Source organism: Nocardia sp. NPDC046763, assembly GCF_040645495.1.
Lineage (GTDB): Bacteria > Actinomycetota > Actinomycetes > Mycobacteriales > Mycobacteriaceae > Nocardia.
On record NZ_JBEYYI010000005.1, the window covers coordinates 1 to 113,222 of the forward strand.

At 68.5% G+C, this 113,222-nt stretch carries 108 protein-coding genes (1 of these 108 running past the window's edge); 70 read left to right on the plus strand and 38 right to left on the minus strand.

Features of this window, described 5'->3' with window-relative positions:
- Positions 1-295: 295 nt before the first annotated feature.
- Together ABZ909_RS09495 and ABZ909_RS09500 are read left to right on the plus strand one after the other, a co-directional pair.
- Entirely contained in the window at positions 296-1,438 is a 1,143-nt protein-coding gene (locus tag ABZ909_RS09495) for an erythromycin esterase family protein (RefSeq protein WP_356997338.1), read from the plus strand.
- A 44-nt stretch (positions 1,439-1,482) separates the two neighbouring features.
- Positions 1,483-2,538 carry a hypothetical protein gene (locus ABZ909_RS09500; protein WP_356997340.1) on the plus strand — a complete coding sequence of 352 codons (1,056 nt, stop codon included), beginning with the start codon at positions 1,483-1,485 and terminating at the stop codon, positions 2,536-2,538.
- Between the two features lie 25 nt (positions 2,539-2,563).
- Here ABZ909_RS09500 and ABZ909_RS09505 read toward each other — a convergent pair whose 3' ends face one another.
- The 4 genes from ABZ909_RS09505 to ABZ909_RS09520 form a co-directional block, all read right to left on the minus strand.
- Positions 2,564-3,784, minus strand: a complete 1,221-nt coding sequence (locus ABZ909_RS09505; protein ID WP_356997342.1) for a bifunctional 3,4-dihydroxy-2-butanone-4-phosphate synthase/GTP cyclohydrolase II — start codon at positions 3,782-3,784, stop codon at positions 2,564-2,566.
- Positions 3,785-4,007: 223 nt separating this feature from the next.
- Complete coding sequence (locus ABZ909_RS09510; protein ID WP_356997343.1) at positions 4,008-5,816, minus strand: MFS transporter; 1,809 nt, start codon at positions 5,814-5,816, stop codon at positions 4,008-4,010.
- Positions 5,817-5,897: 81 nt separating this feature from the next.
- Positions 5,898-6,536 carry a PadR family transcriptional regulator gene (locus ABZ909_RS09515; RefSeq protein ID WP_356997345.1) on the minus strand — a complete coding sequence of 213 codons (639 nt, stop codon included), beginning with the start codon at positions 6,534-6,536 and terminating at the stop codon, positions 5,898-5,900.
- Positions 6,537-6,573: 37 nt separating this feature from the next.
- Positions 6,574-7,407 carry an IclR family transcriptional regulator gene (locus ABZ909_RS09520; protein ID WP_356997346.1) on the minus strand — a complete coding sequence of 278 codons (834 nt, stop codon included), beginning with the start codon at positions 7,405-7,407 and terminating at the stop codon, positions 6,574-6,576.
- 234 nt (positions 7,408-7,641) lie between these two features.
- On the opposite strand from ABZ909_RS09520, the gene ABZ909_RS09525 reads away from it, so the two are divergent.
- From ABZ909_RS09525 to ABZ909_RS09545, 5 genes are all read left to right on the plus strand, one after another.
- The gene (locus ABZ909_RS09525; protein WP_356997348.1) at positions 7,642-8,157 is read left to right on the plus strand and encodes a flavin reductase family protein; all 516 of its coding nucleotides are present in this window, start codon (positions 7,642-7,644) and stop codon (positions 8,155-8,157) included.
- Between the two features lie 159 nt (positions 8,158-8,316).
- Positions 8,317-9,489, plus strand: a complete 1,173-nt coding sequence (locus tag ABZ909_RS09530; protein WP_356997350.1) for a Rieske 2Fe-2S domain-containing protein — start codon at positions 8,317-8,319, stop codon at positions 9,487-9,489.
- An 11-nt stretch (positions 9,490-9,500) separates the two neighbouring features.
- Positions 9,501-9,746: a hypothetical protein gene (locus ABZ909_RS09535; protein ID WP_356997352.1), complete on the plus strand. Its 246-nt coding sequence runs from the start codon at positions 9,501-9,503 to the stop codon at positions 9,744-9,746.
- Between the two features lie 132 nt (positions 9,747-9,878).
- A complete protein-coding gene (locus ABZ909_RS09540; RefSeq protein ID WP_356997353.1) occupies positions 9,879-10,961 on the plus strand; it encodes a ferredoxin--NADP reductase in 1,083 nt (360 codons plus the stop codon).
- 28 nt (positions 10,962-10,989) lie between these two features.
- Positions 10,990-11,868 carry a VOC family protein gene (locus ABZ909_RS09545; protein WP_356997355.1) on the plus strand — a complete coding sequence of 293 codons (879 nt, stop codon included), beginning with the start codon at positions 10,990-10,992 and terminating at the stop codon, positions 11,866-11,868.
- Positions 11,869-11,916: 48 nt separating this feature from the next.
- Here the strand turns inward: ABZ909_RS09545 and ABZ909_RS09550 are convergent, their stop codons facing one another.
- Positions 11,917-12,792 (minus strand): class I SAM-dependent methyltransferase, encoded by an 876-nt coding sequence (locus ABZ909_RS09550; RefSeq protein WP_356997356.1) that lies wholly within the window; start codon positions 12,790-12,792, stop codon positions 11,917-11,919.
- 140 nt (positions 12,793-12,932) lie between these two features.
- Complete coding sequence (locus ABZ909_RS09555; RefSeq protein ID WP_356997358.1) at positions 12,933-14,657, minus strand: nitroreductase family deazaflavin-dependent oxidoreductase; 1,725 nt, start codon at positions 14,655-14,657, stop codon at positions 12,933-12,935.
- 117 nt (positions 14,658-14,774) lie between these two features.
- Between ABZ909_RS09555 and ABZ909_RS09560 the strand changes: the two genes are divergently transcribed.
- Positions 14,775-15,353, plus strand: a complete 579-nt coding sequence (locus tag ABZ909_RS09560) for a TetR/AcrR family transcriptional regulator (protein ID WP_356997360.1) — start codon at positions 14,775-14,777, stop codon at positions 15,351-15,353.
- A 3-nt stretch (positions 15,354-15,356) separates the two neighbouring features.
- Here the strand turns inward: ABZ909_RS09560 and ABZ909_RS09565 are convergent, their stop codons facing one another.
- The 4 genes from ABZ909_RS09565 to ABZ909_RS09580 all read right to left on the minus strand — a co-directional run bounded on the left by ABZ909_RS09565 (position 15,357) and on the right by ABZ909_RS09580 (position 18,999).
- A complete protein-coding gene (locus ABZ909_RS09565) occupies positions 15,357-16,103 on the minus strand; it encodes a short-chain dehydrogenase/reductase (RefSeq protein WP_356997361.1) in 747 nt (248 codons plus the stop codon).
- Positions 16,104-16,249: 146 nt separating this feature from the next.
- Positions 16,250-17,119, minus strand: a complete 870-nt coding sequence (locus tag ABZ909_RS09570) for a ribokinase (RefSeq protein ID WP_356997363.1) — start codon at positions 17,117-17,119, stop codon at positions 16,250-16,252.
- A 24-nt stretch (positions 17,120-17,143) separates the two neighbouring features.
- A complete protein-coding gene (locus ABZ909_RS09575) occupies positions 17,144-17,482 on the minus strand; it encodes a GNAT family N-acetyltransferase (protein ID WP_356997364.1) in 339 nt (112 codons plus the stop codon).
- On the minus strand, positions 17,479-18,999 hold the full coding sequence (locus ABZ909_RS09580; protein WP_356997366.1) for an MFS transporter: 1,521 nt from the start codon (positions 18,997-18,999) through the stop codon (positions 17,479-17,481). The genes ABZ909_RS09575 and ABZ909_RS09580 overlap by 4 nt, the downstream gene beginning before the upstream one ends.
- 60 nt (positions 19,000-19,059) lie before the next feature.
- On the opposite strand from ABZ909_RS09580, the gene ABZ909_RS09585 reads away from it, so the two are divergent.
- The 10 genes from ABZ909_RS09585 (at position 19,060) to ABZ909_RS09630 (ending at position 29,213) form a co-directional block, all read left to right on the plus strand.
- A complete protein-coding gene (locus tag ABZ909_RS09585; RefSeq protein ID WP_356997367.1) occupies positions 19,060-20,328 on the plus strand; it encodes a glutamate-5-semialdehyde dehydrogenase in 1,269 nt (422 codons plus the stop codon).
- 26 nt (positions 20,329-20,354) lie between these two features.
- Positions 20,355-21,239, plus strand: coding sequence for a MoxR family ATPase (locus ABZ909_RS09590; RefSeq protein ID WP_356997369.1), 885 nt, complete (start codon positions 20,355-20,357; stop codon positions 21,237-21,239).
- Positions 21,240-21,322: 83 nt separating this feature from the next.
- Positions 21,323-22,771, plus strand: coding sequence for a VWA domain-containing protein (locus ABZ909_RS09595; protein WP_356997371.1), 1,449 nt, complete (start codon positions 21,323-21,325; stop codon positions 22,769-22,771).
- 72 nt (positions 22,772-22,843) lie between these two features.
- The gene (nadD, locus tag ABZ909_RS09600; protein WP_356997372.1) at positions 22,844-23,476 is read left to right on the plus strand and encodes a nicotinate-nucleotide adenylyltransferase; all 633 of its coding nucleotides are present in this window, start codon (positions 22,844-22,846) and stop codon (positions 23,474-23,476) included.
- 25 nt (positions 23,477-23,501) lie between these two features.
- The gene (gene rsfS / locus ABZ909_RS09605) at positions 23,502-23,909 is read left to right on the plus strand and encodes a ribosome silencing factor (RefSeq protein ID WP_356997374.1); all 408 of its coding nucleotides are present in this window, start codon (positions 23,502-23,504) and stop codon (positions 23,907-23,909) included.
- A gap of 5 nt (positions 23,910-23,914) precedes the next feature.
- The gene (locus tag ABZ909_RS09610; RefSeq protein WP_356997894.1) at positions 23,915-24,565 is read left to right on the plus strand and encodes a histidine phosphatase family protein; all 651 of its coding nucleotides are present in this window, start codon (positions 23,915-23,917) and stop codon (positions 24,563-24,565) included.
- A complete protein-coding gene (gene octT / locus ABZ909_RS09615) occupies positions 24,555-25,328 on the plus strand; it encodes a diglucosylglycerate octanoyltransferase (RefSeq protein ID WP_356997376.1) in 774 nt (257 codons plus the stop codon). The genes ABZ909_RS09610 and octT overlap by 11 nt, the downstream gene beginning before the upstream one ends.
- The gene (locus ABZ909_RS09620; RefSeq protein WP_356997377.1) at positions 25,325-26,167 is read left to right on the plus strand and encodes a DegV family protein; all 843 of its coding nucleotides are present in this window, start codon (positions 25,325-25,327) and stop codon (positions 26,165-26,167) included. Before octT ends, ABZ909_RS09620 begins: the two co-directional genes overlap by 4 nt.
- A 102-nt stretch (positions 26,168-26,269) precedes the next feature.
- On the plus strand, positions 26,270-27,349 hold the full coding sequence (locus ABZ909_RS09625) for a ComEA family DNA-binding protein (protein ID WP_356997379.1): 1,080 nt from the start codon (positions 26,270-26,272) through the stop codon (positions 27,347-27,349).
- 253 nt (positions 27,350-27,602) lie between these two features.
- Positions 27,603-29,213 (plus strand): ComEC/Rec2 family competence protein, encoded by a 1,611-nt coding sequence (locus tag ABZ909_RS09630; protein ID WP_356997381.1) that lies wholly within the window; start codon positions 27,603-27,605, stop codon positions 29,211-29,213.
- Positions 29,214-29,238: 25 nt separating this feature from the next.
- Here ABZ909_RS09630 and ABZ909_RS09635 read toward each other — a convergent pair whose 3' ends face one another.
- Complete coding sequence (locus ABZ909_RS09635) at positions 29,239-30,027, minus strand: alpha/beta hydrolase (protein ID WP_356997383.1); 789 nt, start codon at positions 30,025-30,027, stop codon at positions 29,239-29,241.
- A gap of 673 nt (positions 30,028-30,700) precedes the next feature.
- On the opposite strand from ABZ909_RS09635, the gene ABZ909_RS09640 reads away from it, so the two are divergent.
- From ABZ909_RS09640 to holA, 3 genes are all read left to right on the plus strand, one after another.
- Positions 30,701-31,675, plus strand: a complete 975-nt coding sequence (locus ABZ909_RS09640) for a zinc-dependent alcohol dehydrogenase family protein (RefSeq protein ID WP_356997385.1) — start codon at positions 30,701-30,703, stop codon at positions 31,673-31,675.
- A gap of 37 nt (positions 31,676-31,712) precedes the next feature.
- Positions 31,713-32,330 carry an NAD(P)-binding domain-containing protein gene (locus ABZ909_RS09645; protein ID WP_356997386.1) on the plus strand — a complete coding sequence of 206 codons (618 nt, stop codon included), beginning with the start codon at positions 31,713-31,715 and terminating at the stop codon, positions 32,328-32,330.
- Positions 32,331-32,412: 82 nt separating this feature from the next.
- The gene (gene holA / locus ABZ909_RS09650) at positions 32,413-33,387 is read left to right on the plus strand and encodes a DNA polymerase III subunit delta (protein ID WP_356997388.1); all 975 of its coding nucleotides are present in this window, start codon (positions 32,413-32,415) and stop codon (positions 33,385-33,387) included.
- A gap of 14 nt (positions 33,388-33,401) precedes the next feature.
- On the opposite strand, the gene ABZ909_RS09655 is transcribed toward holA, so the two are convergent.
- Together ABZ909_RS09655 and rpsT are read right to left on the minus strand one after the other, a co-directional pair.
- Positions 33,402-34,151, minus strand: a complete 750-nt coding sequence (locus tag ABZ909_RS09655) for a hypothetical protein (RefSeq protein WP_356997390.1) — start codon at positions 34,149-34,151, stop codon at positions 33,402-33,404.
- A gap of 168 nt (positions 34,152-34,319) precedes the next feature.
- The gene (gene rpsT, locus ABZ909_RS09660) at positions 34,320-34,583 is read right to left on the minus strand and encodes a 30S ribosomal protein S20 (RefSeq protein WP_356997392.1); all 264 of its coding nucleotides are present in this window, start codon (positions 34,581-34,583) and stop codon (positions 34,320-34,322) included.
- Positions 34,584-34,794: 211 nt separating this feature from the next.
- On the opposite strand from rpsT, the gene ABZ909_RS09665 reads away from it, so the two are divergent.
- The 4 genes from ABZ909_RS09665 (at position 34,795) to ABZ909_RS09680 (ending at position 39,253) form a co-directional block, all read left to right on the plus strand.
- Positions 34,795-36,459 carry a circularly permuted type 2 ATP-grasp protein gene (locus tag ABZ909_RS09665; RefSeq protein ID WP_356997394.1) on the plus strand — a complete coding sequence of 555 codons (1,665 nt, stop codon included), beginning with the start codon at positions 34,795-34,797 and terminating at the stop codon, positions 36,457-36,459.
- 62 nt (positions 36,460-36,521) lie between these two features.
- Positions 36,522-37,493: an alpha-E domain-containing protein gene (locus tag ABZ909_RS09670; protein WP_356997395.1), complete on the plus strand. Its 972-nt coding sequence runs from the start codon at positions 36,522-36,524 to the stop codon at positions 37,491-37,493.
- A gap of 70 nt (positions 37,494-37,563) precedes the next feature.
- Positions 37,564-38,409 carry a transglutaminase family protein gene (locus ABZ909_RS09675; protein WP_356997397.1) on the plus strand — a complete coding sequence of 282 codons (846 nt, stop codon included), beginning with the start codon at positions 37,564-37,566 and terminating at the stop codon, positions 38,407-38,409.
- 64 nt (positions 38,410-38,473) lie between these two features.
- Positions 38,474-39,253: an aquaporin gene (locus ABZ909_RS09680; RefSeq protein WP_356997399.1), complete on the plus strand. Its 780-nt coding sequence runs from the start codon at positions 38,474-38,476 to the stop codon at positions 39,251-39,253.
- 63 nt (positions 39,254-39,316) lie between these two features.
- On the opposite strand, the gene ABZ909_RS09685 is transcribed toward ABZ909_RS09680, so the two are convergent.
- Positions 39,317-39,898, minus strand: coding sequence for a type II toxin-antitoxin system PemK/MazF family toxin (locus ABZ909_RS09685; protein ID WP_356997401.1), 582 nt, complete (start codon positions 39,896-39,898; stop codon positions 39,317-39,319).
- Positions 39,899-40,357: 459 nt separating this feature from the next.
- Between ABZ909_RS09685 and lepA the strand changes: the two genes are divergently transcribed.
- The 3 genes from lepA to ABZ909_RS09700 all read left to right on the plus strand — a co-directional run bounded on the left by lepA (position 40,358) and on the right by ABZ909_RS09700 (position 46,439).
- Positions 40,358-42,205, plus strand: coding sequence for a translation elongation factor 4 (gene lepA, locus ABZ909_RS09690; RefSeq protein WP_356997402.1), 1,848 nt, complete (start codon positions 40,358-40,360; stop codon positions 42,203-42,205).
- A 221-nt stretch (positions 42,206-42,426) separates the two neighbouring features.
- Positions 42,427-44,628: a hypothetical protein gene (locus ABZ909_RS09695; RefSeq protein ID WP_356997404.1), complete on the plus strand. Its 2,202-nt coding sequence runs from the start codon at positions 42,427-42,429 to the stop codon at positions 44,626-44,628.
- Entirely contained in the window at positions 44,625-46,439 is a 1,815-nt protein-coding gene (locus ABZ909_RS09700) for a hypothetical protein (protein ID WP_356997405.1), read from the plus strand. Before ABZ909_RS09695 ends, ABZ909_RS09700 begins: the two co-directional genes overlap by 4 nt.
- Positions 46,440-46,506: 67 nt before the next feature.
- Here the strand turns inward: ABZ909_RS09700 and ABZ909_RS09705 are convergent, their stop codons facing one another.
- Entirely contained in the window at positions 46,507-48,405 is a 1,899-nt protein-coding gene (locus ABZ909_RS09705) for a glycoside hydrolase family 15 protein (RefSeq protein ID WP_356997895.1), read from the minus strand.
- Positions 48,406-48,642: 237 nt separating this feature from the next.
- Here ABZ909_RS09705 and ABZ909_RS09710 point away from each other — a divergent pair, with 237 nt between their 5' ends.
- Both ABZ909_RS09710 and ABZ909_RS09715 read left to right on the plus strand, forming a co-directional pair.
- Entirely contained in the window at positions 48,643-48,879 is a 237-nt protein-coding gene (locus tag ABZ909_RS09710; RefSeq protein ID WP_356997407.1) for a hypothetical protein, read from the plus strand.
- Between the two features lie 128 nt (positions 48,880-49,007).
- The gene (locus ABZ909_RS09715) at positions 49,008-49,256 is read left to right on the plus strand and encodes a hypothetical protein (protein ID WP_356997409.1); all 249 of its coding nucleotides are present in this window, start codon (positions 49,008-49,010) and stop codon (positions 49,254-49,256) included.
- A 70-nt stretch (positions 49,257-49,326) separates the two neighbouring features.
- On the opposite strand, the gene ABZ909_RS09720 is transcribed toward ABZ909_RS09715, so the two are convergent.
- Positions 49,327-50,370, minus strand: coding sequence for a M48 family metallopeptidase (locus ABZ909_RS09720; protein ID WP_356997410.1), 1,044 nt, complete (start codon positions 50,368-50,370; stop codon positions 49,327-49,329).
- A 144-nt stretch (positions 50,371-50,514) separates the two neighbouring features.
- On the opposite strand from ABZ909_RS09720, the gene ABZ909_RS09725 reads away from it, so the two are divergent.
- The 6 genes from ABZ909_RS09725 to ABZ909_RS09750 all read left to right on the plus strand — a co-directional run bounded on the left by ABZ909_RS09725 (position 50,515) and on the right by ABZ909_RS09750 (position 56,281).
- Positions 50,515-50,604 carry an Ms4533A family Cys-rich leader peptide gene (locus ABZ909_RS09725; RefSeq protein ID WP_328601465.1) on the plus strand — a complete coding sequence of 30 codons (90 nt, stop codon included), beginning with the start codon at positions 50,515-50,517 and terminating at the stop codon, positions 50,602-50,604.
- A 190-nt stretch (positions 50,605-50,794) separates the two neighbouring features.
- Positions 50,795-51,832, plus strand: a complete 1,038-nt coding sequence (locus ABZ909_RS09730) for a sulfate ABC transporter substrate-binding protein (RefSeq protein ID WP_356997412.1) — start codon at positions 50,795-50,797, stop codon at positions 51,830-51,832.
- A 125-nt stretch (positions 51,833-51,957) separates the two neighbouring features.
- Positions 51,958-52,767 (plus strand): sulfate ABC transporter permease subunit CysT, encoded by an 810-nt coding sequence (gene cysT / locus ABZ909_RS09735; RefSeq protein ID WP_356997897.1) that lies wholly within the window; start codon positions 51,958-51,960, stop codon positions 52,765-52,767.
- On the plus strand, positions 52,767-53,576 hold the full coding sequence (gene cysW / locus ABZ909_RS09740) for a sulfate ABC transporter permease subunit CysW (protein WP_356997413.1): 810 nt from the start codon (positions 52,767-52,769) through the stop codon (positions 53,574-53,576). The genes cysT and cysW overlap by 1 nt, the downstream gene beginning before the upstream one ends.
- Complete coding sequence (locus ABZ909_RS09745) at positions 53,573-54,568, plus strand: sulfate ABC transporter ATP-binding protein (protein ID WP_354835064.1); 996 nt, start codon at positions 53,573-53,575, stop codon at positions 54,566-54,568. The genes cysW and ABZ909_RS09745 overlap by 4 nt, the downstream gene beginning before the upstream one ends.
- Positions 54,569-54,718: 150 nt before the next feature.
- Positions 54,719-56,281: an NAD(P)/FAD-dependent oxidoreductase gene (locus ABZ909_RS09750; protein WP_356997415.1), complete on the plus strand. Its 1,563-nt coding sequence runs from the start codon at positions 54,719-54,721 to the stop codon at positions 56,279-56,281.
- Between the two features lie 28 nt (positions 56,282-56,309).
- Here the strand turns inward: ABZ909_RS09750 and ABZ909_RS09755 are convergent, their stop codons facing one another.
- The 3 genes from ABZ909_RS09755 to ABZ909_RS09765 all read right to left on the minus strand — a co-directional run bounded on the left by ABZ909_RS09755 (position 56,310) and on the right by ABZ909_RS09765 (position 61,663).
- A complete protein-coding gene (locus tag ABZ909_RS09755) occupies positions 56,310-59,513 on the minus strand; it encodes a carboxyl transferase domain-containing protein (RefSeq protein ID WP_356997417.1) in 3,204 nt (1,067 codons plus the stop codon).
- A 34-nt stretch (positions 59,514-59,547) separates the two neighbouring features.
- On the minus strand, positions 59,548-59,952 hold the full coding sequence (locus ABZ909_RS09760; RefSeq protein WP_356997898.1) for a nuclear transport factor 2 family protein: 405 nt from the start codon (positions 59,950-59,952) through the stop codon (positions 59,548-59,550).
- Between the two features lie 613 nt (positions 59,953-60,565).
- Positions 60,566-61,663: a CobW family GTP-binding protein gene (locus tag ABZ909_RS09765; protein ID WP_356997419.1), complete on the minus strand. Its 1,098-nt coding sequence runs from the start codon at positions 61,661-61,663 to the stop codon at positions 60,566-60,568.
- Positions 61,664-61,781: 118 nt separating this feature from the next.
- Here ABZ909_RS09765 and ABZ909_RS09770 point away from each other — a divergent pair, with 118 nt between their 5' ends.
- Entirely contained in the window at positions 61,782-63,395 is a 1,614-nt protein-coding gene (locus ABZ909_RS09770; RefSeq protein ID WP_356997420.1) for a helix-turn-helix domain-containing protein, read from the plus strand.
- On the opposite strand, the gene pucL is transcribed toward ABZ909_RS09770, so the two are convergent.
- A complete protein-coding gene (gene pucL, locus ABZ909_RS09775; RefSeq protein ID WP_356997421.1) occupies positions 63,377-64,297 on the minus strand; it encodes a factor-independent urate hydroxylase in 921 nt (306 codons plus the stop codon). The two genes, ABZ909_RS09770 and pucL, sit on opposite strands and share 19 nt — an antisense overlap.
- 184 nt (positions 64,298-64,481) lie before the next feature.
- Between pucL and ABZ909_RS09780 the strand changes: the two genes are divergently transcribed.
- Positions 64,482-65,879, plus strand: a complete 1,398-nt coding sequence (locus ABZ909_RS09780) for a nucleobase:cation symporter-2 family protein (protein WP_356997423.1) — start codon at positions 64,482-64,484, stop codon at positions 65,877-65,879.
- Positions 65,880-65,949: 70 nt separating this feature from the next.
- On the opposite strand, the gene ABZ909_RS09785 is transcribed toward ABZ909_RS09780, so the two are convergent.
- Genes ABZ909_RS09785 through glp form a run of 3 tightly spaced genes read right to left on the minus strand, consistent with a single transcriptional unit; the run spans position 65,950 to position 68,629 of the window.
- Positions 65,950-66,369: a molybdenum cofactor biosynthesis protein MoaE gene (locus ABZ909_RS09785; RefSeq protein WP_356997425.1), complete on the minus strand. Its 420-nt coding sequence runs from the start codon at positions 66,367-66,369 to the stop codon at positions 65,950-65,952.
- A complete protein-coding gene (gene moaCB / locus ABZ909_RS09790; RefSeq protein WP_356997426.1) occupies positions 66,362-67,390 on the minus strand; it encodes a bifunctional molybdenum cofactor biosynthesis protein MoaC/MoaB in 1,029 nt (342 codons plus the stop codon). The genes ABZ909_RS09785 and moaCB overlap by 8 nt, the downstream gene beginning before the upstream one ends.
- Positions 67,391-67,423: 33 nt before the next feature.
- Complete coding sequence (glp, locus tag ABZ909_RS09795; RefSeq protein ID WP_356997427.1) at positions 67,424-68,629, minus strand: gephyrin-like molybdotransferase Glp; 1,206 nt, start codon at positions 68,627-68,629, stop codon at positions 67,424-67,426.
- Between the two features lie 107 nt (positions 68,630-68,736).
- Between glp and moaA the strand changes: the two genes are divergently transcribed.
- From moaA to ABZ909_RS09810, 3 genes are all read left to right on the plus strand, one after another.
- On the plus strand, positions 68,737-69,795 hold the full coding sequence (moaA, locus tag ABZ909_RS09800; RefSeq protein ID WP_356997429.1) for a GTP 3',8-cyclase MoaA: 1,059 nt from the start codon (positions 68,737-68,739) through the stop codon (positions 69,793-69,795).
- Positions 69,788-70,030 carry a MoaD/ThiS family protein gene (locus ABZ909_RS09805; RefSeq protein ID WP_356997431.1) on the plus strand — a complete coding sequence of 81 codons (243 nt, stop codon included), beginning with the start codon at positions 69,788-69,790 and terminating at the stop codon, positions 70,028-70,030. The genes moaA and ABZ909_RS09805 overlap by 8 nt, the downstream gene beginning before the upstream one ends.
- 88 nt (positions 70,031-70,118) lie before the next feature.
- Positions 70,119-70,517: a DUF1003 domain-containing protein gene (locus ABZ909_RS09810; RefSeq protein WP_356997433.1), complete on the plus strand. Its 399-nt coding sequence runs from the start codon at positions 70,119-70,121 to the stop codon at positions 70,515-70,517.
- Positions 70,518-70,587: 70 nt separating this feature from the next.
- Here the strand turns inward: ABZ909_RS09810 and nadE are convergent, their stop codons facing one another.
- Both nadE and ABZ909_RS09820 read right to left on the minus strand, forming a co-directional pair.
- Positions 70,588-71,424 carry an ammonia-dependent NAD(+) synthetase gene (nadE, locus tag ABZ909_RS09815; RefSeq protein WP_356997435.1) on the minus strand — a complete coding sequence of 279 codons (837 nt, stop codon included), beginning with the start codon at positions 71,422-71,424 and terminating at the stop codon, positions 70,588-70,590.
- A 29-nt stretch (positions 71,425-71,453) separates the two neighbouring features.
- The gene (locus ABZ909_RS09820; protein ID WP_356997900.1) at positions 71,454-72,032 is read right to left on the minus strand and encodes a helix-turn-helix domain-containing protein; all 579 of its coding nucleotides are present in this window, start codon (positions 72,030-72,032) and stop codon (positions 71,454-71,456) included.
- A gap of 210 nt (positions 72,033-72,242) precedes the next feature.
- Here ABZ909_RS09820 and ABZ909_RS09825 point away from each other — a divergent pair, with 210 nt between their 5' ends.
- The 7 genes from ABZ909_RS09825 (at position 72,243) to ABZ909_RS09855 (ending at position 80,100) form a co-directional block, all read left to right on the plus strand.
- Positions 72,243-72,809, plus strand: coding sequence for an NAD(P)H-dependent oxidoreductase (locus ABZ909_RS09825; RefSeq protein WP_356997436.1), 567 nt, complete (start codon positions 72,243-72,245; stop codon positions 72,807-72,809).
- A gap of 158 nt (positions 72,810-72,967) precedes the next feature.
- On the plus strand, positions 72,968-73,816 hold the full coding sequence (locus ABZ909_RS09830; protein ID WP_356997438.1) for a G1 family glutamic endopeptidase: 849 nt from the start codon (positions 72,968-72,970) through the stop codon (positions 73,814-73,816).
- Positions 73,817-74,267: 451 nt separating this feature from the next.
- Positions 74,268-74,507, plus strand: coding sequence for a redoxin NrdH (locus ABZ909_RS09835; protein ID WP_356997439.1), 240 nt, complete (start codon positions 74,268-74,270; stop codon positions 74,505-74,507).
- Between the two features lie 63 nt (positions 74,508-74,570).
- On the plus strand, positions 74,571-75,041 hold the full coding sequence (gene nrdI, locus ABZ909_RS09840) for a class Ib ribonucleoside-diphosphate reductase assembly flavoprotein NrdI (protein WP_356997441.1): 471 nt from the start codon (positions 74,571-74,573) through the stop codon (positions 75,039-75,041).
- Between the two features lie 59 nt (positions 75,042-75,100).
- Complete coding sequence (nrdE, locus tag ABZ909_RS09845) at positions 75,101-77,182, plus strand: class 1b ribonucleoside-diphosphate reductase subunit alpha (protein ID WP_356997443.1); 2,082 nt, start codon at positions 75,101-75,103, stop codon at positions 77,180-77,182.
- A 78-nt stretch (positions 77,183-77,260) separates the two neighbouring features.
- Positions 77,261-78,226, plus strand: coding sequence for a DUF2332 domain-containing protein (locus tag ABZ909_RS09850; protein ID WP_356997445.1), 966 nt, complete (start codon positions 77,261-77,263; stop codon positions 78,224-78,226).
- Between the two features lie 863 nt (positions 78,227-79,089).
- Entirely contained in the window at positions 79,090-80,100 is a 1,011-nt protein-coding gene (locus tag ABZ909_RS09855; protein WP_356997446.1) for an alpha/beta hydrolase family protein, read from the plus strand.
- Between the two features lie 34 nt (positions 80,101-80,134).
- On the opposite strand, the gene ABZ909_RS09860 is transcribed toward ABZ909_RS09855, so the two are convergent.
- From ABZ909_RS09860 to ABZ909_RS09870, 3 genes are all read right to left on the minus strand, one after another.
- On the minus strand, positions 80,135-80,377 hold the full coding sequence (locus tag ABZ909_RS09860) for a hypothetical protein (RefSeq protein ID WP_356997447.1): 243 nt from the start codon (positions 80,375-80,377) through the stop codon (positions 80,135-80,137).
- A gap of 307 nt (positions 80,378-80,684) precedes the next feature.
- Positions 80,685-81,962: a helix-turn-helix domain-containing protein gene (locus ABZ909_RS09865; RefSeq protein ID WP_356997449.1), complete on the minus strand. Its 1,278-nt coding sequence runs from the start codon at positions 81,960-81,962 to the stop codon at positions 80,685-80,687.
- A 312-nt stretch (positions 81,963-82,274) separates the two neighbouring features.
- Positions 82,275-82,931, minus strand: coding sequence for a histidine phosphatase family protein (locus ABZ909_RS09870; protein WP_356997451.1), 657 nt, complete (start codon positions 82,929-82,931; stop codon positions 82,275-82,277).
- A gap of 70 nt (positions 82,932-83,001) precedes the next feature.
- Here ABZ909_RS09870 and ABZ909_RS09875 point away from each other — a divergent pair, with 70 nt between their 5' ends.
- Positions 83,002-83,337 carry a hypothetical protein gene (locus ABZ909_RS09875; RefSeq protein ID WP_356997452.1) on the plus strand — a complete coding sequence of 112 codons (336 nt, stop codon included), beginning with the start codon at positions 83,002-83,004 and terminating at the stop codon, positions 83,335-83,337.
- A gap of 24 nt (positions 83,338-83,361) precedes the next feature.
- On the opposite strand, the gene ABZ909_RS09880 is transcribed toward ABZ909_RS09875, so the two are convergent.
- Entirely contained in the window at positions 83,362-84,666 is a 1,305-nt protein-coding gene (locus ABZ909_RS09880) for a HAMP domain-containing sensor histidine kinase (RefSeq protein WP_356997453.1), read from the minus strand.
- Positions 84,663-85,331 (minus strand): response regulator transcription factor, encoded by a 669-nt coding sequence (locus tag ABZ909_RS09885; RefSeq protein WP_356997454.1) that lies wholly within the window; start codon positions 85,329-85,331, stop codon positions 84,663-84,665. Before ABZ909_RS09885 ends, ABZ909_RS09880 begins: the two co-directional genes overlap by 4 nt.
- A 412-nt stretch (positions 85,332-85,743) precedes the next feature.
- Between ABZ909_RS09885 and ABZ909_RS09890 the strand changes: the two genes are divergently transcribed.
- Both ABZ909_RS09890 and nrdF read left to right on the plus strand, forming a co-directional pair.
- Positions 85,744-86,244 (plus strand): CBS domain-containing protein, encoded by a 501-nt coding sequence (locus tag ABZ909_RS09890; RefSeq protein ID WP_356997456.1) that lies wholly within the window; start codon positions 85,744-85,746, stop codon positions 86,242-86,244.
- Positions 86,245-86,360: 116 nt separating this feature from the next.
- Positions 86,361-87,323, plus strand: a complete 963-nt coding sequence (gene nrdF / locus ABZ909_RS09895) for a class 1b ribonucleoside-diphosphate reductase subunit beta (protein ID WP_040860108.1) — start codon at positions 86,361-86,363, stop codon at positions 87,321-87,323.
- Positions 87,324-87,377: 54 nt separating this feature from the next.
- Here nrdF and ABZ909_RS09900 read toward each other — a convergent pair whose 3' ends face one another.
- Positions 87,378-88,502 (minus strand): ABC transporter substrate-binding protein, encoded by a 1,125-nt coding sequence (locus ABZ909_RS09900; RefSeq protein ID WP_356997457.1) that lies wholly within the window; start codon positions 88,500-88,502, stop codon positions 87,378-87,380.
- 200 nt (positions 88,503-88,702) lie between these two features.
- Here ABZ909_RS09900 and ctaD point away from each other — a divergent pair, with 200 nt between their 5' ends.
- From ctaD to ABZ909_RS09955, 11 genes are all read left to right on the plus strand, one after another.
- Positions 88,703-90,439 (plus strand): cytochrome c oxidase subunit I, encoded by a 1,737-nt coding sequence (gene ctaD, locus ABZ909_RS09905; protein ID WP_354835118.1) that lies wholly within the window; start codon positions 88,703-88,705, stop codon positions 90,437-90,439.
- 259 nt (positions 90,440-90,698) lie between these two features.
- Positions 90,699-91,658 carry a nitronate monooxygenase gene (locus ABZ909_RS09910; protein ID WP_356997459.1) on the plus strand — a complete coding sequence of 320 codons (960 nt, stop codon included), beginning with the start codon at positions 90,699-90,701 and terminating at the stop codon, positions 91,656-91,658.
- Between the two features lie 122 nt (positions 91,659-91,780).
- Complete coding sequence (gene serB, locus ABZ909_RS09915; RefSeq protein ID WP_356997461.1) at positions 91,781-93,010, plus strand: phosphoserine phosphatase SerB; 1,230 nt, start codon at positions 91,781-91,783, stop codon at positions 93,008-93,010.
- A gap of 161 nt (positions 93,011-93,171) precedes the next feature.
- Positions 93,172-93,648 carry a protease inhibitor I42 family protein gene (locus tag ABZ909_RS09920; RefSeq protein WP_356997462.1) on the plus strand — a complete coding sequence of 159 codons (477 nt, stop codon included), beginning with the start codon at positions 93,172-93,174 and terminating at the stop codon, positions 93,646-93,648.
- A gap of 23 nt (positions 93,649-93,671) precedes the next feature.
- Complete coding sequence (locus tag ABZ909_RS09925) at positions 93,672-94,415, plus strand: peptidyl-tRNA hydrolase (RefSeq protein ID WP_356997463.1); 744 nt, start codon at positions 93,672-93,674, stop codon at positions 94,413-94,415.
- Positions 94,416-94,785: 370 nt separating this feature from the next.
- Entirely contained in the window at positions 94,786-95,619 is an 834-nt protein-coding gene (locus ABZ909_RS09930) for an ABC transporter ATP-binding protein (protein WP_356997465.1), read from the plus strand.
- Positions 95,620-95,726: 107 nt separating this feature from the next.
- A complete protein-coding gene (locus ABZ909_RS09935) occupies positions 95,727-96,173 on the plus strand; it encodes a MoaF N-terminal domain-containing protein (RefSeq protein ID WP_356997466.1) in 447 nt (148 codons plus the stop codon).
- A 69-nt stretch (positions 96,174-96,242) separates the two neighbouring features.
- Positions 96,243-97,073 (plus strand): NUDIX hydrolase, encoded by an 831-nt coding sequence (locus ABZ909_RS09940; RefSeq protein ID WP_356997901.1) that lies wholly within the window; start codon positions 96,243-96,245, stop codon positions 97,071-97,073.
- Positions 97,074-97,127: 54 nt separating this feature from the next.
- On the plus strand, positions 97,128-97,895 hold the full coding sequence (locus ABZ909_RS09945; RefSeq protein ID WP_356997467.1) for an enoyl-CoA hydratase-related protein: 768 nt from the start codon (positions 97,128-97,130) through the stop codon (positions 97,893-97,895).
- Positions 97,896-97,942: 47 nt separating this feature from the next.
- Positions 97,943-98,920: a class I SAM-dependent methyltransferase gene (locus tag ABZ909_RS09950; RefSeq protein ID WP_356997469.1), complete on the plus strand. Its 978-nt coding sequence runs from the start codon at positions 97,943-97,945 to the stop codon at positions 98,918-98,920.
- A gap of 18 nt (positions 98,921-98,938) precedes the next feature.
- Positions 98,939-100,102, plus strand: coding sequence for a class I SAM-dependent methyltransferase (locus ABZ909_RS09955; protein ID WP_356997471.1), 1,164 nt, complete (start codon positions 98,939-98,941; stop codon positions 100,100-100,102).
- Positions 100,103-100,183: 81 nt separating this feature from the next.
- Here the strand turns inward: ABZ909_RS09955 and ABZ909_RS09960 are convergent, their stop codons facing one another.
- Both ABZ909_RS09960 and ABZ909_RS09965 read right to left on the minus strand, forming a co-directional pair.
- A complete protein-coding gene (locus tag ABZ909_RS09960; protein WP_356997473.1) occupies positions 100,184-100,582 on the minus strand; it encodes a PPOX class F420-dependent oxidoreductase in 399 nt (132 codons plus the stop codon).
- Positions 100,583-100,593: 11 nt separating this feature from the next.
- Positions 100,594-101,619 carry an SMP-30/gluconolactonase/LRE family protein gene (locus tag ABZ909_RS09965; RefSeq protein ID WP_356997474.1) on the minus strand — a complete coding sequence of 342 codons (1,026 nt, stop codon included), beginning with the start codon at positions 101,617-101,619 and terminating at the stop codon, positions 100,594-100,596.
- 125 nt (positions 101,620-101,744) lie between these two features.
- On the opposite strand from ABZ909_RS09965, the gene ABZ909_RS09970 reads away from it, so the two are divergent.
- A complete protein-coding gene (locus ABZ909_RS09970) occupies positions 101,745-102,179 on the plus strand; it encodes a MarR family transcriptional regulator (RefSeq protein WP_356997902.1) in 435 nt (144 codons plus the stop codon).
- A 3-nt stretch (positions 102,180-102,182) separates the two neighbouring features.
- Here ABZ909_RS09970 and ABZ909_RS09975 read toward each other — a convergent pair whose 3' ends face one another.
- On the minus strand, positions 102,183-102,644 hold the full coding sequence (locus ABZ909_RS09975) for a MarR family winged helix-turn-helix transcriptional regulator (RefSeq protein WP_356997476.1): 462 nt from the start codon (positions 102,642-102,644) through the stop codon (positions 102,183-102,185).
- Positions 102,645-102,712: 68 nt separating this feature from the next.
- On the opposite strand from ABZ909_RS09975, the gene ABZ909_RS09980 reads away from it, so the two are divergent.
- Positions 102,713-103,147, plus strand: coding sequence for a hypothetical protein (locus ABZ909_RS09980; RefSeq protein ID WP_356997478.1), 435 nt, complete (start codon positions 102,713-102,715; stop codon positions 103,145-103,147).
- A gap of 223 nt (positions 103,148-103,370) precedes the next feature.
- Here the strand turns inward: ABZ909_RS09980 and ABZ909_RS09985 are convergent, their stop codons facing one another.
- A complete protein-coding gene (locus ABZ909_RS09985; RefSeq protein WP_356997479.1) occupies positions 103,371-104,708 on the minus strand; it encodes a PQQ-binding-like beta-propeller repeat protein in 1,338 nt (445 codons plus the stop codon).
- Positions 104,709-104,848: 140 nt separating this feature from the next.
- Between ABZ909_RS09985 and ABZ909_RS09990 the strand changes: the two genes are divergently transcribed.
- The 3 genes from ABZ909_RS09990 to ABZ909_RS10000 all read left to right on the plus strand — a co-directional run bounded on the left by ABZ909_RS09990 (position 104,849) and on the right by ABZ909_RS10000 (position 106,909).
- The gene (locus ABZ909_RS09990; protein WP_356997480.1) at positions 104,849-105,595 is read left to right on the plus strand and encodes an acyltransferase; all 747 of its coding nucleotides are present in this window, start codon (positions 104,849-104,851) and stop codon (positions 105,593-105,595) included.
- A gap of 203 nt (positions 105,596-105,798) precedes the next feature.
- Positions 105,799-106,338, plus strand: coding sequence for a DUF1697 domain-containing protein (locus tag ABZ909_RS09995; protein WP_356997481.1), 540 nt, complete (start codon positions 105,799-105,801; stop codon positions 106,336-106,338).
- A gap of 136 nt (positions 106,339-106,474) precedes the next feature.
- On the plus strand, positions 106,475-106,909 hold the full coding sequence (locus tag ABZ909_RS10000; protein WP_356997482.1) for a cupin: 435 nt from the start codon (positions 106,475-106,477) through the stop codon (positions 106,907-106,909).
- 96 nt (positions 106,910-107,005) lie between these two features.
- Here ABZ909_RS10000 and ABZ909_RS10005 read toward each other — a convergent pair whose 3' ends face one another.
- The 3 genes from ABZ909_RS10005 to ABZ909_RS10015 are packed head-to-tail and all read right to left on the minus strand — an operon-like array spanning position 107,006 to position 110,597.
- Positions 107,006-108,268 (minus strand): glycosyltransferase family 4 protein, encoded by a 1,263-nt coding sequence (locus ABZ909_RS10005; protein ID WP_356997483.1) that lies wholly within the window; start codon positions 108,266-108,268, stop codon positions 107,006-107,008.
- Positions 108,265-109,818 (minus strand): glycoside hydrolase family 57 protein, encoded by a 1,554-nt coding sequence (locus tag ABZ909_RS10010; protein WP_356997485.1) that lies wholly within the window; start codon positions 109,816-109,818, stop codon positions 108,265-108,267. The genes ABZ909_RS10005 and ABZ909_RS10010 overlap by 4 nt, the downstream gene beginning before the upstream one ends.
- Positions 109,815-110,597, minus strand: a complete 783-nt coding sequence (locus ABZ909_RS10015; protein WP_356997487.1) for a class I SAM-dependent methyltransferase — start codon at positions 110,595-110,597, stop codon at positions 109,815-109,817. The genes ABZ909_RS10010 and ABZ909_RS10015 overlap by 4 nt, the downstream gene beginning before the upstream one ends.
- 191 nt (positions 110,598-110,788) lie before the next feature.
- Here ABZ909_RS10015 and ABZ909_RS10020 point away from each other — a divergent pair, with 191 nt between their 5' ends.
- The 3 genes from ABZ909_RS10020 to ABZ909_RS10030 form a co-directional block, all read left to right on the plus strand.
- Positions 110,789-111,574 carry an electron transfer flavoprotein subunit beta/FixA family protein gene (locus ABZ909_RS10020; protein WP_326309084.1) on the plus strand — a complete coding sequence of 262 codons (786 nt, stop codon included), beginning with the start codon at positions 110,789-110,791 and terminating at the stop codon, positions 111,572-111,574.
- Between the two features lie 37 nt (positions 111,575-111,611).
- Positions 111,612-112,571, plus strand: a complete 960-nt coding sequence (locus ABZ909_RS10025) for an electron transfer flavoprotein subunit alpha/FixB family protein (protein WP_356997489.1) — start codon at positions 111,612-111,614, stop codon at positions 112,569-112,571.
- A gap of 269 nt (positions 112,572-112,840) precedes the next feature.
- Positions 112,841-113,222 carry the 5' portion of a hypothetical protein gene (locus ABZ909_RS10030; RefSeq protein WP_356997490.1) on the plus strand. The gene runs 101 nt beyond the window's last position, so the window shows 382 of its 483 coding nt (coding positions 1-382); it begins with the start codon at positions 112,841-112,843; its stop codon lies beyond the right edge, outside the window.

A 113,222-nucleotide genomic window follows, 5' to 3' on the forward strand; every position in this document is an offset into this window, starting at 1 on the left:
CTGCCGGAAGGTCGATCCCCGGCTTCACTACCGATCAGCACTGTCCCTCAACGGGCGCAAGCCATCACGTGGTGACCCCAACCCCGTGATCTGAATGAGTACCTCCCGCAATAGCCCCACATTCGGCTTCGAAGGGTGAGGGGGCTGGTAGGTGCAGGCGCGGACGTGAGCCCGGCCCCCCTCCCTTCTCCCGGCGTCTTTGTCTTTCAATCTTTTGATCCTTTGGGTTTTGGTTCTTCGGGCTCTGTCCCTTTGGGCTTGACCTGAACCTTGGTCGAGGTTGGAGAGTGGTGTCATGCCGACCGAAACCACACTCAGTGCAGCCCCCTTCGATGCCAACACGATCGACACCCTCGCGCAGTCACTGTCAGCCGCGACCGTGGTCGGGATCGGCGAGTCGACGCGTTTCGCTCAGGAGACTTTTGCCGTCCGCGACGAGTTGTTCCGAAATCTGGTCGTGCACCACGGATTCCGCACGCTTGCGGTCCAGGACAGCGCCGATGTCGGTGAGACCCTGGATGCCTACGTGCGAGAGGGTAGGGAGACGGCGGTGTCGGCCCTCGACCTGGCCTGGCGTCCCTGGCGCACAGCGGAGATGGCTGCGGCACTGACCTGGATTCGTGAGTTCAACGGGGCCCATCCCGGTGATGAAGTGCGCGTCATCGGCGTCAAGCCGGCCCAGGCCAAGCCGGAGGATTACGACGCCGTCCTCGATGCGGTCCGAACCCAGGACCCGGATAGCCTGGCCGGCCTCGCTGCTCATCTGGAGCCCATCCGCACCGCCCACACGCTGGACGAGCACGTCCAACGTGCCCGAGGTGTCCACCCGGGTCGCCCGTTCCTCGATCACGCCCGCGACGCCTCGACGCTCCTCGCCTCGATCCCGGATATCAGCGAAACCGTCCGGGCCCGAATGGCTCTGATCGAGGACTTTCACCGCCACAGCGTCGCGGGCCGCGGCAGCTACGCGGGTGAAGCCGAGCTGTGGGCCTCCTCGATCATCGGCCACCACCAGCGCACCGGACTGCGGACCGTGTACTGGGATGGCATATCGCATGTCTCCGCCGATGATGCGACTCTCGGTCTGGCCCGGGACCAGGTCTCCAAGTCCAGTGTGGGCAGCGTTCTGCGTGAGCATTTCGGCCACGACTACGCCCCGGTGGCCATCGGCTTCCACCACGGCGATGTCGGTGTGGCCGAGATCCCCGCCCCCGCACCGGATTTCCTGGACGCGACGCTGGGTGAGATGGGCCTTCCGAAACTCTGGCTCGACATGCGAACCGCCCCGATCGCGGCTCCCGCCAAGATGCGCGTGATCAGCGGCGTCTACGACCCCGTCCGGGATGCGGACGAGCACTTGGCGATTCGCGACCTGTCGAAGGCCTTCGACATTCTCGTCCACATCCGGGAGGTGACCCCGGTCCACTGGCTGCCGTGAATCCCACGGCCATCCAGTGCGTCTCCGTCACATACGCTGCCGCGGTGAGCGAAGACCTGAGTGAAGAGTTCCGGCACCCGACGGAAGAGCAACGGCGGCAGCGCAATGCGGAGGCCAACCAGTGGTGGGCGCGGAACTACGGACGCCGCGTGGAACTCGGAAGCTTCGGTCACGCCATGTCGGTATTGCTCGCCGCCGAACTCGATGCATGGTCCCGGACCGAGATCGACGGCGTCTACGCGAAATTGGGGTGGGAATCGACCGGGGACTCCGCTGAGCCGACTGCTGCGACCGCCGGAGGCGCGGAACTCGTCGCGGTAGAGACCCCGCGTTCGATCACGGCGCCGGGCTTCGGGTACGGGGAGATCAAACAGCTCCGGCTCTCGTACCCCTGTCCGCCCGCGCTCGTCGATCACGTGTTCACGACCGCGCTGGCCGAGTGCATCGGTGTCCTCGGCGAACCGGATCTGGTGGGCGGCCCGGGTGCCCTGGCGATCTGGCTGCGCCCCGACGACATCGTGACGCTGGGCCGATCGATCCGCCCGATCGAGGTGAGCCTGCGAATCGAGCCGCGCGGACCGCGCACGGTCGAGCGCGAATTCGACTGGGAGTACGACGAGGACCACCGGCCCACCGAGTGCTGGCTGGCGTGGCCGGACGAGTCGCGCCGCACGGAGGTCGGCGCCCTCGGATACAAGGAGCCCGACGCGGTGACCCTCGACGAACTCGACGACCACATCGACCGGTTGTTCCTCTCCCTGGCCGTGGATCTCCCGGTCCTGCATCCGCTGGTGCCGCACGCGGTCTGGGTTCTCACCCTCGCCGACGAGCCGGAATGGGTGGCGCAGGGCTTCTTCGCCTCCAACGCCCAGTCCCGCCTGGAGGTGCGCGAGGAGGGCGGGGCGCGCGGCCAGATGTTCAACCACGGTGTCGCCTCGGCGCGGCAGATCGCAGCGGAGACGCAAGCCGCCATTCGCCGCTCGGGCGCGAAATATCCGTCGGACTTGCGGTTTCAGGCGTGGCTGTCACCCTCGAAGCCCGGGTTGCAGGCCTTCCGGCTCGGGCTGCAGTGGGACGAGCGGGAGCCGGAGGACACCTGACGCCCGCACTACCCCGGGGATATGGCTACCCGACCGCGGGTATATGGGGGAGCTGGTGACTCATCCGATCGCGCTTGGTGGCGAGGTAGTGCACATTGTGCTCGGTCGGCTGGGTCTGCAGGGGGATTCGCGCGTGCACCGCGATGCCGTTGGCCTGCAGGCCGGACTGCTTCGCCGGGTTGTTGCTGAGCAGGCGCACCGACCGCACACGCAGATCGGCGAGAATGCGGGCGGCGGCGCCGTAGTCGCGGGCGTCGATGGGCAGGCCCAGGCGGACGTTCGCGTCCACGGTGTCCGCGCCCGCATCCTGGAGTTCGTAGGCGCGGAGCTTGTTGAGCAGGCCGATGCCCCGGCCCTCCTGGCCGCGCAGGTAGACGATGACGCCGCGCCCGGCCTCGGCGACGGCTTCCAGAGCGGCGTCGAGTTGCTCGCCGCAGTCGCAGCGCAGCGAGCCGAAGGCGTCGCCGGTGAGGCATTCGGAATGCACTCGGGCGAGGGTGTTTTCGCCCGACGGGTCGCCGTGGACGAGAGCGAGGTGTTCCGCGCCGGTGTGGGCGTCGGAGTAGCCGTAGACGCGGAAGTCGCCGAAGCGGGTGGGCAGTCGGGTCTCGACCACGCGGGTGATGCCGTGCTCCAGCTGCTTCCGATGCGCGATCAGGTCGGCGATGGAGACCAGCGGGATACCCCATTCCCGCGCCATGACCAGCAGATCGGGCAGGCGAGCCATGCTGCCGTCGTCATTGACGACCTCGGCGATGACACCGGCCGGACGCAGCCCGGCCAGCCGCATCAGGTCGACGGCGGCCTCGGTGTGGCCCGGACGACCCAGCACGCCACGGGGATTCGCGCGCAGCGGGAACACGTGCCCGGGCCGGGAGAGCTGGGCCGCGGTGGTGCGCGGGTCGGCCAGCAGGCGCATGGTGCAGGCGCGGTCGGCGGCCGAGATGCCGGTGCTGACACCGGAAACGGCGTCCACGGAGACGGTGTAGGCGGTGCCCTTGGGGTCCTCGTTGACCGAGGTCATCGGCGGCAGCTGGAGGCGGTCGCAGTCCTCGCCGGCCATGGGCACGCAGAGCACGCCGCTGGTGTGCCGCACCAGGAACGCGATGTTCTCCGCGGTCGCGTGCTCGGCGGCCAGGATCAGATCGCCTTCGTTCTCACGGCTCTCGTCGTCCACGACCAGCACCATGCCGCCGCGGGCCACCGCCGCCACCGCGGCTGCGATCGAGTCGAGTTCACCGGTCATCGTCGACCACCTCCTCCGGCCGCACGGGCTGGCGACCTATTTCCAATCGAAATATGACGAGTGCGGAACAACGAGGTGAGGTCCCGCTCAGCGGTCAGGAAAGTGCGGTCACTGCACGCCTCGGGTCATAGTGGTGACGGAGTTTTCCAGTACGCCACAACGGCCCGGAGGCGAATCGCCTCCGGGCCGTTGTTCATTCGGTTGTCAGTGCCTCACACGAGTGTCAGTGCGCGGCACCACCGGTGGCCGGGGTCCGGCCGTGCTTCATGATGAGCGCTCCGATCAGTGCCACCGCGGCCGAGATGGCCACGAAGTAGAAGCTGATCTCATAGCCCTTGTCGGCGTAGAGCAGCGGAATGTCCTTGGTGACCGGCGCCTGGCCCGCTACCGACACCACGGCCTTGACCGGATTCGCGGTCAGGAACGCGGTGGCCACCGCGAGACCGATGCCGGCGCCCATGGCCTGCATGACGCCCAGCATGCCCGCGCTGATGCCCTGCTGTTCCGCCGGCACGCCTTCCACTATGAGGTTCGGCGTGGATGCGTAGTACAGCGCGAACGCGATGCCGTAGACCGCGCTGATCAGCGCCTGCGTCTGCCAGCCGTGGGAGAGGGCAGCATAGGCCAGGCTGCTGCCGACGAAGATGACCAGCGCCGTCACCAGTGGCCAGCGGGCACCCGAGCGTCGGATCCACAGGCCGCCCAGGAAGCCGAAGAGCATGGCGATCAAGGACTGTGCGAGGGTCACGTGGGTGGCGAACTTCAGCAGCGAGAAGTTGTCGCCGTAGCTGTAGCCCGGCTGCAGATTCACCTTGACCATGTCCGGCGGCAAGTGCTGGTACACCATGTCCGGCGGCACCTGCGCGTTCACGACCTCGGGTGTCACCTGCGCATTCACCGTGTCCGTCAGCTTCTTGACCACGTCCGGCGGCAGGTCCACGCCCGGCGGCAGCGCAGCCTTGGCCTGTGCCTCGGCCGCGGCGAGCCCCTGTGCTCGCGCCTGGGTGAGAGCCTGGGCTTGTGCCTGGGCCAGGGCACCGGCCTTCACCTGGCCCCAGGTGGCGTCCTTGACCTGCGACACGACCTGATCGGACGGCGGCGACTGGGTCATGTAGCCGGTCGCGTAGGACTGGTAGCCGATCATGAACGAGGCCAGCAGACCGATGAAGAGCACCACGCTGACGCGCGGGTTGAACAGCAGCTTCATGTCCATGATCGGTTGCTTGGCACGCATTTCCACGATCGGGAACAGGGCGAGCAGCACCAGGCCGCCGATCAGCCACGCCAGCGTGGAGGGCTTGGTCCAGCCCCAGTCCTGGCCCTTGTCCAGGTAGAGCAGGGTGAGGGTGGCGCCCGCGCCGAGCAGCACCGCGCCGATGATGTCCAGGCGCTGCGGGGTGCGCAGCTTCGACTCCGGCACCACGATGATCAGCAGCGGAATCATGATCACGGTGAAGATGAACAGGAACCAGAACAGTCCGCGCCAACTGTAGTGATCGGTGATGTAGCCACCGATCAGCGGACCGGCGAGGGCGGACACGCCCAGACCTGTGGAGGCGATGCCGAGGCCGACGGGAACCAGCCTGCGCGGCATCAGGTCCCGAATCAGGCCGTAGGACACCACGGTCGTCGCGATGGCCGTCGCCTCCAGCGCGCGGCCCACGAGGAACACCGCCCAGTTGCTGGTGACGGCGCACATGGCGGTACCGATGAGGAACAGCACACCGCATACCAGGAACATCTTCTTCTTGCCCCAGATGTCGCTGAGCTTGCCGATCAGCGGGGACACGGCGGCACCGAAGATGCCGAAGACGATGATGGCCCAGTTGATGTTCGCGCCCTGATCGGGGAAGGTGGGCGCGATCTGTCGCAGTGCCGACGCGACCATGACGTACTGCATCGGGGAGACCTCGGTGAACAGCACGATGACCGCGAGGACCGACCAGATCCTCAGATTCGAGGCGCCGTCGAGGCGACCGGATTCGTCAGGCGCGGGGCTCGGTGGCACCGCGGTGTCGATGGAGGTGGACATGTGGCGTCCTCCAGTGTGGGTAGTAACACGATCGTGTGAACCGTGTCACGGCCACTGGGCGCCGACTATCACCAAGTCCGTTCAGTGGGAATCGCTGGAATTCTGCTTCTTCGCAGGCTTCCGGCGGCTACGCTGTCTCGCCAATTTGTCCAAATCCGCCAGCAGGTCCTCGGCGAATTCCTTTTCGGCCTCGTAATGCTTTACGCACCAGCGCAATACAGCGCTGGGATATGCCCAGTCCGGATTCACATCCGCGCCCTCGGCGTCGGCCTGTGCGCGCCGCCGCATGGTCTCGGTGTATTCGATGTGCTGGGTGAGGATTTCGCGCATGCGCTCGGGCTCGGCCAGGTGCCCCAGCCAGGCCCGCAGCATCACGCTGTGCTTGAGGACAGGGGCCTCGACGGGGGAGTGGTTGACCCAGTTCGACGCCGCTTCGCGCCCGCTCTCGGTAATGGCGTACATGCGTTTGCCGCGCATGCCGTCCTCGGACACCACGGTCCGGGAGATCGCGTAGCCGTGCTTTTCCAAACGCTTGAGCTCGGCGTAGATCTGGCTGAACGACGGACTCCAATAGAAGAACTGCAGACTCCAGTCGGCCCATTTCTTCAGGTCGTATCCGGACAGTTCTTCGGCGTGCGAGAGCATTCCGAGAACCGCCCACGCCGTTGTGGGAAGTTCCGGAATCGCCTGCGCCTCTTCGGCGGGCACGCCATCGGTCATGATCGAACTGTATCGCCCCCGCATGCCCTGTCTCCGCTCAACGCCAGTGGCCGCGACGCGGGAACAGGGTGCGGCCGGCCTCGTGCGCGACCTCGAGCACGACGCGGGCCAGCCGGTCGTAGCTCATGCCGTCGGCGCGGCCGGACAGCGACAGCGCGGCGGGCGCGGTGCCACGGCCCCGCAGCGGCGCTGCGACACAGGCGATTCCGGCGACGGCCTCCTCGCGGTCGATGGCCACGCCCTGCCGCATGCGAATCTGTTGCAGCTCGCGCGAGAGCGCCTCGGGCTCGCAGATGGTGCGCGGGGTCAGGCGCGGCAGCCGGGTGCGCAGCGCGGCCTCGGCGATGTTCGGCTCCAGGCAGGCGAGCATGGCCTTGCCGAGTGCGGTGGCGTGCGCGGGCATCCGGCCACCCAGGCGGGTGGGCAGGCTGGCGGCGAAGCGGCCACCGGCCTTGTCCAGGTAGACCACGTCGCGGCCGTCCAGGACGGCCAGGTGTCCGACCATGCCGGTGCGCTGGCTCAGCTCGTGCAGCAGCGGGGACACGGCATCGCGAATCTCGTTGTGGTCGGCGGTGAGTCCGCCGAGTTCGAGTGCGCGCATGCCCAGCCGGTAGCCGCCCGAGGTGTGGGCGAGCCAGCGCAGCTTGATCATCTGGTCGAGGATCCGGTGCACGGTGGACCGCGGCAGCCCGGTGCGCTCGACCAGGCCGAGCAGCGTGAGGGTGGGGGTGGATGCGTCGAATGCGTCGAGGATCAAGGTCATCCGCTCGATCATCGAGACGGGAACGTCGGCGCCGGCGCGAGATTCTTTGGCGCGCATGGGGTTGTGCGTGTGTCGGGTCTCCGCCGGGGGCAGCATGGTGACGGACATATGTACCTCCGTTGGTTCATATCCAGTCTAGGACTATTCCGATTAGGCATGTACCTAGTTCGGAGCTTGTGCTACCCATCACAGTGCCCTGTGCCACAACCTGCGGAATCGGGAGAACTACGTAAAACCTACGCATCCGTGTCCCGATCACCGAACCACGGAGTTGACGCCTCCTGCGCGCGACCTGCTGTCATGACTGCTAGCTATATTTCGGATCGAAATAAGGAGGCGCCGGTGCTTACTGGTGTCAATGTGCCCGGCGGCCGGACACCGGCCATCGACGCGACGGCATTCAAGACCGTTCTCGGCAGATTCTGCTCGGGAGTCACCGTGATCACCGCCCTTGACGAGGACGAACCTCTCGGCTTCGCCTGCCAGTCGTTCGCATCGCTGTCCATCGACCCGCCGCTGGTGAGCTTCTTCCCGGCGCGGACCTCGAGCACGTGGCCGAGAATCCGTGAGGTGGGCCGGTTCTGCGTGAACATCCTGGCCGACGATCAGGCCGAGATCTGCCGCCAGCTCGGGCGGCCGGGCGCCGACAAGTTCGCGGGCGTGGAGTGGATCGCCTCGGAGAACGGCTCGCCCTTGCTCGCCGGTGCCATGGCCTCCATCGACTGCGAGCTGTACGACGAAGCCGACGGCGGTGACCACACCATCGTCATCGGCCGCGTGACCTGCTTGAATGAGCATTCCGAGGCGAAGCCGCTGCTGTTCTACCGCGCGGCGTTCGGTCGTCTCGACACGCGGTAGGCACGGTCGTCCCGAGCATCGGCGGGCGTAGTCGTCCCGGCCATCGGTTGGCGCGGTCGTCTCGTCCATCAGTAGTCACAGCCCGGCCAGTGAGACTGCGCTGTCGTCGCCGTCACATCGGCCGCAACCATCGAAGCAAGGCAAGGGAGAGGAATTCACATGACCACCATGGACGGTGAGGTGCGGGTCATCGACGCGGGCAAGCCCCCGGCGCGATTCGCGCGCGGCTGGCACTGCCTGGGCCTGGCCGACTCCTTCCGCGATGGAAAGCCGCACACCGTCAAGGCTTTCGGCACCGAGGTCGTGGTGTTCGCGGCCGAGGACGGCGCCCTCAACGTGCTCAACGCGTACTGCCCCCACATGGGCGGCAACCTGGCCGACGGCACCGTCAAGGGCGACTCCATCGCCTGCCCGTTCCACGACTGGCGCTGGAACGGCAAGGGCAAGTGCACCGGCATCCCCTACGCGCGCCGCGTGCCCCCGCTGGCCCGTACCAAGGCGTGGCCGACCATGGTCGAGAACAAGATGCTGTTCGTCTGGAACGACCCGGAGGGCAAGCAGCCCCCGGCCGAGCTGGCGATCCCGCGCATCGACGCCGCCTTCGACGACGAGTGGACCGACTGGACCTGGAACTCGATGATCGTCGACGCCAACTGCCGCGAGGTCGTCGACAACGTGGTGGACATGGCGCACTTCTTCTACGTGCACTACGGCTTCCCGACCTTCTTCAAGAACGTCTTCGAGGGTCACACCGCCAGCCAGTACATGACCTCCGTGTCGCGTGAGGACATGATGGGCGAGACCGCCAAGGCGCTGGGCGGCAAGAACGTCCTGCAGTCGGAGGCCTCCTACTACGGGCCCTCCTACATGATCGACTACCTGAAGAGCGAGAGCCCGAACGGCCTTGTCGTCGAGGGGTATCTGATCAACTGCCACTACCCGATCAACGAGAACCAATTCGTGCTCATGTACGGCGCGATCGCCAAGAAGCCGGAGGGCGTGCCCGCCGAGCAGGCGCAGGAGATCGCCGAGAAGTTCGTCGGCGGCCTGGGCAAGGGCTTCGAGCAGGACGCGGCCATCTGGAAGAGCAAGTCGCGCATCAACAATCCGCTGCTGTGCGAGGAGGACGGGCCGGTCTACCAGCTGCGTCGCTGGTACGAGCAGTTCTACGTGGACGCGGCCGAGGTCAAGGAAGAGATGACCGACCGCTTCGAGTACGAGGTGGACACCACCCGCGCGGTCACCGCGTGGGAGGCGGAGGTCGCCGAAAATATCGCCAAGCGCGAAGCCGCCGTTGCGAGCAACGTCTCCGACGTAATGGCGCGGGGCTGAGAGACGCTGCCATGGACAAGGTTTCGTGCCGGTCCTGCGGGACGTGCGTGCTGGCGGAGAAGTACAGCGACCAGCACACCAGCGTGCAGTGGAACAGGGACGCGCAGGCCGCCTGCACGGAACTCGCGGACACCGGGCTGCGAGTTCACACGTGCCGGGCGCTGCGGGCCAGCATCGACGAGGCCGTCGCCTCGGGTGCGTTGACCGTCAGCACGCGTGACGTCGACGTTCGTACTCGCGGGCGAACTCTGGCCTGAGCGGAGTCGCCGGCTGCGGTCGGCGTACTCCGGGTGGGCCTCCCGACATCGTCGGCGGTCGGCCCCGCGTATCGGATACCCGTCCGTGACGGGGTCGAAACTGACAGCACAGGAATGGAACTGGTGGAACGGATGACGGTCACGGACTTCGAGGTGGACGCGGCTGTGGAAGCCGCTCAGGTGAGCGGGATCACAGCGGTGCGGATCGTGCGCGTGGTGCGCGAGACCGCCGACGCGGTGTCGCTCGAGCTGGCGCCGGACGCCGCGCACGCCGACCGGTTCTCGTATCGTCCGGGACAGTTCCTGACCCTGCGCATCCCGAGCGATCTCACCGGGTCGGTGAGCCGCTGCTATTCGCTGTCCAGCGCGCCGCACGAGGGCGGTCCGCTGAAGGTCACCGTCAAGCGGACCGTCGACGGCTACGGCTCGAACTGGCTGTGCGACAACGCCACCGAGGGCCTGACCCTGGACGTGCTGCCACCCGCCGGCATCTTCACCCCGGAGTCGCTGGACACCGACCTGCTGCTGTTCGCCGGCGGCAGCGGCGTCACGCCGGTGCTGTCCATCCTGAAATCCGTGCTGGCGCAGGGTTCCGGCCACTGCACGCTGATCTACGCCAACCAGCACGAGAATTCGGTTATCTTCGCCGAGGAGCTCGCGGAACTGGCTGCCGCGCACCCGGATCGGCTCCTGGTGCTGCATTGGCTGCAGTCGGTGCAGGGCTTGCCGAGCGTGGCCGGCCTGGCCGCGATGGCGCGTCCCTGGGCGGGCCGGGAGGTTTTCGTCTGCGGTCCCGGTCCGTTCATGGACGCGGTCGCGGCGGCCATGGCCGAGCTCGGCGCGGACCGCAAGCGTGTCCACTCGGAGAAGTTCGTCTCATTGTCCGGCAACCCGTTCGAGATCGACACGGCCGCAACCGAGGTGGTGGCCGACGACGGGGACGCCGCCCTCGCGCGGGTCGAGCTCGACGGCGAGAACCACGAGCTGACCTGGCCGCGGCAGCAGACCCTGCTCGACACCATGCTCGCCAAGGGCCTGGACGCTCCGTACTCGTGCAAGGAGGGCGCGTGCAGCGCCTGCGTGTGCCGGGTGGTCTCCGGCGAGGTGAGCATGCGCCGCAATGAAATTCTGGAGGAGGAGGACATCGCCGACGGCTATGTGCTCGCCTGCCAGGCCGTTCCGGTCACCGACGACGTCACCGTCACCTATTCCTGATATCCCGAATCTTCCGAGGAGTATCACCATGGCTGCCTTCGCCTCGCTCGGCTACGTGCGCGCCCAGATCGCCGATGTGGACGCCTGGCGCGCATTCGCCTTCGACACCATCGGTTTCGCCGAAGGCTCCGGCCCGAACGCCGATTCGGTGTACCTGCGCGTCGACGAGCACACCTACCGGCTCGAGCTGGTGCCCGGCGACCGCGACGCGGTCATCGCCGTCGGCTGGCAGGTCGCCGACCGGCGCTCGCTGGAGCTGGTGCGCGAGATCCTGGAGAAGGCAGGCGTCGCGGTCACCGCGCTGACGCTCGCCGAGGCCGCCAACCGGCACGTCGAGGAGGCCATCGCCTTCGTCGATCCCTCCGGGTTCACCATCGAGGTCTTCCACGGCCCGCTGCTGGACCACAGCCCGGTGGTGGGCAAGTTCGGCAACCGGTTCGTCACCGGGGACCTGGGTCTGGGCCACGTGGTGCTGCCGGTGCGCGATATCGAAGAGGCGCGCAAGTTCTATACCGAGGTGCTGGGCTTCGCCTCCCGCGGCTCGTTCCGGGTCGGCCCGCCCGAGCACCCGATCTGGATCCGCTTCATGGGCGTCAATGCCCGCCACCACAGCCTGGCGCTCATCCCGGGCTCGCGGCCGGACGGCCCGGGCATCGTGCACGTGATGGTCGAGGTGGACTCGCTCGACGATGTGGGCCGCGCCCTGGACCGCGTGAACAAGGCGGGCTACCACCTGTCCTCCACGCTGGGCCGCCACACCAACGACAAGATGATCTCCTTCTACGTTCGCACCCCGGGCAACTGGGATCTCGAATTCGGTTGCGAGGGCATGCTCGTCGGCGACGACTACGTCGCCGAGGAGATGACCGCCGACAGCTACTGGGGCCACGAGTGGGCCAGGGGCTGACCCGCCCGCAACACCATGCGCTCGCCGGAGCCGCCCGGGAACCCACATTCAGATCCTGGTTCGTCCCGGAATGTGAGCGCGCACCAGCCGGCAGAAGTCGACCGGGCGCAGGCCGTCCGCGCGCTGCCAGAGGGCGGCGTCGACGGCGGTGTGCTGCGAAATGTGTTCGGCCACAGCGAATCCGTGCCGATCGAGCAGCGCTGTCACGGACTCGGGTGAGAAGAAGCTGAGCATCGGCTCACCCTGTTCCGCGGTGGCGGCGAGCGCGAATTCGGCGAAGACACGGCCGGATTCGTCGCGCAGCTCCGGGAGCAGCGCGTACTCCATCACCAATTCGGTGCCGGGCGCCCAGTCCGACAGCGTGCCCAGGGTGGCGCCGATCGCCGATTCGGTGAGATACATGGTGACGCCCAGCCAGCTCACCAGGGCGGGCCGATTCACGTCGAAGCCGTGGGCCGTCAATTCCGCGGCCAGGTCGTCGCGTTCGAAATCGACGCCGACGAATTCGACCGTGGAGACGTCGATTCCGGCGGCGGCGAGCAATTCCCGCTTCCATGCCTGGGTGGCGGGATGGTCCACCTCGTAGACCGCGACCCGCGCGTCCAGGGGCGAGCGGTAGGCGAAGGTGTCCAGGCCCGCGCCCAGGATCAGGTACTGCTCGAAGTCGCCGGCCGCCAGCCGGGCCTCGGTGTAGTGGCTGCGAGCGCTGACCTGGGACCTGGTGCCGCTGAGCACCGGGTGATCGCCGAACTCGCGGTGATAGGAGATGAGTTCGGCGGCCCGCTCGCCCAGCAGCGTCTCGGCCACGGTGTCCTGGAACAGATGCGGCGCGCGGTCCACGATCAGATGCGCCGCACGACCGGCCGCCGCCATCATCGCGGTCCGGCTCGGGCCCCTGTTGTCCGTCGAGCCGTTGTCCATCATTCTCCCTCCACGTTCGGAAACGCGGCAGCCCGCCATCGGTAATCGCTGCCGCGAGATCCGATGGTAGACAGGAGAATTTGATTTCGATTTCACCATATCACACGGAAATAAATTCCCGATTACGGTGCAATTCCGTCGGACTATCGATCGGTGAAGGTGATCCGGACCGTCACCGGATCGCTCTCCAGCGCCGCGAAGACACCGCGGGTGAACGGGGCCAGCGCCGGATGCGGGGCGAAGGTGCGGGCACGGGCCACCACATCGTCGTCGGGGAGCAGCACGGCGGTGCCGGTGCGCCAGCCATCACCCTGGCGGACACGGACATTCGGGTCGGCCGCGAGGTTCAGGCCCCAGCCCGACCGCATTCCGTGCTGGCAGATGGCCCACGCGCCCTCGTCGTCGAACAGCAGCGACACCGGCACGCGGCGCGGCTGCCCGGACTTGCGGCCGACGGTTTCGATCTCGCTGGCGAAGGCGGTGCGGATACCGATCCGGTCCAGGGCACGGACGGTCGGGTTCATCACGTAGCGGCCCATGGCGCGCTCGGTGCGGAACTTGCGGGCCGCCCGATCGGCGGCGGTGCGCGGGGCCGCGGACCGTTTGCTGCGGAAGGCGTCGAAGCCGTTGCGGCGCAGCATGGTCACCGCCGTCAGCCAGGGCGAGCGGTCGGGATCGGGGTCCTTGCCGGCGCCGAGCCGGTGCAGCTGGTCGGTGTGCCACTGCAGGTCGAGCGCGCCGTCGAAGGACTTGAGGCCGCCATTGGCGGCCAGGCGCGGGGGCAGGCCCAGCGAGATGTGCGGCGGGCGCAGCGCGTCGGTGCGCTCCGTGAGCAGATCGGCTGCGGCGCTGGGGATCACGGCCGTGGGACGGCCCAGGCCGACCAGGTCGCAGGTGCCGCCGGCCAGCGCGTCGGACATGGCGGCGCGGGAGCGGAAGCCGCCGGTCACCGCGATCGGGACCGAGCCCGCGGCCTGCCGGGCGGTCTCGGCATAGTCCAGGAAGTACGCCTCGCGGGCACGGGTGCTGGCCGACGCCGTGCGCGGCCGGCCCATCATGGCGGGGGATTCATAACTGCCGCCGCTGATTTCGAACAGATCCACCTGCTCTCCGGACAGCTCCTCGATGACCGTGCGCGACTCGTCCTCGGTGAAGCCGCCGCGCTGGAAGTCGGCCGAATTGAGTTTGATACCCAGCCCGAAGCCCGGGCTCACCGCCGCGCGGATGCTGCGTGCCACCTCGACCACGAATTGCCGCCGCCGCTCGGCGTCGCCGCCCCAGGCGTCGGTGCGCTGATTCGACAGCGGGGACAGGAACTGCGAGACCAGATAGCCGTGCGCGCCGTGGATCTGGACGCCGTCGAATCCGGCGGCCTCGGCGACCCGGGCGGCGCGGCCGAAGCGGGCGATGATGTCGAGGATCTCGTCCTCGGTCAGCTCGCGCGGGGCGGGCACGCCGGGGATACCCATGGCGATGGCCGAGGGCGCGACCGCGCGGGTGCGGGTGACGATCGGATTGGCCTGCCGTCCAGGATGATTCAGTTGCACCCAGACCTTGGCGCCGCCGTCCTTGGCGACCTTGGCCCAGCGGGTGAGGGCCTCCAGGTGCCGTTCGTCCTCGATGGCCACATTGCCGGGTTCGCCGCAGTGACGGCGGTCGACCATGACATTGCCGGTGACGATGAGGCCGTAGCCGCCGTGGCTCCAGCGGCCGTACAGTCGTTCCAGCCGCGCGTCGGGGGCATTGTCCGTGTTCGCCAGCCCTTCGCTCAGGGCGGATTTCATAATCCGATTGGGTAGTACCTGACCGCTGGCCAGTGGCAGGGAATCGTGCAGAGTCGACTGTCGTGCGGTGGATGCTGACGGCATGGTGTGGGCCCCGATTCCTCGTCGAAGAGTTGAGCTGCGGACTACACTCAGGTAGACCAATCGGTATATCCGAAAACGGTAGTACACCGATCGGTATACAGCAAGGAGGAACCGTCCATGGGTGCCCGCGACCGCCTCATCGACAGCGCTATCGCCCTGATGCGGTGCAATGGCATCGCCGGGACCGGCATCGCGCAGCTGCTCGATCACAGCGGCATCTCCCGCCGGTCGATCTACTTGAACTTCCCGGGCGGGAAATCCGAACTGGTCGCCGAGGCCACCCGGACCGCGGGGCAGGCCACCAGCGCACTCATGCGAACCGTCACCGCCGGCACCGATCTGGCCGGCGCCATCGCCGCCTTCCCGGCCCTGTGGCGGGACGTGGTGGTCGCGAGTGACTTCACCGCGGGCTGCCCGATCGTGGCCGCGGCGCTCGGTCGATCGGAATCGCCCGAGGCGGCCGACGTGGCGGGGGAGACCTTCAGCGAGTGGGAGGGCATCCTCGCCGACCGGCTCGAGGCCGAAGCCGTGGAGCCCGCCACCGCCCGCTCCTTGGCGACCACCATCATCGCGGCGGTCGAGGGCGCGGTCGTCATGTCGCTGGCGACCCGCTCGACCGCACCCCTCGAACGGGCCGGCAAGCAGATGGCCGACCTGGTCGCCCTGCACACGGGCAAGACGACCTCGGTCGCCTGAGCCTCAGATCAGGCTCAGGCCGCCGTCGATGGTGACGATGGTGCCGGTGGTGTAGCCGGACCGGTCCGAGGCGAGAAACGCTGCCATATCGGCGATTTCGCGCGGACGGGCCGGGCGGCCGAAGGGGAAGTTCGCCGCCATCTCGGCGAAGCGGCCATTGGTCTCGATCAGTGTGGTGATGCGCGAGGTGGCCACCGGGCCCGGATTGATGCCGACCACCCGGATGCCGTCGCGCCAGCTGCGGCTGCCCAGCGCGCGGGTGAACGCCATGAGCGCCGCGTTGCCGGTGCTGCCCGCGATGTACTCGGCATCGGGTCGCTCGCCCGCCGAGCCGATGACGTTCACGATGACGCCGCCGCCGCGCTGCGTCATATCCGCGTAGATGCGGCGGCTCAGGTCGATGTACCCGAAGACCTTGAGTTCCCATGCGTGCCGCCAGGTTTCGGCGTCGACGGCCGCCAGCGGCCCGGCCGGAATGTCACCGGCATTGTTGACCAGGATGTCCGGCGCGCCGACCGCGTCCGCCAGCCCGGTGAGATCCTCAGCCGACCGCAGGTCCACAGGGTGTGAGCACACCCGCACCCCGTACTCGGCGCGCAGTTGCTCGCCGAGCTCGTCCAGCCGCTCCTTGCTGCGGGCGGCCAGATGCAGATGGCAGCCCTCCGCGGCGAGTACCCGCGCGATCTCCGCGCCGATGCCCGCCGACGCGCCGGTCACGAGCGCGGTTCTGCCGGCCAGTCCCAAATCCATTGGCCCATCTCCTGAATCTTGTGTCCGATGCCGATGCCAAACGAAGTGGACATCCGCACGGTTCATTTCTTGGTCGAATGTCCACTTGATTGGAGTGCGCCGGAGGTCGCCGGTTATTCCCGAACGTCACACCGTCCCCGGGGGGACTAACGCGCCCCGGTCTCCGCGAGCAGCCGCTCGATCTCCGCCGACGCCGGAATCGACACGCTGGCACCCAGTTTTGTGGTGGCCAACGCCCCCGCCGTGCAGGCCCAGGCCAGAGCGGTGGCGGGGCCTTCGTGCCAGTGGGCGGCCAGCGCCCCGGTGAAGGCGTCGCCCGCGCCGGTGGTGTCCACCACCGCTACCCGCACGCCGGGGTGGGTCATCGCGAGACCGTCCGGCCCGCAATAGGACGCGCCCGCGGCGCCGAGGGTGGTGATGACGTGCGGGACGTCGGCGAGCGCGGAGGCCAGCCGCGCCGACTCGCCCTCGTTGACCACCGCGACATCGACCTCGGCCCACAGCTCGGCCGGAAGATCCTGTACCGGTGAGGGATTCAGCACCACCACGGTGCCGTTGGCCCGGGCGTGGCGGGCCGCGGCGAGCACGGTCGGCACCGGAATCTCCAACTGGCACATGAGCACATCGGCGGCGGCGATCGTATCCAGGTCTGCCGCAGTCAGTTCCGTCATCCGGCCGTTGGCGCCCGCCACCACGATGATGGTGTTCTCGCCGCCCTCGTCCACCACGATGGTCGCGATCCCGCTGGGCCCCTCGACCTCCCGCAGCCGCGACACCCCGACCCCATTCTCCCGCAGCACCGTTCGCAGGGCCTCGGCGAACACATCCCCGCCGACCGCCCCCACGAACTCGACCTCGGCTCCGGCCCGCCGCGCGGCGATCGCCTGATTCGACCCCTTCCCGCCCGGAACCAGCGCGAACCCGTCCCCGGACACCGTCTCGCCGGCCCCCGGCCGCCGCCTCACGGTCGTCACCAGATCCATGTTGATGCTGCCCACCACCGCAATTCGCGCCATGGTCCGGACCGTAGTTCAGGCGGCTCAGCCGAGGGCGGATTCGACGATGGACGTGGCCTCCGGGGTGACGGGGTCGAGGATGTCGTCGAAGTCGTGGTGTTTTTCGACGTAGGCCTCGACGAAGGGGCAGATGGGGACGATGCGTTTGCCGGCGGCTCGGGTGGCGGTGAGAGCGGCGCTGATGAGTTTCGAGGCCAGGCCCTGGCCGGCGAAGGCCTCGTCGATCTCGGTGTGGAAGAAGATGCGCTGGCGGCCGTGGTCGACGTAGGCGGTCAGGCCGGCGCGGGCGTCGCCGACCTTGATGGCGAAGTACCGGGGGACGGTGTCGGTGGCCTGCGTGACGGTCGGCTCGGGCGCGGTCATGTGGGCTCACTTCCGGTCGGGGCGATGTCGTGGTCGGGTTCGAGGGGCGGGCTGGCGACGGCGGAGAAGGTGCGGCACTCGGGTTCACACGAGGGCGGTGCGGTGCGGAGAGCGTCGTCGCGGACGGTGAAGAACGCCAGGGCGGCGGCCGTGACCATGAGGATGGCACAGGTGAGGATGGCCAGGTGGAAGCCGTGGGCGAAGTCGGGCGGGTTGGTGTAGGCCGCGCCGGTAAGGCCGGCCAGCGGCGGGATGGCCGCCACGCCCAGCAGACCCGCGGCGCGGGCGACCGCATTGTTGACGCCGCTGGCCACGCCCGCATGGCGTTCGTCGGCGGTGGCGAGGACGGTCGCGGTCAGCGGCGCCACCGCCAGCGTGAGGCCGAAGCCGAAAACCAGTGCGGCGGGCAGCACATCGACCAGGTAGGAGGTGTGCATGCCGATGCGGGTCATCAGCAGCATGCCCGTCGCGGCGAGCAGCACGCCGACGGTGATCGGCCAGCGTGGTCCGATGCGCTGGGCCAGCGCGCCGGAGCGGGCCGAGAACAGCAGCATCAGAACGGTGACCGGCAGCATGGCCGTGCCCGCGGCGATCGGCGTGAATCCGGCCACCACCTGCAGGGTCAGCACCAGTAGGAAGAAGACCACGCTCATGGCCCCGTACATGACGAAGGTGACCACATTGATCGCGGTGAACTGCTTGGAGGCGAACACGTAGACGGGCAGCATGGCCGCGGGATCCTGGCCGCCGCGCGACCGCCGCCGCTCCACCACCACGAACCCGGCACCGGCGGCGACGCCGGCGATCGCGCTGCCCCACACCAGGATTCGACTTGTATCGTGTTCGGGCGCCATGGTCAGGGCGTAGGTGATCCCGGCCAGGCACAAGGCCGCCAGCACCGCGCCGAGCACGTCGAACCTCCCGTGCGCCTCGGCATCGCGGGTCTCGGGCACATGCCGGACCGTCACCGCCACCACCACCGCGGCCAGCGGAATATTGAGCAGGAACACCCACCGCCAGCCGGCCGCCTCCACCAGCCAGCCGCCCAGGAACGGCCCGATGGCGCCGGCCACGCCACCCAGTCCGGACCAGGCCCCGACCGCGCGCGCCCGCTCGTCGGGCCGGAACGAGGCCTGAATGATGGCCAGTGAGCCGGGCGTCAGCAGCGCACCGCCCACACCCTGCAGGGCCCGGGCCGCGATGAGCATCGAAATGTCTTGCGCCGCACCGCACAATGCGGAGGCGATGGCGAACCACACCACCCCGATCAGGAATACCCGGCGCCGCCCGTACCGGTCACCCAGCGACCCACCCAGCAGGATCAATCCGGCCAGCGTCAGCGTGTACGCGTTGACTGTCCACTGCAGTCCCGCCATCGATGCGCCGAACTCGTCACCGATCCGCGGCAGCGCCACATTCACGACGGTCGCGTCCAGCATGGCCATCCCCGAACCGAGGACGGTGGCGAGTAGAACCCATCGGCCGGTGCCCGAGGACAACCGGATGCTCGCGGTCATGCGCCCACGGTAACAACCTGCCCCCGACCGGCGGCGGATCGTCATCAGTAATCTGTTCCTATGACTGCTTCCACGACCACTGATCGGGACGCCGTCCGCGAGGTGGTGCACGACTCGGCACGCCGGGCTCGGGTGGCGTCGCGGACGCTCGCTCAGCTCACCACCGCGCAGAAGGACGCCGCGCTGCACGCCGCGGCCGACGCGCTGCTCGCGGCCAAGGACGCCGTACTCGCCGCCAACGCGGAGGACATCGAGATCGCCCGGGCGGGCGGCACCGCCGAGTCGCTGCTGGATCGGCTGCGGCTGACCGAGGCCCGTGTCGACGGCATCGCCTCGGGGCTGCGGCAGGTGGCCGGGCTGCCGGATCCGGTCGGCGATGTGGTGCGCGGGTCGACGCTGCCCAACGGTCTCGAAATCCGCCAGGTGCGGGTGCCGCTGGGCGTGGTGGGCATGGTGTACGAGGCGCGGCCGAATGTCACCGTCGATGCCTTCGGGCTGGCACTGAAGTCGGGTAACGCGGCGCTGCTGCGCGGCTCGTCCTCGGCGGCGAAGTCCAATGCGGCATTGGTCGCGGTGTTGCGGGAAGCGCTTGCAGCGCAAGGGCTTCCGGCCGACGCGGTGCAGCTGCTCCCGGCGGAGGACCGCTCCAGCGTCACCCACCTGATCCAGGCGCGCGGCCTGGTGGACGTGGTGATCCCGCGCGGCGGCGCGGGCCTGATCAACGCGGTGGTGCGCGACGCCCTGGTGCCGACCATCGAGACCGGCACCGGCAACTGCCACGTATTCGTGCAACGGGACGCCGATCTGGATATGGCCGAGTCCATCCTGATCAACGCCAAGACCCGGCGGCCCTCGGTGTGCAACACCGCCGAGACGGTGCTCATCGACCGGGCCATCGCCGATGTCGCGGTGCCGCGCATGATCAAGGCCCTCGAGGACAAGGGCGTCACCATCCACGGCGACCTGCCGGGCCTGGTGCCCGCCACCGATACCGACTGGGCCGACGAATACCTGTCCCTGGACATCGCTTTGAAGGTCGTCGACGATCTCGACGCGGCCGTCGAGCACATCAACGAGTGGGGCACCGGCCACACCGAGGCCATCGTGACCGCCGACCTGAAGGCCGCCCGCGAGTTCACCGCTCGCGTGGACGCCGCCGCCGTCATGGTCAATGCCTCGACCGCCTTCACCGACGGCGAGCAGTTCGGATTCGGCGCGGAGATCGGCATTTCGACCCAGAAGCTGCATGCCCGCGGACCCATGGGCCTGCCCGAACTAACCTCCACCAAGTGGATTGTGTGGGGCGACGGGCAGATTCGCCCCGTCTAGCACCCGCTGGATACGAAAGGACCGCCGTGGCTCCCACCACCGCACCCAACCAGGAGCCGATCTTCTCGTCGGTCGACGATGTGATCGAGCGGCTGGCCCACACCGGCTACCTGGCCGACAAGGCCACCGCCACTTCGGTATTCCTCGCCGACCGGCTCGGCAAGCCGTTGCTCATCGAGGGGCCGGCCGGTGTCGGCAAGACCGAGCTGTCCAAGGCCGTCGCGCAGGTCGCGGGTGCGGAACTGGTGCGGCTGCAGTGCTACGAGGGCGTGGACGAGGCGCGGGCGCTCTACGAGTGGAACCACGCCAAGCAGATCCTGCGCATCCAGGCGTCCTCGGAGCACGACTGGGCCGAGACCAAGGCCGACGTCTTCGCCGAGGAGTTCCTGCTGGAACGCCCGCTGCTCACCGCCATCCGGCGTGACGAGCCGACCGTGCTGCTCATCGACGAGACCGACAAGGCCGACGTCGAGATCGAGGGCCTGCTGCTCGAGGTGCTGAGCGACTTCTCGGTCACCGTGCCGGAATTGGGCACCATCAGCGCGACCCGCAAGCCGTTCGTGGTGCTCACCTCCAATGCCACCCGCGAGCTGTCCGAGGCGCTCAAGCGGCGCTGCCTCTACCTGCACATCGACTTCCCCGACGAGGAGCTCGAGCGCCGCATCCTGGCCAGCCGGGTACCGGAACTGAAGCCCGCGGTGGCGGCGCAGCTGGTGCGGATCGTGCACGTGCTGCGCGGCATGCAGCTCAAGAAGCTGCCGTCGGTCGCGGAGTCCATCGACTGGGCGCGCACGCTGCTGGCCCTGGGCGCGAAGGATCTCGACGACAAGACGGTGCGGGCCACGCTCGGGGTGGTGCTCAAGCACCAGGCCGATCATGTGCGCGCCCAGTCCGAGCTGAAGCTGGCCTGATCATGGCCGGGGCGTCAGGGCCCTCGAGGGGCACAGATACGAAGGGCAGCCAGAACTCCTCGCGCGGACTGGTTTCCGCTGCCATGCGGGCGATTTCGGGCGGGACTCCGGCCAAGCCGGTGCAGGTGCCGGGGCCGACGGCCGAACACGGGCTGTCCGGGCATCTGGTCGGGTTCGTAGAAGCCTTGCGCGGCAGGGGGATTCCTGTCGGCCCATCCGAAACCGTGGACGCCGGACAGGTTCTCACCGTCCTGGACCTGATGGATCGCGAGGCGCTGCGCGAGGGCCTGGCCTGCGCGCTGCTGCGCCGCACCACCCAGCGCGCCACCTTCGACGGCATGTTCGACCTGTGGTTCCCGGCCGCGCTGGGGGAGCGGGTCGGGGCCGAGGAGGTGGAGCTGCCGATCAAGCCGGACGGCAGCGTCGACATCCTCGAACTGCGGAAGATGCTGGCGGAGTTGCTGATCCAGGACCCGTCGGGCGAGCAGGCGCAGCAGTTGCAGGCCTTGGCCGCGCAGATGGTCGACCAGATGGGCCAGTACCAGGCGGCGGGCGGGCCGTCGTTCTCCGCCTACCAGACGCTGAAGGATCTCCAGCCGGAACTGCTGGTGAGAAAGATCCTCGCCGGTCTCGCCCAGGGCATGGACAATTCCGACTTCGACAGCGAGGTCGCTCGCCGCACGGCCCGCGGCCGCATCAAGGACTTCCGCAGCACGGTCGAAGCCGAGACGCGCCGCCGCGTGGCCGAGCGCATCGGCCGCGAGCGTGTCGCCACCTACGGCGTCGCGCGGCAGGCCGAGGACGCCGACTTCCTGCGCATCTCCCAGACCGAACTCGACGAACTGCGCCGCAGCAGCCAGCGCCTGGCCCGGGTCCTGGCCTCCCGCCTGGCCGCACGTCGCCGCCGCGCCCGCCGTGGCGAGATCGATCTGCGCAAGACCATGCGCAAATCCATGTCCACCGGCGGTGTCCCGGTCAACCTGGTCACCCGCAAGCCGCGTCCCGGCCGCCCCGATCTGGTCCTGCTGTGCGACATCTCGGGCTCGGTCGCCGGTTTCTCCAGCTTCACCATGCTGCTGGTGAACGCCCTGCGCGAGCAGTTCTCCCGGGTCCGCATCTTCGCCTTCGTGGACCGCGTCGACGAGGTCACCCAGCTGTTCGACGCCGCCACCCCGCTGGATCAGCTGACCCGCCGCATCTTCACCGAAGCCGAGGTCGTCGGCATCGAGGGCCACTCGGATTACGGCTCGGCCCTGGAGGGTTTCGCCGAGCGGTTCCCCGACGCCGTCACCAGCCGCACCTCCCTGCTCATCCTCGGCGACGCCCGCACCAACTATCGGGACCCGGCACTGGACACCCTCCGGCAGCTGGTCGACACCGCCAAGCACGCCTACTGGCTCAACCCCGAGGCCGAGAAGATGTGGGGCACCGGCGATTCCGCCGCCGACCGCTATGCCGACATCATCGAGATGCACGAATGCCGTTCGGCCCGCCAGCTGACCGCCCTCGTGGGCCGCCTGCTGCCGGTCTGAACCCGGATGGCCGGCCGGCTGAGCCCCGCCGGTGCGGGGGCGGTGCAATCGCCCCCGGTAAGCTCGCTTTTCGTGCATAGGAACGGTCGCCGCAAGCTGGGTGTGATGGGCGGCACCTTCGACCCCATCCACCACGGGCACCTGGTCGCGGCCAGTGAGGTCGCGAATCGGTTCGACCTGGACGAAGTGATTTTCGTACCGACCGGTCAGCCGTGGCAGAAGGGTGATCGCGCGGTCAGCCCGGCCGAAGACCGGTATCTGATGACGGTCATCGCGACCGCGTCCAATCCGCGGTTCCAGGTGAGCCGCGTCGACGTGGACCGCGGCAAGGAGACCTACACCGTCGACACCCTGCGCGACCTGGCCGAACTCCACCCGGACGCGGATCTGTACTTCATCACCGGAGCGGACGCGCTGGCCAGCATCCTGACGTGGCAGGATTGGTCGGAACTGTTCGAGCTGGCGAAATTCGTCGGCGTGACCCGTCCGGGGTACGAATTGAATATCGACCATCTCGCCGACCATCTCCGTGATTACCCGGAGGGCACGGTCACGATGATCGAGATTCCGGCCCTGGCCATCTCGTCGAGCGAATGCCGGCGGCGGGCGGGGGAGGGCCGGCCGGTGTGGTACCTCGTCCCGGACGGGGTCGTCCAATACATATCGAAGCGGCACCTGTACGTGCCGCAAGACAGTGCATGGTGAAAGTGCGCAGGGAAGAGGTAGCAGGGTGACAGCATCGGCAGAAGCGGTCTCGATGGCCACGGTGGCCGCACGGGCCGCCGACGAGAAACTGGCCGCCGACGTGGTCGTGCTGGATGTCTCGGAGCAGCTGGTCATCACCGACTGCTTCGTCATCGCGTCCGCGCCCAACGAGCGCCAGGTCAACGCGATCGTCGACAATATCGAGGACAAGCTGCGCGAGGCCGGATACAAGCCGGTGCGCCGCGAGGGCACTCGCGAGGGCCGCTGGGCGCTGCTCGACTACGTCGAGATCGTGATCCACGTCCAGCACGAGGACGAACGCGACTTCTACGGCCTCGAGCGCCTGTGGAAGGACTGCCCGACGGTGCCGGTCGACGGCATCGGCGATCCGCGCACGACGACCGAGAAAGACAAGGGCGGGGACGACGAGTGAGCAAGATGGCCGGCGTCCGCCGGTTGATTCTGCTGCGGCACGGACAGACCGAATGGAACGCCGGCGACCGCATGCAGGGCCAGATAGACACCGAACTCGATGACATCGGCAGACGCCAGGCCAAGGACCGCGCGCCCGACATGGCGACCAGCGACCTGATCGCCATCGTCTCCTCCGATCTCAGGCGCGCCCACGACACCGCGCTCGCCGTCGCCGAATGCGCGGCCATGCCCGTCGTCACCGACGAGCGCCTGCGCGAGACCAACCTCGGCGACTGGGAGGGCCTGGACCACCACCAGGTCGACGCCGAGTATCCGGGCGCCCGCAAGGCCTGGCGGCTCGACGCCCGCTTCACCCCGCCCGGCGGCGAATCCAAGCTCGAGGTGGGCGCGCGGGCGCTGCCCGTGGTGACGGAACTCTTCGCCGCGCGGGAGGACTGGCCCGGCCGTACCATCATGCTGGTTGCGCACGGCGGGCTCATCGCGGCGCTGACCGCGGCCCTGCTCGATCTGCCCGAAGCGAACTGGCCGGCCCTGGGCGGCCTGGCCAACACCAGCTGGGTGCAGCTGACCAGCCACGGTCCCGGCATCAACAAGCCCGGCTGGCGCCTGGATGTGTGGAACGCGGTCGCGAAGGTAGCCCCTGATGTCCTCTGAGAGTTCGAACGCCCAACCGGCGCAGGACGGTTCGCCGCAGCGCAAGGTACTGGTGGTGGTCGCGGACTCGCTGTCCTACTTCGGTCCCAAGGGCGGGCTGCCCGCCGACCATCCCGGCATCTGGCCCAATCTCGTTGCCGCCGAGCTGGACTGGGACGTCGAACTGGTGGCCCGCATCGGCTGGACCTGCCGTGACGCCTACTGGGCGCTGATCGGCGACCCGCGCATCTGGGCCGCGGTGCCGCGGGCCGGGGCTGTGGTGTTCGCGACCGGCGGCATGGACTCGCTGCCCTCGCCGCTGCCGACCGCGCTGCGCGAGCTGATCCGCTATGTGCGGCCGTCCTCGGTGCGCCGGCGGGTGCGCGAGGCCTACAACTGGGTGCAGCCCAGGCTGTCCCCGCTGGGCTGGCCGGTGGCGCTGCCGCCCGCGGTGAGCGTGGACTACCTGGAGCAGTCGCGGCACTCGCTGGCCCAGTTGCGGCCCGAGCTACCGTTCGTGGCGGTACTGCCCTCCGTGCACAAGTGCGAGGCCTACGCCGAGGTGCACACCGGGCGCGAGCCCATGGTGCGGGCCGTGACGGCCTGGGCCGCCGAGCATGCGGTGCCGCTGGTGGATCTCGGGGATGCCGTGCGCGACAACGTGTTCAACGGCCCCGCCAACCCGGACGGCATCCACTGGGGCTGGGAGGGCCACAGCGCGGTCGCGCGGGCCATGATGAAGGTGCTGACCGAGGCCACGGCCGACGAGGTACACACTGCATGACCGTGGTGGTGGTGACCGACTCGTCGGCCAGCCTGCCGGCCGGCCTCACGGCTGATCTTGGTGTGCTGGCCGTTCCACTGCACGTGCTGGTCGACGATCGCGAGATTCGGGAGGGGATCGACGACTACGACATCGACTACGGCTCCTCCCAGGTCACCACCTCGGCCGCCTCGCCGGGTGATCTGCGGACCGCCTACGAGCAGGCGCTGGAGCTGTCCGACGGCGACGGCGTGGTGGCCGTGCACATCTCGCGGCAGCTGTCGGGCACCTGGGAGGCCGGGCGGCAGGCCGTGCGGGACATGGATGCCGCCGATCGGATCCGGCTGGTGGACTCGCTGAGCGCCGGGCTGGGTACCGGGCTGCCGGTACTGGCGGCGGCGCGCCGGGCACGGGCGGGTGAGCCGCTCGATGTCGTGTACGACTCGGCGGTGGCGGCGGCCAGCCGCGGGCGCGCGTTCATCGTCGTCAACCGGACCGAGCAGTTGAGGCGGGGCGGGCGGCTGAGCACGGCCGCGGCGTTCTTCGGCACCGAGCTGGTCACCAAGCCGATCATCCAGATCGTGAACGGGCGGCTGGAACTGCGCGAGAAGGCTCGCACGCGCTCCAAGGCTTTCACCAAACTCGTTGCGGCCGCGGTGGATGCGGCCGGTGAGGACGGGGCGGCGGTCGCCGTCCAGCATCTCGGGGCCGCGGAGGCCGCCAACACCATCGCAGGTCAGCTGCGGGATCTGATCCCCGGTATCCGGGAGGTCATCATCGCCGAATTCGGCCCCACCCTGGGGGTGCACCTGGGCGTGGGCGCGGTCGGCGCGTTGGTGGTGCCGGGCGGCTGCGGCTAGCGGAAACGGCATTGTCCACAACGTAATTCGCTATCCACAGGTCGGCCGAAAGACCAGGTCGCGCGGGCGGCTGGGATCGTCGTCGCTCCTACCGTGAGCTGCATGCCACGACTCGACGAACGCACCCCGCTGCAGCGCCTCAACGCCCGCACCGCCGCCGACACACGCCCCGGCCCGGCCGAGGTCACCGCCAATCCGGCGGAATTCGCCTCCGGCCGTCCACATCCCGGCCGCTGGGACGAGGACTCGCTCGACCAGCTCGTCGACCCCGATCGCCGGGGCGCTGAACGGTATCCCAGCGGATCCTCGCCCGACTGGCTGTCCGAACCCTGCGGCAGCGTGTCCCTCTGGCACGAACGCCTGGTCCCCGAACGTTTCCGCGGCACCCGGTGGGATCCGGGCCCGCGCGGCGTCCTCGTCATCGCCGCCCTCGGCATCCTGGCCATCCTCTTCGCCGGGTACGTCACCCTGCGCGAAAAGCCTGTCTCCCAACCGGTCCCGCCCATCGCCGCGCTCAGCGAAACCGCGCCCGCCGACCAGGATGTTGCCGCACCCGAAGCCGCCGCCTCCGTCGCGACCGTCACCGCCACGCCCGCACCGGGCGCGACCCAGCCACCCGCGTCGCGGCCCGGCGCCTCGCAGCCGGATCGAATCCCGCTCGTTACCACGGCAACCGGCGCGCCGGGCGGTTCTGCCACTCCCGGTGAACTCGTCGTGAGCGTCGTCGGTCTCGTCGAGCACGGCGGGCTCCGCCGCTTCCCAGCCGGGGCCCGGGTAGCCGACGCCCTCCGCGTCGCCGCTCCCCGCCCCGAAGCCGACCTCTCCACCCTCAACCTCGCCCAGCCCCTCACCGACGGCGACCAGATCATCATCGGCCGAACCACACCCCGCCCCACCACCCAGCAGGTCGGCACCACCATCGTGAATTCCGCCCACCCCCCGGCGAACTCACCCCCGCCCTCCGGCCCACCCCGCCCGACCGCCCTCCCGGCGAAGGTGAACCTCAATACCGCCACCGAATCCGACCTCGACACCCTCCCCGGCGTGGGCCCCGTCACCGCCCGAGCCATCCTCACCTGGCGTACCCGCCACGGCCGCTTCACCTCCATCGACCAACTCGCCGAAATCGAGGGCATAGGCCACTCCCGCCTCAACCGCCTCCGCGACCGGGTGACGATATGACCATCGTGAATTGCCGTGCCGCGCACCAGCACAGTCGCACCGGTTGCCTGGAAGCCGAGTCGGAGGGCGCGAGCACGACTCGGACAGCGGGGCTTGCGGGCGCTCATCGGGGCCGACAGGCGACGGCCTGCGCCGAGCTGGGCAGTTGCGCAGAGCTGTTGGGGCGCAACGGTTGCGCCGCCGGTGGACGATCGGCGTCCAGAAGCGGAGTGGCGCCGGTGGCGAAGCGGCGGTCGGAACCGGGGCGGTGGCGATGACAGCGGGGGCGACCGACCGCGTCGACGCCGGGGATCGCGGGCCCGTCGAAATACCCGAGGTGCTGGATGCGCGGCTGGTTCCGGCGGCGGTGTGTGGTTGGGGTGCGACGGTGGCGCCGTTGGTGGTGGGGTGGCGGGCGGGGGTCGGGGTGGCGGCCGGGTGCGGGCTGGTGGGGATGTGTTTGGCGGCGTGGGTGATTCGGCGAGCGCGGGCGGGGCGTGCGAGTGGGGTGGCGTGGGTGGTGCTGGGGGCCTTGGTGATCGGGGCGGGGTTCGGGGTGGCGGGGGCGTGGCATGCGCATCGGGTGCAGACGCATCCATTGCGGGCGGTGCGGGCCGGGCAGCGGCTGGTGGCGGTGGTGGAGCTGACCGATGATCCGAAGCGGGTGTCCGCCAGGCCGTTCGGCGGGCCGAAGGTGATGGTGCGGGCCGGGCTGGTGGATTACCAGTTGGGTGGACGGATCGTGCATTCCGGCGGCTCGGTGCTGGTGATGGCGCCGGCGGCGGGGTGGCGGACCCTGCTGCCCGGCCAGCGGGTGGAATTCCGTGCCCGCGTGGCCCGTCCGTGGCGTCCGGACATGACGGTCGCCATCCTGCGGGCGGAGGCCGCTCCCACCTCGGTGAGCACAACGCCCTGGTGGCAGCGCCTCGCCGGGCAGGTGCGCGGCGACTTCGCGACCTCCGCCCATCGCGCGCTCTCCGACGATGCCGCCGGCCTGCTCCCGGGCCTGGTCATCGGCGACACCTCGACCCTCACCGACCATGTCCAGGAGAACTTCCGTGAGTCTGATTTGACGCATTTGACCGCTGTTAGTGGTGCAAATGTGACGATTTTGCTCGGGGCCGTCCTGGTTTCGATGCGCACCCTCACGGTGGATCCCCGGGTCGGCGCGGTGGCCGCGGGCGCGGCACTGGTCATGTTCGTGATCCTGGCCCGCCCATCGCCCAGTGTCCTGCGTGCCGCCGTCATGGGAGCCATTGCGCTGCTGGCTCTCTGCACCGGCCGCCGTAAGCAGGCCCTACCCGCCCTGTGCGCCGCGGTCATCGGATTGCTGGCCTGGTCACCGGGTCTCGCGGTGGACGCCGGTTTCGCTCTGTCGGTGCTGGCCACCGCGGGACTGATCGTGATCGCCCCGGGCTGGTCGGATTGGCTTCGGGCCCATGGCTGGTGGCGCATCCCCGCTGACTCCTTCGCGGTGGCGGCCGCGGCCTTCGTGGTCACCACGCCACTGGTCATCGCCATGACCGGTCACCTCAGTCTGGTCGCGATCGTGGTGAACATGCTGGTCGAGCCCGTGATCGCGCCCATCACCATCCTCGGCGCGGTGGGTGCGCTGCTCGCCTGCGTGTGGTCGCCCCTCGCACAGGTGGTCATGCACTGCACCGCACCACCGCTGTGGTGGCTGCTCACGGTTTCCGACCGAGCCGCTGCCCTCGGAGCCTCGGTCTCGCTACCGACCGGCCTGCGTTCGGGACTGGTCGCAGCGGTGTTGTGCGCCTTGGTGATCGCCGCACTGCACCCGAGCCGTGCGCGGGAGGATCCGGACGCCGTGACGGGACCGGGGCCGCCGCGGCCGGGCCGAGACGAGGAGTCTCCGTCCGGTTAGCGGAAGCTGGGGAGGCGGCGTCCGGCTAGAGGGAGCTCAGGAACTCATTGACGGCCACGGCGAAACCGGCGGGGTCATTGGCGTAGACGAAATGGTCGGTATCGAGTTCGACCATGCGGGTGCCCGGGCGCCGGTCGCGCATGGCCTCGGCCATGTCGGCGGGGATGACGCCGTGGGCGGCACGGATGAGCAGGGCCGGGCAGGTGCCGGCGAGCCAGTCGGACCAGTGGTCGCCGTGGACCAGGTCCTCGGAGGCGACGATGTCGAGGGGGTGGAAGGGCAGGCTCCAGGAACCGTCGGCACGCTCGCGAACCAGCGCCCCGAAGTGCGTGGCCATCGGACCCATGGCCTCGATCAGCTGTTCGCGCGTCGCCGCCTCGTAGGGGAGGCCCGCCACGAAGCCCAGCGGGTTGTGACCGTCAAGGCCGAGCGCGGCGGGTGCGTCGATATCGATGATCGCCGCCACCCGCTCCGGGCGGCGGGCCGCGAACTGGTAGGCGTTGATGCCGCCGAGCGAATGACCCAGCAGCACAGCCCGTTCCAGGCCGAGGTGGTCGAGCAGGGCCAGGATGTCGGCGAGATAGCCGTCGCGGGTGTAGTCGGCGGCGCGATCGGAGTGGCCGTGGCCGCGCTGGTCGAGGGCGACGAGGCGCCACCCCGCGGACAACCGCGCGGCCAGATCGGCGAAGCTCTCGCCGTCGGACATGTGCCCGTGCAGGGCGATGACGGTCCGGCCGGTACCCCCGAAATCCACGTAGGACAGTCCGCGGCCGTCGATGTCGAAGCTGATGCGGGTGGCGGTGCGTGCGGTCATTGCCTGTTCCGATCCTCGATCCGGTGTGTCGACTCGACTCTAACGGAGGTTTGTACAAACGTGCAAGACATATGAATTAGACGTTCGTTTTACAGGACTTGTGCGGCAGCGCCCGACCCGGGCGCGGGCACCGAAGGAGAGTGGCCGAGCTGGTGCCGGGGGTCTTGTTGATCGGCCTGGTCCGGGGTGGCCGGGGCGTGGCACGCGCATCGGGTGCAGAGGTCCCTTGGCGCTTGCCGAACACTGTCCGGGCGGCCGGATCGTCCGCGCCGGTGGGTTGCGGCAACCCGTCGACCCGCGACTCTTCAAGCGCTGGGGCTGTATTCTGATCCTCGGAACTCGCCGCGGCGTATGGGACTTCAACGGGATCTCCTGGGATCCGCCCCTTCAATGAATTACGTTCTGCGGCATCGGGAATCTGACGGTGTCGCCATGTAACACCCTTTGCTGGGCAGTCCGAACGGGATACCGGCGCCGGAATGCACTGCCCTACCTTGACATCGACGGCACGAACTATTGCCGGATACTCGGTCGCCAAATTGGTAGAGACGTAACCGATAGTCTCTATCCGGATGGTGTCGGTCGATTGCCGACGGGGCCCTGGAGCGTTTTCTCCGTCCATTACGAAAGTCAAGCTCGTTCTTCATCGCATACGACAGAGGAGTTGACTTCCATGCTCGCTATTCATCTCACCCGGTTCGGGGAGCCGGAGAAGAGCCTGAAGGTCGTGGATGTTCCCGAGCCCCCGGCTCCCGTCGCTGGTCAGGCGCTGATCCAGGTTGAGTACGCCCCGCTCGACCACCACGACCTGCTTTTGGCCCAGGGCATCTATCCGGTCCGCCCCCAACTGCCCAGCGTCATAGGCAATGAGGGAGCGGGCTCGGTCTTGGCCGTCGGGCCGGACGTCACGCACGTCCGTCCGGGCGACACGGTCCTACTTCCATTCGGCACCTTTTCTTGGTCCGAGCAGGTCCTGGCCGAGGCCGCGAGCCTGACCGTCGTCGATAAGTCCATCAGCCTCGACCAGGCTGCGATGCTGACCATCAATACCGTCACCGCGGGTCTGCTGGTGGAGGCGCGTGACCTTCCGCCTGGCTCATGGGTGGCGCAGAACGCGGCCAACAGCGGAGTCGGCCGGTCCGTCATCGTGTTCGCCAAGGAGCGCGGGCTGCGCACGATCAACATCGTGCGCCGCGCGGAACTCGTGAGCGAACTCGAAGACCTCGGCGCCGACATTGTCGTCGTCGACTCGGCGGACGCCGGTGCGCGGGTACGGGCGGTCATCGGCTCCGATCCGGTGCTGCTGGGACTCGACGGCATCAGCGGAACCGCGACGACGCTGCTGCTGGACGTGCTGACAGAGGGCGCTCTGCTGGTGGTATACGGCTACATGAGCGGTCAGCCGTTCACGCCCGACCCGGAGCGGCTCGAGGCGAAAAATATCGCCACGACGGAGTTCTGGATGTACCAGGACGAGTATCTGCCCCGCCATCCGGCCCTGAACGCGGAGTCCGCGCGACTGGTCGCCGAGGGAAGGCTCGTCCTGCCGTCCGCCGCTGTATTCAAGGCTGCGGACTTTCCCGAGGCACTCGCGTACCTCAGGAAGAACGGCAAAGTCCTCCTGGACTTCAACCCGCATCGCTCGTAAGCGCCGACGGGCCTGACACGATCGAGGATGAGCAACCATGACCACACACAGCACTATCGGCATTCTCGGAGCAGGAAATATCGGCCGGGCGGTCGCTGACAAGGCCGTCCGTTATGGCCATGAGGTACTCATCGGCAACAGCCGGGGCCCGGAGACGCTCCAGGCCGTCGTGGAGCAGTTGGGGCCGAAGGCCCGCGCGGTGACGGCCGAGGAGGCGGCGCAGCCGGGACTCGTATTCCTCGCGGTGCCGTTCTTCGCCGTACCGGATCTGACCGGCCTCACCGACTGGTCCGGGAAGATCGTCGTCGACACCACGAATCAGTTCGCCGCGGCGAACCCCTGGCGGGGCCGCTACGACGTCGGTGACCTCACGGGCAGCGAGTGGGTCGCTGAGCGCCTTCCCGGCGCGCGGATCGTGAAGGCATTCAACACCCTGTTCGCCGCGTTCATCGCCGCGGACCCACAGCATGCCGAGGGCCGGCAGGTGATCTTCTACGCGGGCGACGATGCCGATGCGAAAGCCGACGTGGCCGCCTTGCTGGACGAGTTCGGATTCGCCGCACTGGACCTCGGTGGTCTGCGTGCGGGCGGACAGCTGATGCAGCTGGACGGTCCCCTCAACGCGCGGCACTTCCTGCTTCAGGACGTCGGCTGACGCCGGTCTTCTCGATGTACAGCGCCGCGTGCGGGGCGAGGTGGTGGGCGGACCTGTCGGGGCGGGCTCGTAGGATCGGGGCGTGAACCAGCGACCCGCGCCCCTGCATCTCGTGCTCGGTGAAGAGGAATTGCTGATCGAGCGGGCGGTGGCGGGAATTACCGCGCAGGCCCGCGCCGGCTCGGCGGAGGCCGGTGCGCTGCCGGTGGATCGGCTCCGGGCGGGGGATGCCAGCACGGCGGAATTGGCTGAGCTGCTGAGTCCTTCGCTGTTCGCGGAGGACCGGGTGATCGTGCTGGAGTCGGCGGCCGAGGCGGGCAAGGACGCGGTCGCGGTCATCCAGGATGCGGCATCCGCACCGCCCGAGGGCGTGGTGCTGGTGGTCCTGCACAGCGGGGGCGGGCGCGCCAAGGCGCTCGCGCCGGCCCTGCAGAAGCTGGGCGCGGTGGTGCACAACTGCGCGAAGCTGACCAAGGCGGGGGAGCGGGTCGAGTTCGTGCGCAACGAGTTCCGGGTTGCCAATGTGCGGGTGCCGGCGGACGTGGTGCAGGCCATCATCGAGGCCGTGGGCTCGGACCTGCGTGAACTCGCCGCCGCCAGTTCGCAATTGGCGGCCGACACCGGCGGCAAAGTGGATCTCGCGGCGGTGCGGCAGTACTACTCGGGCAAGGCCGAGGTGACCGGGTTCGATGTCGCCGATCTGGCCGTGTCGGGAGATCGGCCCGCCGCCATGGAGGCGCTGCGCTGGGCCATCGATCGCGGCGTCCCGGCGGTACTGCTGGCGGACGCCCTCGCGGATTCGGTGCACACCATCGCCCGCGTCGGCTCGGCCGGGCGTGGCGACCCGTTCAAGATGGCGGGTGATCTGGGGATGCCGCCGTGGAAGGTGAAGAAGGCGCAGGGCCAGGCGCGCGGCTGGACCGGCGCGTCCATTGGGACGGCACTGCAGGTGGTGGCCGCGCTCAATGCCGACGTCAAGGGTCAGGCGGCCGACGCGGATTACGCGCTGGAGCATGCGCTCTCGCGCATTCTGGACCTGCGCGAGAGCGCCTCGTAGCGGGAAGGGCCGGACTACTCCGGCTTCCAGGTGATCTTGCCGCCCTGGAACTCCTGGGCCTTGCCGCCCTGGTAGTCGTACTCGTCGCTGGTCGGGTAGCCGTAGCGGCCGTTCTCCGCGCCATTGCGCACCCACTCGTCGCGGATCGAGCCCCACACGACGTGGGTCCCGGTCTTCTGCGTGGAGTAGACGGCCCCGCCCTCGAACAGCTGCTCATGGGTGGTGGCGCTGTTGGTCTTGTTCTCATCGGCGATGGGGAAGCCCAGCGGGCTGCTCTCCCAGCCGACCGCGGAGTACTTGTCGCGGATCACGCCGCTCACCACATGGGTGCCCGCACCCAGCGACCAGTAGATCGAGCCGCCCTGGAAGTGCTGGAAGCGGCCGGGTTTCGAGGTCTGCCCCTCGTCCACCACCGGGTACTTCAGCGCGCCCGACTCCGCGCCCGCGCTCTTCCACTTGTCGCGGATGGCGCCGCCGATGGCGTGTGCGTCCGTGGCCGGGGTCCAGTAGATGGAGACGTTGTCGACGAAGTCCTGCTTCTTGCCGCCGCCCGCGGCGTCGGTCTCGGGAGTGGCGGGATCACCGAAGAAGTCCGGTCCGCCCGCCCCGTCGTATTCGACCTCGATGGCCCCGCCCACCTCGAACGGGCCGATGGGACGTGCGGCTGCCACACCCACTCCGGTGGTCAGCGCGACCGCGGCCACGCTGACGGCCAGCGTGCCCCGGGTCCAGGACGGATGGTTGTCACGACGCAGCGATGCCAAGAGATCTCTCCCAGTGCAGGTTTACAGGTAGCCCACGGTTCGCGGCCATCCTGCTGCCAACCGCGCGCTCGCGCAAGTCGCCAGCTCCGGACACGACAAAAGCCGCCGTGGTCGTCGTGGCCACGGCGGCTGTGAGAAGCATGATGCCGATAGGTTTACCGGGCAGAATCAGCCGAGCTTGTTGAAGGCCAGCGAAAGAGCCGACTTCTTGTTGGCGGCCTGGTTGGCGTGGATGACGCCCTTGGAGGCGGCCTTGTCCAGGCTCTTGCTCGCGGAGTGCATCAGCTCGAGCGCCTTGTCCTTCTCGCCCGCCGCAGCGGCCTCGCGGAACTTGCGGATCGAGGTGCGCAGCGCGGACTTCACCGACTGGTTGCGCTGGCGCGCAAGCTCGTTGGTGCGGATCCGCTTCATCTGGGACTTGATGTTGGCCACGCCGGTTTCCTCGTGTTCCTTCGCTTGGTGGTGTATGCGGGATGCAAAGTCTTCGGGCGCGCACTACGAGAGGGGCAGTTGCAGCACCGACAGTCGAGGCTACCAGGCAACGCCGCGAGGTATGAAATCGGGCCTGTCCGCTACCTGGCTGAAACCAGAAATTTATCGCCGTCCAACTGCGTGTTGCCCCTGCGTGATGGACTATTTTTGCATGACCCCCGCCGCACCCGCACCGGGTCTCTCCAGGGTAGACAGATCCACCGCGTCAGCCTCTGCCGCACTCGCTCCTTCCGGACTGGAACGCGAAAAATCGGATAAATCAGGCGTATTCGCGGGGTACCAACCGGGCCGTTACGACCGTGCCTATGACGAGATGTTCGATTCCGCGGGCCGCCCGCGGGCGCCCTACCGGGGGATATTCAACGCCCTGGCCACCATCGACGCCGAGGATCTGGCCGCCCGCGCCGAGGCGCTGGACCGCGCATTCGTCGATCAGGGCATCACCTTCTCGCTCTCCGGCCAGGAGCGGCCGTTCCCGCTCGACCTGGTGCCGCGGGTGATCGCCGCCACCGAATGGACCAAGCTCGAACGCGGCATCAAGCAGCGGGTGCGCGCGCTGGAGGCCTTCCTCGCCGATGTCTACGGCGAGCAGACCATTCTGCGTGACCGCGTGATTCCGAAACGGCTGGTGACCTCCTGCGCGCACTTCCACCGCGAGGCCGCGGGCCTGGTGCCGCCCAATGGCGTGCGCATTCACGTGGCCGGGATCGACCTGGTGCGTGACGAGCACGGGGATTTCCGTGTGCTGGAAGACAATCTGCGCTCGCCCTCGGGTGTGTCCTATGTCATGGAGAACCGGCGCACCATGGCGCGCGTGTTCCCGGACCTGTTCGCCTCGCACCGGGTGCGCGCCGTCGGCGACTATCCGACCCATCTGCTGCGGGCCCTGCGCGCCGCCGCCGCGCCCAACGAGGCCGACCCGACCGTGGTGGTGCTCACCCCCGGCGTCCACAACTCCGCCTACTTCGAGCATTCGCTGCTGGCCCGGCAGATGGGCGTGGAACTGGTCGAGGGCCGGGACCTCTTCTGCCGCGACAATGTCGTCTATATGCGCACCACCGCTGGGGAGCGGCAGGTGGACGTCATCTATCGGCGCATCGACGACGACTTCCTCGATCCCATGCAGTTCCGGCCGGACTCCATGCTCGGGGTGGCCGGGATCCTGAACGCGGCCCGCGCGGGCACGGTGGTGCTGGCCAATGCCGTCGGCAACGGGGTCGGCGACGACAAGCTCATCTATACCTATGTGCCCGCGTTCATCGAGTACTACCTGGGCGAGAAACCGATCCTGCCCAATGTGGACTCCTACCGCTGCTGGGAACCGGCCGAACGTGACGAGGTGCTGGACCGGGTGGCGGAACTGGTGGTCAAGCCGGTGGAGGGGTCCGGCGGCTACGGCATCGTGATCGGCCCGGCGGCCGGCACCCGGGAGTTGGAGGCGACCCGGCGCAAGGTGCGGGCCAATCCGCGCGGCTGGATCGCGCAGCCGGTGGTGCAGCTGTCCACGGTGCCGAGCAAGATCGACGGGCGGCTCGCGCCCCGGCACGTGGACCTGCGGCCGTTCGCGGTCAACGACGGCGACGACATCTGGGTGCTGCCCGGCGGACTGACCCGGGTGGCGCTGCCCGCGAACTCGCTGGTGGTGAATTCCAGTCAAGGGGGCGGGAGCAAGGACACCTGGGTGCTGGCACCGAGAACCTCTGTGGCGCAACGGGAATTGGCGGGATCGCAGTTGGTCGGCGAACTCCAGATCGCCCCGGAACGCGACCAGTCGCGGGACGTCTCTTCCGCGCGGACCCATCAGCAACAACAGTAGTAATCGAGAACATCGGCAGCAATGGCGCTCGGCAGGTGGTTACAGCGTTAGGTGGTCGGATCATGTTGGCGCGCAATGCCGAATCCCTCTTCTGGATCGGGCGTTACGTCGAGCGTGCGGAATATACGGCACGCATTCTCGATGTCGCGGTCCATCAGCTCTTGGAGGACGCCACCGTCGATCCGGACCGAACCTCGCGGGTGCTGCTGCGGGTACTGGGCATCGAGCCGCCCGAACAGGACCGGGAATTGGATGTGTGGTCGGTGACCGAGCTGGTGGCCTTCGGCCGCGACGGCGGCTCCATCGTCGATTCCATCAGCCGGGCGCGTGAGAATGCCCGGGGCGCACGGGAAGTCACCTCCACCGAGATGTGGGAGTGCCTCAATGCCACCTTCAACGGGCTGGCGGCGGCCGAGCGGGCGGCGCGGGCGCTGGGGCCGCACGAGTTCTGTCACTACATCACCGATCGCGCCGCCATGTTCGCCGGACTCTCCGATTCCACCCTGAGCCGCGACGACGGTTATCGATTCCTGCTGCTGGGCAGATCCATCGAACGCGTGGATATGACTGTGCGCCTGTTGCATTCGCGCGCCGGTGACCGCACCTCCTCGCCTGCCTGGGTGACGGTGCTGCGCTCGGCGGGGGCCCACGACCCGTATCTGCGCACCCATCGCGGCGTGCTCGACGCCAATCAGATCGCGGAATTCATCCTGCTCGACCGTCTGTTCCCGCGATCGGTATTCCATTCGCTGCGGGTGGCCGAAACCTGTCTGCAGGAATTGGATCAGCGCCCCAACAGTCAGTTCGCGGCGCGTCACGAGGCGCATCGCCTGCTCGGCCGGGCGCGCAGCGAACTGGAATTCCTGCCCTCGTCGGTGCTGCTGGAGGATCTGCCCAGCCGGCTGCTGTGGCTGCAGCAGACCTGCCGCGAGGTGGGGGAGGCCGTGGCGCTGCAGTACTTCCACGCCGAATCGTGGGTGGCGTGGACGGGGCTGCACGGTCGCGGCGCGGACCGGGTCGAGGAGATGGCGTGAACAGTCGGGCCCGGAGGAGGCAACGCAGTGTAACCACGGAAGGCCCTGTTCACGCCGAGGAGGGCACAGCATGAGCTGGCGGATGCGGGTGGTGCACACCACCGGATATGTCTACGACGCGCCGGTCACCCGGTCGTTCAACGAGGCCCGGCTCACCCCGCGCGCCGACAGCCGGCAGACGGTGATCCTCAATCGGGTCGACACCGTGCCGTCCACCCGGTCCTACCGCTACGTCGACTACTGGGGAACGGCGGTGACCGCCTTCGACCTGCACGCCCCGCACACCGAGCTGGAGGTCACCAGTGCCTCGGTCGTCGAGACCGAGCCGTTCGCCGGACCGCCCGAGGAGCTGTCCTGGGATGAGTTGCGCGACGACGCCATTGCCGACCGCTTCGACGAACTGCTCGAGCCCACCGTCTACGTCCCGCGCGAGAAGCGGCGGCTGGCCCCGGTGGCCCGGCAGCTGGCGCGCGGCGTATCGCCGGCGAAAGCGGTTGTCCGGGCCTCGGAATGGGTGCACCGGGAGATGAACTACCTGGCCGGTTCCACCTCCGTGCACACCTCGGCGGTGCAGGCCTTCGCCGAACGGCAAGGCGTGTGCCAGGATTACGCGCACCTCACGCTGCTGCTGTTGCGCGGCATGGGGATTCCCAGCCGCTACGTGTCCGGCTACCTGCATCCGGACCCGTCCGCCGAGGTCGGTCATACCGTCGCGGGCCAGATGCACGCCTGGGTGGAGGCCTGGACCGGGCAGTGGTGGGGCTACGACCCGACCAACAACATCCCCGTCACCGAGCAACACGTATCGGTCGGTGTGGGTCGCGATTACGCGGATGTGCCCCCTCTCAAAGGTATCTTCAGCGGGAGCGGCTCGACCGATCTCGAGGTCGTAGTGGAGATAACTCGCCTGGCCTGAGGCGTTTTCGGCTCGTGCCGCCGGCTCTTGTCGGTGCGTTGTCCACGCCAGCGGAAGGTAGCCGATGTCCCCTACAGCTCAGGAAGTCGCCGAGGATCGGGTCGAGCCGCAGCCGCCCACGCTCGGGCGCAAGGCATACGCCGAGACATTGGGCACCTTCGTGCTGGTCCTCGGCGGCGTGGGCACCGCGGTACTGGCGGGCAGCCGAGTCGGTGCGCTCGGCGTGGCGGTGGCTTTCGGCCTGACGTTGCTGTTCCTGGTGTACTCGATCGGGCCGATCTCGGGTTGCCACGTGAATCCCGCGGTCACCGTGGGTCATCTGCTCCTGGGGCGGATCACGATCGTTGTCGCGGCGGTCTATTGGATCGCGCAGTTCATCGGCGGTCTGCTGGCGGGCGCGGTCATCTACGCCGTCGCCAAGAACCTGCCCTCCTACGACCGGGCCAAAGACGGTCTGGGAGCGAACGGTTGGGGCGAGCACTCCCCGTCGAAGCTGGTGCTCGGTGATGTCACCACAAATGGGTACGGGCTGGCGGCGGCCATCACGGTCGAGGTGATCCTGACCGCGCTGCTGGTCTTCGTGGTGCTGGCCTCCACCGACCAGCTGTCGGACATCCCGTTCGCCGGACTCTCGATCGGCTTCGCGCTGGCCGTCGTGCACCTGATCTCGATCCCGGTCGACAACACCTCGGTGAATCCGGCCCGCAGCCTGGCCGTCGCGTTCTATCAGGACGGCGCGCCCCCGCAGTTGTGGGTGTTCATCGTGTTCCCGCTGGTCGGCGGCGTTCTCGGGTCCCTGGTCTACGGAATGCTGTACGGCCGCTCCCGCAATGTGGACAGCTGACACCTCTCGATACCGACCCCTCGCTTCATCCTGGAGCGGGGGGTCGGTCGTATCGGGAAGCCGCTAGTGCCAGTGGTATTCGGCGCAGAGCCGGTGCGCCACCTGGTCGAATGTCTTGCGGGCGAGGATCGCACCCTCGCGGCGAATGCCCATCTCCGGGACATCCAGGACACGATCCAGCCGCACCCAGCTGTCCCGTCCGGCGCTGTCCCACGGGCCGGAGCCGATTCCCACCCAGTTGGGATGGTGCGCGTGTTCGGAATTCGAGGACAGCATGAGTCCGAGCAGCGTGTCGCCCTCGCGGCCGACCACCAGCACCGGGCGGTCCTTGCCGTTGTCCGGGTCCTCCTCGTAGGGAACCCAGGTCCACACGATCTCGCCGGGATCGGCCCGGCCGTCGAGCTGCGGGCTGTAGACGATGCGGCGCGCGCGTTCGTGCGACGGCACTCCCGCCGACGATGTCGGCCGGACATTGACGCCCGGACCCTTGCGCGGCGTTCCCACCGCCTTCAGCGCGCGGTCCCACATCGTCGACTGCCGCACCCGCCCGATCAACTTCGGGGCCTGCTGCGTGACGAGCTGGGTGCCCTGCTCCTTAGCCACGATCCCCAACTGCTTCCCCAGAGCGTTCCACCTGCCGGCCATGTCCGGCAGCCTAACGGCGGACAACGGGATTCTCACCTGTACCCGATTGGCCTGCGCCCGAAGACAGCTCGCCCGTAGGTTCGCGGCCGTTTCGATTCTGGACTGCGGCTTGATGGACCTCCGCCTCGGAGCGGGGAAGCGAAGCGGAGGAGGGAAGAATCGAGACCTCCGGGCCGCGAGCCCGCCGGAGCGGAGCGGATTGGCGTACGCCCGAAGGCAGCTCACCAGCAGGTTCGCGGCCGTCTCGTTCTGGACTGACGGAGCGGGGGAGCGAAGCGGAGGAGCGGAGGAGGGAAGAACGAGACTTCGGGGCCGCGAACCCGCCGGAGCGGAGCGGAGGCAGAAAATGACGGAAGAACGAGACTTCGGGGCCGCGAACCCGCCGGAGCGGAGCGGAGGCAGAAAACAGAGCACCGTAGACTTCGGGGTTGACATGCCGCTGTTTTGCCATGCCGAGGAGTGACTCCGATTAGCAGCTTCGCCGACAAGACGTTCACCGATCCCAGCCGGATCAGGAACTTCTGCATCATCGCGCACATCGACCACGGGAAATCGACCCTGGCCGACCGCATGCTGCAACTCACCGGAGTGGTCGAGGAGCGGGCCATGCGCGCCCAGTACCTGGACCGCATGGACATCGAGCGTGAACGCGGCATCACCATCAAGGCCCAGAACGTGCGGCTGCCGTGGCAGGTCGACGGCGAGGACTACGTCCTGCACCTGATCGACACCCCGGGACACGTCGACTTCACCTATGAGGTGTCGCGTGCGCTGGAGGCGTGTGAGGGCGCGATCCTGCTCGTCGACGCGGCGCAGGGCATCGAGGCGCAGACCCTGGCCAACCTGTACCTGGCCATGGAACGCGATCTCACCATCATCCCGGTGCTCAACAAGATCGATCTCCCGGCCGCCGACCCGGACCGCTACGCCGCCGAGCTCGCCCACATCGTGGGCTGTGAGCCGGAGGACGTGCTCCGGGTGTCGGGCAAGACCGGTGTGGGCGTGCCGGAGCTGCTGAACAAGGTGATCGCGGAGATCCCGTCGCCGGTCGGCGATGCCGACGCGCCCGCCCGCGCCCTCATCTTCGACTCGGTCTACGACACCTACCGCGGCGTCGTCACCTATGTGCGTGTGGTGGACGGCAAGCTCACCCCGCGCCAGAAGATCAAGATGATGTCCACCGGCGCGACGCACGAACTGCTCGAGATCGGCATCGTCTCGCCCGAGCCCAAGTCCACCGCGGGCCTCGGTGTCGGCGAGGTGGGCTACCTCATCACCGGCGTGAAGGATGTGCGGCAGTCGAAGGTCGGTGACACCGTCACCTCCGCGCGCGACGGCGCGACCGAGGCCTTGGCCGGGTACCAGGAACCGCGGCCGATGGTGTACTCGGGTCTCTACCCGGTCGACGGCTCCGACTACCCGGACCTGCGCGACGCCCTGGACAAGCTGCAGCTCAACGACGCCGCGCTGACGTACGTGCCGGAAACCTCTGTGGCGCTGGGCTTCGGCTTCCGATGCGGCTTCCTGGGACTGCTGCACATGGAGATCACCCGTGAGCGCCTGCAGCGGGAATTCGGCCTGGACTTGATCTCCACCGCGCCCAACGTGATCTACCGCGTGGTCATGGAGGACGGCACCGAGCACGTGGTCACCAACCCGTCGTTCTGGCCAGAGGGCAAGGTGCGGGAGATCTACGAGCCGATCACCAAGTGCACGGTGATCGCGCCCAGCGAATTCATCGGCACCATCATGGAACTGTGCCAATCCCGGCGCGGCGAGCTGCTCGGCATGGACTATCTGTCCGAGACCCGCGTGGAGATGCGGTACACGCTGCCCATGGCGGAGATCATCTTCGACTTTTTCGACTCGCTGAAGTCGCGCACCCGCGGCTACGCCTCGCTCGATTACGAGGAGGTCGGCGAGCAGCAGGCCGATCTGGTCAAGGTGGACATCCTGCTGCAGGGCGAGGCCGTCGACGCGTTCTCGGCCATCGTGCACCGGGATGCCGCCCAGGCCTACGGGCACAAGATGACCACCAAGCTGCGCGAGCTCATTCCCCGGCAGCAGTTCGAGGTGCCGATCCAGGCGGCCATCGGCTCGAAGATCATTGCGCGCGAGAACATCCGGGCGATCCGCAAGGACGTACTCGCCAAGTGCTACGGCGGTGACATCAGCCGTAAGCGCAAGCTGCTCGAGAAGCAGAAGGAAGGCAAGAAGCGCATGAAGACGATCGGTCGCGTCGACGTGCCGCAGGAAGCCTTCGTGGCCGCGCTGTCCACCGATTCCGCCACGGACAAGAAGAAGTAGCGGACTCCCGGTCGGCCGGTCAGGCGCAAGGTTCGGTATGCAGCTGAAAAATGGGTCTTCCGTACTGATATGCCGGGTGACAAGCTATGTGACGCACCGCTGAGCGCACCGCCTCCGACCTGGTGGATGTGACAGACCGGTTATCCGGAAATAGGGTGTGAAACGAGTTTGGTTCGGCGGCCCGCGCGGCGGGTCGCCGAAGCCCTGAGAGCGGAGCCCAGATGACGCGTGATCTGCCCTTCGACGACGCTGCCGATACCGGTGACAACGGCGGAGACGCCGCCTACCGCATTGCCAACGGAGTCGCGCGCGTGGCCAGGGCAGGCGCGTACGTCACCGGTGGCGCGCTCATCGCCGCCGGTGGCAATCACGGCGGTACCCCGGCCATCAACCACGACAGCAAGAATGTGGGCTGGTCGCAGGTCGACGACCCGCAGCCGAATGTGCCGAGCCCGACCGTCACCTTCCCGGACCTGACCGCGGATTCGGTGCGCCCGCACCACGGTCCGGCGGCCGCCGCGCCGGTGAACGGGCACTTCGGCCCGCTCGGCGACTACCAGCACGGCACCGACGCGGGACTGTTCCCGTCGCTCGACGCGATCCCGGCCAACGACCCGGCGATCTCCGGCTTCCACGGCCTCGGCCTGCCCGACACCGACACCGGTGCGTCCGGCCTGCCGACCTACGGGCCGCGCCCCGGCTGGGGTCTGCCGCTCGACAATTCCACTGACCAGCAGGCGGATTCGGCTCCGGCCCAGCCGCATCTGCCGACCCTCGACCAGCAGCAGCCGAACTTCCTGCAGGGTCTGCCCGGCTTCCAGCAGGGCCTGCCCGGTTTCGGGCTGCCCGGCGCCACCGGGATGCACCTGCCCGGGATGAACGGCGCGTCCTTCGCGCCCGGCGCCGACACCGGTCTCGCCGACCACTCCGGCGCGTTCGACGGCGTCGGCAGCACTGCCGGCCAGGGGACCGGTCTCTTCGTCGGCACCGACTGGTCGTTCGACGCCCATGTCGGGCTGGACGGCGCGTGGATCCACTCGAATCTGTCGATGGATGTGGGTGTCGGTGCGGTCGGGCACCAGCTCGATGCCTACGGTCAGCAGCTGGGACAGGGGATTTCGCACATCCCGGCGAATACCACGTTGCCGAACAACGGTGGTGCGCCGAGCCTGCCGGGCGCATCGACGCCCAACAACCTGGGGCAACCGTTCCCGTCGCAGGGGTCGGCCACGCCCGCTGCGGCGAATTCCGTTCCGGGCCAGGGCATGTCCGAGGCACCGACGGGTTCCGCGTCCACTTCCGCTGTGCCGGGCTCGAATTCGCCCGGGGTCGCGAGCGGCTCGTCGCTGAATCTGTCCGGATCGCCGGTCGGTGCGCCGACCACCGCCGCGCCGTCGGGTCCGCTCTCCCTCGGGACCACCCCGGTCACGCCGTCGGCGTCGGCTGCGCCCGTGACGTTCCCGCCGGCGAACGCGCCGGTCGCCGCGCCCGTGGCGACCGCCGCCGTCGCCCCGGTCGTGGCCGCGCCGGTCGCGGTGGTGCAGCCGCTCGCGGTGACGCCGTTGCAGACCACCATCCAGCCCGATGCCGCCAACCAGCCGATCGCGAATCTGCTGTCGACGCACGGCGGTCCGTCGCCGCTGACCGCGCCCGCGGCCGTGGCCCCCGCACTGTTCGATCATGGTCGCCAGCCCGTGCTGGCCAGCGGTGAGCCCACCGCGCCCGGCCACCCGGTGACGCTGGCGGACAAGCCGCTCCCGTCGGAGGCCACGCCGACGCCCGCCCCGCACGTCAGCGTGCCGGTCAAGACCGATCCCGCGCCGGTGCTCACCACCGTGCCGCCGATTCCGACCACCAAGATCCCGGGCCTGGACCCCGATCTCACCAAGGGCGGCAGCACCCCGGTCGCGACCGCGCCGGTGACCCCCGGTGGCGACACCGACATCACCGTCAAGCCGCAGAAGCCGGTGGACGATTCCGGGACCCACGGCAGCACGCCGACCGTCACGGTACCCACCGACGATCCCGTACCGACCCATCAGCCGACCGTCACCAACCCGCCGCACCCGACCGCCCCGACGGCGCAGCCGACCGTGCCGACCGTGCCCGATCACAGTGGGCAGCCCAGTGTTTCGGTCGCGCCCGTGCCGACCGTCGCCCCGGCGCCGACCGTGCAGCAGCCGATCACCACGCCGCCGCACATCGACCCGCCGCAGCCGGTGAAACCCATAGCGGATCAGTTCGATTCGGGTAAACACGTGCTGCCGATCGCCGACGACTCCGCGCTGCACCCGCTCTCGGTGCACGACGGCGGTCTGCTGGTGCACGATGCCGGGCTGTTCTCCGGCCTCGGTCCCGATGCCTCGTTCGTCGACGCCCACTCCCCGGTACAGGGTCCGGGCGATCACATGCTGCTGCTGTGATCGCCCCCGGTCATCAGGTAGCGGTGAAGAATCCCGATGCGCTGGGTCCGCTGGTCGATCTGCTCGACCGGCTACTCGAACTGACCCACGCCTCCGGCCGGCTCGATCTGTCCGGGCGGCTGGGCATCGCGCGTGCGCGCCTGGCCGACCCGCGGGTGCGGCTGGTCGTGGTGGGCGAATCCAAGAGCGGGATGAGCACGCTGGTCAACAGCCTGGTCGGGGCCGCGGTGAGTGCCACCGAGGGCCAGGCCAGCGTCCCGGTGATCGCCGAGTACGGTCCGCAGCCCAGCGCCACCCTGGTGAAGGCGAGCCCGGGCGGCACCGCCCAGCGCACCGCCGTGGATCCGCAGGCGGCGCTGGCCGAGCTGGATTCCGGTGACGTCATCCGGGCCGAGTTCACTCAGCCCAGCCCGCTGCTGGCGGAGGGCTTCGTGGTGCTGGACGCGCCCGGCGCGCCCGCCGAGGCGCCGGCCACCTGGTCGCTGATCGCCGCCGCGGACGCGGTGCTGTACGTGGCCGATGCCCGGGCGCCGTTCACCCCGGCGCAGATCGAGCAGCTGCAGCGGATTCAACAGGTGTGCCCGACAGTCGTCTGCGTGCTCAACAAGATCGACCAGTATCCGCAGTGGCCACAGGTGCAGCAGCACGACCGGCAGCTGCTCGACGACGCCGGGCTGGCCTTCGCGGTGGCCCCGGCCTCGGCGCGGCTGCACGAGCACGCGGCCGCCTCGGGGGACGGGCAGCTGGATCTGGAATCCGGTGTGCCGCAACTGCTCGACCATCTGCGCTCCTATGTGCTGGGCCGCGCGGACGCCGTCGCGGTGGAGGCCGCGGTGCGCGACATCCGGCTCATCACCGACCATCTGTCGCTGGCTCTGCGCAGTGAGGCCGAGACGCTGCGGGATCCGCGCCGGCTGACCGTCATCACCGAGCAGCTGCGCCGCACCCGCGAGGAGGCCGAGCAGCTCCGCCAGCGCTCCGCCAACTGGCAGGTCACCCTGGCCGACGGCGCGGGCGAGCTGATGGCCGACACCGAACACGATCTGCGGCACCGGCTGCGCAGCCTGATCCGCGACGCCGAGGCCGACATCATGAAGGCCGATCCGGTTCGGCGCTGGGCGGATTTCGGCGCGGATCTGGACGCCAAGATCTGTGAGGCGGTGGAGGAGAACTTCGTCATCGCCCACTACCGGTCGGTGGAGCTGGCCGAGCAGGTGGCGGCGAAGTTCCCCGACAGCGGCATCCCCACCCCCGATCTCAAGCTCGACAATCCTGGCGATGTCGGCGCGGTGCTGGAACCCGTTGCCGCGCTGGACAATCTGGACAGCGCCAAGCACGGCATCACCCAGCAGGTGCTGACCGCGCTGCGCGGCTCCTATGGCGGCCTGCTCATGGTCGGCCTGATCACCAGCCTGCTGCACATGTCGCTGGTGAACTGGTACTCCGGCGGCGCGGCGGTGCTGCTGGGCGTGAACGCGCTGTGGGACGACCGCAAGGCTCGCCGCCAGCGCCGACAGGCCGAGGCCAAGATGGCGGTGGCCCGGCTCATGGACGATGTGATCTTCCAGGTGAGCAAGGAGTCCCGCTACCGGCTGCGCGCGGTGCAGCGCAGCCTGCGCGATCACTTCACCGAGATCGCTACGGCCACACTGCGTTCGGTGGACGCGTCGCTGCGCGCCGCCGAGGAGGCGGCCACCGTGCACTCGGGCGCGGGGCGGGAGGCCCGGCTGACCGAGATCGAGCGTTCGCTGGTCCGGTTGCGCGATATCCGGGAGCACGCCGACGCCATCGGCGAGAACCCCTCGTACTGACGAGAATCCCTGGTACCGAAAGGAATCGGCCGCGAGAGCGGCCGATTACTTTTTCCCGGTGGTCTTTTCAGCGCCCAAAGTGGGCCGGATGGAACTGGCCCACGTGATGGGATTCCTCGGCCCGGATCACGTGCATGACCGCGTTGATCAGGGCCAGGTGGGTGAAGGCCTGCGGGAAGTTGCCCAGGTGTCGTCCGGTCCGCGAGTCGATCTCCTCGGCGTACAGCTTGAGCGGGCTGGCATAGCCGAGTAGCCGCTCGCACAGCTGCCGGGCGCGGTGCAGCTCACCGATTTCCACCAGCGCCGACACCAGCCAGAACGAGCAGATGGTGAACGAGCCCTCCTCGCCGGACAGGCCGTCGTCGGTGGTCTCGGTGCGGTAGCGCAGCACCAGGCCGTTCTCGGTCAGGTCGTCGGCGATGGCCAGCACGGTGGCCCGCACCCGGTGATCGGTGGGCGGCAGGAAGCGGAGCAGCACCACCAGCAACAGTGAGGCATCCAGGGTGTCGCTGCCGTAGCTCTGGGTGAACACGCCCTCGGAGTTGACGCCGTTGTCGAGGATGTCGGCGCGGATCTCCTCGCCGATCTCGTGCCACTTCCGGGCATAGTCGAATTCCCCGTGCAGCTCCGCCAGTTTCGCGCCGCGGTCCAACGCCACCCAGCACATGACCTTCGAGGAGGTGAAGTGCTGCGGCTCGCCGCGGACCTCCCAGATACCGCGATCGGGGCTGCGCCAGTTCTCGATTGCCGCCTGCACCTGTCGTTCGAGCATGGGCCACAACGTTTCCGGCACCTGCTGACGCGACTTCACGTGCAGGTACACGGAATCCAGTATGGTGCCCCAGATGTCGTGCTGGTCCTGGTTGTAGGCGCCGTTGCCGACGCGCACCGGTCGCGCCCCGTCGTAACCGGACAGGTGCGGGAGTTCGGACTCGGTGATCTGGCGTTCCCCGCCGATGCCGTAGAGCACCTGCAGCGCCACCGGTTTGCTGTTGTCGTCGGTCGCGACATCGTGCAGGAAGGCGAAGAAGTCGTCGGCCTCCCGATCCAGGCCGAGGGTGTACAGACCCCACAGGGCGAAGGTGGAATCGCGCACCCAGGTGTAGCGGTAGTCCCAGTTGCGTTCGCCGCCGGGGGTTTCCGGCAGCGATGTGGTGGCCGCCGCCAGCAGCGCGCCGGTGGGCGCGTAGGTGAGGCCCTTCAATGTCAGCGCGCTGCGCTGCAGGTAGCCGCGCCACGGGTGATCGGGGAAGCGCCCCAGCGTGATCCACTGCCGCCAGCATTCGGTGGTCTGCCACATCTTCTCCGCCGCCTCGGCGAAGGTGCGCGGCGGCGGCAGGTCCGACCAGGACAGGGCCACGAACACCTCGTCGCCCTCCTTCATGCGGGTGCGGGCGCGGGCCTCGCGGCCCTCGATCCCCAGCCGCAGATCCGTGGTCAGAGTGAGGCCCGGGGCGCCTTCGATATCGCAGGTGGCACTGGCCCTTTCGTACACGTCGCCGCTGTAGTGCCAGGTGGCCGGGCCGCGGTGGTAGTCGAAGGCGGGTTCGCAGCTCATCTCCAGCTCGACCACGCCGTTCACGCACTTCACCGTGCGCAGCAGCATGTGCTCGGCATCCCAGTCCATGGGCGTGCGCTTGTGGCTGCGGCTGCGGGACCGGTTGTTGTGCCACGCACCCAGCACCAGCGCGTCACGCACGATGAGCCAGCCGGTCTCGGTCTGCCAGGTGGTTTCCACGATCAGCCCGCCGGGCAGATACCGGCGGGCGGCCGGCACCTTGCGGCCGTAGGGGCCGATGCGGAAGTGGCCCGCGCTGCGGTCCAGCATGGCCCCGAAGATGCTCGGGGAGTCCGGCCGCGGGATACACATCCACTCCACCGAGCCGTTGCGGGCGATGAGGCAGTTGGTCTCGCAGTCGGACAGGAAGGCGTAGTCGTCGATGGGGGGAAACACCGAATGATGCATCGCGCCGGTCGCGGTGGGCAGGAAGGCGTCCGCCAGGGTGGGGTCCGCGGGCGAGAGGGGGTCCTGCGGGGCGTCCACCTCGGACGGCTCGTCATAGTTCGCGTCGGGATCGATGCCTGTCTCGCTGCCCAGCGGACGGTCGGCGGATTCCGGTTCGTCGTACGCATCCATACCCACCATGATCGGTCTGAACGGCCCGAATCGTCCACCACTGACCAGTCGGCCTAGGCTGGGGTCGTGCATGCGATTGCAGGATGGTGGGACGGCGTCGAACTCTGGGTGGCCGGCCTGCCCTTCGTTCCCCAGTTCGCGGTGGTGCTGGCGGCCATGGTGCCGGTCTGCCTGGCCATCGCCTACCTGCTCGACCGGACGTTGCGGGTGGTGCTGCGGGTCCTCGGTCGTGATCGGATCGCCACGCGGGAGGCGACTGTCCCCGCCACGCCGCCGCGCCGCATCCGGAAGGAAGCCGCCTGAGATGCCTCGCTCCCGTGTCCAGCTCGCCCTGATCGCACTGCTTGTTCTCGTAGTCGTCGCCTGGTTGTTCACTCGCTGAGCGAGTTTCGGTACCGCTCGGGCGAATTCTCGGCGTACTGTGCAGACCCATGTCAACCGATGAAGGCCTGGAACTGGTGCTGTCCGAAGAAGACTTCGAGGACGAGCCCCGTCTGATCGCTACCCACTACTGCGGCCCCGACGAGGCCATCGACATGGTGAAGGCCGCCCAGCTGCTGGGCCTGGGCGTGCGCCTCACCAACCGCATCCGCCCCGACGAGGAGGATGCCGAGAGCGCTACCGAGGAGTGGATCCTCGACATCCTCGAGACCCCGCCCGTGGTCGAGGGCGACGAGTAGCCCTGCGGGTTACCGAGCTTCGAATCGAATGGGGATGCGGGGGCCTGGCCCCCGCACCCTCATTTCCCTGTCAGTCGTCGGATCCGCGGATTCGCTTGCCCAGCTTCGACAGTGTGTCGCTCACTTCCTGGCCCACCGTGCCGACCGCGGCCCCGACATCGCGGCCGAGGTTGCGCACGGTGCGGATGAGGGGGTCCTCGGACTGGTCGAAGTTCTCCCGGTAGGACCGGGCGGCGTGTTTGATCTCCTCGCTGATGCGGACGTTCTTGTCCTGATCCCGGCGCGGGTACTGGCCGTCGAGAATCCGGTCGTAGTCGCCGCTCGCGATCCAGCGCCGCAGTTCGGCCGCCCGCAGCACCGAGAACGGATGGGTCTGCAGCTCCAGATTGAGGAGTTTGAGCACGCCGTCGCGCAGGTCGCCGGCCCGGTCGTAGTCATCGGCCTGGGCCAGGAAGGCGGCATGGCTCATCTGGTCCACCCGCGATCCGCCCGCCAGCTTCATGTGCACCCGGACCGACGCCTCCACATCCTGTCCGACCAGCAGCCCGGCCCGGTCGCCGGACAGTTCGGACTTGCGGCTCCACTCCAGCAGTGCCGCCACGATGGCGCGTAAAGCCCAGCCGCCCACCGGCATCCAGCCGACATTGGCCGCCAGCCGCATCAGGTGCATGAGCATGGTCCGATAGACCGCGTGCCCCGACAGGGCGTGCCCGAGCTCGTGGCCGACCACGAACCGCAGTTCCTCGGGATCGAGCAGATCCAGCAGCCCGGTGGTCAGCACGATGAACGGCCGGTCCATGCCGATGGTGAAGGCATTGGCCTCCGGCTGCTGCAATACGAACATCTCCGGCGTGCGCTGCGCGTCGAGGATCTTGACCGCGTCCTCGCGCAGCTGATGGATGTTCTTGAACTGCCGCTCGTCGACCCGCACCGCGGTCGCCAGGTACATGAGCCGGTGCTGCCGCTCCTGCAACAACCCGGACAGCGTGCGCAGCAGGGTGTCGAATCCACTCAACTGCCGCAGCCCGACCAGTGCGGTGCGGTCGGCGGGATGCTCCCAGGCGCGAGTGGAGATGCCGGGGAACTCCCGGCGGATACGAGCGGGTGTAGTCATCGATTCCCCCGTGTGTGTTCGGCAGGCGACGCGGTATCGGGCCGCTCGATACAGTCTGCCGCGTCCGTCCAGGGTTGCGCTCGAGTCGATTCCACCGCCGTCCGAAACTCGCGACCTGACGTGCTGCTCTGCTAAAGTCGCCGGGTGTCTTCGAGTGTTGTGCCCCAGGTCCGCCATGAATTGGCGTTGATCGCTGTGGGTTGCCTCGCGGTCGCGGACATTCACTGTCGCTGATGGCCGATCGGGCACTGCTGCACGTCTGAGTAGACTTGGCGCGCGCATTTTTCGCAGTTCGTGTTCGTCCCCCGGCGGCCCTCGGGCCGGAGCGCCACCGTCGCGGCATTCCCGAGCGACGGGTCTACGGCAGTACGTCATTCCCGCCGGCCGACGTCCCACCGGCGGGTGCCCCGAAAGGTCCACGCCGATGTCGCGCAATATTCGTCTCTCCCGCCGATCTACCTTCGCCGTCGCGCTCACCGCGGTCGCGGCCACCGTGCTCACAGCCTGCAGCGGCGGCGCGAGCGACACCAAGGACAGCGGTCCGGCCAGCGGAGGCGGCGGCAATATCAACCTCTACGCCTATTCGGTGGCGAAGGCCGCCTACGACAAGGTGATTCCGGTCTTCAACAAGACCGATCCCGGCAAGGGCACCCAGTTCCAGGCCTCCTACGGTCCCTCGGGCGATCAGTCCCGCAAGGTGAAGGACGGCGCCGAGGCGGATGTGGTGAGCTTCTCGGTCGAGCCCGATATCACCCGCCTGGTGGACTCCGGTCAGATCGACGCGGGCTGGAACTCCGACGCCAACAAGGGTGTTCCGTTCGGTTCGGTGGTGGCCATCGCGGTCCGCAAGGGCAATCCGAAGGGCATCAAGAACTGGGACGACCTGCTCAAGCCGGGCACCGAGGTGGTCACCCCCAACCCGTTCAGCTCGGGCTCGGCCAAGTGGAACCTGCTGGCCCCGTACGCCGCCAAGAGCGATGGCGGCAAGAACCCGCAGGCCGGTCTGGACTACCTGAGCCAGCTGCTCACCCATGTGCACGTGCAGCCGAAGTCGGGCCGCGAGGCCACCGACGCCTTCCTGCAGGGCACCGGTGACGTGCTGATCAGCTACGAGAACGAGGCCATCTTCTCCGAGGCCAAGGGCGATCCGATCGAGCACATCGTGCCCGACACCACCTTCCGCATCGACAACCCGGTGGCGGTGCTGAAGAACGCCAAGAACCTCAAGCAGGCCATCGCCTTCCGCGACTTCCTCTACACCAAGGACGCGCAGCAGGCGTTCGCCGAGGCGGGCTTCCGCCCGGTCGATCCGCAGGTGCGCGCGGACCACGCCAAGGACTTCCCGACCCCGCAGAAGCTGTACACCATCGACGATCTGGGTGGCTGGAAGACCGTGGACAAGGATCTGTTCACACCGAACACCGGCTCGGTGGCCCAGATCTACGACAAGGCCACCAAGTAGCCGGGTGACCTGCGACACAAGTGATACTCGAAACCGTGAGTGACAGCAGCTCGACCGCCGGAGCCGATCCTGGTTCCGGCGTTTCGGTAGACGACAACCCGCGTCGGTCGGCGGGTCCGGGCCGGATCCGTTCCTGGTTCCGGGTGAGCGGGTCGGTGGGCCCGCTCGGCATCGGCACCTCCGTGCTGTGGCTCAGCATCATCGTGCTGCTGCCGCTGGCCGCGCTGACCGTCAAGTCCTTCGAGGACGGCTGGTCCGGGTTCTGGGACGCGGTCACCGCTCCCGGCGCGCTGGACGCCCTGCAGGTGACCGTGTTCGTGTCGGTCATCGTGACGCTGATCAATGTGGTGATGGGCACGCTCATCGCCTGGGTGCTGGTGCGCGACGAGTTCCCGGGCAAGGGCTTCGTGAACGGGCTCATCGATCTGCCGTTCGCCCTGCCCACCATCGTGGCCAGCATCGTGCTGCTGGCGCTGTACGGGCCGCAGTCGCCGTTCGACATCCACCTCAATGCGACCCAGCCGGGCCTGGTGGTGGCGCTGGCGTTCGTGACGCTGCCGTTCGTGGTGCGGTCGGTGCAGCCGGTGCTCATCGAGGCCGACCAGGATGTGGAGCAGGCGGCCGCGTCGCTGGGCGCGGACAACTGGACCACCTTCCGGACCATCATCCTGCCGACGCTGGCGCCCGCCATCGTGAGCGGCTCGGGCCTCGCGTTCGCGCGCGCCATCGGCGAGTACGGGTCGGTGGTGCTGATCGGCGGCGGCATCCCGAAGAAGACGCAGATGGCCTCGCAGTACATCCAGCAGCAGATCGAGGTGGACCGCCCGGTGAACGCCGCCGCGGTCTCGGTGGCGCTGCTGGCAATCTCGCTGCTCACCCTGTTCGTCCTGCGGGTCGCGTCGGACCGTTTGGCGCGCCGGGAACGGGAGTCCTGATGAAGCTCGGTTTCTGGACGAAGATCTCGCTGCGCACGGTGGCGCTGGCGTATCTGTTCGTGCTGTTGCTGGTGCCGCTGGGCATCATCCTGTGGCGCACCTTCGAACGCGGTTTCGGCGCGTTCTACGACTCGATCTCCACGCCCGCGGCGATCTCGGCGTTCAACCTGACCCTGACGATCGTGGCGATCGTGGTGCCGGTGAATGTGATCTTCGGTGTGATCATCGCGCTCGCCCTGGTGCGCGGGAAGTTCCCCGGCCGCAATCTGCTGCAGGCCGTGGTGGATCTGCCGATGGCGACTTCGCCGGTGGTGGTGGGTGTTTCGCTGATCCTGCTGTGGGGCGCCAACGGCTGGTTCGGCGGGCTGGACCACCACGGCTTGAAGATCATCTTCAATCTGCCGGGCATGGTGATCGCCACCATCTTCGTGACGCTGCCGTTCGTGGTGCGCGAGGTGGAACCGGTGCTGCACGAGATCGGCGACGATCAGGAGCAGGCCGCGGCCACCCTGGGCGCGTCGGGCTGGCAGACGTTCTGGCGCATCACGCTGCCGGCCATCCGCTGGGGCCTGACCTACGGCATCGTGCTGACCGTGGCGCGGGCGCTGGGTGAGTTCGGCGCGGTGATCATGGTGTCCACCGGCCTGCCCGGAAAGTCACAGACGCTCACGCTGCTGGTGAACGGGCGATACGTGAACGATCACAACACCTTCGGCGCGTACTGCGCGGCGACGCTGCTGATGGGCATCGCCCTCGTCGTCCTTCTGCTCATGACCCTCCTCGAACGCAAGCGGGGCACTGCCAAATGATCACCGTGACCAATGCGAACAAGCGGTACGGCACCTTCGCCGCGCTCGATGATGTCAGCATCGACATCCCGTCGGGTGAGCTGACCGCGCTGCTGGGCCCGTCCGGTTCGGGCAAGTCGACGCTGCTGCGCTCGATCGCGGGACTGGAGACGCTCGACAACGGCCTGGTCACCATTGCGGGCCGCGATGTCACCAATGTGTCGCCGCAGAAGCGCGATATCGGCTTCGTCTTCCAGCATTACGCCGCGTTCAAGCACATGACCGTGCGCGACAATGTGGCCTTCGGGCTCAAGATCCGCAAGCGGCCCAAGGCCGAGATCAAGAAGAAGGTCGACGACCTGCTCGAGATCGTCGGCCTGGACGGCTTCCAGCACCGGTATCCGGCGCAGCTGTCGGGTGGTCAGCGTCAGCGCATGGCCCTGGCCCGGGCGCTCGCGGTGGATCCGCAGGTGCTGCTGCTGGACGAGCCGTTCGGCGCGCTGGACGCGAAAGTCCGTGCGGACCTGCGTACCTGGCTGCGGCGGCTGCACGAGGAGGTGCACGTCACCACCGTGCTGGTCACCCACGATCAGGAGGAGGCCCTGGATGTGGCCGATCGCATCGCGGTCATGAACAAGGGCCGCATCGAGCAGGTCGGCACTCCGGAGGACGTGTACGACCGGCCCGCCAATGAATTCGTCATGTCGTTCCTGGGCGCGGTGGCCAAGCTGAACGGGCATCTGGTGCGGCCGCACGATATTCGCGTCGGCCGGGATCCGAGCATGGCGCTGGCCGCGCACGAGGGCACCGCGCAATCCGCCGGTGTCACCCGCGCGACGGTGGAGCGGGTCGTGCAGCTCGGGTTCGAGGTGCGGGTGGAGCTGCGCAACGCGGCCACCGGTGATCTGTTCACCGCGCAGGTGACTCGTGGTGACGCCGCCGCGCTGCACCTGGCGGAGGGCGAGACCGTGTATGCCCGCGCCACCCGGATCCCGGAGCTTCCGGTCTCGTAAATTAGTCCCGTTTAAGCGATTTCAGCGAGAAGTCACGACACTCCCAATTGATCTACCGATTGGCGAATTGCCCCGACGCCGGCACGCCGGATCTCGCTCTGCCGTAGCGTGAGCCTCGAAACGTGCAGGTCCAGAGGGGAAACAGCGGACGTGACGAGTGCGGGTGGAAAACGGGCCGGGATCATCGGGGCCGGTATCGCGGGGCTGGTCACCGCGAAAGTGCTGCGAGACGACGGATTCGAGGTCGTCGTCTTCGACAAGGAGGGCGCGGCAGGCGGGGTATGGATCGAGGCCCGGACCTATCCGGGCCTGCGCACCAACAATTCCCGTGATACCTACGCCTACTCCGATCACCCATATCCGGAGTCGGCCGAGGTGTTCCCGACGGCTGCGCAGGTGCGGGACTACCTGGCGTCCTACGTGGAGCGCTTCGGGCTGTCGCCGCTGCTGCGGCTGTCGACCGAGGTGATCCGGGTGTCCGAGGCGGGCGAGGGCTTCGTGCTGAAAGTCTGCGGCCCGGACGGGGTCGAGGAGCTGCGGTTCGACTTCGTGGTGGTGTGCGCGGGCGTGTTCTCCAACCCGCAGCTCCCGGTCATCGAGGGCGAGGAGGAGTTCGGCGGCGTGCGGCTGCATTCCAGCCGGGCCACCGATCCGAGGCTGTTCACCGGCCGGCGGGTGGTGGTGGTCGGGGCCGGGAAGTCGGCGCTGGATTGCGCGGCCTGGGCGGGGGAGCACGCGCGGGAGTGCACGCTGGTGTTCCGCCGGGCCCATCCGATGCTGCCGCGGTTCCTGCCGGGCCGGGTGCCCTCGGACCGGATCATCCTGAACCGCAGCACCGAAGCGTTCTTCCGCTATCACCGGCAGACCCTGATCGAGCGATTCCTGCACGGGCCGGGCAAGAAGTTCACCGAACGGTATTGGCGGGTGATCTCGGCTTCGATGCGGTTGCTACTGCGGTCGCCGAAGGTCATGGTGCCGGACGCGCCGCTGCCGGCGGGGATCGAGAATCTGGGTGTCAGCGACGAGTTCTTCCGGATGGCCCGGCGCGGGCGAATCTCCTTGCGGCGCGACACCATCATGGCCTTTCCCGGCGGAACCGCGGTCCAACTGGCCGGGGGCGATCAGCTCGACGCCGATGTCGTCGTCTTCGCCACCGGCTGGCGGCAGGAGCTGGAATTCCTGGCGCCCGAGCTGGCCAAGACCGTCCGGGTCGAGGGCCGGTTCCAGCTCTACCGGCACATTCTGCCGCCGACGCTGCCGCGGCTCGGCTTCATCGGATACGGCTCGTCCGACGCCTGCCAGCTCACCGCGGAGGTGTCCGCGCACTGGCTTTCCCAGCATTTTCTGGGTGAGCTCGCCCTGCCCGGCGTCGACGGCATGCACAGGGAGATAGCGCGTGTCGGGACGTGGCTGGGCGAGGTCATGCCCGAACGCAGGGAGGGCTACTACCTCGGCCCGTACCTGACCCACCACATCGACGAGCTGATGGGCGACATGGGTCTGCCCACCCGGCGCACCGACAACTTCGTCACCGAGTACTTCGACACAGTGTTGCCCGGCCGGTACGCAGATCTCACCGAGGAACGCCTGCGGGCCCGGATATCCGGGTCGCGGCGTCGCAGGTATGTGAGCGTCGGCTCTTCCCTCGGGGGAGTCGCGGCGCTCACCATGGCCTATGCCTCCTACCGGAAGATCCGGGGCCGGTCGGTGTAGCGATGCCGGTTCACGGCGCGGAGTTCTCTCAGCGCAGGGTCCGTACCCAGCGGCGGGTGTCGGCCGGGTCGATGACGTCGTCGAGTTCGAGAACCGTTGCGGCGGTGAGGGCCTTGCCGCTGTCGTAGGCGGCCTGGACCAGTGCATCGAAGGCGGCCTGCCGCTGCACCGGATCCTCGATGGCGGCCAGCTCCTTGGCGAAGCCCAGGCGGACCGCGCCCTCCAGGCCCATGCCGCCGATCTCGCCGGTGGGCCAGGCGATCACGAAGCGGGGTGCGCGGAAGGAGCCCGCCGCCATGGCCTGCGCGCCCAGGCCGTAGCCCTTGCGCAGGATGACGGTGCCGAAGGGCACGTCGAGGGCGGCGGCGTCGATGAACAGGCGGCTGAACTTGGTGACGGTGGCGTGCTCCTCGGCCTCGGGGCCGACCATGAAACCCGGTGTGTCGCAGAGGGACACGATGGGCAGGCCGTGGGCGCCGCAGAGCTGCAGGAAGGCGGACAGTTTGTCGGCCGCCGGTGCGTCGATGGCGCCGCCCAGGTGGTGGCAGTCGTTGGCGATGAGGCCGAAGGGGTGGCCCTCGACCCGGACCAGGGCCGTGACGATGCCGACGCCCCAGTCCCGGCGCAGTTCCAGCACCGACCCGATATCCACGATGGCGTCGATGGCCGCGCGAATGTCGAAGGCGCGCAGCCGGTTCTCGGGCACCACGTGGCGGGCCAGGCGCGGGTCGGGCGCTTCCCACTCCGCTTCCGCCCCTTGGAAGTACGACAGGTAGCGGCGGGCCAGATCGACCGCCTCGGCCTCGTCGGCGGCGACGATGTGGACGACGCCATTGCGGCGCTGCACCTCGATCGGGCCGATGTCCTCGGGCGCGTACACGCCCAGTCCGCCGCCCTCGATCATGGCGGGGCCGCCCATGCCGATATTGGCGTCGGGGGTGGCGATCACGACATCGCACATGCCGAGCAGGGCGGCATTGCCGGCGAAGCAGCGGCCGGAGACGATGCCGATGAGCGGCACCGTGCCCGACAGCGCGCCCATGGCGCGGAAGGTGGTGACGTCCAGTCCGGAGATGCCGCCGTGGTCGGTGTCGCCGGGGCGGCCGCCGCCGCCCTCGGTGAAGAAGACCACCGGAAGCCGTTGCTCGCGAGCCAGTTCCAGCATGCGGTCGGTCTTGGCGTGATTGCGCATGCCCTGGGTGCCGGCGAGCACGGTGTAGTCGTAGGACATGACCAGCGCGCGGGTGCGGTCCGGTCCGAAGCGGCCGGCATTGATGGTCGCCACGCCTGCGATCAGGCCGTCGGCGGGGGTGTTGGCGATCAGGTCCTCGAGGCTGCGGCGGCTGCGCTGGGCGGCGACCGCCAGCGCGCCGTATTCGACGAAGCTGTCGGGGTCGACCAGGTCGGTGATGTTCTCGCGGGCGGTGCGGCGGCCGAGTCGATGCCGCTTGGCGACCGCGGTCTCGCGCCGGGCGTCGAGGGTGGTGTCGTGGCGGTCCAGCACCTCGGCGAGGTCGGCGCGTACCGAATCCAGGTCCACCACGGTCGATTCCGCGGCCGGGCCGTCGTGGTCGGCGCCCACCCAGGTGACCAGGATGGCGTGCGGGTCGACCACGGCACCCGGTGCGACCGCGTGCCGCAGCACCCGCAGCGGTTCGGTCGCGCGCAGCACGTGCTGCATCTTCATGGCCTCCAGGACCGCGACCTCGGCTCCCGCGGCGAGAACCGTTCCGGGCTCGGCCAGCGAGACGACGGTGGCGCCCATCGGTGAGCGCAGGGCCTGTTCGCCTTCGTCCAGATCGAGCTCGGCGGCAGCGGCCTGCAGTACCGGCTGCGGCCCGGTCGGATCCTCGAAACCCTCTGCCCGGGAGCGCAGGTCGTCGAGGCGCCGTTCGAACCAGGCCGTGGTCACCGGGCCCGCGTCGCCGAGTTCGGCGAGCACGGCGCGCAGCAGGTGCAGGTTGGTGTCGACACCGCCGATCACGGTCTCGGCCAGCGCGTCCGAACACCGTTGCAGCGCGGCGCGGTACGACGGCGCGGACGTGATGATCTTCGCGAGCAGCGAATCGAACTGCACCCCTTGCCGCATCCCCACCTGGGCGGCGGTGTCGACCCGCACGCCCATGCCGGTCGGGACGTCGAAGCGGCTGATCACGCCGGTGCTCGGCAGCACCGTGCTGTCGGCCGCGAGCAGTTCGGCATTGACCCGCGCCTGCACGGCGTAGCCGCGGGTCTCGTTCTTGGGCAGATCGAGTTCGGCCAGCGTGCGGCCCTGTGCCAGGTCCAGTTGCAGCGCGACCAGATCCACACCGGTCACCGCCTCGGTCACGGTGTGCTCGACCTGCAGGCGCGGATTCACCTCCAGGAACCAGACATTCGTGCCGTCCACCAGGAACTCCACGGTGATGACGCCCCGGCAGCCCACCGCCTCGGCGATGAGTACCGCCTCCCGCTGCACCCGATCCCGCACGGCCGCGGGCAGTTCCGGCGCGGGCGCGATCTCGATGACCTTCTGCCGCCGCCGCTGCACGCTGCAATCGCGGTCGCCCAGCGCCACCGCGCCGAGCCCGTCGGCCACCACCTGCACCTCGATGTGCCGTGCCCGGTCGACCAGGGCTTCGGCGTAGACGCTGTCGTCGCCGAATCCGGCGAGGGCCTCGGCCCGGCAGCGTTCGACGGCCTCCGCCAGCAGCGCCGCCTCGGTCACGGGCCGCATGCCCCGGCCGCCGCCGCCCGCCGCGGCCTTCACCATGACGCCGCCGGGATGTTCGGCGAGCAGCGCGGCGATCTCGTCTACTCCGGCTCCGGCCCGGGTCGCGGGCAGCACCGCTGCCCCGGCGCGCGCGGCCGCCTCGCGCGCCGCGACCTTGTCCCCGAAAATCCGCAGCGCGTCCGGTGCGGGCCCGACGAAGGTCAGTCCCGCCGCCGCGCAGGCCGCCGCGAACTCCGCACTCTCGCTGAGGAATCCGTACCCCGGGTGTACGAGCGCGCCCGGTCCGCAGGCCGCCGCGGCACACACCACGGATTCGACATCGAGGTAGCTCGCCGCGCCGCTGCCGGGCAGTACGAGCGCCCGGTCGGCTAGCCGGACCGCCAGACTTCCGCTGTCCTCGGCGGTGTGCAGCACCTCCGTCACATACCCGAGCTCCCGGGCCGTCCGCACCACCCGGACCGCGACCTCACCACGATTCGCCACTACCACTCGCACGCCGCCAGGCTCCACAACTCGCACGCCGCCAGGCTATGGCACGAATCACCCGGAACGCTCAGAACTTCGTGACGTAGCAGTCGTAGTTGCGTTGCTCGACGATCAATCCGTCCCGGATGGTGAGGAAGGTGGCGATCTCCGCCCGCATCTCCGAACCCGCGGCGAGAGCGCCGACGGGCACGGCCAGTACCCCGATCCAGGTGACCTCCAGGGCCACCTGATCGCCGGTGGCGGCGGCGTGGTGAAACTCGAACCGCTGCTCGCGAATCACCTGCCGCCCGCGTTCGGCCGCGGCCAGGATCTCGTCCAGATTCCGTGTCGCGCCTTGCGGGACCAGCGCGTTCGGCAGCTCCCGTTGCACGACGTCGGGGTGGAAGTAGGCGGCCAGGCTCGTTCCGGTGGCGCCGGCCGCGACGGCTCGGTGGTAACGGACGGCCAGTTCGATATTCGGATGGTCGGGCATATCACTCACCGGGCCAGTCGAACACGGCGGCGGGTGCGGTGGGGGCTATGTTCGGGGCATGCATTGGGATCAGATGACGGCCACGCCGGGTGCGCTGCGGACGGCTGCGGCGCGGCTGCGGCGCGGGGTGGGGCAGCTGGAAATCCTGGCGACCATCATCGAGGCGGCGGACGGGCCGTGGCTGGGGGCCATGGATTCCGATGGGCGGGGGACCGCCGAGCTGCGCATGCACCTGGCGGGGAAGTACCGGTTCACGGTGGTGGTGACGAGTGCCGGGAAACTGTCACTGGCGGAACTGAATTCGCCCGGGCGCGGGAAGCGGGCGGAGCTGGTGCTGTCCACCAAGGCCGCCCAGCGCAAGGGCTGGGACGTGCCCAAGGACATGCCCAGGCCGCAGGAGTGGGTGGACTACGTGGTCGGGTGGGTCCGGGCCGCCAGCGCCGCCGTCGGCCGGCGGGACGTGGTGGAGTGGCTGCTCCGGGGCGCCGACCAGCGGCTGGCCGCCATGAACGACAGTGTCGAGACCATGCGGGCCGCCCTCGCCGAACGCGAGCAGATGCGGGACGAGCTGGCCGCCGAAGCCGCGGAGCTGCGGGCGGAACTCGAGGCGGAATCAGCCCTCGCCGACAAGCGCGTCGTCGTCGGCGACATAGCGCCAGACGGGGAGGAGGGCGTGGTCGTCGAGGGGGTCGCCGGCGAGATGGGCGGTCGCGCGGAGGCGGGCGGTGACGTCGTCGGCGTCGAGGCCGGAGCCGATGAGGACCAGGTTGCTGAGCCGGGGTTCATGGCGGGTCCAGGCGGTGGGCTCGATGGTGATGTGGCGGCCCACCATGTGCAGCACGAACTTTCGCGGGTCGTCGGGGACGGCGAAGGCCAGCACGCCCTTGGCGCGGAACAGGCCGGCGGGCGGATCCTCCAGTAGCGCAATGAGTTCGCGCGGATTCAGATCCGTGTCGGAGGTGAAGGAGACGCTGTCGTAGGCGTCGTGCAGGTGCCGGTGGTCGCGGCAGTCCTGGCCATGCTCGTGGCAGTGGTCTCCCTGCCTGTCATCGGTGTGCTCGTCGAGCAGCAGCTCGTCGAAGCTGAGCTGTTCACCGACGCGTGGCCGGTGCGGTTCGCGGGTGGGGACGTCGAACAGCAGGCCCGGGTCGACGCGCCCGTGGCTGGTCGGATACACCGGGACCTGACCGACCAGCCCGGTGATCTCCGACCGCAGCCGCTCCAGCGCGGTCGGCTCGACGCGGTCGGCCTTGTTGAGCACCACCAGATCCGCCATGCGCAGGTGCGTCGCGAGTTCCGGGTGCAGTTCGCGGCTCGCGGGGAAGTGCTCGGCATCGACCACCTCGACCAGCCCGCCGTAGCGAATGCGCGGATTGTCGCTGTTGACCACCATGCGAATGAGATTGCGCGGCTCCGCCAGTCCGCTGGCCTCCACCACGATGACGTCGATCTTCTGCCTGGGATGCGCCAGCCGGTCGAACAGGTCGTCCAGCTCGCTGACATCCACCGCGCAGCACACGCACCCGTTGCCCAGCGACACCATGGCGTCGACCTGCCCGGCCACCAGCATGGCATCGATATTGACCGCGCCGAAGTCGTTGACCACCACCCCGATTCGCGTGCTCCGGGTCCGCAGCAGCCGGTTGAGCAGCGTCGTCTTCCCGGCGCCGAGGAATCCGGCCACGATCAGGACTGGAATGCGGCGGGTCACGGCGACCACCCTACCGACCGGGTGTGAGCCCGCCGCAGCACGCCGGAAACCGCGTGGAAATAACAGCCTCCTACCGTGACGGACTATCCGGACCGACCACGGGAGGTGCGCTGTGCGGGTGCGCGACATTCTCGATGCGCCGCAGTTGCGGATGCGGCTGCTGCACGGGGACGCGGGGGAACTGGATCGGCCGGTCGCCAGGATCTGTGCGACGGATATGCCCGATCCCCGGCCCTTCGTGACACCGGGTGCGCTGGTGTGCACCGGATTGGTGTGGCGGCAGCAGGCCGCGGATGCGGACCGCTATGTGGGCCTGCTGGCGGGAGCCGGGGTCGTCGGCGTGGTGGCCGGGCAGGCGCTGCACGGGCACGTGCCCGAGGATGTGGTCGAGGCCTGTCGCCGGCACGGGTTGCCGCTGCTGTCCGCACCTCAGAGCGTGCCGTTCAGCCGGATCATCGAATACCTGGCCGAGCAGGCGGCCGAGGTGCGCTGGCGTCGGGTGCAATCGCGCGCCGACCGGCAACGCCGGCTGCTGGCCGCGGTCGCCGCCGGGACCGGTATCGAGACCCTGGTCGCGGATTTCGCGGCGGAACAGCGGGTTTCGGCCTGGATTCTGACCTCGACCGGGACGGTCATCGCCGGCACCGAGGACCTGGCCGAGCCGGATATCGATCGCATCGTCGCCACCGCGCTCACCGCGCCACGCCTGCCCGCGGTCACCACCGGCGCGATGCGAGTCCTCCAGGTCGGTGCGGGCGACCGCATAACCGCCTGGTACCTGGTGATCCGCCCGTCGGGTCCGGAACTGGACCCGTTCGGCGCGGATCTGGCGGCCGTGGCGGAGCTGTACCGGCAGCGTCGCGCCGACCGACAGCACCTGGATTGGGAACTGGCCGACCGCTTCCCGGTGCCGTTCTCCGAACGGGCGGACCGGTGTGAGGCGGCCCTCGTCTGCGAGGTCCATGCCGCCGACGGCCTGACCGGCCCGGTGCGCAAACCGGGCGAGCCGCAGCGCCGCTCGCTGCCCGGGGGTGTCGCGGGCGCCATCGAACGGGCGGGAGCACCGGCTCGCAGTGCGGGACCTGTGGCGCCGCAGCAGGTTTCGAGCTGGGCCGATTCGTCCGCCGGGTTGCTGGCCGTACGCGCGGCCCTGCACGACGCCCTGCCGGATATCGCCACGTCGATCGACCGCGAAGGCCGGCTGGTCGGCGTGACGGCCGGAACCCAGGACGGGATCGCGGCCGCGGTGGTCCGGCGTCTCGGGCGAATCGCACCGGCGCTCACCGAGATTCGGCTCGCGGTCGGCGTGAGCGCCCGGCAGCCGGAGGAAACCCTGGCGGGTGTGATCGGCGCGGCGGCGGCCGCCGCCACCGCGGCCCGCGACGATGCGGCCCCGGTCAGCCTGCGGGTGGCCGATATCGATTCGGCCGTCGGCCTGCTCACCGCGGTGCCCGGCGGCCTCCAGCGACGATTCGCCGAACGCGTGCTGGGTCCGGTGCTGGACTACGACCGGCGGCACGGGGCCGGACTGCTGGAGACGCTGGAGGTGTTTCTCGGGTGCGAAGGCTCGTGGCGGCAGGCGGCCGATCGAATGCACCTGCACCTCAATACCGTTCGCTACCGCATCGGCCGGATCGAGGAGCTCACCGGGCGCGATCTCGGGCGGCTGGACGATCGACTGGATCTGTATCTGGCGGTGCGCACGCTGGCCGGTCAGACCGCGCCCGTGTAGGGATCCCAGGCGGTTCCGGCGTCCGGGGCGTCCTCGCGCAGCACACTCGCCTGGATCAGGCCGTAGGGGCGGTCGTCGGCGTGGAAGACCTCGCCCTTGTTCGGGACGCCGAAACGGTCTGTGTCGTAAGCGAAGTGATGCTTGTTGGGGGCCGACATGCGGATCTCCGCAAGACACGGATACGCCGCCAGCGCGGCCCGGCCCATCTCGAACAGGGTCTGCTGCAAGGCCTTCGAGTGCAGGGTCGCGAAGGTCTCGACCATGGCGGCGCGGATCCCGTGGTAGGCGGCATCCCAGTCCTGGGGCGGGGTGGCGAAGCGCCAGCGGGCGATCAGGCTGGTGGCCAGGATCCGGTCGTGGGCGGGTTCGAGGACGGTGAACGGGTCTTCGAGGAAACCCGCGAACTCCGAACCCGTGGACTTGAGGATCACCAGATCCTTGACGCCCCCGATCACCCATTCGCGGCGGTCCGTACCGGTCCCGCTCACGGTGATCGCCGCGACCCGCACCTCCGGCCCCACCCGTGTCCAGGTGTGGTCGTGCCCGCTGCCGCCGACCGGAACCCGTTGCCACGCATACTCTTCGATCTCGAGGCGCGCCGAATCGACGGGCTCGATGTCGTCGACGAAGTGCCGGGCCAGGGCCAGCCCGTACTCCTCGATGCTGCCGTCGCCGTGGCTCTTGGCGTAGGTGTAGATGGTCTGCTTCTGCGAATCCGTCGGCAGCACCGTGCCCTGATCGCCGACGGTATGCGCGTCGTCGAACGCGCCGCGCAGGCACGAGGACACGTTCAGGTCCCGGATCTCGTGCCGGGCGGTGTCGCGGTAGATGCGCACCACCCGATTCTCGGCCTTGCCGTACTGGTGCCGGCCGAGCACGATCCGGCCGCCGGTGTCGCTCATGGTCGCCTCCCGTCGTCGCTGATGACTGTGCCCCACTGTGACGTACGGGAGCCGCCGCACACGCTGGTTCCGAGGACAAAACGCCGTACTCCGCCACCGCGACGTTTGGGCGAATTGGACAAAGCCCCGCGGTGCCGGCGCTGCCTAGCCTGACGATCAACCGACCAGGAAGGAAAGACAGGCCATGCCTTCGCTCGATCCCGTCGACACGACGTCGCCCCTTGCCGTCGACACGCGGCTGCCGTGGCATCGGCTGCTGGTGTTCGGAATTCAGCACGTGCTGATCATGTACACCGGATGTGTCACGGTGCCTTTGGTTTTCGGCGCGGCCGCCGGGCTCGGCACGTCCACCGTCGCCCTGCTGATCAGCTCGGACCTGCTGGTGGCGGGCGTCATCACCATGGTGCAGAGCCTCGGGCTGGGCCGGTTCGCCGGTGCGCGGCTGCCGATCGTCACCGGCGCGACCTTCGTGGCCATGAGCCCGATGATCCTGATCGCCAAGGACTACGGGCTCCAGGCGATGTACGGATCCATGCTGCTGGGCGGCGTGATCGGCATCGCGCTGGCGTGGCCGTTCGCCTCGATCGTGCGGTTCTTCCCGCCGCTGGTGAGCGGGACCGTGCTGACCGTGGTCGGCATTTCGCTGATCGGCGTGGCGGGCGGCCTGATCGTGGGCAGCGATCCCGAGGCGTCCACCTTCGCCGCGCCCTCACACATCGCGCTGGCCGCGGCGGTGCTGATCGTCGCGCTGGTGTGCACGGTACTCGGCCGGGGCGTGTGGTCGCAGCTGGGCGTGCTGATCGCGCTGATCGTCGGCATCGTCATCGCCGTCCCCATGGGCCTGATCAACCTCGACGGCGTCTCCCGGGCGGCATGGCTCGGCGCACCCCACCCGTTCCACTTCGGCGCTCCGCAGTTCCCGGTCACGGCGGTGGTGGCCATGACCATCGTGATGGCCGTCGTCTTCGCCGAATCCACCGCGAGCATGCTGGCCATCGGCGAGATCACCGGAAAGCCTTCGACCCGAGCGGATCTGGCGCGCGGACTGGTCGGCGACGGACTCTCGGCGGTGCTGGCCGGTGTCCTGAACTCGTTCGTGGACACCATCTTCAACCAGAATGTCGGTGCGGTCGCCAACACCCGCGTGTACAGCCGCTATGTGACGGCGGTCAGCGGCGCCATCCTGGTTGTCCTGGGTCTGGTTCCGCGCTTCGGCGCGCTGGTCGCCGCCGTCCCCCAGCCGGTCGTCGGCGGCGTCGGCCTGGTGCTGTTCGCGACCATCGCGGTGATCGGCGTGGACACCCTTCGCAAGGCCGACCTCTCGGATCGCGTGAACCTCACCCTCATTGCCGTCTCGATCGGCGTCGGCCTGGTCCCGGTCCTGACCAAGGGAATGTTCGACAAATTCCCGTCCTCGGCCCAGATCCTGCTCAACAGCGGCATCAGCCTTGCCGCCGCAACGGCTTTCACCCTGAACCTCGTCTTCAACCACACCGGACTCGGCGAAATAGCGAGGGGTGCATGGAATCCCGCGTCGGCGATCGCCGACCCCGATGCCCCTGACCCGGTACCCGCCACCTGAGCCCCTCCTCATCGGGGAGACCGAAGCCGTAGATTCCGTCCGGATCCGCGGCTTCGGTTCGTCGGCCGGATCACCCGCAGGCGTTGACCCATTCCGAGAGGCCGTCGGTGAACATCTGACGCTTCCAGATGGGGACCTCGTGCTTGATGCGGTCGACCAGTTCGGCGCAGGTGGTGAAGGCTTCGGCGCGGTGGGGCGCGGCGACGGCGACGGCGATCGCGAGGTCGCCGATGGCCAGGGGGCCGATGCGATGCACGGCCGCCACCGGCAGCCCGGAGGACTCGGCGACCTCCGTGCACACCTTGCGCAGGAACTCCTCGGCCTGTGGGTGCGCCGAGTACTCCAGCGCCGAAACCGATTGTCCGCCATCGTGATCGCGCACCTTGCCGGTGAACACCACGATGCCGCCGTGCTCCGGTCCGCTCACCGCCTGCTCCACCTCGGCCGGATCGAGCGGCTGATCGCTGATCCGGGCCAGCAGTTCACTCATGGCTGCCTCCTCCGGCCACCTGGGCCAGCAGATGTTCGAGAAGCGGTGTCAGTACGGCCATACCGTCCTTCACCCCGCCCGGCGAACCGGGCAGATTGACGATCACGGTGCGCCCGGCCAGACCCGCCACGCCCCGGCTGAGCGCGGCGAGCGGGAACTTGGCGGTGCCCGCCTGGCGGATGGCGTCGGCCACGCCCGGCAACTCCCGATCGAGCAGGGCGAGCGTCGCCTCCGGGGTGCCATCGGAGGGGGAGGCTCCCGTGCCGCCCGTGCTGATGACCAGATCCGGCTCGGTGGACAGTGCATCCGCGAGGCCGAAGGCGATATCCGCATCCGCGAACACCAGCGGCCCGCGCACCGAGAAGCCCTGCGCGCCGAGCCATTCGGTCAAGAGCGGGCCGGTGGTGTCCTGGCGGCTACCGGCGGCGACCCCGGTCGAAGCGACCACGACGGCGGCTGTCCGGCCCGCGCCCGCGAGCGGAGCCGTTGCGGCAGCGGCCTTTTCGTGCTTCTCGTGCCGGTGGTGGTGCTCGCCGTGGTGTCCCTCGGCCTCCGGCCGCACCCAATGTCCGTGCTTTCCACCCTCTTTGGTGATCAGCCGCACCCCGTTCAGGGTGGCGGCCGGATCCACCGCCTTCACCATGTCGTGCAGTGTGAGGCCCGCGACCGCGACCGCGGTCAGCGCCTCCATCTCGACGCCGGTCGGCCCCTTGGTCTTGGCGCTCGCCTCGATGGTGATGGTGGTGTCGGTGAAGCCGAAGTTCACGGTCACCGACGACAGCGCCAGCTGATGGCACAGCGGAATCAGCTCGGAGGTCTTCTTCGCGCCATTGATCCCGGCGATGCGCGCGGTGCTGAGCACATCGGCCTTGGGCATGTCGTCGGCGCGGACCAGGCGGATGACCTCGGCGGTGGTGTGCAGTTCGCCCGCGGCGACCGCGATGCGCGCGGTGTCGGCCTTCGCGCTCACATCGACCATGCGGGCGCGACCTTCACGGTCGACATGCGACAACTCACTCATGACAACCACCTTGGCACAGCGAAAGCGGGGCGTTCACAGCGGCCGGACCTCGACAATCGTGCCCGCCGGCAGCTCGGTCGCGGTGGCCGGAACATCGATGAGGACATCGGCCCGGGCCATGGCGGCGATCAGATGCGAGCCCTGACCGGACACCAGCGCCACCCCGCCCTCGGCGAGCGTGCCGCGCAGGAACTGCCGCTTCCCGGCGGGGGAGCGGACCGGTTGCAGCAGCGGCAGTTCGGAAATCGGCAGCGCGGGCAGGCCCGCCAGCTCGCGCAGGATGGGCCGGGCGAAGACCTCGAAGGACACCATGGTGCTCACCGGATTGCCCGGGAAGCTCAGCACCGGCACCCCGTCCACCATGCTCAGCCCCTGCGGGCCGCCGGGTTGCATTGCCACCGCGCCGAATTCGCCGCCCCGCGCCGACAGCACCTCCTTGACGACCTCGAAGTCGCCCATGGAGACGCCGCCGGAGGTGAACACCACGTCGGCCTGCGCCACGGCCTCGGCCAGCCGGGCCCGGAACTCCTCGTGGTCGTCGGTCGAATGCGCCACCGACACCACCTCGACACCGTTGTCGGTGAGGGCCGCGGCCAGTGCGATGCCGTTCGAGTTGAAGATCTGGCCGGGCAGCAGGGTCGCCCCGGCGGGCCGCAGTTCGTCACCGGTGGTGAGGACCGCGGCGTACACGGGACGCCGCACCGACAGCTCGCCCAGCCCGACCGCCGCCAGCGCCGCTATGTGCCGGGGCCGCAGCAGGGTGCCCGCGGCCGCCAGCAACTGCCCGGCACGCACATCGGTGCCGGGCTCGCGCACGAAATCGCCACTGGCACGGCTGGTTCGGATCGTCACGGTGACGCCATCGGACTCGGTGTGCTCCACCGGCACTACGCAGTCCGCCCCGGGCGGCACGGGTGCGCCGGTCATCACCTTGACGGCGGTGCCCGCCGGCAGCGTCAGCTGCTCGGTGTTCCCGGCCGCCACCACGCCGACCAGCGGCAGGGTCGCGGGGACGATGGCCACCGACTCCGCGCGCACCGCGTACCCGTCCATGGCCGAGTTCCGGAACACCGGCAGATCCAGGGGTGCGTACACATCCACGGCCAGCCGCCGCCCCAGCGCGCGGTCCATCGGGACGGTCTCGGCGACGCGTCCGGCCAGCGGCCGGAGCACATCCTCGATGCGTCGGCGGTGGTCGTCGACGGGTCGGGCCGGGGCTAGCGCGTGCCGGGAACTCATGTCGGTGAGCCTATACGCGGGTGGATCCTCCAGGCCGTGACCGGCTGTTCGGCGGGCTCGCCTCGTAGGAATCTACGAATACTTGCGGTCCCGGCAATAATGGTGCAATGACCGTGGTCGCGATGGGTATGCCCGCTGTGCGAACCGGGCGACCCGCGATGGACGGACGCCCGGATACGCCCCTGTTGCTGGACCGCTTCGGCCGGGTCGCGCGGGACCTGCGGGTTTCCATCACCGAGAAATGCTCGCTGCGCTGCACGTACTGCATGCCGGAGGAGGGCCTGCCGCCCATCCCCGCCGACGAGCTGCTCTCGACCGAGGAGATCGTGCGGCTGGTGACGCTCGCGGTCCGCGAACTGGGTGTGCACGAGGTGCGATTCACCGGCGGCGAACCGCTCATGCGCCGCGATCTGGAAGGCATCATCGCCGGTTGCCATGCGGCGCTGCCGGATACGCCGCTCGCCATGACCACCAATGGCGTCGGGCTCGAGCATCGGGCGCGCGGACTGGCTGCGGCCGGGCTGCGGCGCATCAATGTCTCGCTCGACACCGTGGACCGCGACGGCTTCCACCGGCTCACCCGGCGGGATCGCCTCGATTCGGTGCTGGCCGGGATTCGCGCCGCCATCGCGGCCGGGCTCACCCCGCTCAAGGTGAACGCGGTGCTCATGCGCGAAACCCTGGACGGCGCAGCCGATCTGCTGCAGTGGTGCCTGGACGCGGGCGCGGAGCTGCGGTTCATCGAGGAGATGCCGCTCGACGCGGACCACGAGTGGGCGCGCGCCAATATGATCACCGCCGCCGAACTCCTGGACGTGCTCGGTGCCCGCTTCGGCCTCACCGAGACCCGCCGTGAGGATCCCTCCGCGCCCGCTGAACGCTGGCTGGTCGACGGCGGCCCGGCCACCGTCGGCATCATCGCCTCGGTGACCCGCAAGTTCTGCGCCGACTGCGACCGCACCCGCCTGACCGCCGACGGCCGGATCCGCTCCTGCCTGTTCAGCGATCAGGAGTACGACATTCGCGCCGCGCTGCGGTCCGGCGCGACCGACGCCGATATCGCCGGACTGTGGCGCGGCGCCATGTGGAACAAATCGGCCGGGCACGGCATCGACGCCGCCGGCTTCGTCCCGCCCGAACGAACGATGGGAGCCATCGGTGGTTGAGGTCCGCTATTTCGCCGCGATCGCCGATGCGGTCGGTAAGGAGAAGGAGACCCTGGACCTGCCGTCCGGGGCCACCGTCGCCGACCTGCGCGCCACCCTCTCGGCGGTCTACGGCCCGAAGCTGGACCCCATGCTGAAGGTCTGCGCCTATCTCATCGGCGACGAACTCACCCGCGACGCGGCCACCCCGCTGTCCTCGCGCGTAGACGTGCTGCCCCCGTTCGCGGGCGGCTAGCCCCGGCGCGGCGCTCGGTGCCCGAATTTCACTGTCGGGCGCTAACATTCGCCGGTCCCCGCACGCCATCGTCAGGAGACCGACCCGAATGACGCACGCCCCCCGGCCCCAGCACCCCGCCGTCGCGAAAGTGCGGCAGCAGCGTGCCGCCAGTTTCCAGCTGCGCGTGGCCGACTGGATCACGAAGTTCGCAGGGTCGATGACCTTCGTCTACATACACGCCGTCGGTTTCGCCGTGTGGATGATCGTCGTCGAGAAGAGCCCCTGGCCGACCCTGACCCTGGTGGTGTCCCTGGAAGCGATCTTCCTGTCCACCTTCGTCATGATCGGCCAGAACCGCCAGGCCGATTTCCAGCAGGCCAAGGCCGATCACGATTTCCAGGAACAGGAACTCGAGCTCAAGACCAATACCGAACTGACCCGGGCCATTCACGCCATGACGGCCGAGCTGCACCGCCGCCTCATCGCGGACGCGGATCAGAAATGAGCAGCTGTCGCTGCACAATTCACAGCCGTGCCCGCCGCGCGTGAGCGCGGCGGGCACGGGGTCTGGGGGGTTATTTCCACCAGGTGTCGAGCGGGGTCACCGGGACGGTTCGCTTGTGGCGGGTGTTCTGGAAGATGGTCTCGACGCGTTCAGCGACCTCGGGGGCGACCGGCTTGCCTTCGAGGTAGTCGTCGATCTGGGAGTACTTCAGGCCCAGCGCTTCCTCGTCGGGAAGGGAGGGGCGATCGTCCTCGAGGTCGGCGGTCGGGACCTTCTGCCAGACGCTCGGCGGCGCGCCGAGTTCCTGCAGCAGTGCCGCGCCCTGACGCTTGCTGAGCCCGGTCAGCGGGGTGATGTCGACGCCGCCGTCACCGTACTTGGTGAAGAAGCCGGTGACCGCTTCGGCGGCATGGTCGGTGCCGACGACCAGCATATTGAGCTGACCCGCGATGGCGTATTGCAGCAGCATGCGCTCGCGGGCCTTGATATTGCCGCGCACGAAGTCTCGCAGGCGGGGCTCCTCGTGCAGTTCCATGATGCCGAGGGCGGCCTCTCCGGCGGCGGCGTCCGCGCTGGGCTTGACGTTCACCACGACCGACCGATCGGGCTGAATGAACCGCAGGGCGATCTGGGCGTCTTCCTCGTCGAACTGGACACCATAGGGCAGGCGCGCGGCCACGAAAATGGCGTCGTGGCCCTCGGCGCGCAACTCCTCGGCGGCGAGCTGGCACAGGCGGCCGGTGAGAGTGGAGTCCTGGCCGCCGCTGATGCCGAGCACGAAACCGGTTGCGGGCGTGGAGCGCAGATAATCCTTGAGGAAGTCGATGCGCCGCCGCACTTCGGTTTTCGGTTCGATGTCCGGCAGGACGCCCAATTCGGCGATGATCTGTTCGCGCAGGTTCCCCATGGCCACACTCTACTGAACGGCCGGCGACCCTACTGACCGGCGGGCGCGGTCACCTGCCGGACCAGATGCTCCCAGTGATCGCCCACCTGGTCCGGGGTGTAGCGCAGTTCGCGGATCTGATGCAGCACCAGGCCGGCGTCCAGGCTGGCCAGCAGCGTGTCGGCGGTCAGCGAGATGTCGCCGGGTGCGCCCGCCTGCCGGAGCAGCAGGGCGACATGGGTTTTCGCGATGTTGTAGGGCGGGCCGGAGTACTGCCCGCCGATGTCGGCGTTCTTACGCACGTCGCCCTCCACCTCGACCAGGGCCAGGCGCGCCCGCCCGAAGGCGATCAGCCGCTCCACGGGCGGCGCGCCCGGGCCCAGCGGCGGCGGCCCGAACATGTAGGCCCACTGGAGTTTCTGATCGGATTGGTCGAGCAGCGCCAGCATCAGCCCGGCCCGATTGCCGAAGCGCCGGAACACCGTGCCCTTGCCGACACCGGCCAGCTTGGCGACGGCGTCCATGGTGACCGCGTCCGCGCCGCACTCGCGGACCAGCTGTTCGGCGGCGTCGAGCAGCAGCTGCCGGTTGCGGGCGGCGTCGCTGCGCTCATGGCTGCTGCCGGGCATGAGCAGCGGCACCGAGTGCGCGGGGGCCCGTTGGGTGCCGACGGGTTCGATCGGCAGCGCGATGCTCGGCAGGGCCGGAACGACCTCATCCGGTGAGGTGTCGCGTGTCACAGGCTGTGTGCTCCTACCCGGGAATGTAAGCGGACTGCAGTCCGGTTACAGTCTATCGAAAGTTCCGCTGCTGAATCAGTAACCCTTGGAGTGATCATCATGTCGCAGACCCGCATTCTCGTTCTGGTCGGCAGCCTCCGCGCCGCGTCGATCAACCGCCGCCTCGCCGAGGCTGCCGCGAAGACCGCACCGGAGGGCGTCGAGCTCGCGATCTACGAGGGCCTCGGTGAGATTCCTTTCTACAACGAGGACATCGACGCCGAGGGCAAGGTCCCGGCCGCCGCGCAGGCGCTGCGTGACGCCGTCGCCGCCGCCGACGCCGTGCTGCTGGTGACCCCCGAATACAACGGCACCCTGCCGGCCGTGCTGAAGAACGGCATCGACTGGGCCTCCCGTCCGTACGGTGCGGGTGCGCTCAAGGATCTCCCGGCCGCGGTCATCTCCGCTTCCATCAGCCCGAACGCCGCCAAGTGGTCGCACGACGACGCCGTCAAGGCGCTCGGCGTGGCCGGCGCGAAGGTCGTCGAGGAGGCATCGCTGAACTTCGGCGTCATCGGCCAGCGCTTCGCTGAGACCCACCCGGTCGACGATGCGGAGGCCCTGACCCAGCTGGCCGCCACCGTGCACCTGCTGGCGGAGACCGCCGACGCGCGGGCGAACGCCTGACAGCTTGGGCTAACGTCCGGCACATGCAGTGATTACTCGTTGAATTCAGCGCAAGGCCACGGCTTTTGAGCCGTGGCCCCTAGCTTTTCCCGGACAAATCGGGCTACCGTCACACCATGAAGCTATCAACGGGCAACACTTTGTTAGGCCGTTGTTTCATGGCGGTTACCCTGGCCGTCTCCGCCGCCTCGGTGGTGGTCAATGCGGCTGACGCGGCGGCCGAGTCGTATGTCCGCCTCTATCTGGGCAACTGGGCCGGGTACGTGGTGCGGGGGGATTTCCGGGAGATCAGCGCCACCTGGGTGCAGCCGCACGTGGACTGCCGCAATCCGGGCATTCTGCAGCGCGTGGTGCCCTGGGTGGGATTGAACGGCGCCGTCGGGCTCAACGGTCAGATCGCGCTCCCGCTCGTGCAGACCGGCGTCGAATCCCTGTGCGCCAGTGACGTGGCCGTGTACGCGGCGCTGCCGGGTCTGCAGGTCGAATCCGCCGCCGCGGATCTGGCGTACGTCGATCCGGACCTGGCCGGGACGGTCATGAACGCCGGGGGCAAACTGTCCGACCTGCTGGGCGCGGCCGCGGACGGCCTGTGCTCGCTCGGTCTCTTCGGTGGTCTCTGCACCCCCGACACGCAGGTCGACGGCTGGTGGGAGCGCTACCCCGATGCGCCGGTGAGCTACGACGACGTCGTGGTCCGGCCGGGCGACACCATGCATTCGGTGGTCAGCTGGGGTGACGGGCGCTACGTCATGACGCTGGAGAATCGCACCGCGAACTGGTCCCGCACCACGGTCGCCGCCGCCTCGGTGCCCGCCCGCACCGCGGAGATCGTCGTCGAGGGTCATCTCAGCGGCGCGCTGCCCGGCTTCGATCCGATCACCTTCACGAACATAACCATCGACGGTCTGCCGTTGGCGGCCTATGACGTCGACGCCTACGGGATCGCGGCCACCAATCGGTTGCTGACGCCCGGTCCGATCGACGGCGCGTCCTTCACGATCCGGTAGTCCGGGCTCACGCGCCGCGACACGCCGAGCTGAGCGGGGGCCCTGGAATTGTGGGCAGGGCCCGGCGGGGTGGCAAACCGGGTGGTCGCTCGAGTCTGCTGTGACTCGTGGGGTGGATGTCGATCAGCGGTGATGGTGTGTTTGCTGGAAATGAACTAAATGTCGAAATTGTGATGTGTGTCGCAGTCGTGTCGAGTTGCGAATCGAGTGTCCAGGTACTTACGACACCGGAATTTCACCTTTGTGAGTCGCAACATGTCGTGTTGTATGAATCTGTCGGCCACTAGGTGTAGTGTCTTGGGAGCTGGAAGGCCACTAGGTGAGGACCTCGAAGTTCACCGAGCGACCAGGGGCTTCGGTTCCACTTCCAGGGGTTTGCGCACTTACTACGTGGATCTTGTTTGAGCCGTGCACTGCAGACAGATCAAAGGCTAAGGAGAAGGGGATACCAATGACCATCACCGTTTACACCAAGCCCGCTTGTGTCCAGTGCAACGCCACGTACCGCGCCCTCGACAAGGCTGGTGTCGACTACAGCGTCATCGACATCTCCGAGAACCCCGAAGCCCGCGACTACGTCATGGCCTTGGGCTACCTGCAGGCCCCCATCGTCGTCGCCGGTGACGATCACTGGTCCGGCTTCCGCCCGGACCGCATCAAGGCTCTGGCCGACATCGTCGCCGTCGCCTGACGCCGCGCCGCCGGTCAGGGCCGGCGGCCTCCTGCAGGTTCGTCCGAATCGAAAGGAGGGGAGATGACCGAGATGTCCAGCGCGACACCGAATCTGGTCTACTTCTCGAGCGCTTCGGAGAACACGCACCGCTTCGTCGAACGACTGGGCCTGCCCGCCGTTCGCATACCGCTTCACACCGCCGACTCGCTTCGCGTCGACCAACCCTTCGTGCTGATCGTCCCCACCTATGGGGGAGGTCGGCACGTTTTGGGTGGGCAGCGATCCGACAAGGAATTCGTCCCCCGCCAGGTGGCCAAGTTCCTCAACGACCCGCACAACCGCGCCCTGCTGCGCGGCGTGATCGCGAGCGGCAACACGAACTTCGGCGATACGTACTGCTATGCGGGGGAAGTGATCTCGCGTAAGGCAGGGGTCCCGTACCTGTATCGCTTCGAACTCATGGGAACTGCCGAGGACGTCGAGCGCGTCCGAGAGGGATTGGGATTGTTTTGGCAACGACAACAGCACCGGTCGGAAAAACTGCCCGCGTAGAGCGCCCTGTCAGCGGCGACTCCGCGACCGAGGGACTCGACTATCACGCCCTCAACGCGATGCTGAACCTGTACGGCCCCAACGGCGAGATCCAGTTCGACAAGGACCGGGAAGCCGCGCACCAGTACTTCCTGCAGCACGTCAACCAGAACACGGTCTTCTTCCACAATCTGGAGGAGAAGCTCGACTACCTGGTGCGCGAGAACTACTACGAGACCGAGGTTCTCGACCAGTACTCCCGTGAGTTCGTCAAGCAGCTGTTCAAGCAGGCGTACGCCAAGAAGTTCCGGTTCCCGACCTTCCTCGGCGCGTTCAAGTACTACACCTCGTACACGCTGAAGACCTTCGACGGTAAGCGCTACCTGGAGCGTTTCGAGGACCGCGTGTGCATGGTGGCCCTGGCCCTGGCCGCCGGTGACGAGAAGCTGGCCCGCGAGCTGGTCGAGGAGATCATGGACGGCCGCTTTCAGCCGGCCACCCCCACCTTCCTCAATTCGGGCAAGCAGCAGCGCGGCGAGCCGGTGTCCTGTTTCCTGCTCCGCATCGAAGACAATATGGAGTCGATCGGCCGCTCCATCAACTCCGCCCTGCAGCTGTCCAAGCGCGGCGGCGGTGTCGCCCTGTTGCTCAGCAATATTCGTGAGGCCGGCGCGCCGATCAAGAAGATCGAGAACCAGTCCTCCGGTGTCATCCCGATCATGAAGCTGCTGGAGGACTCGTTCTCCTACGCCAACCAGCTGGGTGCGCGGCAGGGCGCGGGTGCGGTGTACCTGCACGCCCACCATCCCGACATCTACCGGTTCCTGGACACCAAGCGGGAGAACGCGGACGAGAAGATCCGCATCAAGACGCTGTCGCTGGGTGTGGTGATTCCGGATATCACCTTCGAGCTGGCGAAGAAGAACGAGGACATGTACCTGTTCTCGCCGTACGACGTAGAGCGCATCTACGGCGTGCCGTTCGCCGACATCAATGTGACCGAGAAGTACTACGAGATGGTCGACGACAAGCGGATCCGCAAGTCCAAGATCAAGGCTCGCGAGTTCTTCCAGACCATCGCCGAGCTGCAGTTCGAGTCGGGCTACCCGTACATCATGTACGAGGACACGGTGAACCGGGCCAATCCGATCGCGGGCAAGATCACCCACTCCAACCTGTGCTCGGAGATCCTGCAGGTCTCCACCGCGTCGGAGTTCAACGACGACCTGTCCTATGCCAAGGTGGGCAAGGACATCTCGTGCAACCTGGGTTCGCTGAACATCGCCAAGACCATGGACTCGCCGGACCTCGGCAAGTCGGTCGAGGTCGCGATTCGCGCGTTGACCGCGGTGTCGGACCAGACCCACATCTATTCGGTGCCCTCGATCGAACAGGGCAACAACGAGTCCCACGCCATCGGCCTGGGCCAGATGAACCTGCACGGCTACCTGGCGCGCGAGCGAGTCCGCTACGGCTCCGAAGAGGGCGTGGACTTCACCAATATCTACTTCTACACGATCGCCTACCACGCGATCCGCGCCTCGAATCTGATTGCGATGGAGCGGGGTTCGGCGTTCGGCGGCTTCCCCGACTCGAAGTACGCCACCGGCGAGTTCTTCGACAAGTACACCGACCAGGCGTGGGAGCCCAAGACCGACCGCGTCGCCCAGATCTTCGCCGACGCCGGTGTCCACATCCCCACCCAGGACGACTGGCGCGCGCTGAAGGCATCGGTCATGGAGCACGGCATCTACAACCAGAACCTGCAGGCGGTGCCGCCGACCGGCTCGATCTCGTACATCAACCACTCCACCAGCTCCATCCACCCGGTGGCGTCCAAGATCGAGATCCGCAAGGAAGGCAAGATCGGCCGCGTCTACTACCCGGCCCCCTACCTGACCAACGACAACCTCGAATACTTCGAGGACGCCTACGACATCGGCTACGAGAAGATCATCGACACCTACGCCGCGGCGACGCAGCACGTCGACCAGGGCCTGTCCCTGACCCTGTTCTTCAAGGACAGCGCCACCACCCGCGACGTCAACCGGGCCCAGATCTACGCCTGGCGCAAGGGCATCAAGACCCTCTACTACATCCGCATCCGCCAGATGGCGCTGGAAGGAACCGAAGTCGAGGGCTGCGTGAGCTGCATGCTCTGACAGGTGCTATCGATAAGGGCGTCCCCGGCAACTGCCGCGGACGCCCTTTTTCGTGAAAGCCGATGTGGGGGAGGCAGGATGGAAACCGCCGATCGATACCGGGCATTCGCCGAGCGGGAGGTACGGGGCTACTCGCCCTGCTACGAGCGCTGGTGCCTCGGAATCGCCAGGGACACAGAGCTTCTCGCCCTCATCGACACCCTGCCCGTGCACAAGCGCCAGCCCAATCTGATCCTCGGCGCGGCCCGCTACCTGGGCGCGACCGCGCGGCCATTCGAGGAGTTCAAGGACTTCCTCGTCACCAACTGGCCCGAGGTCCGGGACGTCGCCATGACCCGTCGCACCCAGACCAACGAGGTGGGCCGGACCGCGACCCTGCTCCCGCTGCTCGCCCGGCACGGTTCGGATCCGGTGGCGCTCATAGAATTCGGCGCCTCTGCCGGACTGTGCCTCTACCCCGATCGGTACAGCTACACCTACGACGACGGCCCCGCCCTCGACCCCCGAGACGGGCGCTCCACCGTCGTCCTGCCGTGCGCCACCACCGGCAACCCGCCACTGCCCGCCGAATTACCGAACGTCGTGCACCGCGCAGGTATCGACCTCAACCCGCTCGATGTCCGGGATCCCGAGGACATGCGCTGGCTGGAATCTCTCGTCTGGCCCGAACAGCGAAACCGCCTGGACCGCTTGCGCAATGCCGCCGCCATCGCCCGGGAGAATCCGCCGCATCTGGTTCGGGGCGATCTCAGCAATGCGCTGGCGGACCTGATCCACGAGGCTCCCTCCGATATACCCGTCATTGTCTTCGGTAGTGCCGTGCTGCTATATCTCGCGCGCGCCGATCGTGCGACCTTCCCGGCGATGATGCGAGAGCTTCCGTGTGAGTGGATTACCAATGAGCCGCCGGGAGTCGTTGATTTCGGCACCGACGTTCTCCCGGCCGGACCGGCGGACGTGCATCTGGTACTTGCGTCGAATGGAGTTCCGATGGCGTATGCGCGTCCGCACGGGCAGAGCCTCGACTGGTTCGGGAAGTGCTGAAAGGCAAAGGACCAGAAGACAAAAGCCGGAGAACCAAGAACCAAAGTAATTGTCCTGTATCGCAATATAATTCGGCCACCGCCAGGCCCCATTCTCGAGCCGGTAATCCGAGGTAGGGAATGGGCGCGGCGTGATGAACGCCCACACCGTCGAAAAGCGTGTAGGAGGCTACTCAGCAGCCGATTGTGAGACCCCACAAGACGGATCGGCGGCCCCCAGTGATGCCCGGAGCCGTTGGCCGGGCTCGGGAGCGGGCGATCCGGAGGACGCCGGAGGTGATGAAGGCCACGCCCAGCCAGCGGGTCCATCCGGCTGGGGCGCACCGATACGGATGGTCTGGACCAAACAATCCGGTACGAACCTATCCTGGCGGCAATGTGCTGGTCAACGTGATTCTCGAGGTGAAAACAGTTGATTGACAGGCGGTTTCGGGGGATTGACGAGCAGGCGACGCGGCGGGGATAACCGCTGCTGTGGTCGATCCCACGGCCGCACCGCCCATTGTTGTGAACTCTCCAGAAGGTGGCTCGCGCCCTGCCGATCACGATTCGGGCCTGGTTAGGCTCGCGGTGATTCGGGTATCGAATCAATGAACTGCGCGGTCGATGCCGGAATCGGAATCGCATCAAGGACTCTCGTTTTGGAGGTGAGTAAGAAGTCCTCTCCTGCCCCCGCATGCCGAGGACTGCTTGTTCGAGACATGTACTGCCGGTGCAGTCGCAACTGCACTCCCATCGGATGAAGACCCATCGAGCGGCCAACCTCGCACCCGCTCGGTGGGTTCTTCGGATATCACGCCCGGCGTGAGGAGTTAGATTGTCGCACAACATGATTCAGATGAATCCCGATATGGGAGCAGAGTCGTGAGGTCCCGGACGGCCGCCGGGGTCGCGGTGGCGCTGACGATGCTGGCGTGCCCGCCGCCGGGCGCGACCGCCCATGCCGGAATGCCGTACCGGGCCGCGTCCCCGGCGGATGTGACCCGGGTGGATCAGTTCGGCCCGAACTGGGAGCGGGTCGAGGTCACCTCCGCCGCCATGGGCCGCACCGTCACCCTCGATGTGCTGCACGGCTCCGGCGCGGGTCCCCGGCCCACCCTCTATCTGCTGGACGGGGTGGATGCCGAGGGCGTGTCCGACTGGCTGACGAAGGGGCACGCGGCGGAATTCTTCTCGGACAAGCCCGTCGACGTGGTCCTGCCCGCGGGCGCCACCGGCAGCATGTACACCGACTGGCAGCACGCCGACGCCGCGCTCGGCTGGAACCGCTGGGAGACCTTCCTGACCGCCGAGCTACCCGGCGCCATCGAGCCCTATCTGCATTCGGACGGCCGCCGGGCCATCGCAGGCGTCTCCATGGGCGCGCAGGGCGCGATGATGCTCGCCCACCGCCACCCCGGCTTCTACCGCGCCGTCGCCGGATTGAGCGGTTGCTACTCGACCATCGACCCGTCCGGCAGCGCGATCACCGCGCTCACCGTCGCCTCGCGCGGCGGCAACATCATGAACCTGTGGGGCCCGCCCGGCACCTTCGACTGGCTGATCCACGACAGCACGGTCTGGGCGGAAGCCCTGCGCGGCACCGTGATCTATCTGTCGGCCGCCTCCGGTCTCCCGGGCCTGCCCGATCTGACCCAGGTGCTGAAGTCGCCCGATATTCCGGCCGCTCTGGAGGCCGCCGGGGGCGGTGTGGTGCTGGAGGCCGGCGCCCGCGTCTGCACCGAGCATTTCGCGAAACGACTGAGCGACTTGGGAATTCCCGCCACCGTGCGCTACGAGCCGACCGGAATTCACGCCTGGGAGGACTTCTCCGCCGAGCTGGGCCCGGCCTGGGATGCCCTCGCCACCGCGTTCGCCCCGGCCTCCGGGCGGTAGTCGTCGCCAGAGTGCGGTTGGGGCACAGGATATTTCAGTGCCGGAATCCGTAGCGGGGCAGTCGGCGCAGCCCCGGCCGGATCCGGCTGTCCACCGTCACAGCCAGTCCGGCGTGCACGGCCGCCACGGTGAAGTCCGACGCCTCTTTCCAGGTGGCCGCGTATTCCATGGTGAGCTCTGCCCCTTCGTCGGGCCCGCCCAGGTACACGGTGACGCGATGGGTGAGTGCCTCCCCGACGCTGTCGAACAGACCCTTGCCTTCCGTGATGCCGGCCATGCGTGCTGCTCCTCGAATAGTGGCGGGGAGACGCGCGAGCCGACCCCTTCGGCGGCTGCGCATCTCTGTAACCGAAAGTAACCGGATTGGCCTGCGCAGGAACGTGTTCCGGTTCGAGCTTGGAAATGTCACAAGCGTCGCGCGAGTGTAGTTGTTACTCGTGGGAACAGAAACGTGCGCGTCCCGGACTGGACGTGCGCTCACAAACGATCACCGAGCCCATGGTGACTATTCGGAAGGTTCGCTGTCCCCTCCGGCCCGGCTGAATCGCCGGCTGATTGCCAGCGGGCCGGCCGACCGCTGCGGGTCAGCCCGCCGCCTGATAGGTGCGGGCCACCAGCGCCGAGCGCAGGTACCACAGCCCCGACGCCTGGGTGGGATCGAACCCGGTCAGCTGCCCGATCCGCTTGAGCCGGTAGTCCACCGTATTGGTGTGCACGTGCAGCATGCGCGCGGTGCGCTGCCGGTTCAGGTTGTTGCTGATGTGCGACTGCAGCGTCTCCAGCAGCTCGGCGTGTTCGTCGAGCGGGTCCAGCAGCGACCCCAGATGATCCCGGCCCGGCCCGGGCCGGGTGAGCTGATATTCCAGCGCCAGTTCGTCGAACCGGAACAGCCCGCGCACCAGCCGCAGCCGGTGCACGATGTCGAGGAGCTCGTGCGCCTGGTCTGCGGCATCCGGAATCTGGTGCGGCGCAGCGGAAACCAGCGTCGCGGTGATCGGCACCCGGGCCGCTCGCGACAGCTGCTCGACCAGTTCGTCCAGCTGCTCGTCCGCGAGCGCCGTGACCGGCACCAGCAGCGTGCCGCCGTCCACGCTCAGCAGTGACAGCACCCGGTCGGGGTACCGGTGGGCCAGCTCGGCCTGCACCCGGCGCAGCTTGCGTCGCGCCACCACCGCGCCGTCCACGGTGGGGGAGTGCTCCTCGGGATGTTCGGGAATGGCCAGCGCCAGCACGTGATACGTCTCGGCGATCTCGATCCCGCATTCGCGCGCCATGGTGGAGGTGCTGTGCCCGCCCAGCAGCGCGGAGGTGAGCGTGTGCACGGCCGTGTGGTGTTCGCTCATCACCGCCCGCAGCTCCCGGACGTAGGCCATGGCCACCGCCGATGTCATCCGGTCCAGCAGTTCCACCACGAGTTTGGCCCCGTCCATGATGGTGTCCATGTCGGCGGCCGCGATGACCAGCGTGACATCGCCGTCGTCGTCCTCGCGGCGCACGTGCCCGGCCATGGCATTGGCCATCACCAGCTCCGACCCGATCTTGAAGCCCTCGTGGATGGCGTGGTGGATGGTGTCGATCGGGATGCCCTCCTGCGCCCACTGCGCGGCGGCCTCCTCCAGGCGCTTGGTCTTCTCCGGAATGTCGCGCCCCTCCAGCATGCCCACCGCCAGCTCCAGGCAGGTGCGGGTGACGGTGGTGACGTCGCCGTGAATGGCGTCGCCGGGCAGCGTCCCGCACGGCGCGACGGTTTCGACGAAATGCCCCACCATGTGCTGCGCGAGCCCGCTCACATCTTTGAGCGGCGACGATATCGGGCTGCCCGACACGGTGAGCCCCGCCCGGGCCGGAATCCCCACGGACATCCGTGACTCCCTTCCACCCCCGGGTTGTGCCCTTCCGGGACCTGAAACGCTAACGCATGCCGCAGTCGGCAGCGGCCGGATCGATCTCTCCTGTGAGGCACAGTAATGCGATTTCGGCGCTCTTGTGACTTCTCACATGCGCCAGGCCGGTGCCGCATGACAGCCGGGCAGCGTCGATGCGGGGCAATTCACGCGGCCACGCGGGTGAAACGGGCGCACGCCCGAGGCGCGAGAGCGCCACCGAGGTGATCTATCCGACTTCACCTCGGAACGAAATCCTGTCAGCCCCGGTGGACATGCCAGAGACAGTGATCAGGCCAGGTGACTGGTGTCGTTGTAGGAGGTGAGCCGCATGCCGGAATCCGCACGCTCCCAACGGGTTATGGACGCATTGCGCACCTGGGCGCTGGTCTGTGCGCGGATCTCGGCCTCGTCCAGATCCCCGAAGATGTAGCGGGTCAGCACGATTGCGATGTCATGGGTGAAAACCAGGACGTGGCCGTGCATTTCGCGCAGCACCGCCCGCAGCCGGAGCGCGACGTCGGGCCAGGACTCGCCGCCCGGCGGGCGATGGTAGAAGCCGCCCGAGCGCTGCATCTCCCGGTATTCGTCCGGGTAGCGGCGCTGGATGCCGATTCTGGTGAGCCCGAACAGCACTCCGGGCTCCCGGTCCCGGATCCGCTCGTCGAAATGCACGGGCGGCGTCGACAGGAAAACCAGCGCGATGCGGGCGGTCTCGCGGGCGCGCAGGTACGGCGAGCAGAGCACCAGATCGAAGCCCGGATCGAACCCGGCCAGTCGTCTCCCGGCCGCCGCCGCCTGCGCCGCGCCCAGCTCGGTCAGCGGCACGTCGGCATCCCGTGTGCCCATGATGAATTCCTCCGCCCCGGTGTACGGCGCGGCGTTGACGGTGCTCTGGCCGTGCCGCACCATGGTCAGTGATTCCAGTCCCGCTCCCGTCGCGTCCACCCATATATCGTGCGCGCAACCATGGCTGTCCGCCCGGCGAAATGTTAAGTGTGGGCAATGACCACATTCGGTGACGCCCGGCCTGGTCTTCGGTTTCGCCACCGCGGTGCCGCTGATCCTGGCGTCGGGTGGCCTGTTCACGCTGGCCAGTAGTGTCGTCTCCGACGCCATCCACGCCTATCTGCCGGAGTCCTTCCCGACCAGCGTGCGCGGTACCGCGTCGGGCACCACCTATTCACTGTCCAAGCTGAGCACGGCCGTGCAGCCGTTCCTGCTGCTGCCGCTGCTGGACCGCCGCGGGCCGGGCGCGGTATTCACGATCATCACCGTGGCCCTGGTGATCATGGTCGTGCTCATCGGCCGCTGGGGTCCGATCAGCGGCCGCAAGTCGCTCGACGCGGAGTGAATTCCGGCCGCGCACCGGGTTTCGCTACCGGTGCGCGGCGACCGGACTGCCCTCCGTGATGTCGGCGGGCGGCAGCCACAGCGTGGCGATGGTGCCGCCGCCGACCGCGGGCTCGATGGAGGCATTGCCGCCGTGCGCCTGCGCCACCCAGGCGACCAGCGCCAGCCCGATGCCATTGCGCCCGCTGCGCCCGGCCGCGCCGCGATTGAACGGGCTGGCCGACATGACCGGATCGACGCCAGGGCCGTGGTCGCGAATGCTGACCCGGCCCTCGGCCACATGCACCTCGACCGGCGCGGCCCGGTTCACCGCGCCGTGGGTCAGCCCGTTCTCCAGCATGTTCCGGATCGCCAGGCTCAGCAGCTGCGGATCGCCCACCACGACGCTCGGGTGCGCGGTCACCACGATCCGCTCGTCGGCGGCCTCCTCGGCCACCGTCTCGGCCAGCTGGTCCAGCCGCAGCAGGGTGCGCTCGGGTTCGGCGATGCCGGACTGCATGCGGGCACGGGCCAGCAGCCCGGTCACCAGGCGCGCCATCCGATCCGCGAGCCGGCGCGCCTCGGCCAGCGTCTGCTGCACCTCCTCGGGTTTGGGCCGGGATTCGGTGAGCAGCTTCAATGTGGTGAGCGGCGTACGCAATTCGTGCGCGGCATCGCCCAGGAACTGCTCGTGCTCGTCCAGCATGCGCAACGCCTGCCGCTGGCTGCGCCCCGACAGTAGGAAGGTGGCCGCGGCCGACAGCAGGACCAGCAGGCCACCGCCGCCGATCAACTCCCACACCAGGATTCGATGCGCCCCGGCATCGGCCATGGACTCGGTCCCGGCCAGGATGACCACGATGCTGTCCCAGTCGTTCCAGAACACCGGGGCGCCCGCCACCGTCACCGACCGGCCGGTAATGTCGGTGCTCGCGAACCGGCTGCCCTGATAGAGCAGACCGTCGGCGTGATCCTCGGTCTGCGTTGCGAGCGTGGAGATCTGGCTGTCGTCGGGCATGAGCGACCGTTGAAAGGTGTGCGCCTGCTTCCACGGCTCGCCGGGTTTGCGCACCGCCACCACGACCGCCGTCGAACCCTTGGCCAGCTCGTCGTCGATGACGGTGGACAGGTCCAGCACCTGCTTGTCGTCGTGCTGAATGGCCCGGGCCAGCCCGCCCGCCACCTGGTCGGCCTGATCCTGCGCCCGGGTCTGGCGCGCGTGCGCGTCGATGGAGGCGGCCACGAAGCCGAACACCAGCACGGCCATCGCGGTGATCACGGTGACCAGCGCGGTCATGATCCAGCGGGCCCGTTTCAGCCGGGCCACGGCGGGGGAGCGGTGCGCGCTCACGAGATCCCGCCGCCGATGAGGAATCCCGTACCCCGCACGGTCTCGATTACGCTCGGCTCCCCGAGCTTGCGGCGCAGCTTCGCCACCACCGCGTCCACCACATTCGAGGCGGGCTCTGCCATTTCGTCCCAGCAGCATTCGATGAGATCGGTGCGGGTCACCACGCTGCCGCGCCGGGTCGCCATGAGCTCGAGCACCGCGAACTCCTTGGGGGTGAGCATCAGCATGATGCCGGCGCGGGTGACCCGGCGGCGCATCAGGTCGATATCGATGTCCGCCACCGCGATTCGCGAGGCGGTCGGCTGTTCGCGGCGGCGGCACAGCGCCCGCACCCGCATCACCAGCTCCGGCAGCGCGAAGGGTTTGGTCAGGTAGTCGTCGGCGCCGTGCTCGAAACCGGCCAGCCGATCGTCGAGCCCGTCGCGGCCGGTGAGCATGAGCGCGGGCACCGTGTGCCCGGCGCTGCGCGCCCCGGCGATCAGGTCCAGGCCGTCGCCGTCGGGCAGGCCGCGATCCACCACCAGGCAGTCGTAGCGATTGATGGCGATCTTGAAATCCGCGTCGGCGATGCTCTGGGCGAGGTCCACCGCGAACCCGGCCGAGCGCAACCCATCGGTCACCTCACGGCAGAGCTGGTGATCGTCCTCTAGCACCAAAACACGCACAGAGGCAGAGAGTAGGGCATCCCGGACGCGCGCCCAACGGTTGCGGCGACCGGATCGGCGAAAAATGATCGGAAAATGATCCGATGGCAAACCGGCTCGCTACCACCGGCTTCCGACCCTCTCACGAAACCGCCCGCCGGGTCGAGGGTGTGATTCGCTGTGCGACAACGTCGACCGCCGCCACCTCACCCCGCCGTGGAGTGGCTGGACAACCGCCCGCCGCACCGCATTGCCGACCGGCCGGCCCGCATGGACGCGGTGACCGCCACCTGCTCGGCTACCCGGATGGGTCGGTCGGGTTCCATATGACGCCGGAAGTCGTTGCGCTGCCGCGGAATCTGCCCGCCACCGAGGCGCCGCAGACCGTCCGGACCAGGGCGGCACCGCCGAGACCGTCTATACGCTGCCGGTCGTGGACGCGGGCCGCCGCCTGATCGGCGTGGTCGAGCTGCGCGATCCGGTGTTCGACTCAGCGGACGCCATGATCGCGGATCTGGTTGCGGCCGAACCCGTCTCGGTGCGCACCGCCGACTCGGCGGGCCGGGCGGCCCCGCTCATGCGGGGCGCCAAGCTGATCAACCTGCCGGTGGTGGACAGCGAGGACCGTCTGGTGGACCTGCTCACCACCGCCGGAACCACGCCGCTGCCGGCCGAGAAACTGCGCATCGACCCGGCCGTCGTCTCCGCGCCCATGGTGAACCGCGCCGGTGGACGCCGTCGGGCGGTCATCTACTTCACGACCGCGAAAGTGGTGCCGGGATCTGACGCGGGTGCTCGGCATCTGATCGGCAAACCTGGGGCGGGTTCGGGCACGCCGACCCCGGGTCGCTGTGACGGATTGCATCGCTGTAATTTTCTGCAGTCGGTGGCGTGCTTGCCCATCCCCTTTTCGCATTCTCGCAGGACAGTGTGAGGACACGTGAAGACACAACTTCTTGTGCTGCACGGGGATGTCACCTACCAGTAGTAGTGTTCAGGGTAAGGGAATTCCGCAGGGTCCGGAGAGCTGAGAAGGGTGTGTGAGCGGGCGTGAAACTGATCGATCGGGTGACGGCGATCAACTGGAACCGCGTGCAGGACGAGAAGGATGCCGAGGTCTGGGATCGGCTCACCGGCAACTTCTGGTTGCCGGAAAAGGTCCCGGTCTCCAACGACATCCCGTCGTGGAACACGTTGACCGCCAATGAGAAGCAACTCACCATGCGGGTCTTCACCGGCCTCACCCTGCTCGACACCATCCAGGGCACGGTCGGCGCGGTCAGCCTCATCCCGGATGCGCTGACCCCGCACGAGGAGGCGGTGCTCACCAATATCGCCTTCATGGAGTCGGTGCACGCCAAGAGCTACAGCTCCATCTTCTCCACGCTGTGCTCCACACGCGAGATCGACGAGGCCTTCCGCTGGTCCGAGGAGAACCGGAACCTGCAGCGCAAGGCCGAGATCGTACTGGACTACTACAACGGCGAGGATCCGCTCAAGCGCAAGGTCGCCTCCACCCTGCTGGAGTCGTTCCTCTTCTACTCCGGCTTCTACCTGCCCATGCACTGGTCCTCGCGGGCCAAGCTCACCAACACCGCCGACATGATCCGCCTGATCATTCGCGACGAGGCCGTGCACGGCTATTACATCGGCTACAAGTACCAGAAGGGCCTCGAACTGGTCTCCGAGGCCGAGCGCGAGGAGCTCAAGGCCTACACCTTCGAGCTGCTGTTCGAGCTGTACGAGAACGAGGTCGAGTACACCCAGGACCTCTACGACGAGGTCGGCCTCACCGAGGACGTCAAGAAGTTCCTGCGCTACAACGCCAACAAGGCGCTGATGAACCTCGGCTACGAGGGCCTGTTCCCCAAGGACGAGTGCGACGTGAACCCGGCCATCCTGTCGGCCCTCTCACCCAACGCCGACGAGAACCACGACTTCTTCTCCGGCTCCGGCTCCAGCTACGTCATCGGCAAGGCCGTCAACACCGAGGACGAGGACTGGGAGTTCTAGCCCGCGTCCCCGGGCCTTCAGCTGTGCGCTGAAGGCCCGGGGAGGCGGCGGAGCTCAGTCCGTGACGTATCCATTGAGGTTATTGCGGACGTCGTCGAGCAGGGCCCGGGCGGCGGTGATGCCGCTGCCGTGCCAGATGGTGTCGTCGACGGCGAACTCGCGGCGATCGCTCACGGCGGCGAGCTGTTTCCAGTTGTCGCCCTTCATGATCGACTCGCCGTAGTCGAGGCCGTCCTTGCCGTCGAACATGAGGAAGATGAGGTCGCCCTCGATCCGGTTGCGGTCGTCCTGGGAGCTCAAACTCGTCACGTCGAAGGAGTCCCCGCGCTGCGGCTGCGGCCGCTGCACGCCGGCGTCGCCCAGCACCTGCGCGGCGAAGCTGTTGCCACCCTGCACCTGAATGACATTGGGCTCGAAGCGGATCACCGACGCCTGGGTGAGGGCGGCATTGGCGGCGACGCCCGCGTCCTTGGCGGCCGTGCGGTAGTCGTCGAGCGCTCGGGCCCCGGCGGTCTTGCGGTCCATCGCCTCCGCGAAACCGGTGAAGGTGGCCTGCCAGCCGTTCTCCTCACCGACCAGCACCGTCGGGGCGATGCCCTTCAGTGCGTCGTAGCGCGAGCTGTCGGCGGCCGGGCCGATGATCAGATCGGGCTTCAGCTCCGCGATCTTCGCCGGATCCGGGTTGCCCACCGGGCCGACCGAAGGAATATCGACGACGCCGGTGCCCAGATAGGCGGGCTGCGGTGCGGGACCGGCGAGCGTGGTCGCGCCGACCACGCGCTCCCACAGCCCCAGCGCGCAGGTGGCGTCCAAGGCGGACGTGGAGAGCACCACGATGCGCTTGGGGTCGGCCGGCACCTCCGAGGTGCCCGAGGCATGGGCGACGGTCTTGGTGCCCGAGGCCGAGTCCGGGCTGGACGGCAGCGGGCAGGCCTTGGAGGTGTCGCGCTCGACCCCGACCACGCCGGCGCCCGCGATATTCGTGGTGGTGCGCACGATCGAGGCGGAGTTGTCATCGGTCTTGCCGCACCCCGCGACCAGGCCCACCGTCAGCAGCGTGGCCGCCGAGACCAATCCCACACTGCGCAAATGCGGCAAAGATCGCCAATGGGGAGCGACCAAGGGGGAGAAGGTGGAGGCGAACGTGTTTCGGGTGGAAGCGGACTCGCGCACCGGCATGCGGGGCAGCCTACAGCCGTGCCCGGCGACTCCAAATTACGACACCGGCGCCGCCGAAATACGACACAGAGTAGGACCCGGAGCGAGCGCTGTCGGAACACCGTTTACGATCTGTCACAGCGCAAGCCACCGTCGTTCGTCATGTGCCGAACCGGACGCCGGAAGCAGCGTACGAACGATGGCATACCTGTGGAGGTTTCGTGACTGCCGTAGAACCGCGGCCGGCCAGCCTTGTGGAGGCGGCTCGGCCCTATCCTCAAAGGACGGGTCCGAAGGGATCGTTCATCTACAAGATGGTCACCACGACGGACCCGAAGGTTCTCGGCGTCATGTACCTGGTGACGGCCATGTCCTTCTTCATGGTCGGCGGCATCATGGCGCTGCTCATGCGCGCCGAGCTGGCCCGCCCGGGCATGCAGTTCCTGTCGCCGGAGCAGTTCAACCAGCTGTTCACCATGCACGGCACGATCATGCTGCTCTTCTACGCGACCGCGATCGTGTTCGGCTTCGCCAACATCATCCTGCCGCTGCAGATCGGCGCCCCTGACGTCGCCTTCCCGCGTCTGAACGCGTTCAGCTACTGGCTGTACCTGTTCGGCGGCACCATGGCGACCGCCGGCTTCATCACCCCCGGTGGCGCGGCCGACTTCGGCTGGACCGCCTACGCCCCGCTGTCGGACATCGTCCACTCCCCGGGCGTCGGTGGCGACCTGTGGATTCTGGGTCTGGCCGTCTCCGGTCTGGGCACCATCCTCGGTGGCGTCAACATGCTCACCACCGTGGTCTGCCTGCGCTGCCCGGGTATGACCATGTTCCGGATGCCGATCTTCACCTGGAACATCGCCGTCACCTCGGTGCTGGTGCTGCTGGCCTTCCCGCTGCTCACCGCGGCCCTGTTCGGCCTGGCCTACGACCGCCACCTGGGCGGCCACATCTACGACCCGGCCAACGGCGGCGTGCTGCTCTACCAGCACCTGTTCTGGTACTTCGGCCACCCCGAGGTGTACATCATCGCGCTGCCGTTCTTCGGCATCGTGTCGGAGATCTTCCCGGTCTTCAGCCGTAAGCCGATCTTCGGTTACACCACGCTGGTCTACGCGACGCTGGGTATCGCGGCGCTGTCCATCGCGGTGTGGGCGCACCACATGTACGCCACGGGTGCGGTGCTGCTGCCGTACTTCTCGTTCATGACGTTCCTCATCGCGGTCCCGACCGGTGTGAAGTTCTTCAACTGGATCGGCACCATGTGGCGCGGTCAGCTCACCTTCGAGACCCCGATGCTCTGGTCGGTCGGCTTCCTGGTGACCTTCCTCTTCGGTGGTCTGTCGGGTGTCATCCTGGCCTCGCCGCCGCTGGACTTCCACGTGTCCGACACCTACTTCGTGGTCGCGCACTTCCACTACGTGCTCTTCGGCACCATCGTGTTCGCCACCTTCGCGGGCATCTACTTCTGGTTCCCGAAGATGACCGGCCGCATGATGGACGAGCGCCTGGGCAAGTGGCACTTCTGGGCCACCTTCGTCGGCTTCCACACCACGTTCCTGGTGCAGCACTGGCTGGGCAACATGGGTATGCCGCGCCGCTACGCCGACTACCTGCCCTCCGACGGCTTCACCACCCTGAACACCATCTCCACGATCGGTGCCTTCATCCTGGGTTCGTCGATGCTGCCGTTCATCTGGAACGTCTTCAAGTCCTACCGCTACGGCGAGGTCGTGACCGTGGACGACCCGTGGGGCTACGGCAACTCCCTGGAGTGGGCGACCTCCTGCCCGCCGCCACGGCACAACTTCTACGAGCTGCCGCGCATCCGCTCCGAGCGTCCCGCGTTCGAGCTGCACTACCCGCACATGGTCGAGCGCATGCGCGCCGAGGCCCATGTCGGCTGGGGCTCCAAGTCCCACACCGTCAAGGAGCTGGAGAAGGTTTCCAGCTAGAGGCTCGACACCTGAATACGAACGCGGCACCCGTCCTACGACGGGTGCCGCGTTGTTCGTGGGGTGGTTTTCGTCAGACGCGAGCACTATGCAACAGTTGTCATGTGCATGAGTCAGTGGCTCGGCGGCGGCCGGGGACCAGCGCGACCGCGTGGCGTGACGTCGGGCATCTGTCCGACTTCGCCGTGACCCCGGCGGATGCTGTTCATCGCGGCCCTCGCCGATGTGCTGCTATTGGCTGATGGAGGATCCGGGAGCGATGTCGGAAACGGGACTGTCCACCGAGTGGTCGCGCGCGCTGGGGCTGCGGCTGCCGGTCGTGAACGCGCCGATGGGCGGGGTGGCGGGCGGCAGGCTGGCGGCGGCGGTCGCGGCGGCCGGTGGCCTGGGCATGATCGGGATGGGGAGTGCGGGATCGGTGGAGGCCCTCGAACGGGAACTGCCGCACGTCGCCGACGCTCCCGGTCCCGTCGGGATCGGTCTGGTGGACTGGGTGGTGGCCGCCCGTCCCGGGCTGTTCGAGCTCGCTCTCTCGGCCGCCCCCGCGCTGCTGTCGGTGAGCTTCGGGTCCGACCTGTCGTGGGCCGGGCGGGCCCATGCCGCCGGAATCCGCACGGCGACACAGGTTTACACCGTCGACGATGCCCGGCGTGCGCGCGATGCCGGCATCGATGTCCTGGTGGCACGCGGTCTGGAGGGCGGCGGGCACGGCGCTCCCGAGCTGGCGACCCTGCCGCTGCTGGAGGCCGTCCTCGACGCGGTGCCGGGTCCGGTGCTGGCCGCCGGTGGGATCGGGTCGGCGCGCGGGGTCGCCGCGATGCTGGCGGCCGGGGCCTCGGGAGTGTGGCTGGGGACCGCCCTGGCCGCCTGCGCCGAATCGCTGCTGTCGGCGGGTGGCCGGCGGGCCCTGCTCGCTGCCGAGGACACCGACACCATCGTGACGCGGACCTTCGATGTCGGCATGGAACTGCCTTGGCCGCAGCGGTTTCCGGCCCGGGTGCTGCGCAACGACTTCACCGCGCGCTGGCACGACCACCTCGGCGAACTGGCCGGTGACACTGCCGCGCGGTCCGAGCTGAGGGCCGCCAATGCCGCCGACGACCCGAGTATCGCCCCGATCGACGCGGGCCAGGGTGTCGGCCTGGTCACCGCGGTGCGCCCGGTCGCCGACGTGCTGATCGAAATGTGTTCGGGCGCCGCACGCCTGCTCGGTCGCTGACTTCGGGCGGCGTGATACCCGCCACCGTCGGCGGCGGTCGGCGCTGTCCCGTTCGCGCCGACCTGACAGAATGAGCTGCCGCCGCATGTCGGGCGGGAAGTCGCATGGAACGGAGTTATCGATTGAGCGCGTCTGACACGACGGTTCTGGTCACGGTCACCGGACCCGACAAGCCGGGCGTCACATCGGTACTTCTGGCCGCCCTGGCCAATAGGGCGGTGAGCCTGCTGGATGTGGAGCAGGTCGTGATTCGCGGCCGGCTCACCCTGGGCGTGCTGGTGTCGTGTCCCACCGATCCCGAAGCGCTGCAGGATCAGCTCGAGGACGCCATGGCCTCCATCGGCATGGATGTCGATGTGGAGATCGGGGCGAGCGCCGTCTCGGGCGCGAAGCTGTCCACCCACGCGGTCGTGGTGCTGGGTTCGCCGGTCACCGCGCGCGCTTTCAGTGCCATCGCGCGCAAGCTGGCCGCGCAGCGGGTGAACATCGACTCCATTCGTGGCATCGCCGACTATCCGGTCACCGGCCTGGAACTCATGGTCACCGTCCCTACCGCCGACGCGGACGCCGAGACCGAGCTGCGCACCACGCTGGCCGCGGTCGCCGCCAAGGAGAGCGTGGATGTCGCCGTCGAGAAGGCGGGCCTGGCGCGACGGGCCAAGCGGCTCATCGTGTTCGACGTGGACTCCACCCTCATCCAGGGCGAGGTCATCGAGATGCTGGCCGCGCACGCCGGTGTCGAGGAGGAGGTCCGCAAGGTCACCGAGGCGGCCATGCGCGGCGAGATCGACTTCTCCGAATCCCTGCGGCAGCGGGTGGCGACCCTGGCCGGGCTGGACGCCTCGGTCATCGACGAGGTCGCCGAGCGGATCGAGCTCACCCCCGGCGCCCGCACCACCATTCGCACCCTGCGCCGCCTGGGTTTCCGCTGCGGCGTGGTGTCCGGCGGTTTCCGTCAGGTCATCGAGCCGCTGGCACACGAGCTGGAACTGGACTTCGTGCAGGCCAACACCCTCGAGATCCGCGACGGCAAGCTGACCGGCGCGGTGGTCGGGGAGATCGTGGACCGGGAGGCGAAAGCCGTTGCGCTGCGCCGATTCGCGGCCGAGACCGGGGTGGCCATGGACCAGACCGTCGCGGTCGGCGACGGCGCCAATGACATCGACATGCTCAATGCCGCCGGGCTGGGGATCGCGTTCAACGCCAAGCCCGCGCTGCGTGAGGTCGCCGACGCGGCGCTGTCGCACCCGTTCCTGGACGCGGTGCTGTTCATCCTGGGCGTCACCCGCGACGAGGTCGAGGCGGCCGATGCCCGCGACGGCGGTATCCGCCGGGTGCCGCTGCCTCGCTGAGGCATGTGGTTCCTGCCTCGCTGAGGCATGTGGTTCCTGCCTCGCTGAGGCGTGTGGCCCTGCCTCGCTGGGCAGGCAACGCGTCCAATTCGGTTGCGGCACTCGCGGCTACGCTCTCGGTACCGTGGTCGGGGAGTCCGGCCATGATCGAAGGAGAGTCCGTGCGTGTGCGAATGCCGCTGGCAGTGGTGATGGCCGGGCTGGCGCTGGCCGGCTGCGGCACCTCGGCCGATCCGAACGAGACGAAGCCGGTGTCGGCCACCAGCGTCGCGGTCACCACCGCGGTGCAGGCGACCCCGTCCGCGCACGCGGCGGTGCAGGTCGGCGCGGACTCCGACGGCAAGGATGTGAGCCTCGCGGTCGGTCAGGGCCTGATCATCACCCTCGAGGCCAACCCGACCACCGGGTACGCCTGGGAGCTGGGCGGCCTGGACCAGAACGTGGTGAAGCAGAACGGCTCGCCGGAATACGAACAGGACCCGAAACCGTCCGGCACGGTCGGGGTCGGCGGTAGATCGGTGGCGAATTTCGTGGCGGTCGCGGCGGGTTCGACCCGATTGAGCCTGCAATACAAGCGAGCCTGGGAACAGGGTGTGGAGCCCGCCAAGAGCTTCACCCTGAACCTGACGGTTCATTAGCGAACAGTTGTGTAGGAGTGGTTGTGTCGAGCGTCGGATCCACCATCGATGCCGGTTTCGTGGCCAGGCACGCGGAATTGGCGCGGGGATACGGCGGCGGGGGCGATCCGGCGGACCCGGCGCTCGTGCAGGCCATGCAGATGGTGCTGCACATTCCGAAGAACGATCCGCCGGCGCGCAGCGCACTTCTGGCAGCCGCTGCCTCGGCGGTGGTGGCGCTGTGCCTCGACGAGCGGGTCGGGCCCGATGGGGAGTGGGAGGAGCGTTATCTGACCTGGAAACGCTCGCGTATTCGCAAGGTGGCGCGGCGGGCGCGCGGGGCGCAGTGGCTGGCGGCGCAGGAAGTCGACGGTGTCACAGTCGAATTCGCGGGTGCGCAGGCGCGGGCGCTGGTGCCGGGACCGGTCGGCGAGGTGGATCCGCGCATCCGGCGTCTGCAGATCAGCGGCACCGAGCTGCCGGTGGCGGAGGAGATCGCAATCGATCCGGAAAGTCCGGTGCTATGGGTGAACGCGGAACTGGGTATGACTGTAGGTAAGGCCGCGGCACAGGTAGGGCATGCCAGCATGTTGCTGGCAGGCGCTCTGCCGGTGCAGCGGGCGTATGCGTGGGCCGCACAGGGATTCCGGTGCACCGTCGCGGAGGCCGATCCGGGCCGCTGGGCGGAATTGCAGCGGCGGGTGGCCGAGGGCAGCGCGGTGGCGGTGCGCGATGCCGGTTTCACCGAGGTGGCACCGGGGTCGACGACCGTGATCGCGGTGGCGTAGTGCGAATGTCGCACTAGCGAAACCGGATGGTCGGCGCACTGACCCATATGGGCAGCGCATATCGACTTCCCCGGACGGGTCGGCAAGGATCGATTCACGTTTCCTCGAAAGGAAACCACCGAAATGACAACACTGCTGGTTGTTCTCATCGTGTGGGCGGCGCTCTCGGTCCCGGCGGCACTCGTTCTGGCGCGCATGTTCCGGTCCACGCGGGCGGACGCGCGGGACCGCGGGTTGGCGGGCCCGGAGCGCGAACCATCGGAATTCGACGGCGGCGCACACGAAATCGCTTATCGACATCGCAATTCCGGAGAGGACACGCACCGAGTTTTCCCACCGCGTTGACGATCGTCCAGGGCGGTGGGCCAAGATGGACCCCGTGCCGCAACCGGATCCAGATCTGCTCATCGATTTCAGCGACGTCACCGTCCGACGTTCCGGACATACCCTGGTCGGTCCGGTCACCTGGCAGGTGGAATTGGACGAACGCTGGGTCGTGCTCGGCCCCAACGGCGCCGGCAAGACCTCGCTGCTGCGCATGGCCGCCGCCGAGATGCACCCCACCTCCGGGGTCGCCAACCTGCTCGGCGAGACCCTGGGCCGGGTCGACATCAACGAGCTACGCCCGCGCATCGGCCTGTCCTCGGCCGCCATCGCCAGCCGGGTGCCACTCGACGAGACGGTCGCCGACCTGGTGGTCTCGGCCGGCTACGCGGTGATGGGCCGCTGGCGGGAGAGCTACGACGACATGGACACCGATCGGGCCGTCGACATTCTGGAAAGCCTGGGCGCGGAACACCTTTCCGATCGCACCTACGGGACGCTGTCGGAGGGGGAGCGCAAGCGGGTGCTCATCGCCCGCGCGCTCATGACCGATCCGGAACTGCTGTTGCTCGACGAACCGGCCGCCGGGCTGGATCTGGGCGGGCGTGAGGAGCTGGTCGAACGGCTCGGCGATCTGGCCGCCGATCCGGACGCGCCCGCCACCGTGCTGGTCACCCACCATGTGGAGGAGATTCCGCCGGGCTTCACCCACGGCATGCTCCTCAATGAGGGCAGTGTGGTCGCGCAGGGTCTGCTCACCGATGTGCTGACCTCCGAGAACCTGAGTGACGCTTTCCGTCAGTCGATTCAGCTGGACCGCATCGAGGGGCGCTACTTCGCGCGCCGCAGTCAGCGCTTCGGACGGCACCGCAACCGCTGAAAGCCGCCTCCCGCAACCTGTCTCGCGAACCGCGGCGCGCTGCCATTGCGTCCACCGCCATCACAGGGCAAACTATCCGCAACTGCCGCGGATGGAGGGAGCTGGCTGTGGGCCGGAGTATCGGCGCCATCACGATTCTGGCCATCGCGGTCGTCGCCACCGGCTGCGTGGCCGATCCACCGGCCGCCCAGCGGGTTTCGAATTCGCATGCGGCGGAAACCCTCGGCAGGGCCACGGTCCCGTCGGACCTGGACGGTAGGACGGTGCAGCTCAGCTATGACAGCGGCTCGGGCGGCACCATCGTCTTCTCGGCGGACGGGCGCACCCTGACCTACACCACCGCCGACACCGGACGTGGGTCGAGCACGCCGGTCGCGGTCGCATCCATCGAGGCTGGCATCTTCCTGGTTACCTGGACCGACGACACGGGCGCGGTGGTCAGCCAGGTGCAGGACTATCGGACCGGCAAGGTGGAGGGCACCTGGACCCGGCGCGATGGCGCCGGTCGGGCCGTCATCGAAACCCGCACCGGATCAGTCCATTCGACGGACTGACCGGCGAACCCGCAGCCGTGGTATCGCTTAGCCGAGGCAACGGTTATGGTGCGAAAGGTGAGCGAAGCAATGGCCCAGTCCGAATCCCAGCCCGCGGCTGCGCCCGTCAAAGACGCGTCCACGGTCATGCTGGTGCGCGACGGTGCGCACGGGCCCGAGGTGTTCCTGCAGCGTCGAGTGGGCGGCATGGCCTTCGCGGCCGGCATGACCGTCTTCCCCGGCGGCGGCGTCGACCCCTCCGACGCGTCCATCGCACTGGACTGGGCCGGACCCGAACCCGCCTGGTGGGCCGAGCGATTCGGCATCGACACCGGCCGCGCCCAGGCGCTGGTCTGCGCGGCGGTGCGCGAGACCTTCGAGGAGTGCGGGGTGCTGCTGGCGGGACCGACCGCCGATAGCGTCGTCAGCGACACCGCGGTCTACGCCGAAGCGCGCGGGCAGCTGGAACGCCGCGAACTGTCCTTCGCCGAATTCCTCACCCGCGAGAACCTGGTGCTGCGCGCCGACCTGCTGCGCCCGTGGGACAACTGGATCACCCCGGTGATCGAGCCGCGCCGCTACGACACCCGCTTCTTCGTCGCGGTGCTGCCCGAGGGCCAGCTCGCGGACGGCGCCACCTCCGAGGCCGAGGTGGTCGCGTGGTGCACTCCCGCCGAGGCCATCGACCGCTGGCGCGAGGGTGTGGACGTGCTGCTGCCGCCCACCTGGACCCAGCTCGCGGTGCTGAACGAATTCGCCTCCACCGCCGAGATTCTCGCGGCCACCCGGGACATCACCCCGATCATGCCGGTGTACGACCCGTCGGGCGGCGGCCCCGCGCTGGCGTTCCCGCACGCCGACCGCTACTTCGCCGAGCTGCCCGACAATTCGCGCATCCGTGGTTCGCAGCGACCCGAGTAGCGCCCGCCCGGGCGGGGCGTCCCCGTGCCCGGGCCCGAAGTAGGGTGATCGGCTGTGGCCGAATTCGTGACCGTGGACCGGGGTGTGGCGGAGCATGTCGCCGTGCTCCGCGTCGCACGCCCGCCGATGAATCTGATCGATCTCCAGGTGGCGCTGGAGGTGGCGGCGGCGGCCGAGGAGATCGCGGCCGACGCGTCGATCGCGGCCGTGGTGGTCTACGGCGACGAGCGGGTGTTCTCCGCCGGTGACGAACTGGCCGAACTGGCCCGGCTCACCCCCGAGCAGGCGCAGGCCATGGCCGCCGATTTCCAGTCGGCGCTGAGCTGCCTGGCCCGGCTGCCGCAGCCGACCGTGGCCGCCATCAGCGGATACGCCCTCGGCGCGGGGCTGGAGCTGGCCCTGGCCGCCGACCGCCGCATCATCGGCGACAATGTGAAACTGGGCCTGCCGCAGATCAAGGCCGGGCTGATCCCGCTGGCCGGTATCCGCCGGTTGAGCCTGCTGATCGGTCCTTCGCACGCCAAGGATCTGGTGTACAGCGGCCGGTTCGTGGATCCGGAGGAGGCCGCGGCGCTCGGCCTGGTCGACGAGGTGGTCGCGCCCGACGAGGTGTTCGCCGCCGCCCTGCGGTGGGCCAAGCAGTTCACCGATGGTCCGCGCACGGCCCTGGCCGCCGCCAAGCGGGTGTTCGAGGCGGGCACGCACGGCCACGATCGGGCGCGTCGTGAGTGGGCCGATCTGTTCGGCACCGAAGATCAGCAGCTTGGAACACGTTCTTATTTGGTCGACGGTCCGGATGCGGCCCGGTTCACCGGGCGTTGAGCAGCCCGATAACACCGTTCACCGGGGTATTCATTAGGCTGCCCGGCATGACAGTTGGTCCTGAAGACCCCGCGCCGAACCCGCACGCCACCGAGGCGGAGGTCCAGGCCGCGTATAGCGACAACAAGCTCGCCCAGGTCCTGTATCACGACTGGGAAGCCGAGACCTACGACGACAAGTGGTCCATCTCCTACGACGAACGCTGCATCGAGTACGCCCGCGGCCGCTTCGACGCCGTCGCCCCGAGCGCCGAGCTGCCCTACGACCGGGCCCTCGAACTCGGCTGCGGCACCGGCTTCTTCCTGCTGAACCTGATGCAGGCGGGCGTCGCCAAGCGCGGTTCGGTCACCGATCTGTCCCCGGGCATGGTCAAGGTCGCCACCCGCAACGGCCAGAACCTGGGCCTGGACGTGGACGGCCGGGTCGCCGACGCCGAGACCATCCCCTACGAGGACGACACCTTCGACCTCGTAGTGGGCCACGCCGTGTTGCACCACATCCCGGATGTAGAGCTGGCGCTCAAGGAGTGCCTGCGGGTGCTGAAGCCGGGCGGCCGGTTCGTGTTCGCGGGTGAGCCGACCACCATCGGCAACCTCTACGCCCGCAAGCTGGGCCAGGTCACCTGGAAGATCACCACCGAGATCACCAAGCTGCCGTTCCTCAGCGACTGGCGTCGGCCGCAGGAGGAGCTCGACGAGTCCTCCCGCGCCGCTGCCCTCGAGGCCGTCGTCGACCTGCACACCTTCGACCCGTCCGACCTGGAGCGCATGGCCCGCAGCGCCGGCGCCGTCGAGGTCCAGGCCAAGACCGAGGAATTCGCCGCCGCCCTGTGGGGCTGGCCGGTGCGCACCTTCGAGGCCGCCGTCCCCGACGAGAAGCTGACCTGGCGCTACCGCATGGCCCAGTACAAGGCGTGGCTGGCGTTCTCGGCCCTCGACGAGAAGGTGCTGCGCCACGTGGTGCCCCGCCAGTTCTTCTACAACGCCATGATCACCGGCGTGAAGCCCGGCGCCTCCGCCAAGTAGGCCGGTCCACGAATCCCCGTGGGCTACGCCTTCTCTCGCGCTGACATCGCCTACCTCGCCAGTCCGGCCGGCGCGGCCGCCCTGGCCGAGGTGGGCGATTTCGCGCTCACCCCCGCCTCGCTCCTGAAGGACCTGGAGCGCCTCCGCCGCGACCACGGCGACCACGCCCCCGTTCTCGTGGAAACGGTTCGCCTGCGCCGCCGCGCCGCCGCCAAACTCGGGGGCGCGGGCGAGTGGCTCTTCACCGACGACGCCCTCCAGCAGGCCACCCCGTCACCCGTGGCCCGCCGTCGCGCCCAACGCCTCGCGGGCCGCACCGTCCACGACGTCACCTGCTCCATCGGCGCCGAACTCGCCGCCCTCGCCGATGTCTGTCCCGCGGTCATCGGCAGCGACCTCGACGACGTCCGCCTGGCCATGGCGGCACACAATCTCGCTGCGCGACGAAACGTGTTGCTGGTCAAGGCGGATGCGCTGATGCCGTGCAGTACCGCTGAGGTCGTGATCGCGGATCCGGCGCGGCGGTCGGATGGGCGGCGGACGCATGATCCGGCGAAGCTACAGCCGCCGCTGCCGGATCTGCTGGCGGCGTATACCGGGCGGGAGCTGGCCGTGAAGTGTGCTCCCGGACTGGATTTCGACAAGCTCGGATGGGCTGGGGAGATCGAGGTCGTCTCGCTCGACGGGGCGGTTCGGGAAGCCTGCCTGTGGTCACCGGGCTTGGCGGAGCCCGGCGTCACCCGCCGGGCCGCCGTGCTGTCGTCCGCAGGGGAGCCGTGGACGCTCACCGATGCCGATCCGGACGACATCCCCGAGCGCGAGCCCGGGGAGTGGATCGTCGATCCGGACGGTGCGGTGGTACGCGCCGGTCTGGTCCGCCACTACGCCGCGAAACATGGTCTGTGGCAGCTCGATCCGCGCATCGCCTACCTGACCGGCGACAAGGTTCCCGAAGGCATGCGGGGGTTCCGAATCCTCGAGCGTATGGAATTCCGGGAGAAGCCCCTGCGCGCCGAACTACACCGCCGTGACTGTGGCCCCCTGGAGATTCTCACCCGCGGCGTCGACATCGACCCGGACGCCCTTCGCGGCCGCATCAAACCCCGCGGCTCCCAGCCACATACCCTCGTCGTCACTCGAATCGGCCGTCAGGCAACTGTTTTCCTCTGCGCCACCCCGTAGGGCCGTATCCGCCGCCCGCGCGCTGCGCCGAAGCTGCCCTCGGATGGCTGAAAGCCGTTGGCGATCAGCGGCTTCGGGAGATCAACCCTGGTAGGTGGTGCGGGTCGGCCGCATGACGAGGATGACGCGGTCGGCGTGGTCACCGACTGGCTTCTGATAGTCGAGGCCGTAGCGCTGGGCGAGGACGTCGAAGAACTCGCCCTCGGGGTCGGCGTCGATGCGCTCGATGACGCCGCGCACCTCGAGGTAGCGGTAGGGAGCCTCGGGATCGTTGATGCTCACCGCCACGTGCGGGTCGCGAGACGTATTGCGGTGCTTGGCGCGCGTGGTGGTCGTGGTGAAGCGCAGGAACTCACCGTCCCAGATCTGCCAGATCGGGGTGACCTGCGGGGTGCCGTCCGGATTCAGGGTGGCCAGGTGCGCGAAAAGCGGGCGGGTCAGCAGGTCGGTGTACTTGTCGGGGATGACGGGGTGGGTCACGGTGTGCTCCTTCAGAGTTGGGAGATCTCGACGATGCGGAAGCCGGCGGGGACGCCGTCGCCGTAGGGGCCGTTCTTGTCGAACTGGGAGACCGTGACCAGCGCGTGGCCGCCGGTGTGCACGATCGAGGTGGGGATGTCGAGCGCGGGGTCGGTGACCCGGTGCTGCAGTTCGGCTTTCGCGCCGTCGTCGGTGAGCCGCCAGCGGGACACGGCGTTCCCCTTGTTGTGTACGACCCACAGGGTGTCGCCGCGCAGTTCCAAGCCGTCGCCGTCGAGCGCGTCGCCGCCGGTGCGGGCGACCGGGTGCGCGGTCGGCTGCGGTCCGGTCGAAACCCGGTAGAGGTCGCCGTTGGTCATGTCGACCACGATCAGATACCGGCCCGCGTCGTCGGCCGCAATGCCGTTGAGGGTCATGGGATTCCGTGCGGCCGGGTCCTTGGCCGCGCCGAGGTCGAGGTATACCCGCAGTTCGCCGCCGTGCCCGCCGTGCGCGAGCGCGTCGGCGAGCTGGTCCGGTCCGATGCGGTAGACCACGTTCCGCACGCTGTCGGTGACATAGACGCTGCCGTCGGGGGTGATGGCCAGATCGTTGACGAACGGCTGCCCGGCGGCCGGGACGTCGAAGCGGGCGAGCAGGGCGCGAGTTCCGGTGTCGTACACCGTGATTCCCGCGGTGTGGTCGATCACCCAGAGCCGCCCGGCGGCATCGACCTTCACGCCGTTCGCGGTCCGGCGTCCGTCCGCGCCCGCGGCCAGAAAGGTCTCGGCCGCGGTCGTGCCCGGCGTGGCCCGGTAGATCGCGCCGGTGAGGAACGAGCTCGCGTACACGTCGCCGGTGCGCGGATCGACGGTGATGCTCTCCGGATACGCGCGCTCGGGCAGGTCGTACGCGGTGGTGATGCGGTCGGGCACTGAGGCGTTGTGGTCGGGCGCGGCGGCCGGCGTCGCCGCGTCGCCGGTGCTGCACGCCGCCGACACCAGCAGCAGCGCCGCCGTCACCGCGGGCGCGGCCCAGCGGCGAATCGGGTGGGACATAGATCGTGCCTTTCGATCCCGGTGGATAGAGATGACATCTGAGTGCGAGAGCGAAGATAGATTAGAACTCTAATGATCGTCAAGGCTCGAACAACTGCATGAGCTATCATGCCGGGGTGACGTCGATGCCGGTCGAAGAACGCCTGGGGACCTTCATCAAGCGCGCCGAGCAGGCGCTGATGGGTGCGAAGAACGCCGCCCTCAAACCCGCGGGCGTGACGATTCCGCAGTACGCGGCCCTCTACGTGCTGAGTGAGAACCCGGGCATTTCGGCGGCCGAGCTGGCCCGGCGCTGCGGCGTCACGCCGCCCACCATGAACACGGTGCTCACCAATCTGCGCGAGCGCGGCCTCATCGAGCGCACTCCGCACGCCTGGCACCGCAATGTGCTCGAGACCCGGCTCACCGAGGAGGGCCGCACCGTCATGCACGCCGCCGACAAGCGGGCGGTCCCGGTCGAGCGCGCGCTGGCCGCGGAGTTCACCGATGCCGAGCGGGAGGCACTTATGTCCCTGCTGGAGCGGGCGGCCACCCTGCTGGATTCGGTGCGGCCGGACTGATCCCTAACGGTCGCTGATCGCGCTGAAGTCGGTGACGAATCTGGTGAGCAGCCGGGCGAATTCGGTGCGGTCGCGCTCGCCCCAGGCCGCGGTCGCCTCGGCGAAGACGGCCTGGCGGTTGGCGTGGGCGCGGTGCAGTGCGGTCTGCGCGGCGGGCGTGAGGTGCAGGTGGATGCGCCGCGCATCGTGCTGGTCGGCGCGGCGTTCCAGCAGGCCCTCGGTGACCGCGCGCGCCACCAGGCGGCTGGCGCGCGGCTGATCCACGCCCAGCGCGGTCGCGATGTCGGTGACGGTGGCCTCCCCGTCGCGTGCCTCCACCGCGTCGAGCACACCGAAGACGGTCGGATCGACGGCCGGTCCGCCCCCGCGGGCCGCGAATCTATTGAGCGCGCGCCGGGTCTGGCTGCGCCGGATGGCCACCATGGCGCGCTCGATGGCGGCGATCGCGGGGTCGTTGTCCTTCACCCTTGCCATCGTACAATCACTTGCTAAAGTACATGTATATGTAATGTGACAACTGTTTGGAGGCGGTCATGACCGACACCCCGAAGCCGATCGGCTACTGGTTCAAGCACATCGACGAGACCCTCGAAGACAATTTCGCCACCCTGCTCGCGACCGAGGGCCTGCGGCGTCGCCACTGGCAGATCATGCATACCCTCGCCGGCGGCGCACTCGACGCGGCCGGGCTCGATGTCGCCCTCTCGCCGTTCCTGAACACCCAGGACCCCACGGCCGCACCATATGTCGGCACACTGCTCGACCGCGGCTGGGTCGTTCTCGATGCCGTGGGTACCTACGCCCTCACCCCCGAGGGCGTCGGCGCGCACGCGAAACTGCTGGAGCGCATCAGGATTCAACGCACGGCGGCCACCGAGGGCCTCAGCGACGACGACTACCGCACGCTGCTCGATCTGCTGCAGCGCGTCTCGGCGAACGTCGACGCGTTCGCGCTGACCTTGCGGTAGCCGACGCCCGTCACGGGCCCGGCGGCACCCCTTCGACCCGGGGCGTGGCGCACCTTCCGCACTGTCACCCCCGCGTAGGCCGTCGGCCTGCTGATGGTGAGCATGGCTTCAGACTGCCTCGGGCGATCTTCCGGCGGTAGGTGACCATCGCGGATCCATAGGCCACGACCAGGATTCCGACGCACAGGCCAACGCTGTCCGGGCCGTCGAGCCGGACGCGGTGTTACTTCTCGGGTTTGAACACGAACAGCTCGCCGATGCGGGTGGTCACCACGACCTCGCCCTGATCGCCCACGGCGGTGGCCACGGTCGTGCCCTCCGCGCCGGGCAGCTCGTTCGACTGCACCGTGGCGCCGGTCTTCGTGTCGAAGGTCACCAGCGTCAGCTTGTCGCCGATCGGTGCGACCGTGTACCCGGTCCCGCCCGCCGTCTGCACCGGCCGCCCGCGCAGCTCCAGATCCTTGCGCTCCCAGGCGATCTCGGCGCTGCCACCCTTGTCGCGCAGCGCGACCAGATGCCCCTCGTCGCCGGCGGGCACCAGCAGCCCGTCGGATACCGAGATGCCGCCGCGCGCCGGGAAACCGAGATCCTGCACCCATTTGGTGTGCCCGGTGGCGGCGTCCACGGCCATCAGCCGGTTGGTGTTGTCGCCGACGTACACCGTGGACCCGTCGGACGACAGCGCCGGGCTGGTGGCGCTGCCCTGCTGGAGCACCTGCGCGGTCCAGTCGACGTGAACGTCCTTGCCGCCGTAGGTGAGCGCGATCAGTGCGGCCGCTTTGTCGCCCGGCTTCCACACCGTCGCGTAGAACCGCCCCGACTTCTGGTCTACCGCCGACACATTCGCGATCGGGCACTGCGGCCCGCCGGTCGCGCAGTCCTCCAGGCCCTGCCCGTCCGGCGGCCGGCTCAGCGACGGGTTGGCCAGGAAGTCGGGCTCGCCGAGCAGCTGGAAGGTGGACACCTGCCGATCGCCGGTCTGCCGGCTGAGCACGTCCACCTGTCCGGACTGGGTCACCGACAAGACATTTCCGTCGCCGGTGAACTGCACCGACACCGGTGTCCCGGCAGCCGGGGTCCGCCAGCGCGGCTGCCCGAGATTGTTGAAGGAGTTCACCGCGCCGTCGTCGCCGACGTACACATTGCCGGTGCCGTCCACCGCGGAGCCGCCGTCGACGGCGCTGGGGCCCATGGGATTGCAGAACCGCTTGCGGCCGGTCGGCATCTGGAACGCGAGAATATTGCAGGCATTGGCGCGGGTCGTGACGTACAGCTGCCCGTCGCCGCCGATGGTCACCGGCTGCGCGACCGGACCGCCCACGGGCCGAGACCAATTCAGCGCCAGCTTCCGCGACCCGGTGACCGGACTCGACCCGCTGTTGTGCGCGTCGCGGAAGGCCAGCGGCCACCCCTTGCCCGGGCCTACTCCGATGTCGTCGACCTTGGTGCTGCCGAACGTGCACGCGGTCAGCGTGAACAGCCCGGCGCCCGCCACTGCCAGCACCTTCGCCCCGGTGCGGGTGCGTCGTTCACGTCCGGTCCGCCGCCTGCCGTTTCGCACCTGCTGGTGTCCCTTCTGCCAGTACGGAAGTCTGTCGTTTCCTCGCCGGGCCGCTACAGCCGGAGCACAGCCTACTTTCACGCCCTGTGAGGGGGGCGGATACCCTCGTTGAAACGACCGGTGAACACAGGGAGTAGTTCGTGACGAGCATGTGGGGCGCACCGCTGCGCTCGCGTTGGCGGGGGTCGCGCCGCCGTGACCCGGAGCAGGCGCGTTTCCTCACCCCTGCGTCCCTCAAGTGGGTTCTCGCCAATCGCGCCTACACGCCCTGGTATCTGGTGCGCTACTACCGGCTCTTCAAGTTCAAGATGGCCAATCCGCACGTGGTGTTGCGCGGCATGGTCTTCCTGGGCCGCAATGTCGAAATCCACGCCACCCCGGAACTGGGCCGGCTGGAGATCGGCCGCTGGGTGCACATCGGCGACGGCAATGCCATTCGCTGCCACGAGGGTTCGCTGCGCATCGGCGACAAGGTGGTGTTCGGCAAGGACAATGTCGTCAACACCTACCTCGATATCGAGATCGGCGAATCCACCCTGGTCGCCGACTGGTGCTACATCTGCGACTTCGACCATGTCACCGACGACATCAACCTGCCCATCAAGGACCAGGGCATCGTGAAGTCCCCGGTGCGCATCGGCCCCGATACCTGGATCGCCGCCAAGGTCACCGTTCTCCGCTCCACCCGGGTCGGCCGCGGCTGCGTGCTCGGTGCCCACGCCGTGGTCAAGGGCGACATCCCCGACTACTCCATCGCCGTCGGCGCCCCCGCCAAGGTGGTCAAGAACCGCAAGGACGCCTGGGACTCCGCCGCCGAGAAGCGCGCCGCCCACCTGGCCGCCCTTGCCGACATCGAGCGCAAGAAGAGCGGCGTCTCCGCTTCCTGACAGATCACCGCACGGAGGCGGGCCGACAGATCACCGCACGGAGGCCGGGCCGACAGATCACCGCACGGAGGCCAGGCCGACAGATCACCGCACGGAGGCCAGGCCGACAGATCACCGCACGGAGGCCAGGCCGACAGATCACCGCACGGAGGCCGGGCCGTGATGCCCGGCCTTTGTCACGCCCGCCCGGTACCTTCAGGCGCATGCACCGCTACGCCGCCTTCCTGCGCGGGATCATGCCCACCAACCCCAATATGCGCAGTGAGAAACTGCGCGGCGTCTTCGAAGGCCTCGGCTTCGAGAAGGTGAGCACCCTGCTCTCCAGCGGCAATGTCGTCTTCCGGTCCGCCGACTCCGATGTCCCCGCTCTGGAAGCCAAGATCCAGCAGGCCCTCAACTCCGAGCTGGGCATCCCCGGCGGCACCCTGATCCGCACCCACGCCCAGCTTCAGGACCTCATCGACTCCGACCCCTTCGCCGGCCTCACGCACGGCCGCGAGACCTACCTGACGGTCACCTTCGTCCGCGACACCCCGAAGTCCCTCCCCGAATTCCCCCGGGACGAATCCACGGTCCGCCTCGTCCGCTTCGACAAGCCCTGCCGCGCCCTGCTCTCGGTCATCGACAACACCGACCCCAGCACCACGGGTTTCATGGCCGTCGTCGAGAAGGCCTACGGCAAGGACATCACCACCCGCACCTTCCTGACGATCCAGAAGACTCTCAAAAAGATGGCCGCCTAACGCATTTCGCTGTGTCGGCCCGGCCCGAACCACGGCCGCCGGGTTGGCGGTCACGTTCAGGACGGTGCTCCCGGACCCGGTGAGCAGGTTCGCGCGTCGGCCTACGGGCCGTCGTGCGGTGCGATACCGTGGGCCGGTGACTCTCGGATTTCGAGCTGTGCTGACCGGTGTGGCGTCTGTGGCGCTGGTGGGATCGCTCGCCGCGAATGCTCATGCGACGCCGTCCACTGGCATCAGTGCGGTGATCCTCTCGCAGACCACCATCGGCGGTATGGACTACATTCTGCGCGAAATCACCGTGGCGCCAGGCGGTTCCACCGGGTGGCATTACCACGATGGAACGCTGTACGCGCTGGTGCGGCAGGGGGAGCTGAGCCATTACGGGTCGGACTGCGCGGTGGATCAGACCGGCGGGCCGGGCACGGCGCTCGTGGAGCGGGCCGGGGCGGGGAATGTGCATCTCGAGCGGAATTTGGGCACCGAGCCACAGGTTCTCGATGTGCTGTATGTCCTGCCCGCGGGCAGTTCGCTGTCCGAGGATGCGCCGAATCCGGGCTGTCCGTTCGACTGACCGCCTGCCGGGAACCGACAGTCCATTGACCCCGAATTAGAACTCGTTCCAATTCGGGGCGTAGGGATGTCCCAGGGTGAATTCGAGCCCGGGGGCTCAGTACGGCTGGTTCGGGTCGCGCTCGGGGAGCGGGCGTTCCGCGATCACGGGACGGCCGAGCGGTGTCCGGACCCGGCGCTTGGCGGCCTGGTAGACCAGGGCGGTCTCCTCGGCGACCACGTCCCAGGCGAAGTCGGCGGTCAGCCGCTCGCGGGCGGACCAGGCGCGATCCTGGGCGGCGGCGGGGTCGTCGAGCACCGAAATCACCGCGTCCGCAACGCCGTTCACGTCGGCCGGTTCGAAGGAGGCGCCGGTGACGCCGTCGGTGACCAGGTCGCCGAGCCCACCGGCGGTGGAGGTGACCAGTGGCGTGCCCGCAGCCGCCGCCTCCAGCGCGACGATGCCGAAGGGCTCGTAGCGGCTGGGCAGCACGATGGCATCGGCGCTGTGCAGCCAGCCGAGCAGATCGGTGTGATCGAGCTTGCCCACGAAGTTGACCGCCCGCGCCACCCGATGCGCGCGGGCCCGCTCACGCAGCCAATCGAATTGGGTGCCGATACCGGCCACCGTCAGGGTCGTGCCCGGGTGCGCCTTGCGGATCCGCGGCAGCGCGGCAATAGCGTCCTGGATGCCCTTCTCGTATTCCAGCCGGCCCACGTACAGCAGCCGCGGCGGACCGGAGCGCGGCGCGCGCTCACGGAAGGTCCACGCGCCCACGTCGATACCGTTGCGGATCACCGTCATCGGCACCCGCTCGGCACCGTAGAGCCGGTGCACCTCGTCCTTCATGGACTCCGAACAGGTGATGAGCGCGTCGGATTCGTGCGCCAGCCACCACTCCACCGAGTGCACCTGCCGATTCACCCGTCCCGACACCCAGCCGCTGTGCCGGCCCGCCTCGGTGGCATGAATGGTGGAAACCAGTGGCACGTCGTAATACTCGGCCAGCGTGATGGCCGGGTGTGCGACCAGCCAGTCGTGCGCGTGCACGACGTCCGGCGTCCAGCCCTCGCCGATGCCGGGCTTGTTCAGCGCGATGCCGGCCCGCACCATGGCGTGCCCCATGGCCAGCGTCCAGGCCAGCATGTCCTCGCCGAAATCGAACGACGGCGGATCCTCGGCGACCGCCACCACCAGCACGCCCTCCTCGATGAAGGAGTGCGTCGGGTGGGTGGTGGCGTCGGTGCCCATCGGACGGCGCGCCAGCACGACGACTTCGTGCCCGGCGGCGGCCAGTTCGACGGCGAGGTGATGCACGTGGCGGCCCAGCCCACCGACTACGACGGGTGGGTACTCCCACGACACCATCAAGATCTTCATGCGGGTCCTTCTGCAGCGGGGCCGAGCCTGCGCGCATCGAGCGCGGGGAAGAGTCCGTCGGCCGCGTACCATCCTGCCGCCAACTGGCCCGCTTTGGCGAGTTGCCCGGCCGCCACCGCCGCGGCGATCTCGCGCACGGCGTGGGCGTGTTCATGGGCGCGGTCACGCGCGTATCCGGCCGCGGAATCCTTCGACACCATGAACGCCCAGTCGCTGGAGACGGCGAGGATCGCCTCCCGCAGCAGTTGGTCGGCAACCGTGTCGCGGAGCCCGAATCGGTCGCTGTACAGCGACCCGGCGTCCACCCGCATCTTGTCGAGGGTGTCCAGGGCCAGCCGCACCACCTCGGTGTTGAGCTCGACCAGATCCGCGACCTGGTCCCCGGCCCACACCCGCCAGTCCTTGCCCGAACCCCAGGAGGAGTCGGCCAATTCGACGCGTTCGCCCACGTAACCACGGGCCCGCGCATCGGCGAGCGTGCCGACGGTGACCCCCGCCTCGGGCAGCGCGCGCAGCACCTGTTCGAGCCACTGCGGGCCCTCGTGCCACCAGTGCCCGAACAGTTCGGTGTCGAATGCGGCCACCACCAGCGCCGGGCGACCGATTCGTTCCGACTCCGAGATCAGCCGCTCCCGCACGGTCGCCACGAAGTCCGCGACGTCCTTCTCGATGGCCGCGGCGGCGAGTTCGGGATCATAGGGGGCCTTGTCGGGGCCCGCGACGGTCTTGCCGGTGACGCGCGCCGGCTTCAGTCCGGTGGCGTGATCGTAGTGATGGAAATCACGGTAGTAGGGCTGCCCCGGGTACCCGGATTTCGGCGACCACACCCGGTAGCTGACCGTCAGATCGCGGCCGAACGCCACCACATCCGAATCCCACACCGGCCGCCCGAGCGTGGTGTCACCGCGCAGTGCGGGACCGTCCACCATGAAGTGCGAGATGCCGACCTTGTCGTAGGTCTGTTCCATCCCGGGCGTGAACCCGCACTCGGGGGCCCAGATGCCGGCGGGCGTGTGCCCCCATCGGGCCCGCGCGTCCGCCAGTCCCTCGGTCAGTTCGTACTCGCGCAGCCGCGGATCCAGCAGCGGCTGGAACGGATGCGACAGCGGCCCGCCCAGCAATTCGATGGCTTCGGCGTCGATGAGCTCGCGCCACACCGGCGAGGACCCGTGCATCCAGCGCGTTTCGAAATCGTCGAGAGCCGTTGTGGCGAGCCGGTGTTCGTGCCCGCCGAGCGCGGTATTGCCCGCCATGGACGCCTCGTCGGCGCGTAGCCGCCAGTTGCCCAGCCAGTGGTGCATGCCCTTCAGGCAGTGCGGGTCATCCAGCTGCGCCGCCAGCACCGGCGTGATCCCCAGGCTGATCAGGTGCGAACGGCCCTCGGCCGCAAGGGTTCTCAGCACCTTGGCCACGGGCAGGTAGGACGCCGCCCACGACTGGTACAGCCACTCCTCGCCGACCGGCCAGCGCCCGTGATGGGCCAGCCACGGCAGATGTGAGTGCAGGACCAGCGTGAACTGTCCCGGCACCGGGGAAAGCTTGTCCGTCACGGCTTCACCGCGACGGCCAGCAGATCCAGGCTGGCGTCGATATTCCGCTCGGTGCCGGCGACCAGTTCGAAATCGTCGATGCGCACGGCGGCCACGTCCGCCGCCAGCTCCGCCGGCCACGGCTCGCCCGCCAGCGCCCGCTCGATCTGCGCGTCGATGATCGACCCGCCCCACTTCGCGTCCAGCGCCACCAGTTCGGGCCCGTGGAAGATGCCGGCCATGAGCTCCACGGTGAAACCGGCCTCGACGAGAAGTTCGGTCATCTCGGCGGCGTTCAGCTCACGCGTGTGAAAAGGGTTGAGCGGCGTATCGCGTCCGGGGGAGAAGGTGATCCGGTTGGGCGTGGAGATCAGCAGCTTGCCGCCGGGCCGCAGCACCCGCAGGCATTCGCGCAGGAACTGCGCCTGGTCCCAAAGGTGCTCGATCACTTGGAAGTTCACCACGATGTCGACCGAGGCGTCGTCGAGCGGCAGCTCGGCCAGGTTGCCCTGCACCATCCGCACCCGCGGGTACTTGGCGCGCACGTGCGCCACCGCGCTGTCGTCGTAGTCCAGGCCGGTGACCTGCGCGGCGACGCCGGCGATCATATTGGCGCCGTAGCCTTCTCCGCTGCCGGCCTCGAGCACGACCTTGCCCGCGCAGTGCTCCAGCATGCGCACGTAGGCGATCTCGTGCCGCCGGAACCAGTAGTTCTCCTCGGCGATGCCGGGCACCGTCCGCTCACCGGTCAAAGGCAAGGGATCGGTGGGGTTTTCAACAGGACTCACGGCCTCGCTCATTGCTCCGACGTTAGCGGTTGTCCATATCACACCCGCGACCGGATCAGCCGATGCAGAAAGTCACACGCTAAGTTACCCACGAGTAACTTAACGTAGGGTAATCTCCCGGACGAGCTACTTGTGGACGTACGTGACGAACTCGTGCGACCGCCATACCCAGTGCCACCAGAACAGGAGGTCGACGAAGACCAATGCCGAACATCGTCGTACTGATCAAGCAGGTTCCCGACACCTGGTCCGAGCGCAAGCTGACCAGCGGTGACTACACCCTCGACCGCGAGGCCGCCGACGCCATCCTCGATGAGATCAACGAGCGCGCCGTCGAGGAGGCGCTGTTGATCAAGGAGGCGCAGGGCGGCGAGGTCACCGTGCTGGCCGCAGGCCCCGACCGGGCCACCGAGGCCATCCGCAAGGCCCTCTCCATGGGTGCGGACAAGGCCATCCACATCAACGACCCGGCCATCCACGGCTCCGACGCCGTGCAGACCGCCTACATCCTGGCCGCCGCGCTGGGCCAGATCGAGGGTATCGAGCTGGTCATCGCGGGCAACGAGGCCACCGACGGTCGCGCCGGCGCCGTTCCGGCCATCATCGCCGAGTACCTGGGTCTGCCGCAGCTGACCCACCTGCGCAAGCTCACCGTCGACGGCGAGCGCATCGCCGGCGAGCGTGAGACCGACGAGGGCGTGTTCAAGCTCGAGGCCACTCTTCCGGCCATCGTCTCGGTCACCGAGAAGATCAACGAGCCGCGCTTCCCGTCCTTCAAGGGCATCATGGCCGCCAAGAAGAAGGAAGTTCAGACCTTCACCCTGGCGGATCTGGGCGTCGACCCGGAGACCGTGGGCGTTGCGAACGCCGGCACCCAGGTGACCGGTGTGACCCCGAAGCCGGCGCGCACGGCGGGCGAGAAGATCGTCGACGAGGGCGAGGGCGGCAACCAGATCGCCACCTACCTGGTCGGCCAGAAGATCATCTAAAGCCCCCGAGCCCAACGACTTTCAGGAGATAGAAAAAATGGCAGAAGTTTTGGTGCTCGTGGAGCACGCTGACGGTGCGCCCAAGAAGGTGACCACCGAACTCCTCACCGCCGCTCGCTCGCTCGGCACCCCGGCCGCCGTCGTGGTCGGCCCGGCCGGCACCGCCGACAAGCTGGGTGACGCCCTGGCCGCCGCCGGCGCCGAGAAGATCTACGTCGCCGAGGGCGACGACGCCGAGGGCTTCCTCGTCACCCCCAAGGTCGACGTGCTCGCCGGCCTGTCCGAGTCCGCCGCCCCGGCCGCGATCCTGGTCGCCGCCACCGCGGAGGGCAAGGAGGTGTCGGGTCGCCTGGCCGCCCGCATCGGTTCCGGTCTGCTGATCGATGCCATCACCGTGAACGGTGACGGTTCGGTGCAGCACTCCATCTTCGGTGGCGCGTTCACCGTGGACGCCAAGGCCACCGGCGACGTGCCGGTGATCTCGGTGCGCCCGGGCGCCGTCGAGGCCGCCCCGCAGGCCGCCGCCGGCGAGAAGGTCGTCGTCGAGCTGCCCGCGCAGGAAGAGGGCGTCACCAAGGTCGTCTCGCGTGAGCCGAACGTGGGCGGCGACCGCCCCGAGCTCACCGAGGCCGCGATCGTGGTCTCCGGTGGCCGTGGTGTCGGCTCGGCCGACAACTTCGGCAAGGTCGTCGAGCCGCTGGCCGACGCCCTCGGTGCCGCCGTCGGTGCCTCCCGCGCCGCGGTCGACTCCGGCTACTACCCGGGCCAGTTCCAGGTCGGTCAGACCGGTAAGACGGTCTCCCCGCAGCTGTACATCGCCCTCGGCATCTCCGGCGCCATCCAGCACCGCGCCGGCATGCAGACCTCGAAGACCATCGTGGCCGTCAACAAGGACGAAGAGGCCCCGATCTTCGAGATCGCGGACTACGGCATCGTCGGCGACCTGTTCAACGTCGCCCCGCAGCTCACCGAGGCCGTGAAGGCCCACAAGGGCTGAACGCCCCTGCGGTGAAACGCAATCGGCTGTCCCCCGGCCCGAGCGGCCGGGGGACAGTCTTGTGTCCGGCCGGTGCCCGGTCGGTGCGATCCTCGGCGGGCGCGGTTCGGTACGGTCCGGTCGCGGCATCGAAAGGCATTGCACCAGGCCGGTTCTCATTACCGCTGCGTCGCGGCGGAATCCAGCCGATCGAAAGGCTGATATCCAGATATCAGAGGGGGAGGTGGGAGCTGTTGCCCGGGTGGCGCGGGGTCAGGCAGGCTTGGCCGGTGCTTGGGCGATTCGATCCGCGGCGGCGGCAGGTGGAGGCGGTTGCCGTCGAGAAGGTCGAGACGGCGGGGGACGCCTATCTGGCGGGGATTGTCGCGGGCTTGCATTTCGATCTGGCCGAATGGCTGGGGACGGACGCGCCGCCGAAGGTGTTCGATCGGGTTTCCGTGGCGTTGGATGTGCAGTTCACGTCGGTGGTGACGACCGGGGAGCCGGTGGACCGGGAGACTTTTCTGACGGGGCTGTGGGGTGCGCGGAATGCGGTGGCGGGGTTGGAGATCGAGGTTTCCGAGGTGCGGGAGATCGCTCGGAGCGGTCACCTGATCGTGGTCAGGTTCGTGGCGGAGAATTCGGTTGGTGGGGTCGGGACACGGCGATCGG

Coding starts and splice junctions, on each gene's coding strand:
- ABZ909_RS09495 (WP_356997338.1), top strand. CDS start 296: ATGCCGACCGAAACCACACTCAGTGCAGCCCCCTTCGATGCCAACACG.
- ABZ909_RS09505 (WP_356997342.1), bottom strand. CDS start 3,784: ATGACCGGTGAACTCGACTCGATCGCAGCCGCGGTGGCGGCGGTGGCC.
- ABZ909_RS09510 (WP_356997343.1), bottom strand. CDS start 5,816: ATGTCCACCTCCATCGACACCGCGGTGCCACCGAGCCCCGCGCCTGAC.
- ABZ909_RS09515 (WP_356997345.1), bottom strand. CDS start 6,536: ATGACCGATGGCGTGCCCGCCGAAGAGGCGCAGGCGATTCCGGAACTT.
- ABZ909_RS09520 (WP_356997346.1), bottom strand. CDS start 7,407: ATGTCCGTCACCATGCTGCCCCCGGCGGAGACCCGACACACGCACAAC.
- ABZ909_RS09530 (WP_356997350.1), top strand. CDS start 8,317: ATGACCACCATGGACGGTGAGGTGCGGGTCATCGACGCGGGCAAGCCC.
- ABZ909_RS09535 (WP_356997352.1), top strand. CDS start 9,501: ATGGACAAGGTTTCGTGCCGGTCCTGCGGGACGTGCGTGCTGGCGGAG.
- ABZ909_RS09540 (WP_356997353.1), top strand. CDS start 9,879: ATGACGGTCACGGACTTCGAGGTGGACGCGGCTGTGGAAGCCGCTCAG.
- ABZ909_RS09545 (WP_356997355.1), top strand. CDS start 10,990: ATGGCTGCCTTCGCCTCGCTCGGCTACGTGCGCGCCCAGATCGCCGAT.
- ABZ909_RS09550 (WP_356997356.1), bottom strand. CDS start 12,792: ATGATGGACAACGGCTCGACGGACAACAGGGGCCCGAGCCGGACCGCG.
- ABZ909_RS09555 (WP_356997358.1), bottom strand. CDS start 14,657: ATGCCGTCAGCATCCACCGCACGACAGTCGACTCTGCACGATTCCCTG.
- ABZ909_RS09560 (WP_356997360.1), top strand. CDS start 14,775: ATGGGTGCCCGCGACCGCCTCATCGACAGCGCTATCGCCCTGATGCGG.
- ABZ909_RS09565 (WP_356997361.1), bottom strand. CDS start 16,103: ATGGATTTGGGACTGGCCGGCAGAACCGCGCTCGTGACCGGCGCGTCG.
- ABZ909_RS09570 (WP_356997363.1), bottom strand. CDS start 17,119: ATGGCGCGAATTGCGGTGGTGGGCAGCATCAACATGGATCTGGTGACG.
- ABZ909_RS09575 (WP_356997364.1), bottom strand. CDS start 17,482: ATGACCGCGCCCGAGCCGACCGTCACGCAGGCCACCGACACCGTCCCC.
- ABZ909_RS09580 (WP_356997366.1), bottom strand. CDS start 18,999: ATGACCGCGAGCATCCGGTTGTCCTCGGGCACCGGCCGATGGGTTCTA.
- ABZ909_RS09585 (WP_356997367.1), top strand. CDS start 19,060: ATGACTGCTTCCACGACCACTGATCGGGACGCCGTCCGCGAGGTGGTG.
- ABZ909_RS09595 (WP_356997371.1), top strand. CDS start 21,323: ATGCGGGCGATTTCGGGCGGGACTCCGGCCAAGCCGGTGCAGGTGCCG.
- ABZ909_RS09610 (WP_356997894.1), top strand. CDS start 23,915: ATGGCCGGCGTCCGCCGGTTGATTCTGCTGCGGCACGGACAGACCGAA.
- octT (WP_356997376.1), top strand. CDS start 24,555: ATGTCCTCTGAGAGTTCGAACGCCCAACCGGCGCAGGACGGTTCGCCG.
- ABZ909_RS09620 (WP_356997377.1), top strand. CDS start 25,325: ATGACCGTGGTGGTGGTGACCGACTCGTCGGCCAGCCTGCCGGCCGGC.
- ABZ909_RS09625 (WP_356997379.1), top strand. CDS start 26,270: ATGCCACGACTCGACGAACGCACCCCGCTGCAGCGCCTCAACGCCCGC.
- ABZ909_RS09630 (WP_356997381.1), top strand. CDS start 27,603: ATGACAGCGGGGGCGACCGACCGCGTCGACGCCGGGGATCGCGGGCCC.
- ABZ909_RS09635 (WP_356997383.1), bottom strand. CDS start 30,027: ATGACCGCACGCACCGCCACCCGCATCAGCTTCGACATCGACGGCCGC.
- ABZ909_RS09640 (WP_356997385.1), top strand. CDS start 30,701: ATGCTCGCTATTCATCTCACCCGGTTCGGGGAGCCGGAGAAGAGCCTG.
- ABZ909_RS09645 (WP_356997386.1), top strand. CDS start 31,713: ATGACCACACACAGCACTATCGGCATTCTCGGAGCAGGAAATATCGGC.
- ABZ909_RS09665 (WP_356997394.1), top strand. CDS start 34,795: ATGACCCCCGCCGCACCCGCACCGGGTCTCTCCAGGGTAGACAGATCC.
- ABZ909_RS09670 (WP_356997395.1), top strand. CDS start 36,522: ATGTTGGCGCGCAATGCCGAATCCCTCTTCTGGATCGGGCGTTACGTC.
- ABZ909_RS09675 (WP_356997397.1), top strand. CDS start 37,564: ATGAGCTGGCGGATGCGGGTGGTGCACACCACCGGATATGTCTACGAC.
- ABZ909_RS09680 (WP_356997399.1), top strand. CDS start 38,474: ATGTCCCCTACAGCTCAGGAAGTCGCCGAGGATCGGGTCGAGCCGCAG.
- ABZ909_RS09685 (WP_356997401.1), bottom strand. CDS start 39,898: ATGGCCGGCAGGTGGAACGCTCTGGGGAAGCAGTTGGGGATCGTGGCT.
- ABZ909_RS09695 (WP_356997404.1), top strand. CDS start 42,427: ATGACGCGTGATCTGCCCTTCGACGACGCTGCCGATACCGGTGACAAC.
- ABZ909_RS09705 (WP_356997895.1), bottom strand. CDS start 48,405: ATGCATCATTCGGTGTTTCCCCCCATCGACGACTACGCCTTCCTGTCC.
- ABZ909_RS09715 (WP_356997409.1), top strand. CDS start 49,008: ATGTCAACCGATGAAGGCCTGGAACTGGTGCTGTCCGAAGAAGACTTC.
- ABZ909_RS09720 (WP_356997410.1), bottom strand. CDS start 50,370: ATGACTACACCCGCTCGTATCCGCCGGGAGTTCCCCGGCATCTCCACT.
- ABZ909_RS09730 (WP_356997412.1), top strand. CDS start 50,795: ATGTCGCGCAATATTCGTCTCTCCCGCCGATCTACCTTCGCCGTCGCG.
- cysW (WP_356997413.1), top strand. CDS start 52,767: ATGAAGCTCGGTTTCTGGACGAAGATCTCGCTGCGCACGGTGGCGCTG.
- ABZ909_RS09745 (WP_354835064.1), top strand. CDS start 53,573: ATGATCACCGTGACCAATGCGAACAAGCGGTACGGCACCTTCGCCGCG.
- ABZ909_RS09760 (WP_356997898.1), bottom strand. CDS start 59,952: ATGCCCGACCATCCGAATATCGAACTGGCCGTCCGTTACCACCGAGCC.
- pucL (WP_356997421.1), bottom strand. CDS start 64,297: ATGAGCGACACCGGCGGCCGGATCGTGCTCGGCCGGCACCAGTACGGC.
- ABZ909_RS09780 (WP_356997423.1), top strand. CDS start 64,482: ATGCCTTCGCTCGATCCCGTCGACACGACGTCGCCCCTTGCCGTCGAC.
- ABZ909_RS09785 (WP_356997425.1), bottom strand. CDS start 66,369: ATGAGTGAACTGCTGGCCCGGATCAGCGATCAGCCGCTCGATCCGGCC.
- moaCB (WP_356997426.1), bottom strand. CDS start 67,390: ATGAGTGAGTTGTCGCATGTCGACCGTGAAGGTCGCGCCCGCATGGTC.
- glp (WP_356997427.1), bottom strand. CDS start 68,629: ATGAGTTCCCGGCACGCGCTAGCCCCGGCCCGACCCGTCGACGACCAC.
- moaA (WP_356997429.1), top strand. CDS start 68,737: ATGACCGTGGTCGCGATGGGTATGCCCGCTGTGCGAACCGGGCGACCC.
- ABZ909_RS09810 (WP_356997433.1), top strand. CDS start 70,119: ATGACGCACGCCCCCCGGCCCCAGCACCCCGCCGTCGCGAAAGTGCGG.
- nadE (WP_356997435.1), bottom strand. CDS start 71,424: ATGGGGAACCTGCGCGAACAGATCATCGCCGAATTGGGCGTCCTGCCG.
- ABZ909_RS09820 (WP_356997900.1), bottom strand. CDS start 72,032: ATGCCCGGCAGCAGCCATGAGCGCAGCGACGCCGCCCGCAACCGGCAG.
- ABZ909_RS09825 (WP_356997436.1), top strand. CDS start 72,243: ATGTCGCAGACCCGCATTCTCGTTCTGGTCGGCAGCCTCCGCGCCGCG.
- ABZ909_RS09830 (WP_356997438.1), top strand. CDS start 72,968: ATGGCGGTTACCCTGGCCGTCTCCGCCGCCTCGGTGGTGGTCAATGCG.
- ABZ909_RS09835 (WP_356997439.1), top strand. CDS start 74,268: ATGACCATCACCGTTTACACCAAGCCCGCTTGTGTCCAGTGCAACGCC.
- nrdI (WP_356997441.1), top strand. CDS start 74,571: ATGACCGAGATGTCCAGCGCGACACCGAATCTGGTCTACTTCTCGAGC.
- nrdE (WP_356997443.1), top strand. CDS start 75,101: ATGCTGAACCTGTACGGCCCCAACGGCGAGATCCAGTTCGACAAGGAC.
- ABZ909_RS09850 (WP_356997445.1), top strand. CDS start 77,261: ATGGAAACCGCCGATCGATACCGGGCATTCGCCGAGCGGGAGGTACGG.
- ABZ909_RS09860 (WP_356997447.1), bottom strand. CDS start 80,377: ATGGCCGGCATCACGGAAGGCAAGGGTCTGTTCGACAGCGTCGGGGAG.
- ABZ909_RS09865 (WP_356997449.1), bottom strand. CDS start 81,962: ATGTCCGTGGGGATTCCGGCCCGGGCGGGGCTCACCGTGTCGGGCAGC.
- ABZ909_RS09900 (WP_356997457.1), bottom strand. CDS start 88,502: ATGCCGGTGCGCGAGTCCGCTTCCACCCGAAACACGTTCGCCTCCACC.
- ABZ909_RS09910 (WP_356997459.1), top strand. CDS start 90,699: ATGTCGGAAACGGGACTGTCCACCGAGTGGTCGCGCGCGCTGGGGCTG.
- ABZ909_RS09930 (WP_356997465.1), top strand. CDS start 94,786: ATGGACCCCGTGCCGCAACCGGATCCAGATCTGCTCATCGATTTCAGC.
- ABZ909_RS09940 (WP_356997901.1), top strand. CDS start 96,243: ATGGCCCAGTCCGAATCCCAGCCCGCGGCTGCGCCCGTCAAAGACGCG.
- ABZ909_RS09950 (WP_356997469.1), top strand. CDS start 97,943: ATGACAGTTGGTCCTGAAGACCCCGCGCCGAACCCGCACGCCACCGAG.
- ABZ909_RS09965 (WP_356997474.1), bottom strand. CDS start 101,619: ATGTCCCACCCGATTCGCCGCTGGGCCGCGCCCGCGGTGACGGCGGCG.
- ABZ909_RS09970 (WP_356997902.1), top strand. CDS start 101,745: ATGCCGGTCGAAGAACGCCTGGGGACCTTCATCAAGCGCGCCGAGCAG.
- ABZ909_RS09980 (WP_356997478.1), top strand. CDS start 102,713: ATGACCGACACCCCGAAGCCGATCGGCTACTGGTTCAAGCACATCGAC.
- ABZ909_RS09995 (WP_356997481.1), top strand. CDS start 105,799: ATGCACCGCTACGCCGCCTTCCTGCGCGGGATCATGCCCACCAACCCC.
- ABZ909_RS10005 (WP_356997483.1), bottom strand. CDS start 108,268: ATGAAGATCTTGATGGTGTCGTGGGAGTACCCACCCGTCGTAGTCGGT.
- ABZ909_RS10015 (WP_356997487.1), bottom strand. CDS start 110,597: ATGAGCGAGGCCGTGAGTCCTGTTGAAAACCCCACCGATCCCTTGCCT.
- ABZ909_RS10020 (WP_326309084.1), top strand. CDS start 110,789: ATGCCGAACATCGTCGTACTGATCAAGCAGGTTCCCGACACCTGGTCC.
- ABZ909_RS10025 (WP_356997489.1), top strand. CDS start 111,612: ATGGCAGAAGTTTTGGTGCTCGTGGAGCACGCTGACGGTGCGCCCAAG.